Origin of the sequence: Natronorubrum sulfidifaciens JCM 14089, assembly GCF_000337735.1 — an archaeon.
GTDB classification, from domain to species: Archaea; Halobacteriota; Halobacteria; order Halobacteriales; family Natrialbaceae; genus Natronorubrum; species Natronorubrum sulfidifaciens.
Genome location: NZ_AOHX01000046.1, coordinates 1 through 114,103, shown reverse-complemented (window position 1 = coordinate 114,103; position 114,103 = coordinate 1). Strand labels below are relative to the sequence as shown.

Sequence of the window (114,103 nt, the reverse complement as noted above, 5' to 3'; positions counted from 1 at the left end):
CGAGGCCCACGTGCCCCGTTCCTCGTCGGGAATCTCGCTGTAGGCCTCCTCGACCCATGCCATCGACACCGGCAGGCTCTCACCGCGGGCCCACTCGAAGACCTCGCGGGGCTCGATGCCCTCGACCTTACAGAGTTCGCGCAGGAACTCCTCGTCGAAGTCCATCGCGAGCTTTCGCTTGAGACCCTCCTTGAACATCCGCTCGAAATCGAGCGTGCTGTCGGGGCCCGACCGGGTGAGGTCGGTAAACGGCCCTTCTTTCTCCTCGATCACGCGCTTGCCTTTCGGCTCTAAGTCGAGCCCGAGTTCCTCGTCGAGTTCTTCGGCGAACTCCTCGGGGTCCATCTCGTAGTACTCGTGGTCGCCGCCCTCCTCACCGGGCTCGCCGTCGTCGCCGTCGTCGTCACCCGGCTGTGGCTGGGGTTGGCCGACCGGCTGGCCGGTGTCGGGCGTTCCGCCGTCGCCTTGCCCGACGCCACCCTGATCGCGCTGATCGTACTCGAACTCCGGCAGCGAGACGATCTTGACCGGGATCTGGATCGATCCCTGTCCGCCGGCGAGGTCGCCGTACTGGATGAAGTCGGCCAGATCCTCGCGGCGCTGTTCGCCCACCTCACGGAATCGCTCGAGGTCGTCTCTCAGTCCCATCGGTAGCTCACCTGTCCCATAACGTGTCTGCTGGTCAGTTCGGCCGACGCCTCGGAGTAGTCGAAGCGCTCGACCATCGTCTCGATCGTGCGGTCTTTGACCGCTGCGGTCTCCGTCCCGCTCGGTGGGTCGTCCCACTGGCGGGGGTCGAAGTCCTCGAACGTTCGTTCGACGTCGTCCCAGTCGTGGCTCTCGAGAACGGATTTGATCACCGGAATCGCGGTGAGATCGACGTCTTCGACGGCGAAATCCTCGTCGCGGTGTTCCCACGCGTGGCGGTTCAGTGACGTGATCACCTTCTCACGGCGGAAGTTCCGGACGCTCTCGCGTGGCACGTTGCCGTCGTACTCGGCCTCGGAGAAGCGGCCGAGGTGTTCGACCTCGAACAGCTTCATCTTCAGTGGGTCCGGCTCGACGCGCTCGCCACGGTCGTTGTACAGCGGTTCGTCGGTCTCCCACGCGTAGACGTTTTCGACGTACTCGGCGACGGTCTCCTCGTCGACGCGTTTGTCGTGCATGATCGCCTCGATGACGTCCGACTCCTGACGGTCGAAGACGTAGTTTTTCACGGGCACGATCCGGTTTTCGAACTCCGAGCGCTCGCCCATCGAAAAGACGGGTGCGTTCGCGAGCCCCTCAGCCATCGTGTTCAACACGTCCCGTGGCATCACGACGTCCTCGACCGACAGTTCGGGATGGTGTCGATCCCGGTCCGTCTGGAGGAGTTCCGCAAGCGTGTCCCGCGTGTAGGTCACCGGAATCCCGTGTTCGCCGTCGTGGGCGTTGTCATCGAAGTCGAACTCGTCTTTCTCCCGGCGGGAGTCGCCTTCCTGCAAGAAGCCCTGATCGAAGATCAACGCCTTATCGACGAGATCGAGACCGTTCGGCAGGCTCTCCTCGTCGAGCCGGGTGACGACCGCATACAGCGCGGCCGCCTCGATCGCGTGGGGTGCAAACTCCTGTGGTCGGGGCTCGCCGGTCTGATCTTTGACCGTTACCGTCACCGGCTCTCGGATCCGGTCCTCGAGTTCAGCGTAGCTCTCGGCCTCCCAGACCGACGTCTCGTTGGTCAGTTCGCGGCGAATGAGCTCACACTCGAGACTCAAATTCGTCAGGTAGCCGAACTGGTGTTTGTCCAGCCGTCGCTTGAGCGCTTTCAGCGGGTCCATCCCGTTTCTGTCCGAATGTTGGTTCAACTGGGCCTCGAGATCGGGGTTCGAGATGATCAGCATCTGCGTGTCGATGTCCATTCCGATCCCCTTGTCCAGTTTGACCGACTGCTCGTCGGGGACGTTCAACAGCTTCTGGAGCAAGTCGGCGTGTTGGGCTGCGTCCTCGACGATCGTCAGGACGCCGTTGCCCTGCGAGAGGACGCCGTCGTAACTGAACGCCTGTGGGTTCTTCCGACCCCGCGAGTCCAGTTCCTGCAACATGCCGTGCATCCACGAGCCGACGAGTCGTTCCTTCGGCGACCCATCGTCTTCGGAGTGGAGGACTCCCACCCCCTGTCCGATGTCGACGACGTAGTTTTTCACCCGCAGGTGGTCGTCGTCGATGATCGCCGAGAACAGCGCCTCCTTGCCCTCCCGGCGGTAGCGTTCCTCTAAGAAGTCATACGCCTCCCGCGAGAACGGATCGAGCGCCGCATCGACCCGGACGGGGACGTGGTCCTCGAGGTCGCCGTTTAAGTCCGCGAGCACCCGTTCGCGGACCGACTCGGGGAACACCGACAGCGGATGGGTCTGGACTGGACTTTCGTACCAGTGTTTGTCGTCCATCGCGGTCGGATCGCTGTCGCCGTAGCTCAGTCCGCGATCGTCGGCTCCAGCCGTGGTCACGTTCCATTCGACGGTGTAGCGGCGGCCCTCGGGCGTCTTCGAGTACTCGCGCAGTCCGTTGACCAGACAGCGCTTGAGTTCGGATTTGCCCGTCGCGGTCGGTCCCTCGAACCAGATGATCTTCTCGTCTTTCGCCCGGCCCGAAGCGATCGATCGCAGATCGTCGACGAACCGGTTCAACACCTCGGTGTTGCCCAAGATCGCGTGCTCGCCGTCGTTGTGTGGATCGTCGAAGAAGCGATAGCGCTCGTTCTCCTCGCCCTCCTCGACCACGGTTCGGGTGCCCGCGGCTTCGATCGCCTCGAGCAAGTATTTCGAGGCGTGGGAGGCGATCGTCGGGTTCTCGAAGATCCGATCGACGTACGCCGCGAGGCTCATCGGCTCTTCGTAGGTCTCTTCTAGCGTGCGGTCAGCCTCGGTGACGTAGTCGTTGCCAGTCATATCAGTCTTCCATCTCTGCTTTGGCGACCTCCGCGCCGGCGAACTCGAGTACTTCTTTGGCCCCTGCCTCGGAGTAGCCCTGTTCGATCAGCGCGTCGATCCACGACGAGCGTTCGTCGTCGTCGAACTCGTTGGCGCTGACCAGCGCCGAGAAGTTGATGTTGTGTTTCTTGTCCTCCCAGAGCTTTCGCTCCAAGGCGCGGCGCAGGCGCTCGTTGTCCTGCGGGTTGAACGCCTCGCCCTCGCGAGCACGGCGGGAGACCCAGTTCGACACTTCCTGGCGGAAGTCCTCTTTGCGGTCTTCGGGAATGTCGAGTTTCTCCTCGACGCTTCGGAGGAACGTCTCGTCGGGTTCTTGCTCGCGACCCGTGAGTTCGTCTTCGATCGTGTCGTCGTCGATGTAGGCCATCACGTGGTCCATGTACTTCTCGCCCTGACGCTGGATCTCGTCTAAGTCGTAAGCCAGTGCATGGCGGACGTCCTCGATGGCGCGCTCTTTGTACTCCTCGCGAACCATCTCGAGGTAGCGGTAGTACTTCTCGAAGTTGTCTTCGGGGATCGAGCCGTGGTGCTCGAGATTCTCCTCGAAGAAGTTAAACACCGTCAGCGGCGAGAGGAAGCCGCGCTGGCGGTGTTTCGAGTCCATGATCGCCTCGGCGATTTCGTCGCCGATAAACCGCGGCGAGATGCCGACCATCCCTTCGCCGATTTCGGCTTTCGCGGCGGCTTCCTCGCGGAGTTTCTTGACGTCGATGTCGTCGCCCTCGTCGATCTCGTCGTTGTACGCCTTCGCCTTCGAGAGCAGGTCGACCGTCTCGGTGTCGGGCTCTTCGATCCGCGTGAGCACGCCGAACAGCCCCGCCATCTCTAAGGTGTGGGGCTCGACGTTGATGTCGGGGACGTCGGCGTTGGAAAGCATCTTGTTGTAGATCAGGGCCTCGTCTTCATACGAGAGGACGTACGGGAAGTCGATGCGCTTGGTGCGGTCGTTGAACGCCTCCATCTTCTCGTCGCCCTTTTTGTCCTTGTACTCGGGCATGTTCGTCCGCCCGACGATCACCTGGTCGATGTCGATCCGCGGGTTGTTCTTTGGCTTGATCGTCTGTTCCTGGGTCGCGTGCAGGAAGTCATAGAGGAACTCGCGCTGGAGTTTCAGGAGCTCTTCACCGCTGAAAATTCCCCTGTTCGCGTTACAGAACGCCCCGGAGTAATCGAACGCGCGTGGATCGCTCTCGCCGTAGATGGCGATCTTCGAGTAGTTGACGTCGCCCGTTAGCTCCGTCTCGTCCTGATTTTTCTTGTCCTTGGGCTCGAACGTCTCGAGTCCCTGGCGTTTGTTCTCGTCGGCGACGAGCCGGATGATCTCGACGTGGTTCTCGAGGACGGCCTGAAGGTCGTCGTCGTAGTACGCCAGCAGCTTGTCCATGTAGAACTCGCTTTCCGGATCGAGCGCCTGCTCGTTCTGGATGGTGTAGGGTGCGTCGAGACGCTCATTTAGGTCGTCGATCACCTGCTGGCGCTGCTGGACGGGCAACAACACGAGCGGGTCCTGATTCATCGGCGACCGAACGGTGTCGTCAGCGGGGTCCTGGTCTTTGATGACATCACAGAGGTTCGTCCAGCGGAAGGTGTACATCCGCCCCTCATCGCGGAGGGTGTAGTCCTCGAAGTACTTTCGAACCTGCTTGTCGAAGTGAGATTTCCCGGAGCCAACCGGCCCGAGCAGGAGTTTGATCCGCCGTTCCGGACCCAGTCGACGGGCACCCGACTTGACCTTGTTCACGAACTCGTGGATCGACTGGTGGATCACCGTCCCGTAGAAGGTGTTCTCACCGTCGTTCAACGGGTCCTCCGAGGCGAGTTTGTACTCGACCATTCCTCGGGTCTCGTCGTAAGACGTCCCGTAGTAGTCGAACATGTCCGCAACCCGCTGGTGGGCGTTGCGGGTGACCTTCGGGTCCTCGTACAGCGTTTCGAGGTACCAGTCGAAGGACTTGGTCTCCCGCAGGTCTGCGGGCATCGATTCCTTGTAATCCGTACTGAGCTTCTCGAGTGTCTCGATGTCACCGGTCATGGTATCATTGCCAGTTGCGGTCTCCCCCGTCTGCATCGTCCGTAGTCATACGGACCGTGTTCGGAGCGGACGTCGTCCGACCAGCCGTGGCATCGTGGTCGAACCGTCGGAATCCGTCGAACTGCATCGTCGACAGACATGGTGTCACTGTCGCGTTCGGGTCGCGCCTCGAGTGGCAGGCTCGTCGGGCGTTCCGAACCGCAGTAGGCGGCGGTCTGTCGTGTCATATGTGATCGATCACCACGTGCCGTTGCGCGAGGTCCGTATCGGGGACATGAACAACGGTGCGCCGGGGACGGACGCAGGGTGAATCGGTCCGTCGGACGGATACCGATAGTGTTTAATGAGTGAGTAATCCAGCTACTTAGCTTTAGCCCCAAAAGATATTTATCAGGAGCTTATTGCAGGCAAATACTACCAGAATCGTATACAGATATTCGGTACCACACCACTCAATCGAGCAATCGCGACATAAATTATCGGCTTGCAGGGTCCGGGAACGCTCGCGCGCGGCTGGCCCGCGGCTCGCGCGAGTCGAGTTCGATGACGACACTCGAGTCCGTCTCCGACAGTATATACGGCCGGCGAGGGTAACACGACGTATGACTGATACGGCGTCCGACGACGACTCCGAACGGCTGCGCTCGTCGCTTGCGGACGGTTGGGACGTCTGGAGCCACGGCGACGACGGCCGGCTCGTACTCGCATACCGGCCGGACGTCTTCAACGGCGATGACTTCCCTGCGGCCTGTCTCCCCACGCTGTACGTGACCCACGGCAAGCGAACCCGCCGCCCCGGGACGAATCCGACCACCCGAACCGACGAAACTGACTGGTACGTCACGCTCTATCTCGAGCCCGACGTCTCCGCCGAGAACGAGCGGTTTCCAACACAGGACGACGCCATCGCCCGTGCACTCGCGCTCGCTCGCGCGTTCGCCGAGGGTGAGGTCGACTACCGCGGCCTCTATCAGGTGCCACGAGAGACGTACTTCGAGCGACTCGACGAGTTGACTGGACCGACAGCCGCGGACGACGCCTCCGACTCGGCCTCATACTGACGGGCAACAGTCAGTACACGCCTGATCGCGTCTCACGGCGCGTCGACGACGGCGACGCGCGTTCGCGTGCGATCGGTGCGTGAATCGTTTGTCCGGCAGTATAAGCCGCCAGCAACGCCGGCTCGAGTGTGTGCTGTCCGGACGTGAGTCTTAACCGCGGCCGGGAACTACCCACCACCATGTCCACCGTTACGCTCGTCGGAACTCGCCTCGCCGAGCCCGACACCGAGTTCGTCTATCACGGCGAGGCCGACGCCTGTGCCGGCTGTCCCTACCGGAGCCAGTGTCTCAATCTGAACGAGGGGAGCAAATACCGCATCACATCCATTCGCGAGAACGCTCAGACCCTCGAGTGTGCCATGCACGACGGCGGCGTCCGCGCGGTCGAAGTCGAGCCCGTCTCCGTTCGCGCGAACATCACCTCGAAAGGCGCGTTCGCCGGCAGCAAAACGAGCTTGCCCGGCTCCTGTCCGTACGTCGACTGTCCGAGCCACGAGTACTGCGAACCCGACGCGGTTGAGTTCGACACGGAGTATCGCATCCGCGATATCATCGGCGACCCGCCACACGACGTCTGTCACCTCGATCGATCGCTCGAGTTGGTCGAACTCGATCCCGACGAGTAGCCGACGGTCGGAGTCACACCACGGACCGGGGTGTTTTTGATCGATCCACCCTAACCATGGGACATACACGTGCTGTCGGTTGAACTCCACGCTCACTCGTCGTTGTCCTATGACGGCCGAGATCCGGTCGAACTGATCTTAGAACAGGCAGACGCCGTCGGCCTGGACGCGATCGCCGTGACCGACCACGACGAAATCGACGCCAGCCTCGCCGCCGCCGAGCGCGCCCCCGAATACGGACTGGTCGGCATTCCGGCGATGGAAATCTCGAGCAAAGCCGGCCACATTCTGGGGTTCGGACTCGAGGAGGCCGTCCCGCCCGGACTCTCCTACGAATCGACGCTCGAGGCGATCCACGATCAGGGCGGCCTCGCGGTGATTCCACACCCGTTCCAGGAGTCACGCCACGGCGTGATGGCTCGGGTCTCCCGCGACGAACTCGCCATGGGCGATGCGATCGAGATCTACAACTCCCGACTGCTGACCGGCCGAGCGAACCGTCAGGCCGAGCGCTTCGCCAGGTCCCGTGAACTGCCGATGACTGCCGGGAGTGATGCACACATCAGCGAGATGGTCGGTCAAGCCGTGACCCGTGTCGACGCCGACGAGCGCTCCGTCGACGCGATCCTCGAGGCGATCCGCGCCGGTCGCACCTCCGTCGAGGGCAAACGAACACCGTGGCGGATCAGCTTTCAACAGGCTGCTGGCGGCGTTTCGAGACGCGTCAGAAACGGCGTTCTGGGGCTGTTCCGATGAGCCCGACGCTGCGCGGTGCCGACGCCGAACTCGTCCGTCGAGCGCTCGAGCACGACGAGCCGTTGCCAGGGACGGTCGGCTTCGCCGGAGAACTCGACGGGACACTGGTCCGAGACGTTCTCGGCCGCGTTCCGCTGTACGTCGAGGCCGACCGTGACCCGACGAACCCCGACACCCAGTGGGCGTTCGAGCCCACCGCCCTCGAGGTACCCGAACTCCTCCCGCCGGGATCGACGCTGGATTTGACAGCCGAGACCGACCCCGAGCCCCGGTGGACGCTCCCCGAGCCGCCACTCGAGACGGACCACGACGCGGCACTCGAGCGGCTCTCGGACGCGATCCGAACGGCGACAACTGACGCCCGATCTGCCGACCACGACATCGCCGTCGCCTTCTCCGGCGGCGTCGATTCGGCGCTGGTCGCCGAGTTGCTCGACGCGCCACTTTTCGTCGTCGGCTTTCCCGACAGCCACGACGTCGAGGCCGCCCGGACGGCCGCCGATGCGATGGGCCGCGAGCTAACCGTCGTCTCCCTCGAGCCCACGGATCTCGAGCGCACCGTGCCCCACGTCGCCCGTGCGATCGGCCGAACGAACGCGATGGACGTCCAGATCGCGCTGCCGCTGTCGCTGGTCGGCGAACACGTCGCCGCCGAGGGCTTCGACGCGCTGGCAGTGGGACAGGGAGCCGACGAGCTGTTCGGCGGCTACGAGAAAGTCGTCCATCTCGACCACCGTGTCGAGGCCGAAACGACCCGCGGGGCCGTTCGCGAAGGGATCGCGACACTGCCCGACCAGCTGCCTCGCGACCGCCACGCAATCGAGGCGACGGGGCTCGAGCCAGTCATGCCCTTGCTCCACGACGCCGTCGTCGACGCAGCGCTGCGGCTCCCCGATTCGTTGCTGGCCGACGAGGACGAACGCAAACGCGCGCTTCGGCTCGTCGCTGCCGACGTGCTCCCCGAGGACGTCGCCAGACGGGATAAAAAGGCCGTTCAGTACGGCAGCCTCGTCGCCCGCGAACTCGATCGCCTCGCCCGACAGGCCGGCTACAAACGCCGAATCGACGACCACGTCACGAAGTACGTCCGCTCGCTGCTCGAGGACGAACCGGTCCCGCCGACGGAGTGACGGGAGTTCAGCGGTCGTGTCGCTGCTCGTGTCGGTCACTCGTCGCCGCTATCGTTCTCAAGAACAGATACGTCAACTGCTAGTTCCGTGTGAACAGTGCCGTCCCTGCCGAATCGCCGCCAACCTATTTATGTCCGCTCGGTGGCCATCTCCTATGGCAGAGACGACCGATCACGACGAACAGGTTTCACGGGAGGAGGCCGCTGATCTGGTACAGGAACTCGCACAGGAAATTCGGAGTGAGGGGGCCGCCGATGTCCGAGTTGGCAACAAGCTGTTGACGCTGTCACCTCCGCCGGAACTCGAGTACGGAATCGAAGTCGAAGAGCGCTCGCCGATGCTCGGTGGACCCCGTGAGAAAATCACGGTAACACTCGAGTGGAAACTCGAAAAAGAGCCCTGAGACGGACTCCTGTCCGTCGGTTACGGTGTGGCCTGCAGGCTAGTCTCGGGTTCGGGATATCGGGATCGCAGCCCGTATGAAACGACGTGCAGGCAGTCGGAGGCGCTTAGTCTTCCGTTTCGGTTGGAAGCGCATCGTCCGGTTCGCCGCCACCGACGTGTTCGGCGACCGTCCGACGGTTGGTCTCACCGACGCGGTCGGAGACTTCGGCGACGAACTCCTCGACGGTCTCTTGGACCGGACTCGAGTCGTCTTTGACGAGTGCCCCCTCGCTGCCTTCAGCACCGAAGTCGGGGTGGATCGGAATCTGACCGAGCAGCGGGATATCGTATTTGTCGACGATGGTCTGGGCCCCTTCGGTGCCGAACAGGCCGTGTTCGTCGTCACAGGATGGACAGATAAACGAACTCATGTTTTCGACGACGCCCAGCACCGGCGTGTCGTGTTTGTTGAACATCTGGATTCCTTTCCGTGTGTCGTCGAGCGCCATCTCCTGAGGTGTCGTCACGACGACGGCACCCGTCACGGGCATCGACTGCAGCAGGTTCAGCGTCGCGTCACCCGTCCCCGGCGGCAGGTCGACGATGAGGTAATCGAGTCGGCCCCACTCGACGCCCTCTAAGAACTTCAGCATGAACTTGTTGACCATCGGTCCACGGAGGATCGCTGGATCGTCCTCGTCTTCCATCATAAAGCCCATACTGATGATTCGGACACCGTCGGATCGGGGCGGAACGATGTCCTCACTCGGCGTCACGCCGGGTTCGGTTTCGACCGGCAGAATGCGTGGCACGTTCGGGCCGTGAATGTCCGCGTCGAGCAGGCCGACCATGGCACCGCGCTTCTCGAGGCCCGCAGCGAGGTTTGCGGCGACCGTCGTCTTGCCGACACCACCTTTCCCGGAGGAGACGGCGATGACGTTTCGGACGCGAGGGAGCACCTCGTCGTCGAACCCGTGTTCCGAGCCGACGTGGGCGCGCAGGTCGGCCTCGAGTCCGGCCTCGCTGACGACCTCACGGATCCGGTTCCCGAGTTCCATCTCGGAGGGTGCATACGGCGCGTTCAGTGCAAGCGAGATCTTGGCCGTCTCGTCCTCGATGCGGACGTCGTTGACCAACCCGAGTGAGACGATATCCTCGCCGATGTCCGGGTCTTCGATCCCCTCGAGTTCGATCTTGAGTTCGTGTTCTGTGATGCTCATAGTGCGTGGTATGCGTTACTCGAGAGTAAAGTAGCCGAACGGGATACGTGTGATGGTTCAGTGTTCGATCAACACCGGGGCCGGCCCGATGCGGTTCGAGAACTGTTACACGCCCGGAAACTCGCCGTAGAAAATGAGCCCGATCAACACCGTCAAAACGAGCATCGAGACCCACATACTCGTCGCGATCCCGACGAGATATGAAACGCCGAGCAACCCCGTTTTCGTGTCTCGAGGGACCCCGGCAAACCACGCGACGAGCATCACATAGATGGGGACCAGAATAACGGCGAAGATAATGTATGTCCCCTCGTTGGCGAACCCGGTCAACCCAGCAGTGCCCTCATAGCCGTGATAGAGGACGGTCGCCAGTGTTGCGAGCGCGGTCATACGCTCGATTCGTGACTCGAGTGAGTCGTGGTTTCCCCTGTGTGTGCAGGCAGATCATGTTACCAAATAACGTGGCGTTCGCCGGGGTGGCGACTCGAGACGATACTGCACGCTCAGACGGCTGTTGGGGCAGCGATCAAAAAACGGACCGACAAGAATCGATGGCTGTGGTCGGTCCGGAAACACCGTCCGGCTTACAGGAAGCCGAAGATCGGTGAGTCAGTGGACGGTCCGGCTGCACCGAGCGGTTCCGGCATCCCACCGTAGAAGATGAGACCGATGATCACCGTCAGGATGAACATACCGATCCACATCTGCGCCGCGATGCCGACGAGATAGGAGACACCGAGCATTCCGGTCTTCGTGTCGCGTGGCTCACCGGCGAACCACGAGATGACCATGATGTAGATCGGGACCAGAATGATCCCGAAGATCAGGTACGTCCCGATGTTCGGGAAGCCGGTGATGTCACCAGTGGCTTCGTAGCCGTGATAGAGGACTGTCTCGAGTCCCATCGAGAGTGCAAGACTCATGCTTTCACCTCCGACTCGGTTGCAGCGTCATCCGCGTCGTCGTGGCCGTGACCGTGGTCACCGCGAAGATGTTCGACCGCGTGGAGTTCGACCACGGGGACGACCTTCGAGACGACGAGGAAGACCAACACGACCATCCCGATCGTGCCGAGCAGTGACAGCCACTCGATCACGCTTGGGAAGTACTCACCGGGCGTGTTCGCGTAGATCTCGAACGTCGGGTGCATGAAGCCTTCAACGACGAACAGCAGCTTCTCGAGCAGCGTCGCAGTGAGCACCAGAAGCGCAGCGCCAATGGCGCGTGCCTTGGTGAACAGCGATGGACGGATCGTCTGTGCGAAGATGTACGCGAGCGTCCCGAAGACCAGCCCCATCGAGAGGAGGTAGGCCCAGTGTGAGAGGGTCGCTTCCTGTGCGACGAACGTGTCGACTGGGGCTGCGAACAGCCCAACGACGTTCTGCTGGAGCTGCAGCCAGAGGAACAGCAGGCAGAAGAATCCGAGCCAGAGCAACAGGCCACGGAAGACGTCGTCAGTCATGATGTGGTCCCAGTCGTAGGCACGACGGAACGCGTAGGCGACGATGATGACGCCACTGATCGCGGAAGTCAGCGCGATGGTCAGGAACTGTGGTCCCTGCACGGCGCTGAACCAGGCAGGCATGCCGGGGAGCACCGCGAACAGCCATGGGATCACACCGCCGTGAAGCAGGAGTGGCGCCATGATGATGATCGCGAGTGCGAGCCACCAGACCATGCGCTCGACGACTTCGTCTTCGTCCTTGGTGTAGCCGAGGGTCATGACCTTATAGACCGGCTCGAAGTGGTCGGGCAGCTGGTCGCGCAGACGGGTGATGTCGTACCGGAGCGTCAGTGCGAGGTACGTCGCCGTCAGCACGAAGTACGCCGTAATGACAGTCACGTCCCACACCAGCGGCGAGTTGTTGACCGTGATGTGATAGTGACCGAGGACGCTCGTGACCATCCGGTCCGGACGGCCCATGTGGACCAGAATGTAGAAGCCAGCCGCCGAGAGGCCGGCGATCGTCAGCAGTTCAGCCAGTCGTGCGACCGGCATGTAGCGATCCATGCCGAGCAGGCGAACCGCAGCCGAGAGGATGATCCCCCCGTGAGCGATCCCGACCCACCAGATGAACGCACCGATGTACAGCCCCCACGTCACACCGCCGCCGGAGCCCCAATCGGAGAGTCCGGTGACAGCCATCCCGTTGGCCAACTGGTACATCCAGGCAACGAGGAAGATGCCGAGTGCCAGTGCCGAGGCACCAAACAGCATGAAGAACTTCTTCGAGACGTTGTTGACCGGACGGAGAATGTCCGCTTCAGTTGGTGACTTGGTGCTCATAGGGACACCCCGAAGTCACCCACAGTGGACTCGTCGAGGACGTCCTTGCGGTTGTCCGTCTGCCCGATGTCGGAGTAGGCAACTGGTCCGTCGACCTGTTCGGCTTCTGGACCCGGCTCGTTGCCGACGTACGTCACGTTCGGGTTCGTTCCGACTTCCTCGAGCAGTTTGAACGTCGACGCTTCGCCGCCAGCGTAGGCCTCGAGGACCTGCTGAGCGGTGCTTTCGTCCGTAATACCGTCTTCGGACACCCACGGTTCCTCCTCGCCGTCGAGGATCAGCAGCGATTCCTCGACTTCGGCGGGCGTGATCTCGCGGGACTCGTAGCGGTCGACGACGTTCTGAACGCCGTCTTCGGCGTTCGTGATGACGGCATCAATGGCGTCGTTGGCCGCCTCGCGGTCGTCCGCGTCGGCGTCGCCTTCGTCCGCATCGCCGAGCAGGATGTCGGCGAGCGTGCCGAGTTCCTCCTCGTCGAGGTCTTCGAGCGCGTCGGCACCGCCGAGAATGTCGATGACGATCTCGCGGAGCTCTTCGTCGTCGAGCGAGAGGTCGTCGGCGTCGAGTTCGCCCTGAATGAACAGCGCGGCCTCGATCTCGTCGTGGTCGCCGTCCTCGAGATACTCCATGTCGAGCAGTTCGATGTCGCCCTCGAGGAAGTCATACGACTCCTGGACGTTCTCGCGGTTCGGGCTCTCGCCGTCGACCATCCGTTCTGCACGGGTCTGAACGACGTTCCGAAGATAGCGCTGTGGTTTGCTGTCGGGGTCGTTCATGTCGCCGAAGTTGATCGCTTCGGGCGGACAGGCTTCCTCACAGGCCGTCGTTCCCCGGTACTCATCACCCATATGTCCGTCCTGTCGGGTTGGGCACATGGTACACTTACTCATCACGCCACGGGGAGCGCGACTGTCGACCCAGCGGTCACGGTCGTCGACCATGTGGTCGCCGTCCATGTCGCTGTGCATCTCTTCGATCTCGTCGGTCGAGACGTCAGGCTCGTCCCACTGGAAGTAGTTGACACCGTACGGACAGGCGACCTGACAGTAGCGACAGCCGATACAGACGTCGTAGTCAGTCAGGACGAGGCCGTCCTTGTCACGGGTATGTCGAGCCGTTGTCGGACACACCTTCTCACAGGGGGCGTCAGTACAGTGCTGACACGGTCGGACGAGTCGGTTTCGGCTCGCGCCGGGTTCGTCCTGACCCGGTTCGCGGTAATCGAGGACGTACATCCAGTTGACGCCCTGATCGGTCTGGTTCTCTTCTTGACAGGCAGCAACACAGGAGAGACAACCGTCACAGCGCTCGAGGTCGATGACCATCCCGAGCTGGGTTCCCTCGTTGGAACCGCCGTCGTCGCCGTCGGCAGCGGCGAGGTTCGTTTCGGGACCGTCGTCGACGGTTGCCCACGCACCGAGACCGACAGCAGCTGCACCGGCACCCATCTTTTTCATCGTCTCGCGGCGACTCTGTTCGCCGTCGCCCTCGAAGGCCTCGAGCATCCGCGTCGCAGTCCCCTTCTGCGCTTCCTGGGCCTGCTCGTAGGCGGCTTCGGTTGGGCGATCGTCGACACCGAACTCCTCCATCACGTCGTCGTGATACATTTCGTGGAATTCGGCTTCGGAGAGCTCACCTTTCGTGACACGCATCGCGTCCTGGGCCATCTTCATCCCCAGGTCGCTGTCGTACTCGGTGTCATCGAGCATCTCCTCGAGTTCGCCTTCCCACTCTCGACCGAGTGGGTGGAATGATTCGTCGTCCGTGCTCATTCGGGTCGAACACCTCCGGACGAGAATCCGTTCAATACAAAGTAGTTACACGCCGACACGTAATTGAATACGGTCATGTGGATCCTCTACACCGGACTCACAACTAGATCAGGTTGAAGTATAGAGTCGATTTCCATAACGTGAGAATCAATGCGAATATGTTCGCCCTTATAAGTTCATATATAATCAAATCCGCCGATAGTGGTCACTCAAATGTACATGTTACCACGAGACACTCGTGACTCATCACCACGAAATATCGTCCAACAACTACGACAGAGTTTTTTCAGACGGCACAAAACGGCGTATTTGGTAGCCGAACCAACACGAGGATACTCGCTCGAGCGACGACACTCAGACCGAACGGCAGACCGCATGGCCGACACCGAACAGCCGGTTCGATGGCACACAGAACCCGTAGCACAGGTCGGGACAACGGGCGCTGCTCGTGGTGGTGCGCCGTAGCGACCGATTAGCTGCGTGCGAGTTGGTCGTCGAGCGATTCGTCGGTCTCGCGCCCCGGGAGGTCCTCGACGAACCGTTTGATGATCCCCTCCTCCGCTCGGTGGAGTGTTTCGCTGCAGGTCGATTTCGCGATTCCCAGATGGGCTGCAAGCTCCGTGAGCGAGCAGCGTCGAGGCGTGTCGTAGTAGCCTTCTTCGACGGCGGCCACGACGACCTCGAGTTGGCGTTCCGAAAGCAACTGGCTCTCGTGAAGCCGCTCGCGGACGTGCTCAATTCGGTACGTGAGGCCGAATCGCTCGAGTTGTTCGGCGAGTTCGGCGAGCCGATCGCGGGAGCCGGTGACCTCGATCGTTGCCTCGCCGTCGACGACCTCGACGGGGAGTTCGATCGGCATGCCGGCCTCCCGCGCGGAGAACAACAGCAGCGGAGCCGTCGTCTCGAAGTGAACCGTTGCCTCGTTTGCACTCGAGTGGGCGAGCGTGAGTTCGAGGAGCTGGGGATGGTCGCGCATGTCTTCGACCACATCGGCGATCTCAGCGCTGGTGATCCGAACGAGGGCGAACCCGGTTTCGTCACCGGGGACGGCCGCGAGTACCCGAAACGTCGCCGACGGATACGTCGTCGACAGCTGTTGGATCCAGACCTGTTCGGGCATCGTGATTGTGAGTGTCGCCTGGGCCATACGAACGTGTTCAGTTCGACGATATATACCCATGCCGTCGAATAGTGCAACGTCCGTTCCCAGTCGGTGGGAACGGTCTCGGAACGGACGGCACCGCCCCGTCTCAACTGGGAGCCGACAGCCACTCGAGCAGCAGGTCCGACAGTCGCTCCGGACGTTCGTGTTGCACCCAGTGGCTCGTCTCGGGCAGGAGTTCGAGGCGGCTGGTCGAACAGCGTAGGTCGCTGTCGATTGCCAACGCGGGCGTCAGCGCGGTGTCGTCTTCGCCCCAGACGAGCAGCGTGGGTGTCTCGACCCGTTTTCGAGGGGGTGTCGGCGGGTAGCGAGCTGCTGCGCGATACCAGTTGAGCATGCCGGTGAGTGCGCCGTCGGCGTGCCACGCCGCACGATATTGCTCGAGGTCCTGCTCGCTGAACGCCCCCGGGGCGGCAGTCCCCCGAAGCGCGGACTCGAGGAGCCGATAGTCGCCGACACGGAGGGTCCGTTCGGGGAGCCACGGGAGCTGGAACCAGAAGACGTACCAGCTTCGGCGCAGTTGCTCGGGACTCGAGCGAAGGTGCTGGCGGAACACGGTCGGATGGGGTGCGTTGACGATCCCGAGTCGATCGATGACGGACGGCTCCCGAAGCGCGAGGTCCCATGCGACCATCCCACCCCAGTCGTGGCCGACGACGTGTGCCTGATCGCGCCCCGTACTCGAGATGAGCGCAGCGATGTCCCGCGAACACTCCTGTATTCGATACGCGCGGACTCCCGTCGGCTTCTCGCTTCGATTGTAGCCGCGTTGGTCCGGGACGAGGACCCGATAGCCGGCGTCGACGAGCGCCTCGAGGTGGCGGTGCCAGCCGTACCAGTACTCGGGAAAGCCGTGGAGCAAGACGACCAGCGGCCCGTCGTCGTCGCCGGCTTCGACGACGTGCAGTTCCACCCCGTTGACGTGTCGCACCGTCGATTCCGCATCGACCGTCGAGCAACTCGCTGCATCCGTCCCGACGTGCTCGACCGACGTCATAACCATACTCCGTGTGCCAACGGGGAGCGTGATATACTGTCGGTCCACAGCCGAGCAGCGTTCCTCGCTCGAGACGTGACCTTAGGTCCAGACGCGCAGACACTCACTCGAGCAGAAATGCAGATCGATCTGCTTGTCGGGGGCGTTCGACACGTGGGTTGTGAGTGTGTATGCGATCTCTGCGGCTGCACAGTTGTCACAGGTCATACGAACAGACAGTCGAACCACGATATTCAGTATGGTGTGACTGTCACGAATAGACGACTGGTAACCAGTCGATAACGCGAATCAAACAGTCGTTACGGCAGGCCCATCCGTTCAGGCTAGCCCGCCGTCTTCGGCCTCGAGCAACTCGTGATACCGATTTCGAATCGTCACTTCGGAGATGCTGGCGACATCACTGACGTCGTTTTGCGTCACCTTCTCGTTGGTCAACAGTGCGGCGGCGTAGACGGCGGCGGCCGCGAGGCCGACCGGCGACTTGCCGCTGTGGATGCCCTGTTCTTTTGCGGACGACAGGAGACTGCGAGCGCGGCGTTCGGTCTCGTCCGAAAGGTCGAGATCGCTGGCAAACCGTGGCACGTAGCTTTCGGGGTCGGCCGGCTGGACCTCGAGACCGAGTTCCCGAATCACGTAGCGGTAGGTGCGGGCGATCTCGTCTTTTTCGACGCGGGAGACGGCCGCGATTTCGTCGAGGCTCCGTGGGGTCCCGGCTTGACGGGCGGCGGCGTACAGCGCCGACGTCGCGACGCCTTCGATCGAGCGGCCCGGTAAGAGGTCTTCCTCTAAGGCGCGCCGATAGATGACACTCGCCGTCTCGCGGACGTTTTTCGGTAATCCGAGCGCCGACGCCATACGGTCGATCTCGCCGAGTGCCTGTTTGAGGTTGCGCTCTTTGGAGTCACGCGTCCGAAACCGCTCGTTCCACGTGCGCAGGCGCTGCATCTTCTGGCGCTGGCGACTCGAGAGGGACTTCCCGTAGGCGTCTTTGTTCTGCCAGCCGATGTTCGTCGAGAGCCCCTGATCGTGCATCATATTCGTCGTTGGGGCACCGACGCGGGATTTCTCGTCTTTCTCGCTGGCGTCGAACGCCCGCCATTCGGGGCCGCGGTCGATCTCACCTTCGTCGACGACGAGGCCACAGTCGTCACAGACGGTTTCGGCGTGTTCAGTATCGGAGACGAGTCGGCCGCCACACTCGGGACACTGCTCTCGCTCCGTCGGTTGTTCGCGCGACTCGGTCGATTCGCGCTCACTTCGCTCGCCGCTCCGCGTTCGAATCGTGGTATCTGTCATCGTGGAAAGTCACAACGATCGCTGGAAAACGCTCTATCGTGACCAGTACAGTAGGCTCTCCGCAACTTAAATTCTTCGATAGTATCGCGAGATGAACGCGCGGCTTCGGAACGTCGGACTCGACCAATCCGTTCGCGACTCCGTTCGATACCGGCCGACGAGCGGTTTCGACTGGACCGATGTATCGAAACCCTTACTCCCTACTGGCAAGTGCGAGCAAGCATGAGCGACGACGCCGTCAGTCCCGAGGAGGTCCGCCACGTCGCGGAGCTGGCTCGCGTCGGCCTCGCCGACGACGAGGTCGACCAGTTCACGCGACAGTTCGCGGACATCCTCGAGTATTTCGAGACGCTAGACGAGGTGCCCGAAGTCGACCGTGAGGCCGACCTGACGAACGTGATGCGACCGGACGAGGTCCGCGACTCGCTCGAGCGCGAGACGGCTCTCGAGAACGCCTCCGAAACCGAAGACGGCTACTTCAAAGGACCGAACGTATCCTGATCATGGCTGACGATATTTTCATCACCGAGGAGACGATCGAAGGCGCAGACGACGGCCCACTGGCGGGGACGACCGTCGCCGTCAAGGACAACATTTCGACCGAGGGCGTCCGGACGACCTGTGGATCGCGAATGCTCGAGGAGTATGTCCCGCCGTACGATGCGACCGTCGTCACCCGGCTCAAGGAGGCCGGCGCGACCATCGTCGGGAAGTCGAACATGGACGAGTTCGGAATGGGGACGACCACCGAAACGTCGTATTTCGGTTCGACGGATAACCCGGCCGCACCGGGTCACGTCCCCGGTGGCTCCTCCGGTGGCTCGGCTGCTGCCGTCGCCGCAGGCGAAGCCGACGTCGCACTCGGTTCCGACACGGGTGGCTCGATTCGCTGCCCTGCGGCGTTCTGTGGCGTCGTCGGTATCAAGCCCACCTACGGGCTGGTCTCTCGCTACGGACTCGTCGCCTACGGCAACAGCCTAGAGCAGATCGGTCCCTTCGGCGAGACTGTCGAGGACGCCGCCCAGCTGCTCGACGTCATCGCCGGCAGCGACGAGCGCGACGCGACGACCCGCGAGGCGCCGACCGATGGCGACTCGAGCTACGCCGACGCCGCCACCGGCGACGTCGACGGGCTCACGATCGGCGTCCCCACGGAACTGCTCGAGGGAGCCGACGAGGGCGTTGTCGAAACGTTCTGGGACGCCATCGCCGACCTCGAGGCACAGGGCGCGACGTACCACGACGTCTCGCTGCCCTCCGTCGAACACGCCGTCGAAGCCTACTACGTGATCGCGATGTCGGAGGCCTCCTCGAACCTCGCGCGGTTCGACGGCGTGCGCTACGGCCACGACGCCGACGCCGACGGCAACTGGAACGACGCCTTCGCTCAGACGCGCGAAGACGGGTTCGGCGACGAGGTCAAACGCCGCATCTTACTCGGCACCTACGCGCTCTCGGCCGGCTACCACGACAAATACTACAAGAAGGCCCAGGACGCCCGCGCGTGGGTCAAGCAGGATTTCGACGAGGCGCTTGCCGAGGCCGACGTGCTCGCCTCGCCGACGATGCCGGTTCCGCCGTTCGAACTCGGCGAGAGTCTCGACGATCCGCTCCAGATGTATCTCGCCGACGCGAACACTGTTCCCGTCAACCTCGCCGATCTGCCGGCGATCTCGGTTCCCGCCGGCGAAACCGACGGCCTGCCCGTCGGCCTCCAGTTCATCGGACCGGCGTTCGGCGAAGCGCGCCTGATTCGGGCTGGGAGCGCACTCGAGTAAGACACTGGAACTACAACTGAGCCGCTGGCTGTTTCTGTCTCGAGGCACTCGCCGAGAAAACCGTCGAAACGCGTCGTCGTATCGGTCCTGCTACTGTTCGTACGCGAGGTTCATGATCCACTGCGAGAAGGCATCGCTGTTGGGGTCGACTTCTTCCTCACCGATAAACGGCGAGAGCATGTCGCCGGCCATCAGGAGGGTGAAATCGAGGTCACGAGCGGTCGGCGTGATGTAGTAGGTGTTGTGGCCGTCGTACACCGTCTCCTCTCGGTCGACCAGTTCCTTCTCGACGAGTGACTCAACGATTCGACTCCCCTTTCGCGAGGAGACGTCCAGTTCCTTCCAGAAATCGCTCTGATGAATGCCGCCAGTCTGGCGGACGAGTCCGAGTCCGGCCCGTTCGTCCTCGGAGAGTTCGGCTTCGGCCGCAGAAACGCTCACGGTGACCACCTCTCCGTACTCGTCGCTACAGGCAGGAGTGCGTCCATGTACGTATGAGATAGAGCGAGGCGCTTAAATGTGCCCTTCGACGTCGCACTCTGCCTCGAGTGTGGATCGCGCGGTCGACTCGAGGGCGACGGGTTCGTACGCCGTCTCACAAGGTGGGCCCGGCGCGAACGCATACCGCGTGGTTTCGGGCCCGAGGGCGATCAGCGACGACGATTTCGTGCCGAATCCATCGCGATGGAGACAGACCCCGTACTCGTGGTCGCCGAGGACATCGCCGGCGCGCTCGAGCCACTGCGAGACCGACTCGTCGTCCCCGACGGCCAGCGTCTCGCGGACGGCGAGTGCGTTGTCGGCCTGCTCGCGGGCGATAGCGAGGCGGTCCGACGGGAGGTGGACGGTGTCGTTGACCGCGGCGTTGACGATGACCTGAACGCCGGGTTCGAACTCGAGACGCGAGAGGGTGCCGTTCCACTGATAGCAGTAGGCGGCCGACTCGTCGGCGACGACCAGATTGAAGCCGTCGTACTCGTCCGTCTCGGTTGCCGCCTCGATCGTTTCGGCTGCCGTCGCCGCGGAGTCGGCAGCGAGCACGTCGGCGACGAGCAGCCCTCGAGAGCGGTCGGCCGCGAGGTTGGCGTCGGTCCACTTGTTCGTGATGCCGGCGAAGACGCCGTGTTCGTTGTAGCCGATCCACGTGCCGCCGGCTTCGGTGTCTCTTGGCGCAACGACCAGCGGCTCCTCGCGGTAGACGCCGGGTGAAATCGACTCGCGATCGAGGGCCTCGTCACGGTTGGCGGCGACCGCCACTGGCGCGTCGTCGAAGACCTGCCAGGCGAGGGTCAGTGTACACACAGCTGATAGAAGGGACGCGATCGACTTATACTGTCGGCTCAGACGTCGGTGCCCGTCTCACGAAGCCGGTCTCGAACCGCCTCGCGATCGACAGTTCCCGACGCGGTTCGGGGCAAGGCGTCGGCGACGCCGACCGTCTTCGGTCGTTTGAACCCGGCAAGTCGCGTCTCACAGTACTCGAGAACCGGCTCGAGGTCGATTTCGGCGTCTCCATCCCGGCCGTCGGCGGGGATGAGGAGCGCACCGACGCGTTCGCCCCATTCGGGATCGGTGAGGCCGACAACGGCGGCGTCTTCGACGGCTGGATGGGCGCAGACTGTCTCGATGACCTCGCCGGGATCGACGTTCTCGCCGCCGGTGACGATCCGGTCGCTCCGTCGGTTAAGCACCCAGAGTCGACCATTTTCGTCCGCGTAGCCGACATCTCCCGTGTGGAGGCCGTACTCGCCGACGGCGGAATCCGTCTGCGCGGCCTCGAGATAGCCCGGCGTCACCGTCGGTCCGGAAACGACGAGTTCGCCCGGCTCCCCGGCCGAAACCGGTTCGCCATCGTCGTCGACGACCGTTACATCGGTGAACACCAGCGGCTGACCGACCGTTCCCTCGTGGCTCGCCGTCTCCGCGGGCGTCGCCGTCGCGATCTGAGAGGCCGTCTCGGTCATCCCGTAGGTCGGGTACACCGGCACGTCGGCCGCCCGGCAGCGCTCGAGCAACTCGCTCGAGGCCGGCGCACCGCCGAGCAAGACGAATCGCAGGTCGGCGGTGGGCTCCCAGCCCGCATCGAGCAGTCGTTTGCACATCGTCGGCACCAGCGAGACACCCGTGATCTCGTATTCGTCGAGGACGCGAGCGGTTTCGTGGCGGTCGAACGAGCGCTGGATGACGACCGTCGTCCCATACAGCGTCGACCGCAGGACGGGGGCCAGCCCGCCCATATGATACATCGGGAGACAGCACAGCCAGCGGTCGCCCGGATCGACGCCCAGTCGGAACGCCGAGGCGGTCGCGCTCGCGACGAGGTTGCCGACGGTCAGCCGGACGGCTTTCGGCTCGCCGGCGGTCCCCGAGGTGAACATGATCACCAGCGGATCGTCGCGCTCGAGCGAGACCGGATCGACCGACGGAGCAGTATCCGATCCAGCGGCCGGACACAGCCGTCGCGTCCGTTCCCGTGCCGGCTCGTCGACGGTCAGGACGGTAGGAGCAGTCGCCGTCGACTCGACCGCCGCAGTGACCTCGAGCGCCGCCGACTCGGTCGCCTCCTCACAGACGACGGCTACGGGAGCCGTGCGTTCGACTTTGGCGGCCAGTTCGCTGGCGGTTTCGCGGACGTTCAGCGGGACGACCGTCATCCCCGTCCGCATCGCGGCGAAAAAGACGCTGACGAACGCGGGTCTGGTGTCCATCAGGACGGCGATCCGTGGCTGCCCGTGATCGATCTCGAGGGTCTCGAGGACGTGAGCGACCTGATCGACCCGCTGGTCGAGTTCCGCAAACGTCCACGTCGCCCCCGTCTCATCATCGATCAGCGCCGTCCGCTGTGGTGTCGCGGCGGTCCGATGGGAGAGGAGGTCTCGAGTTGGCCAGTCGACCGGGGCACCTATCACTCCGTCCACACCCCCTCGACGCCGAGTCCTTTCGCCTGCGGAACGACCGCTGCACCCTTCTCGAGCAGGACGGGATCACGGCCCAAATCGTCGGCGAGCAACGACGCCGTGGCCAGCCCGCAGGCCGGCACGTTCGGGATCGATGCGGCGAGGTGGACCGCACCCGTTCTGGCGACAACCCCATCGATCGTGGTCGTCACGATCGGTTCGATCTCGAGTTCCTGTACCCACGCGGCGATCTGGCGGGCGACGTCGATCCCGCCGAGCGCCATGGGTTTGAGCACGACCGCGTCAGCCGCGCCCGCCTCACAGATCGCGTCGACGCCGTGTTCGAGCAGTCCCTCGTCGAGGGCGATCGCAACCCCGGCTCCCTGCTCACGCTCTCGGAGCGCGGCGTGGCCCTCGAGTGCGCCCGCTGGCAGTGGCTGCTCGAGGATCGAGACGCCGAGGTCGGCAAGCCCCTCGAGCGCTTTTTTCGCCTCGGTGTAGGTCCAGGCTTCGTTCGCATCGACTCGCAGTTCGATGTCGGGACCGACAGCCTCGCGAGTCCGACGGAGCCGTTCGATATCGGCCTCGACGCTTCTGTTTCCGACCTTGATTTTGCAGCAGTTGAATCCACGCTCGACGGCTTCGCTCACCGCTCGAGCGGTCTCGGTGGGTTCGCCATCACCGATCGTCGCGTTGACCGGCACCCGGCCGATCATCGGGCCTCTCCCGATATGTCGATACAGCGGTGTCGCCTCCTGGCTCGCTCGCAGATCACCGAGGGCGAGCGTAACCGCGTGTCTGGCCGCTCCCTGTCCGTCGACGGCCTCGAGTGCGGCGGCCGGCCCGTCTTCGATCGCGGCGCGTGCGCGTTCGAGGGCTGTTTCACAGTCAGCGATCGATTCCGTCCAGCCCGCCAGCGGTGTGGCTTCGCCGTAGCCGACTGCCTGCTCGTCTGCGTCGGCAGTCGGCGCGACGATTCGGACGAGAAAGCCATCACGCGAGTCGATCGTCCCAGCGGCCGTCTCGAGTGGACTCGCAAGCTCGAGCGAAAACGACTGATACTCGAGTGTGCAGTCGAGTTCGCGGTCGACGTCAGCTCTGTCGTTCATGCTATCATCCCCACGGCGAACAGCACCGAATAGATCGCGAGCAGTTTCCCGGTGCCCTCGAGTGCGGGGTTGAGCGCATCGCCGTCGGTGCGGGTCAGGACCGTTCGGGTGACGACCGCGGCGTAGGGCAGCGACACCAGTGGGAGCAACACACTGGGACCGAACCCTGCAGCGAGCCAGAACCACAGCGGTGTGATGTAGGCGAGTGCGAGGAGGGCGACGTACTCCACGCGACTCCATCGGTAGCCGAGTCGAACCGCGAGCGTTCGCTTCCCGGCTTCGACGTCGGTTTCCCGATCACGGATGTTGTTGACGACGATAATGGCCGTCGAGATACCGGCGACCGGGAGACTGGCGACGAACGCCTCGAGCGTGACCGTTCCCTCGGGAATCGTCGTGGTGAGCGGTTCGACTGCCGTTACGGCTTGGACGTAGAACGTCCCCATCACGGCGACGATGCCGAAAAAGACGAAGACGAACAGATCACCGAGGCCGTGGTAGCCAAGTGGGTAGGGGCCGCCAGTGTAGGCCCACCCACAGAAGACGCTCACCAGCCCGATGACGAGGATCGGGACCCCGCCGATGTAGACGAGATACGTCCCCGTGAAAATCGCCAGCGCGAACGTCACGATCGTCGCCAGTTTCACCTGTTCGGGCGGGATAATTCCTGCCTGCGTGACTCGAGTGAATCCCTCTCGGTCCTCGGTGTCTGCGCCCTTGATCGCGTCGTAGTAGTCGTTCGCGAAGTTGGTCCCGATCTGAATCAGCGTCGCCCCGATAAACGCCATCACCGCCGGCAACGGAGCGAAGACGTCAGCATAGATCGCAAGCGCCGTCCCGACGATCACCGGGGCTGCAGCCGCAGGCAGCGTCTGGGGCCGTGCAGCAAGCAGCCACGCCTTCGTCCGTGAGATGTCGACCTCGGCCGTACTCATTACTCGAGTCTCCGACACGCGGACGTGTCAACGTTGGCATTGCGGTTGGCTGACTCGTTGTCAGCGACCCGGGCGTAGACCAATGATTGTGTGTGGTCAGTCCAACCGACGGACGGCGAACACCAACACCGCACCGACCGCGATCAGTGCCGACGGGGCCACGAAGCCGGGCACTGGATCGTCCCCACCACTGGTTTCAGTGACAGTGATCGTCGCCTCTCGGTCGACGACTGCCTGCGGATAGTCGCTGATGAGCACCGCCGAGGCATCCGTGATCTCGAGCGTCTCGTTCGTTGATGGGGCGTCCTCGGCGACCTCGAGCGTGATCGTCGCTGCCGTCTCGGTCGCTCTCGCGCCGTCGCCTGAGGGCGTTCGCTCCTGATCGATCGTCACCGTTCCGGCCTCGTCGTCGATCTCGACGGCGCCGTCGACCTCGGCGTCGGAATCACCTGCAGCCAGCATCGGCCCGTGCTCGACGTCGGCCACGCTGAAGACATCGGGATCGTACGCGACTGTCGCCGACAGCCTGTCGATGCCGTCGCCGACGTAATCGCCGTGGGTGCTCGCGATGAGCTCGAGCGTGACGGTTTCGCCGGCGTCAGCCTCGGTTTCGCTCGGTTCGAAGTAAAAGATCGTCGCGTTGTCGCCGGCACCGACGGTCATGGGAACGACTGCGCCGACCGTAAGCGTACAGATACACAGGGCGACGAGGACGATCGAGCGTCGGGCTGGCGTCGATTCCGTCATGGCTCCTCCGGGACGGTGAACTCGAGCGGCGGCATCTCGAGAAACGCCGTCTCGTACCCCTGATGGCGGGCGACCTGCGGCGGCGACTCGAACGTGATCGTGATTGCGTCGCCCGACTGGAGCGCCGCAAGCGACGCGCCGTAATGAAGGTCGTACTCGCTGTCGAGAGTCTGCACCAGCCGCGTTCCATCCGCGTCACCGACCGGTTCGCCGTCGCGTTCGACCGTCACCTGCATGGCCATATCCGCGAGCGGCACGCGGTTGTACGGCGTCCGTGGCGAGACGAGCAGGTACTGGTCGTCGCCGTCGGCGAGTCGGGAGCCGGACTCGAGCAGCGTCGCGAAAATCGCGGCATCGCCGCTTCGAGGCAGGTCGGTGTCGGCCTCGTCTGTGGGCTCGAGTCGGGTGCCGGGGTACGCGTCGGCTGGCGGCAGCGCGGAGTACGGGACGTGACCGTGGTCGTGATGGCCGTTATCATCGTTGTGGTGGCCGTCGTCGTCGTCGTGGCCGTTATCATCGTCGTGGTGGCCGTCGTCGTCGTGGTGGCCGTCGCCATCGTGGTCATGATGCCCGTCATCGTCGTGATCGTCGTGCCCGTGGTCCATCGGCTCGAGCGCGCCGCGTTCGCCCCACTCCGATTCGTCGAAGTACTCGACGCCGCCGACGACCTGCTCGCGGAACGCCCGGTCGTACTCGAACTCGAAAGTCACCGTCTCGCTGTCGGTAAATCGGCCCTCGAGGTCGCCAGTCGTGTGTGTCGGGATCGGTGGGAGTTCGACGTCGACGGTGTAGGTGCCGTCGTCCTCGAGGGGGATGTTGTCGCCGAAGTGAAAGCCCATCTCCTGGGAGATCATGGGCCACGGCGAGTGTGGCGACCCGATCCGTTCGCCGTTCTGAGAGATGGTGATCGTGGCGCTGGTGTCGACCGGGAGGACGATTCCCGTCTCGTCGTCCCAGAGCGTGAACATCATGTGGACGCCACGTCCCTGTTCGGGATCGACGCGTTCGATGTCGTCCTCGCCGGCACCGCCGGTGACGAGCCAGAACGGATGCGGATACGACAGCATCGGCGCGAGTGTGTACTCGCCAGCCGTGATCGGCTCGAGCATCCGCATCGACTCGCGGTGGGTCGGACGGTAGACCGCTGCTGGCGGATCTTCGACCTCCGGAAATCGCGGCACGGCGTCGTCACCGTTCGATGGGTCGCCCGTGTCCTCGTCTTCATCAGTGTCGTCGTCGGTTTCCAGACAGCCCGCAAGCGCGAGGATGCCGGTCGCTGCGCCTGTCCGCTGAACGAACGTCCGTCGGTCGAGATCGTGGTCGTGCATGTGTCGTGGTGTGGTCGGTAGTCCTACTGTGGGGTGGCTCGCGGCAGCGCCCGAAGCGAGCGCGGTGGGAGCAGGAAGTTCCCACGGCGAGTGACGAAGATATAGCTCAGAATTCCGTTGTTCGCGTGCATGACATCGAGATCGTCGCCGATCATCGCCTCGCGAACACGGACGAAGTCGTCGATGCCGTGTTGCAGCGAGAGAAAGTGGACGCCGGGACGGTCGCCATCGACGGTGTTGAAGTCACGTCGCAACAGCGGCGGCCCGTCGTCGTCTCTGGCTCGAGCGGCCTTCTGGGCGTGGCCGACGACGCCGCGACGGGCGTCTGCCTCGGTGGCGTCGATCCGCTCGTCGGTCAGACCGTTCGTCGTCGTCAGCTTTTCGCCGACATCGCCGACCAGATTCTCGTCTGCGTGTTCCGGGCTGAACATCTTCCGAACGCGCATGGGATGGCTGTCCTGCTCGAACCAGGTCCGAAGCTGGGTCTCGAGCGATTCGACGTGTTGTGTCGTCGCGCCGGCGAACGGGCCGTCCTCGATCGTGACCCGGTCTTCGGTCGCCTGACTCCCCTCGAAACCCGAGCGAAAGCCCATAAAAAAGGGCGCGTCTTCGGGCACCGAGTCGGGAACGCCCGAGACGTCGGTGTGTTCGGCGGGCAAGCCAGCGCCGACGAAGCCGGTTCGGCGCTGGTCCTCGAGGCGTTCGAACACGCCGGTCAGATCGGTTTCGACTGCGACGCCGTTGAGGTCGTCGTGGTCGCCGAACAGCCCCTCCTCGGCCTCGAGAACGACCTGTGAGTGGTCGCTTGCGAGATGCAAGAGCGCATCGAACTCGTCGATCGCTGGGTCCTCGGACGCAGTCAGCGCCGTCGGCTTCGGGAGGTCGACCGACTCGGGGAGCGCGTCGTCGAACCGCTCGAAGTACGCCGGCGTGTAGCCGATGGTAAACAGTAGCCCGTCGGTGCTCCACTCGTAGGCGCGCTCGAGCGTCCGAAACGCGTCCTCGAGTTGCGCTCGAGTTTCGTCGGTCGGCTCGTCGAGCAGCGCCAGCGGCACCAAGACGTGGTGGTCCGGCGGCTGGACGTTGCCGTCGTCGTCACGCGAGAGACTGTCGTTCCACGCGTGTTGTCGGTCCGGGAGTGAGTCCGGGTCGTCCGTCCCAGCGGGGATATCGATCGCACCGCTCTCGGAGACACAGGCACTGAGTGCAGTCGCGCCGCCGATGGCGACCAACGTCCGGAGGTAGTCCCGACGGGACAGCGCGGACCGATCGGGGAGTGTCACTAGCAGCGTCTCGGGGCCGGAACGCCCAAAGCGTTGTCTTTTCCGTCGAATCTACCGAAGCCAGTGACAACGGGATGATCGGGAACGAACCCGTTAACTGGGACGTTCTCGTTCCACAAGCGCCACTGCCGATCGGACTCGAGGCGACAGCTGGTCGCAGATGTCGGCAATATTAACTGGTGTTGAGCCAGTCTCTGGATCGTCTCACAGCCTCGCGGGCTGGGGTCAGTGACTGACGCGGCTGCAACCGTCCTGCGAGTGGGTCGTCACGACTGGACGAACGACAGTATCAGTAGTGCCACGGGTAGTCGTCGAACTCGGGGTCACGACCCTCGACGAACGCATCCCGGCCTTCTTTGGCCTCGTCGGTCATATACCCCAGTCGGGTCGCCTCGCCGGCGAACACCTGCTGGCCAACCATCCCGTCGTCGGTCATGTTGAACGCGTACTTGAGCATCCGCATCGCCGTCGGGCTCTTGGCGTTGATCCGTTTGCCCCACTCGAGCGCCACCTCCTCGAGTTCCTCGTGGGGAACGACCTCGTTGACCATCCCCATCTCTGCGGCCTCCTCGGCATCGTAGGTCTTCCCGAGGAAGAACACTTCACGGGCTTTCTTCTGGCCGATCTGTTTGGCGAGATACGCCGAGCCGAAGCCGGCGTCGTAGCTCGCCACGTCGGGGTCGGTCTGGAGGAACTTCGCGTGTTCCTCGCTCGCCAGCGTCAGATCACAGACGACGTGTAGCGAGTGGCCGCCGCCGACGGCCCAGCCCGGCACGACGCAGACAACGACTTTCGGAATATGACGGATAAGCCGCTGGACCTCGAGGATGTGGAGTCGGCCCTGCTCGGAGGCACGCTCCTCATCACCCCCGTACTGATAGCCGTCATCGCCCCGGATCGTCTGGTCGCCGCCGGAACAGAACGCCCAGCCGCCGTCTTTCGAGGAGGGACCGTTGCCGGTCAGCAGGATACAGCCCACGTCGGTCTGGCGCTTGGCGTGATCGAGGGCGTCATAGAGTTCGTCGACTGTTCCGGGCCGGAACGCGTTGCGAACATCGGGGCGGTCGAACGCGATCCGAACCGTTCCGGAGTCGACCGCACGGTGGTAGGTGATGTCGGTGAACTCGTCGTTCAGGTTCGCGACCGGTTCCCACTGCGACGCATCGAAGCATTCCGAAACCATTGGTCGCAGTTGGTCCGCAGCGGATGAAATAGGTTCGTGTCGACGAGCGCCGTCACGACGCGATCGGCAACCGAACGGTGAACACGCTACCCGTGACCGCCTCGTCGCCAGCCTGTGTCCGCTCATCTGTGGCCCAGCGCTCCGTTCTGTCCGCGACCCAGACGTCCCCACCGTATCGGTCCACAAGCGTCCGGACCAGATACAACCCCAGCCCGGTGCCGTCGCTCTCGAGGCCTTTCTCGCCCTCCTCGAAGATCGTCGCCTTGCGTTCGTCGGGGATTCCCGGCCCGTTGTCCGCGATCCGTATCTCGACGTGGTCGGCTGCCGTCGTCGCGGACACCGTCACCGCGGGAATCTCCACATCGTTGTGTTCAATCGCGTTCGTCAACAGGTTCCGGAACACCGACTCGAGCATGTCGTCGGCGACGACATCGACGCTCGGGATCGATCCCTCGACCGTCACGACCGCGTTCTCGTACGTCGAGCGGATCTCGTCGAGTTCGCGCTCGAGCGTGTACCGAAGTCGGGCCTGTGTCGGCTCGGCATCGGCCTGCAGCATCACTTCGGAGACGTCTCGTGCCGTTTCGGTGATCGCAACGGCGTTGCGTGCGCTTGCGAGTACCTGCTCGACGTACTCGCGTTCCGTCTCGTCGACGACGTCCTCGAGGGTTTCAGCGTACGCCAACACCAACTGAAGGTCGTTGCGGATGTCGTGGCGGACGACCTGGTTGAGCACCTCGAGATTATCCCGCTGGGTCTCGAGTTGGCGTTCGTACGTTTTGAGTTCGGTCACATCACGGGCATATCCCAGCACAGCCGTCTCGCCGGTCCCGGCGACCTCGAAGGGGAGTTTGGTCGTCTGGAAGATCCGCGTCTCGCCGTCAGCAGTCGTGAGCGATTCCTCGGAGATGTACAGGGGTTCGCCCGATTCGATGACCTCGCGGTCGTCCTCATGAAATCGACGGGCCTGCTCGTCGTCGGGGAGGAGTTCGACATCCGTCTTCCCCTCGACGGCCGACCGCGGGCGGCCGTGGTAGGCTGCGGTCGTCTCGTTCGCGAGGATGTACTCGCCAGCGCGGTTTTTGACGAACAGCATGTCGGGCACGAGGTCGATGATCTGTTGGAGTTCGTCACGCGTCTGCTCGAGGGCTTCTTCGTAGCGCTTTCGCTCCGTAATATCCTGAATCGTGCCGCGGACACGGACGGTAGTGCCGTCCTCGCACTGTGGATCGCCACGGACGTGGACCCACCGGACCCCACTCTCGTCGCCGACTCTGAGCTCGAGATCGTACGGCTCGCCGGTCTCGACTGCGTGCTCGAAGGCCGACTGGATGCTCTGCTGGTCGTCCGGGTGGAAGTACTCGACTCCCTCGGCCGGCGCTGGCTCGTAGTCTGCCGGAAGCCCATAAATGCGGTTCACCTGTGTCGTCCACCACCCCTGTCCAGTCTGCAGATCGGTCTCCCAGGCACCGATCGCGGCAATCTCTTGGGCCTTCTCGAAGAGGGCGCTCTGGCGGCTGCGTTCGCGTTCGCGTTCTTTTCGGGCCGTGATATCGCGAGACAGCGCCAGTATTCGGTCGGTCTCATCCAGCGTGAGCTTGGTTAACCAGACCTCGACCGGATACGTCGAGCCGTCTTGTCGACGATGTGACCCCTCGAGTGTCGCCGTCTGCCCGACGTCCATGGTCGTCCACAGCTCACAGAGTCGCTCGAGGTCGTCCCCGACCTCGATGTCACCGATGGACAGCGAGAGTAACTCCGCCCGGCTGTATCCGAGATCAGTCGTTGCTCTGTCGTTGACGTCGACGAGGGTGCCGTCCGTCTCGTGGACGAAAATCGCATCTGGCGAGTGGTCGAACAGAACCCGAAGTCGCTCTTTGCTCCGTTCGAGCCGTCGTTGGCGCTCCCGTCGGTCGGTGATGTCACGGACGACGCCGACGATGCTCCCGTCCTCGAGGCGGGCAAGCGAGAGTTCCGTCGGAAACGTCGTCCCGTCCGCGTGGACGCTGGTTGCCTCGCCACACCACGCCCCGTCCTCGGCGAGCGTGGGAAAGACCTCGTCTTCGAACCGGTCGAGTTCGTCGTCGGAGACGAATGTCCGCCAACTGGAGCCGATAACCGTCTCTCGAGCGGCGTAGCCGTAGATCTCCGCGTGGGCCTGATTGACGTAGCAACAGTCGCAGTCGTCGTCGAAGATCGCCATTCCGTCCATCGAGGCCTCCATCGCGGCCGCCTGTCCGAGGATAGTTCGTGCGCGCTCCTGATCGGAGACCTCGTCGGGAGGCTGCTGTACGAGCGCGGACTGAACCGCTCCGACAGGCGCAGTGACACGCTCACGGTGTCGTATTCGGTGTCTGGCTGTGTGTCGGTCGATCGCATCTATGAGCTTGCTCGCCAGCTGGTCGCTACGCGTCGTCTCGCCGTCGAGTCGGAGATAGTCGGTCACGCCGGCCGAAATCGCATCGCTCGCCACCGCTTCCGACCCCTGTCCCGTATAGAGAACGAACGGACACGTCGGCCGGACCTCGCGCACGCTGGCCAGCAGTTCGAGTCCGTCCGTTCCACGCAATTGATACGCAGCGACGACCCAATCGATCGCCTCCGTCTCGAGAACGTCGAGTACCGCAGTCGAATCCGACACCGAGCGGACGATTATCCGGTCGTCCATGGACTCGAGTCGGGCGGCTGTTCGGTCCAACCAGTCGACATCGTCGTCGACATGGAGGAGCCGAATCTCGGTAGTCATTGTCGAAAACAGAGAGCGTTGATAATTGAATCTAGTGTTTCTGTGACTCTCCTGAAATCTGATTCGAGAACGATTCGATATCGCGATAACCAATTTATCCGTTGGAACGCCGACGGTACGCTCGGCCGTGGCTGGCGTTCGCCGCGTCGACTCTCGGCAGTCGTCGGCGTACCGTTCTCACATGCTCGGACGCCGTTCGGAATCGCTATTCGTCAGTGAGTTCCGTACGAACGCGCTCGCTGAGCGCATCCCGTCGCCGGTGATTCGCGTCCGACTCGAAATTGACGGCGAGGATCTGCGTGCCCTCGCACTCGAGTGACGCCTGATAGGCCGCTCGGAACTCGGCCGCGTCGACACGCTCGAACTCGAGGCCATAGAGATCGCCCAGCGGCTCGAACTCGAGACCGTGGGGCGTTTTGAACTGGTCGGTAAACGGCGGCTCGAAGGCCTCGATCGGCAGTTTATGGAAAATACCGCCGCCGTCGTTGTCCAGCAAGACGATCGTGGCGTCGACGCCACAGCGCTCGACTGCCAGCAGGCCGTTCGAATCGTGATAGAAGGCGAGATCCCCGGTAACGAGCACCAGCGGCTCGTCGGTCGCGCTGCCGGCACCCAGCGCCGTGCTCGTGATACCGTCGATGCCGCTCGCGCCGCGATTGCCGAGCACCGTCAGGTCGGCGGCTCGAGGGCGGCCAAACCGATCCACGTCGCGGATCGGCATGCTGTTGGAAACGAAGACGGTCGCCGGGTCGGGTGCTGCCTCGAAAACGGTTGCGAGAACTGCGCCCTCGAACGGGTCGGCTGCGAGCGCATCGACAGTGAGGGCATCGTCACGCACGCGCCAGTGGGTGCGTTCGGCGGCATCGAACCGAGCCAGCCACTCGTCGTCGCTGGTAGTGTCAGTCGAGCCGGTGGCCGCCTCGAGTGACTCGGCCAGCGTCTCGAAGGCGGAGTCGGGGTCGGTTGCGAGCAGTTCCGTCGCGGTGAACGTCGCCTCGCGCCACGCGCCGGCGGGGTCGAGCAGGAACTGCCGGGCGTCGCTGTCGCCCAAGGCGTGGCGCAGCGGTTTCGAGGTCGGCGACGCACCGAATCGGACGACGACATCCGGCGCTGGAAGCGCACTGATGTAGCCGTCGTAGCCGCCGTAGACGTGACGGTCGCCGGCGTCGGACTCGACGTGGGGCCCGAATCGCAGGTTCGAGAGCGGGTCGGCGAGAATCGGTGCGCCGACGTGGTCGGCCACCGTGACGACATCGGCGGGCTCGAGTCCGGAAATCGCTGCGGGATCGGCCGGCCCCGCGACGATCAGCGGGCGCTCGGCGTCCTCTAAGGCGTTGAGAAGTGGCCGAAGCCGGTCGGCCTCGAGGGCCATCGACCCCGTTTCGGTCTCGACGAACGCACCCGTACGGCCCGTCCCGGCCAGCGTCTCCGCGAATGCGTCGGGGACGGCATCCGGCACCTCGAGTGGCTCGAGTGGCTTTCGAAAGGGGCAGTTCAGGTGGACAGGACCGGGGTCGGGACCGCTGGTTTCGGCGAGCGCTCGTGCGGCGGTCGTCCGAAGGCTTCGGACCTTGCGCTCGTCGGCTTCGGGGTCGGGCAGTTCCGCATACCAGCGGACTGCGTCGCCGTAGAGTTTGACCTGATCGACGGTCTGGTTCGCGCCGCTGTCGCGGAGTTCGGCGGGCCGGTCGGCCGTCAACACGAGCAGCGGCACGCGGGCCTGATCGGCCTCCATCACGGCGGGGTGGAAGTTCGCCGCTGCCGTGCCCGACGTACAGACCAGCGCCGTCGGTTCTCCCGTGCGCCGAGCGCGACCGAGCGCGAAAAAGGCCGCCGAGCGCTCGTCGAGATGCGAGTAGACGTCGATCTCGGGGTGGGCCGCGAAGGCGACCGTCAGCGGCGTCGAGCGACTGCCGGGGGCGATACAGACGGCCTCGAGGCCGCCCTTCGCGAGTTCGTCGACGAGCACGCGACCCCATAGCGTCGCACGGTTTGGTGCACTCATCGGATCACCGCAGTTCGTCGAGGATCGGTCGGAACTTTAGCTGTACCTCGTCCCACTCGTCGTCGGGGTCGCTGTCGGCGACGATACCGCTGCCGGCAAAGAGGGTTACCGTGTCGTCGCTTGCGACCCCGGATCGGAGGCCGACCGCGAACTCGCCGTCGCCGGCGGCGTCGAACCAGCCGATCGGCGCAGCGTACCAGCCGCGGTCGAAGGCTTCGGTGTCGCGGATCGTCTCCCACGCCGCCGCGGGCGGCACGCCGCCGACGGCAGGCGTCGGATGCAGCGCTTCGACGAGTTCGAGGACGTGGCGATCGTCCTCGAGCGTCGCCGTGATTGGCGTCTGTAAGTGCTGAATCGTCGCGAGCCGTCTGATCGTCTGGTCGGCGACGTCGACCGAGGCGAGGGGGTCGAGTTGGTCGCGAATCGCCTCGACGACGAGGCCGTGTTCGCGCTGGACCTTCTCGCTGTCGCGCATCTCCTCGGCGTGAGCGTCGTCCGCTTCGGGCGTCTCGCCGCGTGGGACCGAGCCGGCGAGCGCCTCCGTTTCGACGTGTGTCCCGCGTTTCGAGACGAGACGTTCCGGCGGCGCACCGAAGAACGTCCCGCCGGCGTCGGGACCGATCAGGAACCGATAACAGTTCGGATACTGCCGGCGCAGCCGCTCGAGCGTGCCGGGGACGTCGATCGGCTCCTCGAGGGCGACCGACAGTGACTGTGCGAGGACGACCTTCGTGATCGTCCCCCGGTCGATGCGCTCGAGGGCGGCCTCGACCTGCTCGGTCCAGGCCGCCTGCGAGGTCGTTCGTCGCGTCGATTCGACGCCGGGGCCGGTGCCGCTCGGCTGCATCGCCGGCAGCTCAGCCAGTCGGTCGTACCAGCGCTCGAGGCGTTCCTGTGCCGCTTCGGGCTCGTTCGCGACGGCCGTCAGCCAGGTGCCGGTCTCGCTACGGACGACGAGAATCCGTGGGACGACGAACGCCGCCGCGTCGAACCCGGTCCACGGTGGCCCTGACTCGTGTTCGTCGTGAAACGAGAACCCGCCGAACGCTCGCGGCCGGGCGACGTGTGGTCCGTCGTGGGTCAACCCGGCGAACGTTCGGTCAGCGGCCGCTCGAACGCGATCGAAGCGGTCCGATCCGTGCGCGACTAGTCGTGCGGCGACACCCTGTCCGACGACCTCGAGGCCGCCGGGGGTGGCCCACAACACTCGAGACTCGTGTTCGGCATCAACGATCGCGCTGAACGACACGTCCTCGAGTTCGCGGCTGGCGCTAACGAGGGCAGTCGGTTCGTCGGCTGGCGGTGACTCCGTATCAGCCGTCAGTCGATGCCCACCCGACGATCCATCCATTAAACGCATCTCAGGACCGCCACGCCTTCAGCCTAACTATTCCAGAGAACTGCCGCGGCTAGCTGTATCGTTCCTCCTGCCACGGGTCTGCCGTCTGGGAGTAGCCACGCCGTTCCCAGTAGCCACGCTCGGGTTCCGTGAGGAACTCGATCCCATCGACCCACTTCGCCCCTTTATACGCGTAGCGGTGTGGAGTGACGACCCGCAGCGGCCCACCGTGGTCGGCCGGCAGCTGCTCGCCGTCGTACCCCCACGCGAACAACACTCCTTCGCGCAGACAGGCCTCGAGCGGAAGATCAGTGGTGTAGCCGTCAAGCGCCGAAAACATGACGTGGACGGCCTGTCCAGACGCCGTCGGGTTGCCCGTCGAGCGCTGTTTGCCGGCGTCGGCGTCGTCGATAACCCCCGCTCGCTCGGCGAGTTCGAGGAACGGTACGCCCGTAAACGAACAGTCGAACTTGCTCCAGCCGGTGACGCAGTGAAAGTCCTGACGCTGGGTCTCACTCGGGAGCGCCTGAAACTCGTCCCACGAAAAGGTGAGTTCCTCCTCGACGGCTCCGGTGACGGTAAACTCCCACGTCTCGGGGTCCCAGTCGGGTGTTGGCCCTTTCGACAACACCGGAAACGCAGTCGTTTCACGCTGTCCCGGTGGCAGGCGCTCGTCGCCGAACTCCTGATAGAGGTCCGTGACGTCCGTGCGCTGGTCGCTCATATGCGTTCGTTCACCTCGACAACCGTAGCTGTGACGCCTCCCGTCGGCGCGGACAACCGAGCAATCGCTCGAGCATGAACAACACCGGATTTCGGGGACGGGACAGTGATCGGAACGTCACGAAACGAGTGGCTGCCGGCCACCAGTCTGTTACTACCGTTCGAAACCCTCGCCACCCCTTAGTACCGTCTCAGCGACGGACGTGCTGTATGGCGAGCAAACAGCAGCTCACGGAACGAGACGTCTCCGGACAGGTAGCCGAAGAAGCTGGCGAGCAGGCCCTCGGCCCGGCAGCCCTCGCGTCGGCCGCCTCGGTCGGACTGTCGTTGTACTACTACTTCGTCCGCGGGGACCGCCAGCTCGGCGCGTTCATCGGCCTCTGGCCGCCAACCATCCTCGCGTTCGCGAGCTACTTCAACCAGCGGAAGATGCGCCGGCAACTCGACTCGATCACCCAGCCGGGGGCGACGCTGAAGAACGCGCTGGACTCGATGATGGGCAACAAGTGACCGGCAGTAAGTAACTCCTGCAGTCCGTCTCATTCTCGAGTGCACTCGAGCGAGGCCGTCACGCGGTCTCGCGTCACGATAACGCGACGACGAGCGGTGGTTCGGGCCGTCCTGTCAGTTCGGAGGTGGCCGTCCGTGCTGGTGTCCCCGTCAAACCTAAATACCCCCTCGCCGAAAGCCGAATCAGATGCCGAAAGTAGAGATCACCATACCGGAGCACCTCGAGATGCAGATCGCCCAGATGGTCGAACGCGGCGAGTTCGTCAACCGGGAAGAGGCGATCGAGGATCTCCTGTCGACGGGCATTAAGGCCTACAAGACCAGCGGACCGATGGACGAAGAAGAGGGCGCAGGAACTGGCCTCGAGGACGATGGCATGATGGGCCACGACGACGAGTACGTCTTCTAACACCACGTTTCGCCGTGAAGATACCGATTCAGAGTGGAACCGTTAGCAGCGGGATTCCGAACGCGATTCCGATGCCGACCAGCATGACCACGAAGCCGATCGCGACCGCGCTCGAGGAGTAGTCGCTCATCGGTGCCGTCGTTCGCTCGGCCTCGAGGTCGTGACCGACGTCAGCACCCGAGTCCGTATCCGCGGTCTGATCCGTGTTCGCTGTCATACGGGCGTGTTGTCGACTCGCCACAATAAAGACATCCATCGCCGTCGTACCAGCGCCAGTCGGCCAGCCTCGAGCAATCACAGACTGGTGTCCAACAGTATTACTACCCAGCGTGCAAACGCACGCATAACGACCAACATGACGCTAACCAAGCGAATCATCCCCTGTATCGACGTCGACCTAGACGAAGACGGGAACCCGGCAGTCTACACCGGCGTTCATTTCGAGGATCTCAAATACACCGGCGATCCAGTCGAGATGGCCAAAGCGTACAACGAAGCCGGGGCCGACGAGTTCGTCTTTCTCGACATCACCGCCTCGGCGGAGGGGCGCGAAACCATGCTCGACGTCGTCGAGCGCGTCGCCGACGAGGTCTTTATTCCGCTGACCGTCGGCGGGGGCATCCGCACCACCGACGACATCAAAGAGACCCTCCGCGCCGGTGCGGACAAAGTCTCGATCACGACAGGCGCACTCGAGCGCCCCGAACTGGTCAACGAGGGCGCGAAAGCGTTCGGCAGCCAGTGTATCGTCATCAGCGTCGACGCCCGCAGGCGGTTCGACGAGCAGGGTGAGAACTACGTCGAAATCGACGGCGAATCCTGCTGGTTCGAGTGTACCAAAAAAGGCGGCCGCGAAGGGACCGGGATCGACGTCCTCGAGTGGGCCAAAGAGGCCGAAACGCGGGGTGCGGGCGAGTTGTTCGTCAACTCGATCGACAAGGACGGGACGAAAGACGGTTACGACATCCCGCTGACGACAGCCGTCACCGAGGCCGTCGACACCCCGGTCATCGCCTCCTCGGGCTGTGGCAGTCCCGAAGACATGTACGAGGTGTTCACCGAGGCCGACGCCGACGCCGGCCTCGCGGCCTCGATCTTCCACTTCGACGAGTACTCGATCGACGACGTCAAGTCGTATCTCGACGAGCGCGACGTTCCCGTCCGCCGCTGACAATCGACCACGGGACCGCGAGCCGTCGCCGCTGTTTTCGTTCCGATTTCCAATACGCTTATACTGACACGGTCGTGCTCTACTACCAGTGAACTGGCGGTGTACGTGGTGTGGAAAACCGCACGAATCGAACGACCCACCCTGTGACAACTGCGGGCACAACACCTTCGAGAAGGCCGTCGTCCGCGAGGGTGACGACGAGCCGGCGGTGTCGCCGACCGAAACGGTCGACACCGGCACGACCTACGTCTGGGCCTGTCCGAACTGCGATCGCGAACACGTCAAGAACAACCCGCCCTGCTCGCGCTGTGGCAACCCCGACCTCGAGAAGACCGAACAGACCTACGACGACGTGGCCCGCGACCTCGAGACGCCGAGTTGGCTCGAGGTAGCCAGACCCTACGCCCCGGTATTCGTCGTCGTCGCAGTAATCGCGGCACTGTTTGCGACCGGCATCATCCCGCTGTCGGTCATCCCCGGCCTCGGCGCGCCGTCGCCACCCGACGCACCCGGCGAGGGCACCGAAGCAGCCGGGATCGACCTCGAGGCGACCGAACGTGAGGTCCACGACCGTCTCGAGGCCGACCGCGATGCGGAAGCGTCACGGGCGTACGACGACGACCTCGCGGCCTACGCCGAATACATGAACCGCGCGTTCGTCGCGGTCGATTACGACGATGCGAGCCCGGCACAGGTAACGCCGAGTGAGTTCGGTGTCGACTGCCAGCGCGACCCGATCGCTGGACGGGCGGAGCCAACCCTCACGATCACCGACTACGACGACGAATCGACACTCGCCGACGACATCGCTGACGGGCTTCGTGAGAACACCGGCGGTTCCGAGTACGACCGCGAAGGGCTCGATATCCACGTCGTCGACGGCTCGGTTTACGTGTTCTACGCGGCGTGCTAGTCGCGAACAGGTCGATGACGATCACGAACTGATTGCTGCGCTACTGGCTGTGCACACAGCGCTAGCGCTCGAGTTCGGTCGAGAACGGAGAGAGATTCGATCAGGCTCGGCCCGGGCCGGCGGCGTTTATGCGGCTGCTTCGAACGCGTCCCGGAACGAGGTTGCTTTCTCGCGAACGTCGACTGCGGCCTCCTCGAGTGCCTCGAGAGGGTCGACGCCGGCTTCGGTTTTGATCGTCAGAATCGGTTCCGTCTGGCCACCCGACTGTTCGGGATTCACGTCGTAGGTGGCGGCGCTTACGTCGTCGTGCTCGAGCAGTGTGCCCTTGAGGACGTTCATAAAGGTGTGGTCCTCGCCGGTGATTTCGATCGAGAGTTCGTTCTCGCTGCTCTCGGTGACCCGCAGTTCCATACTCTCGTATCCGTCCGTCGGCCGCTTGTACCTTTCCTTTCGCTCGAGTTCGAGTCGGACGGGCGAGCGAAAGAGAGAGGAAATCCATATACAGTCTCGCCCGAACCAGAGGATATGGTCCCGACTGGAGCGCTTTTGGGGACGCTCCTGCCGATTCTGACGGTGGTGGCGCTGCTCGTTTCGGTAGCGACCGTCAGACGGCTTCATCGCCCCGAACGTGGATGGCGGGAGACCGCTCGCTCACGGCTCGTGATGGGGGTACCGTGGGGCTCGCTGGTCGTCATCGGCGTCGTCATCGGTGTTTATTTCGTCGTTCAAGATGGACTGACGGCGTTCGACGATCCGGTAACGATCCCCTACCGGGCGTACTCGTACTTCTACCCACTGGGAATGCTGACGGCGTCGTTGTCCCATGCTGGCCCGGGACACCTCATCGGCAACCTTTCAGGCGCGATCATCGTCGCCCCCATCGCGGAGTACGCGTGGGGCCACTATCCGAACGGGCGGGACGAATCGGCACCGACCACGTGGCGAACCCATCCCTGGGTACGGGCGCTGGTGCTCTTTCCGCTTGCCGTCGTCACGATCTCGATCGTCACGAGTCTGTTCGCACTGGGACCCGTGATCGGGTTCTCGGGCGTCGTCTTCGCCTTCGCCGCGTTCGCACTCGTCCACTATCCGATCACCACCATCGTGGGCGTCCTCGGCGTTCAGAGCGTCGTCGTGATCCTGTACCGGGCGCTTCAGACGCCCATCGGCGTCTACGTCGCCGAGCCGAGCCCGCCGTCGGCTCCGTCGTGGGCCGGCATCGCCATCCAAGGCCACGCCCTCGGCTTTCTTCTCGGTCTCGTGCTCGGGATCGCGCTGCTTCGCAGGCGTGGTCACGCACCTGACCCGCTTCGACTCTGGGTCGCCATCTTGCTGTACGGCTTCGCACAGGGGCTGTGGCAGATCTACTGGTTCGGCAGCGAGAACACCTTCTATCTCTATCAGGGCCCCGGCGTGCTCATCGTCGTTGCACTCGCGCTCGTGATCACGCTCGCAGCCACCGACGTCGACGAACCGATCGTTCCACGGCGGCTCGAGCACCGACTCGCTCGAGTGCGTCGAAGGCGTCCCAACTCGTCGGTCGAACGGGCCCTCGAGATCGCTCGCGCGACCGGCGAGCGGACGACGGCCGCGACACCGCGACTCGAGCGCATCGACGAACTGGCGACGGGGACACGACCACGCGAGTCGTCGGGTACCTCCCGACGGGCGGCATCCGTGGTCGTTCTCGTCGTGCTCGCGGTCGTCGCCGGGATGGCGATCCCGCTCAACGTCTTCGTGCTTGACGACGCCACTACGTCCTCGGACGCCGCCGTCGAGGTCGGAGATTACACGATCCAGTACGCCGAGGGCGTCGAAAACGAGCTGACCGCGCCGGTCAGGGTCGGCCCGCTCGAGAACGCCATCTCGATCGAATCCAGCGGGGTGATCGTCGCCAGCGAACAGCGCCAGCTCTGGCTGGAGTCCGTGTCGAGCCAGCGCCTCGCGTTTACGGGCGCGGAGTCGGTCGTCGTCGGCGGCCCCGGCTGGCGTGAGACGGTCCACGTCGAACGAACCGGCTGGGAGCCGGTCGGCAACGACACCGTGTATCAGGTCGATCTCTGGACCGACGGCGACGACCGCCAACTCGCATACGAGTCCAACGGCTCGCGTGCTGACGTCCGCATCGACAACCGGGCCGTGACGATCGCATCCGAGGACGGAACGTTCGTCCTCGAGGTCGAGTCGCTCGAGACCGGCGTCGCCGAGACGACGACGATACCCGACATGGGTGCGTCGGCAACTGCTGGTGGGCTGACGTTCGAGCGTGGTGAGGAGACGATCCATGCGAGTTCGAACGGGACGCGGGTCGCCGTTGCGAGCGCGGAGACGTACGATTGAGAGAGACTCCTGTCGTCAGGTATCGCCGATCGCCGACCGGGGCGTGAGACGACGCCGAACAGTCACGAATACGTGTACGTTTCGGCCATGACCGTCTCGGTTATCGGTGCCAAACACGTTGCGGGACCGGACGGTCGCGACTCGAGTACAGTAGCGACTGCAAACCAGTTCGTTGCGGACAGTGGGAGAAGTTAACCACGTCCTTGCTGTGGGAAGCCGGAGAGAAACAATGGCCGCCTGTGCCATCGATCCGAGCGAGTTGAACGCCGAACCGATGAGCAATCACGCACTGGAGCAGGTGGTCTCCGCAACTGGGCAGGCGAGTACCGGAACCGAACCGACGACAGCCGTTCGGCTCGAGACGGTCACCCACGAGTACGGCTCGAGCGGTGGCCATACGGGCGGCGATCGGGTGGTGACGGCGCTCCAAAACGTCTCCATGGCGGTACAACTGGGTGAGATCGTCGGTTTGGCAGGACCGAGCGGCAGCGGTAAATCGACGATTCTACATACGGTCTCCGGGCTGTTGGTGCCAACCGACGGCAGCGTCGAACTGCTTGGCACCGATCTGACCACCCTTTCGGATCGACGGCGAACGCGACTGCGCCGACAGCATATCGGCATCGTCTTTCAGCGCTTTCATCTGCTGCCGTCGCTGTCGGCGCGAGCGAACGTCGCCTTACCCCTCGTGCAAGCGGGTGTGCCGACGGCGACCAGACGCGAACGCGCCGAGACCTTACTCGAGCGGGTCGGGCTCGCGGATCGGACGGGCCATCTGCCGGGCGAACTCAGCGGCGGCGAACGCCAGCGGGTCGCCATCGCGCGGGCGCTCGTGACCGATCCGGACGTGATCGTCGCCGACGAGCCGACGGGGGAACTCGACACGGCGACGGGTGCGGACGTGCTCGATCTCCTGACCGATATCGGCCGCAACCGGGCCGTGCTTGTCGCCTCCCACGACGACGCAACGCTGTCGGTCGCCGACCGCGTGGTCGAGTTGCGCGACGGGCAGGTGAGTACGGATGGCAGATGACGACCGATTCGACCTCGAGTCGGCCGGGACACGCCGTGCCCGCTGGCGCGGACTCATCGGCATCGCAGCCATTCGACTGTGGAAGCGAACGATTCAGACCAGATCCGGCCGGCTCGTGGCGACGATCGCCGCCGTCGCACTGACCATTGCGCTGTTGGTGATCGTGACGGGCGTCGCGCTGGGACTCGCCGACGGCGGCGCGCTCGCCGACGACGATGCCGACGTCCGGATCACGCCCGAAGCGGGCGCGACGCTGTCGGCCGTCGACGGTGTCGAAGGGGCACGACTCGGCGCGACGAACGAGCGCGCCGCCACGATCCGCGCCGAAGACGGCATCGAGCACGCCTCGCCGGTTCTCGTCGAACCAGTCCAACTCGAGTCCCCGAACGGCGATCCACAGACGGTCTTGCTCGTCGGCGTCGTTCCCGACGACGAGCCACGGCGTATCGGCGGGCTCTCGACGGCGACACTCGAGGCGGGTGATTCCCACTACGCGAACGGCTCGTACGATGGCCCACGAACGGGCGAACTCGTTCTCTCGGCTGCGGCTGCGGATCGCCTCGAGGCAGACACCGACGAGAACCTCACGGTCACTGGCCCGCATCGGTCGAACGAAACGCCGGCACCGTCGTTTACCGCGACTGCCGTCGAGACGGGCAGCGATGACGACCTCGAGACGCCGATCGCACTCGTCCATCTGAGCGACCTGCAGACGATCGCCGGCGCGGACAGTGGCCACCTTGCTGACACCGTCCTGGTCTGGGGGGAGGTCGACGCAGCGACGGCGGCTGCGACCGAAACGTATCCCGACGCAGCAGTGCAGTCGGCCGAGAGCACCGACCCTGCTGCGCTGTTCGGCGACGGCCTCGCGTTCGCGACGAGTCTGCTCGCGCTCGTCGTCGGCGTGGTGATCTGTGCGTCGTTCGTCGCGACGACGACCGGAATGGCGGTCAACGAGGATCGACGAACCCTCGCGGTCCTCGAGTCGGTGGGCTATCCTACACACAGTCGCCTCACCATTATCGCGGTCTCGACGCTGCTCACCACGCTCGGTGGGGCGTTGTTGGGGGTCGTCCTCGGCATCGGTGGCATCCACGCGCTCAACACCATCGCTAGCGCAACCGTCGCTCCGGGCGCCGTCGCGCAAGCACATCCGGTGTTCGTCCCCTACGCCATCGTCGTCGCCCTCCTTTCGGGACTGGTCGCCATCCCCTACCCGCTCGTGGTAGCCGCTCGCACGTCCGTCCTGACGGAGGTGGGACGATGAGTCTGCGACGAGCGGCCATCCGGACGAAAGCCGTTGTCGGCCTCGCGTTCGCACAGCTTCGCCGATCACCCGGCCGGACCGCACTCACCGTCCTCGCGGTCACGCTCGCCGTGTTATCGGTAACGTTGCTCGCTGGCCTCGGTGTCGGCGTCGTCCAGACGGGGGAAGACGGCCTCGAGAACGCCAACCGAGATATCTGGATCTCGAGTGATCCGATCGACCCCTCCGCCAGCGGGACTGAGAACCCGATCGTCGGCTCGCACGGTGTTTCGGCCGATATCACTGAACGCGAGGATATCAGCTCCGCCTCGCCGATCGCGATGCACGACGTGTATCTCGGGACCGACGAAGACGACCTCGTCCGAACCTCGGCCGTCGGCGTCCACGAAACACACGACGGGTTCGACTTCGAGGCCGGGAGCGGGTTCGAAACCGAAATCAACGCCTCGGACGGAGAGCATCTCGAGCACCAGCGTGCCAGCGAACCGACGAGCGAGGAGATCGTGCTCGACCCCAATACAGCCGAGCGGCTCGATGTCTCGGTCGGTGAGACGGTCTATCTCGGAACCAGCCGGGAGACGGCACGCGACCACGAGTTCACCGTCGTCGGAATCGCAGCCTACTACTCGCAGTATCTCGGCTCGGACGCGGAAGCCGTTCCGCTGACCGATCTGCAGGCCGTCGCGGGAACCACGAGGACGGATCGAGCGACGTTCATCACCGCAAGCGTCGACGACGGGTCCGATCCAGCCGTCGTCAGAGACGACCTCTCTGCGGCGTACCCGACCTACGACGTCCGTACCAGCGACGAGCAGGTCAGCGCGATGTTCGAAGAGCGCCCACTCGTCCTCGCAAGCGGGGCGACACTGGTCGGACTCGCCTTCGTCGGCGGGATCGTCCTGACGATCAACCTGTTCGCGCTCGTCGCCTACCAACAGCGGGACGAACTCGCAGCCCTCCGAGCGATCGGTCTCTCGCGATGGGTACTCGCCGGAACGATCGGCGTTCAGGGATTCGTCATCGGACTCCTCGGCGGGCTTGCAGGGCTCGCAGCCACACCGCTCCTCGCGAGGGGGCTCAACCTCCTCGTCTCGTCGGTCGTCGGCTTCGACTCCCTCCTCCAGACACCACTCGAGGTCTACGGTATCGGCCTCGCACTCGCACTCGTCGTCGGGACAGTCGTCGCCCTCGCCACCGGCTGGCGGGCCGGCCGCTACGCCCGCCTCGAGCACCTCGAGGGCTAAGCCCACTCGATCCGGAACACTTCCGCCTCGAGCGTCTGTGTTGTGTCGGTGTGAAACTCGAATCGCTTTTCGATGGGGAACTCGGCGCTGAACCCGTGGGTCACCGTGGCTCCGTTGTCGGCCGCGAACGACTCGACGAACGACTGACTGCCCTCGTTGTGGATCGTATAGGAAACGCTCGCAATCGAACTGATCGTCTCGAGAAAGTCGCGATCGGCGTGGCGATTGCCCCGTTGTGCGCCAAACGGCGGGTTCGAGACCACCGTCGCGTCGGTGAGCGAGAGTGGTGGTCGGGTTACGTCGCCACGAAGCCACTCGAGCGTGCCGTGGCCCGCCTCGTCGATCCGGGCGGCGTTCTGCCGGGCAACGGCGAGCGCGTCGGGGTCGAGGTCGATCCCCACCACGCGCTCGGCCCCTGCGAGTGCGGCCGCGATCGCGAGCATTCCTGTGCCGGTCCCAAGGTCGACGACCCAGCGATCCAGATTGCCCTGTAACCGTGCCTGATGGCAGATGTGGGCGGCGATCTCCGGCGGCGTGAGATACTGCTCGAGGGCGGCCGACGGCTCTGGAAAATCCGCAAGCGTCTCGAGCGCTCGAGCGAGGGTTCGTCGCGACGGGCCAGCCATTGCGACCGGCTTCTGTCTCGAGTGTCATAGCTCCGTCGGGTTCGGGGCTCGCGGGCAGCCCGGTTGGCGCGGTGTTCTGTGGACATGACAAGTTCGAATAGAGTTAAGAAGCGACCGTCTAACAGAGGGGTATGGAGTGTCCACGGTGTCAGGGCTCGCTCGAGGAACTCTCGCTTGGTGATGTCTCGACGGTGTCGTGTCCACACTGTGCGTTTGCGGACGTGCCCGTTGACCACGTCCGCGAGGAGGACGACCCCGAGTCCTGGCGGGACGCATTCAATCGGTTTTACGAGGCCAACACTGGCGGCGACGATGTCACTGGCGGCGACGATGTCACTGGCGGCGACGATGTCACTGACGGCTGACTCCGTCTGCTGTCGCGATCGCGAGCGACGTTCGGTGATCGGGGTCAGACGGTCCGTATGAAACGTGAGCGTCACAGTGCGACACTCACACTGAAACTATGGGGTTACTCGTTTGCAGCGGCCGCTTCGGCTTCGTCGTCGGCAGTCTCGTGCTCGACGTCCTCGTCGGATCGGGCGGCGACGAGGCCACCACGGGCCACGCTGTACAGTGGCTCGTTGGCGTGGGAGACGCCGCTGATCGAGAACGGAATGTTCGCGTCCGCGAGGTGGTCCCGGAACAGCGCCTCGAAGCCGCTCGGACTCGAGGTGCCGCCGGTGACGACGACGGGCACGTCGAGACCTTCCTCGACGTCTTCCTCGTCGACTTCCTGGACGATGTTGTCGATGACGTAGTCCAGCAGGTTCTCGTAATAAATCGAGAGCGCACCCTCGACGCCGCCGACGTCGGTCGTGAAGTCGAGTTCGAAGTCGTCCTCTTTGATCGAGGTGACTTTGTCGACGGGCGTGCCAGTTGCGCGGGCGGCCTGTTCGTCGACCCAGTCGCCACCACGGGCGACGGAGAACTTCATGACGGGCACGGCGTAGTAGGACAGACAGACGTTCGTCATGCCGGCACCGAAGCTGATTCCGAGCCCAGTGAAGTTGTTATCCGCGAGTTCGCTGTAGATGACGGACATCCCTTCGTTGATCGGTTCGGAGTCGTACCCCATGTCGTTGAGGAACGACTCGATCGTTTTCTGGTGATACAGCGTTGAGAGGTCGGAGTCGATCGGATCTGCAGGGGACGAGAAATACAGCTTCTCGTCGGGATAAGCGGGTTCGCCGACGACCTGTTCGATGATGAGTTTCATCATCGGGATCGCGCTTTTCTCGTCGTTCGAGAGAATCCCGTGTTTCATCGGTCGGCGGGTTTCCTTATTGAAAATGTTCGCAAAGTTCAGCGCGTCGTCGCCGACGACGTACACCTTGTCGTCTTTCCGAATATGAAGCACTTCACTCCGCGAGAGCATCTGCTCGGCCATATCCGAGTACTCGATCTCTACGAAGGAGTTTCGCTGTTGTACGAACACCGTGTCGTTGCCATCCTGTTGGGCAGACAGGATGTTCATCGTCCCAACGTCTAGGCCTTTTGCCATAGTCGAGAAAGGCCACCGATGGATTATAAATCTATGTGGAATATCCACATCTCAACTAAGAAACGACAACCCTATTTTAACCCCTCCAGTGGGGAATTACTCCCGCCGAAAGAGCGAACGGAACCGCTCGAGTAGCCCCGAGATCGGCGTCGACGAGCCGTTATCGTCTTCTGTCGCCAGTTCATCGATACGCTGCTGTTCGCGAAGTTCTTTGAGCTTCGCCGTCTGGTCGTCGACCGTCGATTGGGAGGTCGTCTGTTTGGTCTCGCCGCCTTTCAGTCCCTTGAGGCCGGCAACCTGTGCGTCGACGCCGGTCGAGCGAGTCGTCTTCGCCGCACCGTCGGTGTTGACCGACACCTCGTCGAACTCGTCTTCGGAGAAGCTCAGTCGCTTGTGTTCAGTTTTCTCGACACCTCCCCAGGAGAGTTCGACGTCTTCCATCGCGTCGTCGATATCCTGTTGAACGTCGAAATCGGGCTCGTCGTCTTCGTCGTCTTCGCTGTCGGCGTCGGTCTGCGTGACGGCACGCGCCATCTCGAGGTAGTGTGCGATCAATGCCGCCCCCGTCGACGCGGTGATTCCGGCGAGTCCGACGGCGTAGACGGCGACGACTTCCGCCGTGTAGTCGTTCCCCCAGCCGTTCCAGTCGTCGGGGTAGGCATAGAGGAAACCGGCAACGGCCGCGAACGTGATGGCAACCCCAGCGATCGAGGCGTACAGCACCCGACGCTCCGACGGCAACAGGACCACGATCCCGAGCATCAACAGCGGCAACGCGACCATGACGATCGCGTACGCCGGCTCGGCCCACGTGACGTGGGCAACGCTGCGGGCCTCGAACGTGCTACTCCAGAGAAAGAGCACCAGCGCGACGATCGCGAGGCCGATCCCGCCGAGGAACAGACCGAACCCGACGTAGACGTCGGTCCGGTCTTCCGGTTCTCCGATGTATCGACGGTAAAGGTCGAAAAGATACCCGTCTGCAGGCTGTTCCGCTGACATTAGCCCCTGATTTACACTCCAGTACTATGACTGTTGGGACAATTGTAACTGTCCACGAAACTGATCTGATCGAACGCCAACACGCTCGAGTCGCCGTTTTATAATGAGAATCAAAACTGCCGAAGCGCCGCCGTTATACGTCCGTGGCCGTTAGGACGGTCAATGAGTCAGGAGTCGGAGTACACCGAGGGAGACCTCCGGAACACCGGGATGCGTCTCAAACACGATCGCGAATGGGATTACGAACTCGAGCAGATCGTTGAGGCGATCGAGGAGCGAGACGCCAAAAAGGTCGGATTGCAGTTCCCCGAAGGATTGAAACGACGGGGTCCAGCCGTCGCCGACGACCTGCGAGCACTGGCCGACGACGACGTAACGTTCATGCTCTCGGGCCAGCCGTGTTATGGGGCCTGTGATCTTGACACCTATCTGATGAAACGCACCGACGTCTTCGTCCACTTCGGTCACTCGCCGATGAAGAACACGGACAAGGTCATCTACGTGCCGCTGTTCTCGAACGTCGAGGTCGAGCCGATCATGGAAGAGGCACTCGAGACGCTCGAGTCACCCGAGGAGACCGAGGACGTCGGCCTCGTCACCACCGCCCAGCACATGAACCGCTACGAGGAGATGACCGAGTTCTTGGAAGAACGCGGCTACGAGGTCCACAGCCGTCGCGGCGACGAACGACTGACCCACGAGGGACAGGTACTTGGCTGTAACTACGCGAGCGCGGACGTGCCCGCAGACCAGGTGCTCTACGTCGGCGGCGGGAAGTTCCACCCGCTCGGGCTGGCGATGGAACACCCAGACAAACACGTCGTCATCGCCGACCCGGTCAACAACGTCGTCACTGTCGCGGACACGGACAAGTTCCTCAAACAGCGCTACGGCGCGGTCCACCGCGCGATGGACGCCGAGAAGTGGGGCGTCATCTTCTGTACCAAGATCGGACAGGGCCGCTGGGAGCAGGCCCAGGAGATTATCAACGACAACGACAACGCCTATCTCATCACGATGGACGAGGTGACGCCCGACCGCCTCCGAAACTTCGATATGGACGCCTTCGTCAACACTGGCTGTCCACGGATCACGACCGACGACGGCCCGCAGTTCCACAAGCCGATGCTCACCCCCGGCGAGTACCGGATCGCCGTCGGCGACGAACCCCTCGACAGCCTCTCGTTCGACACGTTCCACGGCACCTGGTAGTCGACGACAGCCGTCTCGAGGAATGCTGCTCTTGGAGCCGGAATTGTCCGTGGTAGCGACGTACAATGACGCAACCCGCTGTCTGGACAGTCCGGTCCAAACGACAACCGTTCGGAGTTGAATATCAGTGTTTGATATCGAAATACGGTACTACTCTATCGGATTATTTAGCCATTTGTACCAGAATATCTGCAATAGAGTGGTAATACGCTGCTGAATCCAAACTGATTTGGGCGAGTTCTTTTCCCTGAGAGGCACTGACCAGTAGTCGATGAGTACTCCCGATGGCTACGGACGATCGAGGCACTCTCGAGACGAGACCTTCGCTGCGTTCGCTGTCGAGACTCGGCGCGAAGCCCTTCGAATCGTCAACGAGCGATCGCCAACTGGCGTCACGAAACACGAACTTGCAGCCGAACTCGCGGCCAGAACGACTGCTGGCGACGCCACTGCCGTGACCGACGCCGACCGACAGCGGCTGCTCGTCGACTGCCACCACCGGACGCTGCCCGCCCTGTTCGACGCGGGTCTCCTCGAGAAGACCGACGACGGCCGTCTGGTTACGACGGCTCACTGGGCGTTCGACGATGCCGGACTCGGAGCCGTCCTCGACGATCAGACGACCGATCATCGGGTCGACCTCGACGTGCTGTTCGAGGCGCTGTCTGACTCGCGGCGTCGAACGGTCCTGTCCGTCCTCGATGGGAGCCACCAGCCACACTCGACCGAGGCACTCGCTCGAGCCGTTGCGGCCAGCGAGATGGACCGCGATATCCGGCGAGATGAGGTCGAACAGGTGTGGTCGACGCTCAGACACGTTCATCTGCCCGTCCTGAACGACGCCGGCCTCGTCGGCTACGACGCCGAGTCGAGTCTGGTCTCCTACGAAGGGCACCCAGTGTTGCACGAGTCTTGGCTCGAGGGAACACACGAGCAGCCGTCACAGGCGAACGCTCGAGGCCGATCACTGAACGCCGTCACCGGCGTGCTTCGATCCGGCAGCAATCGGTGAGCCGTTCCGTCCGCTCCTGCAGACGCTCTTCTCGGTCGGGCAGAGGCGGCGTTCGCGGTCGTCGTCGATCGGTTTTCCTCGATTCCTCCCCCGCTGAGGGCCCATCGAGACAACAACACTTACCCGCACAGTCCGCTCACCCTCGCATATGGTTGAAAGCGACTGGGAAGACTGGCTCGTTCGAGACATCGAAGACGCCGACCCCGACGGGGTAGCCGTCTGGTATCTCGGCTGTAACGGCTTCGTTCTCAAAGGCTCCGACGGAACGACGATCTACATCGACCCCTACCTCGGACTGGGCGACCCACCACGAACCGTCCGGATGATCCCGGTCCCCTTCGATCCCGAAGACGTCACTGAGGCCGACGCCGTCCTCGCGACCCACGAACACACCGACCACGTCCACGGTGAGAGTCAGGCCCCGATCCTCGAATCGACGGGGGCGACGTTCTACGCGCCCGACGACAGTCTTACCGTCGCCCGCGAGGACGAAGATTGGACGGGAGAATGGGACGTTTCTGATGAGCAGTTCGCCGAAGTCAGCGAGGGCGACACTGTCGACATCGGCGAGTTCACGGTCCACGTCGAGGTGGCGAACGATCCCGACGCGACCCATCCGGTGAGCTACGTCTTCGAACACGACGCCGGCACGTTCTTCCACGGCGGCGATACGAAACCGACCGACGAGTTCGAGCGCGTCGGCGAGACGTACGACATCGACCTCGGCGTGCTCGCCTTCGGAACCGTCGGCCAGATCCCTGACAAGCAGACCCGAGAGCCGAAACGAACCCGCTGGTACAACGACGAAAACCAGCTCGTCGAAGCCGCCTCGGCGCTCTCGCTCGAGCGGGTGGTGCCAAGTCACTGGGATATGTGGCGCGGACTCACCGCCGATCCGAAAGCGCTCCACCACCACGCGAAGAGCTTCGAGTCACCACGACGGCTGGAACTCGTCGAGATCGGCGATCGGGTCGATCTATAGCCGTCGACGAATAACTTAATCGTGGGATTGTCCGTACAATTTATAATAATGGTGTGGTAACGTTGGCCCCATGAGTACCACCGCAGAGACGGACGACGTGATCGAGGTCAGTGCTGATGGCCTCTCCGTCCAGAAGACGTTCACGGCGGACGAGTTTCCCGTCCCCGCGATCCGATTCGAGATCGAATCGGACCACGACGAGCAGGTTGCGTTTCGACTCTCCGAAGACATTCCCGATTCGTTCCCGATGGACAAAGTCGGATTCCATCCCGACTATCACAGCGACGACTGGACGGCGTTTCAGGACAACCACGTCGAGTTCACCGGACACATCGAGCCGGACGAGTCAATCTTGACAGTGTACGGCATCCGGATCGACGACGAGAGCGAAGCCGAACCGTTCATGACGGAGCCGACGATCGTCGAAGTCAGTTCCGAGGGCGAGGGCGGCTCCGACGCCGAAGCACTCGACGATGACGTCATCGGGAACATCGTCGAAAACGACCGCAACCAGCCCGTCAAAGACATGATCTCCGGCGAGTCCGATACCGTTCCCGGACTCGAGGACGAAGCGTCGACTGACGATGCTACAGCAGCCGACGATGACGATTCCGAGGACGACGGCGGGCTCGATCTCGATCTGGATCTCGGCGACGTCGACACCGAGCCCGAGCCGGTCGACGACGACCGTGACGACGATGACGACGACACGCCGGATATCGATCTCGGCTTCGGTGAGGACGACATTCCGGACGCCGCCGACGCCGACGATGACGAGACGGCGACCGATCTCGATATCGACCTCGGTGACGACACACCCGAGGACGAATCGGCGCTCGAGGATACTGAAGATGAGGATGCCGTCGACGCCGATGATGACGCCGTCGACGCCGAACTCGACGACGAAACGGATGCGAGTGATCTCGAGGACGAGGATGTCGACGAGACAGAAACGACAGCCGATGACGATTTCGAGAGCACAGACGAAGCCGACTCGGAAGCCGACACCGACGACATCGAAGCTGAGCCCGAAGACGACACACCGACCGACCACGACGCAGAGGAGGACGGCGAACGAGACGACGAGTCGGCTGCCGAGCCACCAGCGGCGACGGTCGAGGGGTCCGTCGTCGACCAGCTCGTTACGGAGCTTCGTGCGGACGACCTCGAGGAAGACGAGCGGGACCTCCTTCGGTCCGCACTCGACCTCGAGCCGTCCGGCCCCGACATCGCGAAAGTCGAGCATCTCCAGTCCCGTGTCGAAGAAGTCGCTGCCTACACGGACGCCCTCGAGCAGTTCCTCGAGGAGAACGGCACCGGCAAACAGCTGATCGAGGACGTGCAGGCGGATCTCGAGACCATCGACGCCGACCTCGCCACACTGGACGACCGTGTTGGCGGCACCGAAGACCGTCTCGATGACGTCGCGGACGATCTCGAGGCCGTCGACGACGATGTGGAGACACTCGAGGACGACGTGAGCGACCTTACGGATGACGTCGAGGATCTCGACGCCGACGTCGACGACGTTTCAGCGGATCTCGAGCGCGTCGAAGACGGGCTCGAAGACGTCGAAGACGAACTAGAGGACGTGCGAGCAGACGTCACCGACATTCAAGACTGGCGCGACCAGCTCGGCTCGATGTTCTCGAACTAACCCGCGTTTCGTTCCCGAAACGCAACTCGTTTATCCGTCGCCGATTGAACATCGGTCGATGGGCGAGACGATCCCGGTCGCAGTGCCACGAAAAGGTCGACCGCTCGAGTCGGTACTCGACCGACTCGCACGGCGGCTCGATGTTCCCGATCTCGCAGACGAGATCTCGTCGACACTCCGTCACGAGAAGGCGATCACCAAGGGAACGATCGACCCCGAGGACGATACGGCTGCAAACGACGTCTACCATCGTCTCGCCACGTACAGCTCTATCGACGACCCGACCAAACCCGAGTACACGCTTTTGCGAGATGACCGAGCCGGTAAACCCCGGCGGATCGTCTTCGACAGCGTCACGATCCCGCTCGATGGTCTCGAGGACGCCGCTGATGGCGCAGCCATCCAGTTAATCGGCCGCGAGGAGCCGTTTCGAGCGCTTCGAACCCACGAGTTTGGGCTCGGATTCGACAGCGCGGATCTCATCTTGGAAGAGGTCGTCGAACTCCGACCGGAGCCACTCGACAGCATCGAAGACATCAACGCCCGAATCAACCCCTCCGATACCGACGTCCGCGTGATCACGGGTCTTGGTGATACTGTCTACCACACACTGATGGCGACCCCTGAGGTCGCCCCAGCCGCCGGCTCGCTCGATCGAACGTTCCTCGAGAGCTATGAGGGGCCGCTGTGTATCGAACCCCGGTACGAACGACTCGTGCAGGCCGTCCTCGGAACGCGGACACTCGACGGAATCCACTTTGCGTACCCCGAGGCCGGCCACGAAGAGGAAGCCGCGATCGCCGACACCGGACTCGGCGTCTACCTAACCGTCACAGGATCGACGGCTCGAGACCACGGTCTCTTGCTCGGCGAGCAACTGTTCCCGAGCGAGACCGTGCTGTTAGAGAGCACACCGGAGCCGACCGAGACGATGGCAGCCGTTCGCTCGCTACTGAACGGTGCCGACCTCGAGACGGAGCTGACGGTCGAGCAGTAACGGCGTTTTCGAAGTTTTGAGACCCCATCGCCGGAGAGTGACGACTCGAGTCCGTTTTCGATCACACGCAGAGACCGCGTGCCTATAGTAACAACTGCAACGATTGACACACTAATCGCACAGCGAACGGATCACGTCGTTCCCCGCTCGCTCGTTCACGGTTCTCGCTCGAGTCCTTGCTCACGGGTCGTTCCTCCCCGTTCGCGTGTCCGCGGGTCTCACTCACGTCGTTCGCTCCGACCCGCGCCGCTCCGACCCGCGCCGCTCCGACCCGCGCTCCCGTCGTGCGAGCAGGTGCGCAGTGACGGTCAGTGGCTACTATAGTCAAAACGCTTGCGAGCCACGCTGAACCGGCCGATCGCCCGCGAATGTAGCGTCTCGAACGGACGGAATCCATCTGGTTTTGATATAGCGGTATGGGATTTGTCCGATCGAGGAGAGACGAACGCGTTGTGTACAAAACGAGTATTGTCTGAATAGCAAAACGGTAACACGGCGAACGTAGAATAGTCACTGACCGTCAGTGTACACCCGGTCGCACGACAGCTGTGCGATCGGTGTGCAACAGTTTCAGTTGTTCCGACAACACCCGCTACACGGAGAGCGAATAGATGTGCTCGAGGTACGTTTCCCGGACTCGATCACCCCAGTTGTGGGTGTAGGTATCGATCACGTCGCTGGCGACATCGCCTCGGAGGTACTGGACGATACCGCGGTCGCCGGTTCGGTCCCGTAGGTGCGTCGTAAAGAAGTGTCTGAAATAGTGTGGGGTGACGTTTTCGGCAGCCCCACCGCCAGTTCGGTACCAGCCTCGTTCCCGTGCATACCGCTCGACGACGTGGTGGATGACGTTTGGCGTCAGGCGCTGTCCCCAGTTGTCGGCTGTCGACACGAACAGCGGCTCCGTCGCTGCCCCCGTCGTTCGTGACGGCGTATCCGGTCGCACTGCGAGCCACCGCACGAGCGCCGTTTTCAGTTCCTCGTCGATGGGGATGACGGTCTCGCGTTTGCGCTTGTTCGAAGCGGTCCGCCGTTCACCGCCAGACTCGCGGCCGTAGGTATGCTCGGTGGCGATAAACAGTGAGTCCGGACGGCCCGCAATGTGGGCTCGAGGCTGCCACGTCTGAGCGTCGTGTGTGAGGTGGAGATCGATCAGATCGAGGTTACAGAGTTCGCCGGCTCGAATCCCGGTTTTCAACAGCGTGGTCACGAGCGCCCGGTGGAGCGGATGGCGAACGGCCGTCACGAACGAGCGCATCTCGGGCAACGTCACGTCACGCCGGGTCGGATTCGATTCGATCGATTCGGACATCTCCTCTAAGACGACCGTCATGGGGTTTTCCTCGACGTGACCGACCCGCTCGAGATAGCTGTAAAAGCGGTTGAGATACGACGCATACGTCGCGACGGTGCTCGCTGAGTGTGTGGTTCGAAGCTCGTGTACCCACGCCATGCAGTCCCGGTAGCTGGCTGCTGGTGGCGTCTTGTCGAAGCGATCGTCGAGGAACTGCTCATACGCCGAGAGCACGCGCTCGTAGGCTGTTGCGGTCCGTTCGTTGCGGCCGTGGTGTTCGATGTCTTGGAGGAAGTACTCGACCGTCGTCGGCTGCTGTTGGCTCTCAGTCATCGGTGGTGAGTACGTAGCCGCCGTCACGGCCGCTGTATCGGATCGTGTTTTCGTCCTGCAAGCGCTGTAGTTCCGCGTCGAGATCGGCTTCGACGTCATCGACCAGTGCCTCGACGAGGTCATCCCAGCCAAGGACGCCCTTTCGGTCGAGCACCTCGAGAATTCGGTCTGCGAACTCGTCGTCAGTTGCGGACTCGGTGCCGGCTGATGGGCCAGTCTTCGACTGGTCGGATGGGATCTCGAACTCCTGGCGTCCTGCTTGGACCATCGTTCTGACGAACTCGCTTTGACTCATCTCGAGGGCGTCGGCCTGTGCCTGCCAGCGCTCTTTCTGGTACCGTGGGACGTACGTCTTCACGGCAACACGATCGTCGTCGGCCATACGCTGGTGCTCTCAGCGAAGACACTTCAATCTATCCTACATTCACAAATAAGGGCATTTATTTCGATCTGTAGTACCCCAATCCGGCCGGCAATAGCGGATTATGCTGCTGCATGGGCACACAAGATATCGAATTGTAGTGCTAGATTTGAACCTAAAGAGTAGGCCGGAATCGAGATCGGCAGCGGTTGACAAAGAAACACTGCCAGTCAAACTGATGTGTCTCCGATCAGTCTCTGGTTTGCAACCCGACCCCACACTGGCCAAGTGTGGCCAACCGAATTGCACCGATCAACGCCCAAAATGCGGCAATATTTGAACCACCATCTGGAGGGAGAGACCCTAGGGGTTGCGTCCCGAAAACAGGGCTCTACAGATCACCACAGCGGCCGAGAAAATATACGCTTCCGGACATTATCGGCGAGTCTTTACCATGTGTATTGGAGACATCTAACGTGGCCTTCACCCCACCAATCCGACAACTACTAACTCGAGTCACTGTGACTCAACGAGCGGCAACCAGCGCTCGAGTCAGTAGGTCGACTGACGATGACCGCCGACTCGAGTAGCCACTGACCGTCACTACGCACCTGCTCGCACGACGGAAGCGCGGGTCGGAGCGGCGCGGGTCGGAGCGAACGACGTGAGTGAGACCCGCGGACACGCGAACGGGGAGGAACGACCCGTGAGCGAGGACTCGAGCGAGAACCGCGAACTGGCGAACGGGTCACGTCGTTCCCCGTTCGCTGTGTGATGGGTGTGTACATTGGTTCAGTTGGGACGACACCAGCCACGAGGGCGAACCGATAGCTCCGGCAGGCCACTCACAGGGCGGCCGGCTTGAGCCAGACGGAGTACGCCCAGCGATCGCTGCTCGAGGGTGGCACTGTTCTCGAGGAACTCACGGGTCGTCGCCGTAATCGGGCAGCGATGGGGCCAGCTACCGAAAGTGGATGCGTGAAACGGCGGCGACGTCGTCGGTCGTCAAGTCACGTCTCATCGAAGGGTGTGTCACAGGGCCCCGACTCCACTGTCCGAACCGCTGACGGGCGTGGTCCGTCGGTTCGCTGATCCGTGGCTCGAGCACTTATCCGCGCCAACTGGAGCGCCGCATCGCCGTCCGTAGACCATGGCCGACTACTGTCGTCACCGATCCTGTCGCCCGTGAGCGAGATAGTAGACCGGCTCAGATGATCGAACGCCGCCAGTGGCGCTGGCACGGACTCGTCGCTGACCGTGTCTCTGAGAATCCGGCGGTCACTGATCGGACAACTCCATCGAAGCCTGAAAGTCGTCACAACTGGTCACGAGCCGAACTCAGTGCGTAGCTCGAAACTGAGTCCGTTGGCAGCGTGTCGAACCGTTCGGCAGCCAGCGATCGACCGCTGGTTCGGACGAGACTGAACACGTATATTCTATGTTGCTATATCGAAAGTCGCCGTGTTCGACCCAACAGTTCACTTCTGTCATATGGCTGTTGTGGTGGCAGTCGGTAACCGTTGAAGTCGAGCGTGGACTGCTCATACGGGCTGTTGTCCCGGTACGGGCGGCCGCTGACGACAGCAGTCCGTGGCAGTGGGCAACCAGAAAGCAGAGATTGAGGTCGTCAGTTGGTTCAGTGCGTTGCGGTGCGTACGTCGTCGACACGATACAGGTCTTCTTGGAGACCATCCCCCTCGCAGTCCTCGGACGGACACTCGTAATGCCAGCCGTCCTGCGTTGCGTCGCCCTCCGAAAAGCGGTCGCCACAGACTTGACAAAATAGTTGTCCTTTCGTACACGTGTCTCGGTGTAACTCGAGGGCGAGCTCCGTCTGGAAAGACTGGTTGCAGTTGCGACAGGTGTGCATATTTCATCTGACGCGAGCATCCATCAAAACTGCTTGGGTTCTTTTATTGCGTCGAAACCGTGCCTGATTCGGGTTCACTGTGCCGATTTAGCGGCGACGGTCAGGGAAGAAAGAAGGGTTAATTACGCTAGTTACTCACAACCGTATTCATCGTGAGCCGTCATCTCCGATGACCACGAGAACGACCGCGTTGGCCACTCGGATTTGCATACGAATCCTGATAAGTAAGGGTACACGAGTGCGCAGCGTCTACCGTAGATGGAGTGATGAATGGCAGTTCATCCGATTTGGACACTGCCTCGTGGTCGGACCGGAAACGCAGTCTACAGCAGCCTCGAGCGTCAGTCGTCCTGCCCGAGGATACCGCGCTGGGCCATCTTGCGGGGGTCGAGCACCTCGTCGGCTTCGTCTTCGGAGAGGTAACCCTTCTCGAGGACGACTTCGCGGACCGTTTTGTCCTCTTTGAGTGCGGTCTTTGCGACCTCGCTGGCCTTGTCGTAGCCGATGTGGACGTTCAAGGAGGTTGCCATCGCCATCGACTGTTCGACCTGGTCGGCGCAGTAGTCGGCGTTGGCCTCGAGCGGCGCGACGAAGCGCTCGGCGAAGACCTGACTCGAGTTCGAGATGAGTTCGGCGGACTCGAGGAAGTTGTGGGCCAGCACGGGCTTGTAGAGGTTGAGGTCGATCTGGCCCTCGGCAGCGCCGGCGGCGACGGCGGCGTCGTTGCCGACGACCTGCTTGTGGACCTGGTTGACGGCTTCGGCGATCACGGGGTTGATCTTGCCGGGCATGATCGACGAACCGGGCTGGTTTTCGGGCTGTTCGATCTCGCCAAGACCGTTTCGCGGGCCGGAGGCGAGCAGGCGCAGGTCGTTGGCAATCTTGTTCAGCGAGCCGGCGACGACGCGGAGCGCGCCGTGGGCCTCGGACATGGCGTCGTGGGCGGCCTGTGCCTCGAAGTGGTTGTCAGCCTCGCGGAACTGGACGCCGGTCTCTTTGGTGATGTACTCGGCGGCGCGGCCGGGGAACTCCTCGTGGGTGTTGAGTCCCGTTCCGGTTGCGGTGCCACCGAGGGCGAGTTCGGAGAGATTCTCACGGACGTTGTCGACGCGGCCGAGCCCTTTCTCGACCTGCGTGCGGTAGCCGCCGAACTCCTGACCGAGCGTGACGGGCGTCGCGTCCTGCAGGTGCGTGCGGCCGGTTTTGACGACGTCGTCGAACTCATCTTCTTTCGCCTCGAGTGCTTCACGAAGCGTGTCGAGGGCGGGGATGACGTCTTTCTCGACGGCCTCGAGGGCGGCGACATGCATCGCCGTCGGGATCACGTCGTTGCTCGACTGGCCGTAGTTGACGTGGTCGTTGGGGTGGACGACGCGGTCGCCGATTTCGGCACCCATGAGTTCGGCGGCGCGGTTGGCGATGACCTCGTTGGCGTTCATGTTCGAGGACGTGCCGGAGCCGGTCTGGAAAACATCGACCGGGAACTGGTCGTCGTGTTCGCCGGCGATGACTTCGTCGGCAGCCTCGATGATGGCTTCCGCGACGTCGTCGTCGACCAGTCCAAGGTCACGGTTTGCCTGCGCGGCGGCCTTCTTGACGACACCGAGTGCGCGGACGAAGCGGCGACTGAACGAGATGCCCGAGATCGGGAAGTTCTGGATCGCACGCTGGGTCTGTGCGCCCCAGTAGGCGTCCGTTGGAACCTGCATCTCGCCGAGACTGTCCTCCTCGATACGGTAATCCGTGTCTTCGTCACCCATAGCTGGACGTTGGGGCGTGTCAGGTAAAACCCACCGAAAAACCGGCGACGGAGTCATCCGGATTGCTGTCCCGATATCCTGCCGATCGCCAGCACGGGTCGGTGATCGGCGGTCAGTGACGACAGGAAACCGTATCAGGTGAAATCAGCCGACATCCCGAGGTCGTCGTCGCGTGCACGCTCACGGAGCGCCGACTGGAGGCGTTTTCGGCTGGTCATGTTCACGTCACGAGCGTCCTCGAGATCGACGTCGTAGATCGTCGGTGTCGTCCAGACGAACGTCTGCGAACTCGCGGTGTCGACGACCAGCGAGGCCAGTCCGAGGCGGCGCTGGAAGATCGACCGCCGCGTCGAGACCGTCTGGATTCGGTAGTAGGGGATCACGGTCGTTCGCCGACTCCAGAAGCCACGCCGGATGACCAGATGGTCGTCACCGACGTAGTAGCCCAAATGAACGTATTTGAGGTGTGCGGCTGGCGGAACAGCCGCGAAGACGACCGCGGCGAGATACCAGCGCTCGAGCGCGGTGAACTGCGTGATGGCAAACACGGCTGCGACGAGCAGGCCGGCGACCAGCGAGTAGCGGACCAGATAGCGCCGTCGAGCAAGCGGTGGTGGACTCCGGAACTGTGGCGTCTCGACGCCGGTGAGGTTTTCGGTGAACCGATGAATGTGGCGGCGACGAGCAAGCGGGACGGCCGACTGACTGCCACCGCTGCTTTCGGGTCCGTAGCCCGCGGTTTCGACCCACAGCCCGGCGTAGCCGATCAGTCGCTGCAGCGGGTTCTCGGTCACCGTCACCGACTGAACCTTCTCGACGGGGATCGACCCGCTGTAGCGCTGGAGCAGTCCCCGTTCATAGACGAAGTCCTCATCAACGCGACCGAGCTGGAAGTCGTAGTAGGTGGCGAACGTGTACGCGACGCTCAGCAGATACGTAATGAGGATGGCGTTGATCGCCGACACCACCGTCAGGACGCCGTAACTGGTTGGCGATCCCTCGCCGATCGCCGACGGGCCACCGAGGGGTTGTGCCGTCATGACGAACAGATCGAGGACTGTGTCGGTCGCAAGGAAGAAGACGAACATGGCGGCTGCGATTGCCGCCGGTCGAAACGACGTAAACGAGTACAACAGGAGTTCTCGCGCTTCGAGGTCGAACAGGCGCGTCCGACGACGGCGGCGCGGTTCGACAACGCGGTCTTCGGATGTCGGCCCCGTCTCGCGGTCGTTGCGCGCAGTGGGGTCTGAAACGTGCTCGTCACCAGCGGTCCCGGCCTCGACGGCACTATCTTCGCCATCGCCCGAACTGACCGCATCGACATCCGGTCGGTCAGACGGCGTCGCCGCGCGATTTCGGTTGCGTCGGCGGTCTTTCACCTCGGCGGTTCGTCGGCGGATCTGTTCCTGAAGCCGGTTCGCTTCCGACTCGCTGACGAAGTTGAGCGACGCCTCGGTGGAGCCGCCGCCGGCGGTCTCGATGGAAACGATCGCGAGACCGAGCAGTCGCTGCAAAACGCCCTGTCTGACGTCGACGTTCTGGATCCGACCGTAGGGAATCTCTCGAGAGCGACGGGCGATCACGCCGGACGAGACATCGAACGTATCGGGCGTGATACGGTACCCGAATCGGTAGTAGTAGACGATTCCGTAGGCTGCCCCGGCGAGAAAGCCGACTGGTGCCGCGATGGGGGCCCATGCCGGACTGACCGGGCCGACGATGCCGCCGAGAACCAAGACGAGCACGATCGGAACCCACAGCCACATGAATCCGTACTGGATGGCGTAGGTGACCGCGCTAAGTGGGTGGAGTCGATTCATTTCAGTTACACAGCGTCGTCGGCTTCACTCTCGACGGCGAGTTCGCGAAGCGTGTCCTGCAGATCACGGGCGCGGGCGGGCGTCAGTCCCGGAATCCGAACGTCGGCATTGCGCGTTCCGGCCGTGTAGACAACCACACTCGAGAGGCCAAGCACCCGCTCGATGGGGCCGAACTGCGTGTCGACGTGCTGGACGCGGACGAACGGGACTGCGGTCTCGACGAACGTGACGACGCCGCGCTCGAGGTAGAGCGCGTCCGGCTGGAGTTCGAATTTCCAGACCTGATAGCGTCGGACGGCGTAGGCGATCCCGATGACGAACGCGACGGCGACGACCCCGACGATGACAGCCGTCGGAACGTCGACGAACCACTGATCGACGGCGGCGAGGCCGACAGCGAGAACGAGCGCACCGATCGCCCAGCTGGCGATCCAGAGCAGCCTGATGCGGGGATGAAGCGCTTCCATATGAATGTCCTATCAGGAGCGAAGGATAAAGCTGCGGTTCCGGTAGGCAGTGTGTCTTCCAACGAGTAACGCTGAGACGGACTGCTGTCGGCACGGCTTGCTGATCACGATCCCGACGTCCGTGCTCGGGACAGCAACCCGTCTCAGGCCTCGTCGTACTCCTCGGGCGTGTACGTCGAGAGCTCGAGGGCGTGGATATCCGTCGTCATGTGATCGCCAAGGGCGTCGTACACCGCCTGATGTTGCTGAACCAGCGGCATACCCTCGAACTCGGGAGCGACGACTGTTGCTGCGAGATGGTCGTCGTCGTGTTTGTCGCGTGCGTGCGTGACCGTCGCGTCGGCGTCCTCGAGTTCCGCTTCGATGAGCGCTTCGATGTCGGAAAGGTCCATGCCCAAGCGTTGGGCGCTCACGGCAAAAACGCCGCGGTCCCGGTACGGAGCGCCGTCCCGACCAGCCGACGTTCGGAAGCCGCTGGTCGTCGAATTTATGCCGACACAGGTCGCGCTCTGGAGTATGTCACTGGCAGCCGAAACCCGTCGTGTCGCCGAGTCGCATCCGTTTCTCGTCGCGGCGCTGCGAGCGGGCGTCGTCAACTACACCGCCGCTGCCCGGTTTCTCGAGGTCGATGGCGAGACCGACGCGGTCGCGACAGCGCTGCGTCGCTACGCCGAGGCGTCACCGGCGTACGAAACCGAGTCGCGGGACGTTCGAGTGACGATGAAAAGCGAGATTGGGGCGGTCGAGCCCGGAACGGACGACGCGCTGCTCTCGCTTGGTGGGACGGCGTTCGGCCCCGGCGGTGGTGATCGGACGGGCATCCTCGTGACCGGCGATGTCGACGCGGCCGCACTCGCCAACATCGTACAGCGTCTCGCACTCGAGGAGATCACACCACTCGCAGCCGCCGTTGGCGATGGCTCGTTGCTCGTCATCGTCGAGCGCCTCGAGGGAGCCAACGCGCTCCGGGCGGTCGAAGATGCCCTCGAGAACGTCCCTCGGACGACGTAGCTGAGTGGCGCTTTCGACTTCCAATGTCACGTGCACGCTGAAGCTATTTATAGCGTCGCTGACAGTGTTGCCGTAGAGATGTCATCGACCCCCGAACTCGAACCGCCGGAGCTGACTGCGGATGACCTGCTCGTACTCGAGGACCCAGCGTTCACTCCCGATACCGTCGCGATCGTCACCGGGGCGGCGTCGGGAATCGGCGAGGCGCTTGCGGTTGCACTCGCCGTCAACGGCTTAACTGTCGTCGGTGCCGACATCGACGAGACAGGACTCGAGGAGACGACCGCGACGATCAAATCGTTCGATCCCGAGGGCCGATTCCTCTCGGTGCCGACGGATCTGACCGACGACGGCGACGTCGAGGCGATGGTCGATGCGGCCGCCGAGGAGGGCGACCTCTCTTTTGTCGCCAACATCGCCGGGATGCAACACATCGAATCGATCGCCGAGTTCCCGGTCGAGCAGTACGATCTGCTCCAGTCGGTGATGATCAGAGCGCCGTTTTTGCTCTCGAAGTACGCCATGCCCCACATCGAGGCAAGCGGTGCCGGCACGGGAGCCATCGCGAACATGTCCTCGGTCCACGGCCATTACGCGACACAGGACAAGGCACCCTACATCACGGCCAAACACGCGCTCAACGGGCTAACGAAGTCGATCGCCGCGGAAGGCGGCGGCGACGTTCGCGGCTTCAGTGTCAGCGTCGGCTACGTGCTGACGCCGCTGATGGCCGACCAGATCGCCGACACGGCAGCCAGTCGCGGGCTCTCTGAGACGGAAGTCGTCGAGGATGTGATGCTCGGGCCCGCACGCACCAAGACGATGATGACGCCCGCGGAAGTCGCGAACCTCTTCGTCTTCGGCTTCTCGAGGCACGCAACCCATCTCAACGGCGGCGATCTGCTGTTCGACGGCGGCTACACGACCACGTATGAGTGAATCGAAGACCGACGAGCCGACACAGGTTGCGATCGCGTGTCAGGGCGGCGGCAGCCACACCGCGTTCACAGCCGGTGTGCTCCGGGCGCTGCTCTCGGAGGCAGACTGGGACGACGAGTTCGAACTGGTCGGGATCAGCGGCACGTCCGGCGGCGCGTTCAGCGCGCTCGCGGCGTGGTACGGGCTCGTCACCGCTGACGAATCGGCCGCAGTGGAGTTACTCGAGGCGATCTGGGCCGACATGGCGGCGAATGATTACGCCGATAGCGTGCTCAACCAGTGGGTCTCGCTCGTCTCCCGATTCCAGAGCGAGGGCGTCGGCGTGCCACAGGTCAGTCCGTACTACTCGCCGGGGTCCGACTGGGGCCAACAGCGGATCAGGGACGTTCTCGAGCGCCACATCGACTTCGACGCGCTGCCGGCCCTCTGTGCGTACGAGGAGCCGGAACTCGTCGTCGGCACGGTCAACGTCTCCGATGGAGCCTTCGAGACGTTTACGAACGAGGACGTCACCGTCGATGCGGTGCTCGCCTCCGCGGCGATCCCGACGCTGTTCGAAGCGGTCGAGATCAACGGCGAAGCCCACTGGGATGGGCTCTTCTCACAGAACCCGCCAGTAAAAGACCTCATGTCGGTGTCCGGCGAGCGAACGCCCGAGGAGCTGTGGGTCATCCAGATCAATCCACAGGAGCGGGAGACGGTGCCGACCGGACTCGCCGAGATCACCGACCGACGAAACGAGCTCGCGGGCAACATCTCGCTGAACCAGGAGCTACGGACCATCGAACGGATCAACGAGTGGATCGAGAACGGCCACTTCGACCACCCCGAGTACACGACAACGACGATCCGCCGACTCCAGTTGCGGGGGTATCACCACTCGAGCAAACTCGACCGCGACCCCGAGTTCCTCGCGGAACTGATCGAGCAGGGCCACACGCAGGGCGTGGCATTTCTCGAGGGGCTCGACCTCGAGGACGACGTGGAGTATCCCGCCCGGAACTGAATGCGGGGTCGAGTTGTCAGGGCTGGCCGCCGTGTTGGCGGTACCAGACTCGCTGGCCGACCGGCGACTCGTCGCTGTCGATCGGGAGTCGGCCCAAGAACAGGTCTCTGATGGCGAGGGTGACGATGAGTTCGACCGTCTCACCGGCCTCGGTGTCGACGGCGACGACACAGTGGCCGTCTCGCGTCTCGAGTCGCTGGATCGTGCCGACCGACCACCGCTCTGTATGGTGTGTCGGTTTGCGAGCGTGGATGCGGTCGTGAGTCACAGTTGATCGATAGATGGCACATCGTATAGCTCTCGCTACTATCAGCGCTCGAGTCCGACCCGGCTATTAACAGTGTTTAACTACGGGCCGGAGGTACACGTTCGTAATGACCCTACACGTGACGAACACGTTGACGGGCGAGAAAGAGCCGTTCGAGCCACAGGACCCCGAGAACGTTCTCCTCTACTACTGTGGCCTGACGGTTTCTGATCCGCCGCATCTGGGCCACGCCCGCTCGTGGGTCCACGTCGACGTCATGCACCGCTGGCTCGAGTACCTCGGCTACGATGTCCGCCACGTCGAGAACTTCACCGACATCAACGAGAAGATCGTCGCCCGCGTGGGCGAGGCCGAGTTAGGCGAGGACGAAGCCAGCGTCGCAGAGACGTACATCGGACAGACGCTCGCCGACATGCGCGCGCTCAACCTCCTGCGCGCGGAGGTGTACCCGCGCGTCTCCGAACACGTCCCCGAGATCATCGACCTCGTCGAGACCCTAATCGAGAACGGCTACGCCTACGAATCCAACGGCTCGGTCTACTTCGACGTGGCCAGCTTCGAGGAGTACGGAAAGCTCTCGAATCAGGAACTCGAGGAGATCGAGTCTCAGGGCGAGCCGGACGAACGGTCCGAAAAGCGCAATCCAGCCGACTTCGCGCTCTGGAAAGCCGGCGGCGTCGACGAAGACGCCGTTTCCGAACACCGCCACGAGGGCGTCGACCACGGCTGTGCGACGCCGACGGGACAGACGTGGGAGTCGCCGTGGGGCGAGGGCCGCCCCGGCTGGCACATCGAGTGCTCGGCGATGAGCATGACCCATCTCGGCGAGACGCTCGACATCCACGTTGGCGGCCGAGACCTCGTCTTTCCCCACCACGAAAACGAAATCGCCCAATCTGAGGCTGCGACGGGCCAGCGTTTTGCCAACTACTGGCTCCACTGTGAGCTGTTCCAGATGGGCGAAGAGAAGATGTCCTCGAGTCTCGGGAACTTCGTCACCGTCGACGAGGCCGTCGACAAGTGGGGGACGAACGTCTTGCGAACGTTCCTCACTGCGGGCTCGTATAATAGCCAACAACTCTACGCCGACGAGACGATTACCGAAGCCGAGGAGCGCTGGGATCGACTCGAGCGCGCGTACGAGACGGCTGTCGAGGCAGTTGACTCACCCGACGCTCGGACGAAAGTCGAAGCCGAATCGTTCCGTGCCGAGGTCGATGCGGCCCGAACATCGTTCGTCGACGCAATGAACGACGACTTCAACACGCGCGAAGCGCAGTCGGCACTGCTGTCGATTGCAACGGCGATCAACTCCCATGTCGACGACCGCGAGGCGTACGACTACCGTGGGCTCCGACAGGCCGTCGAGACGCTCGAGGAGTTCGGGGCGGTTCTCGGCCTCGCCTTCGGCGGCGAGACGACGGGCACCGCGGAGCTGGCGGGTGACGTGGTCGAACTCGTCCTCGACGTGCGCGAACAGGAACGCGAGGCGGGCAACTACGAGCGCGCCGACGAGTTACGCGATGAACTCGAGACACTGGGGATCGAAGTGCAGGACACCGACGACGGCGCGACGTACCGGTTGCCGTCCGGCGAGTGAGCATCGAGCGGCTGCACTCGCGGATCGGTTCATCAGGTCTGGTAGCGAAATCGTTCAAGTAGCACGAGCACCCAGTATCCACTGATGGACACCTCCGACTCGGTCGTCGGTGCTGGGTTCGACGCGCTTCCGGCCCACGTTGCGATCCTCGACGACGACGGTGTAATCGTCTACACGAACCGCTCGTGGACCGCGTTCGGCGACGAGCAGGGACTGGCGGACGGAGCGGCCGCTGTCGGAGTCAACTATCTCGAGGTCTGTGACACCAGTTCGGGGGCTGATGCAGCCGACACCGCGTGCGGTCTCCGAGCGATCATCGCCGGCGAACGCGAGACGTTCTCCCTCGAGTATCCGTGCCATACGCCCACCGAAAAGCACTGGTTTACGATGGACGCCACGGCGTACCACCACGACGGCGATCGGTACGTCCTCGTCATGCACGTCGAGATTACCGACCGACGACGCCTCGAGCGGCAAGCCCGCGAGCAGGCCGATCGGATGGAAACGTTCGCCACGCTGCTGTCACACGATCTTCGGAACCCACTCTCGGTCGGCCTCGCGACAGCACAGTCGCTCGAGGACGGCAGTGCTGGGTCTGTGCCGGACACGGCAGACGAGTCCGTGTCCGCGATTCGCTCGTCGCTCGAGCGCATGGAGACGATCATCGACGACGCGCTCGTGCTCGCGACGACCGACAGCGTCGACGAGCCCGAGGCAATCGACCTCGAGACGGCCGTCGAACGGGCATGGGAACACGTCACAACGGATGGCGCGGCAGTCTCGGTTTCGGAGTCGGCCACGATCCGGGCGGACCCGTCCCTGCTTGCAACGCTTCTCGAGAACCTGTTTCGGAACGCCGTCGAACACGGCTCGACGAGCGGTCGACAACAAGACGGCGATGGGCAGCCGTCGATCGAGGTCGGTGTGCTCGAACCGACCGCCGAAGCGGCGACAGCGGTCAGTGGGTTTTACGTCGCGGACAACGGCCCCGGTGTGCCATCGGCAGACCGAAGCCGGATCTTCGACGCCGGCTACACGACCGAAACGGCCGGTACCGGGTATGGATTGGCGATCGTCAAACGCGTCGTCGACGCACACGGCTGGTCGATTACGGTAGCGGCTGGCGACGACGGCGGTGCTCGGTTCGAGATCCGGACGGCGGTGGCTTCCGAGACGAAGTCGACCGACGGCTCGAGTCGGTGACCCCAGCGCGTCGTGTGGTCTCGAGCGAGCCGACCGATTGCAGGGTGTGAAGATCACCGCGAACGTTATGCGCGAGAGTACAGTCGACCAGAGTAGATGAACCGACGACAGTTCGTTGGAACCGTTGCAGCCGGCGCTGTGGGTACGTCGGCGGGGTGTCTCAGCGACGTTCTCAACGAGGAGCTGACGTTCGACGCGTCACCGATTCGTGTCTCGACGGCGGCGGAAACGGAGGCCGGCTACGAGTATCAGGGTACGAGAGAGCGGACCGAAGAACGCGAGTTCGGCGGTGAGAGCGTCGGCCTGACGAGCTATCACAGCGAGTACAGCCGCTCGATCGAACTCCCGCTCGAGGACGTCGACGGCGAGACGGACGCGGGGGTGTTCTCGCTCACCTCGACGCCACAGATCCGCGTTGCAGACGAGACGTTCAACCCCATCGGCGAGCTCACGACGGCGGAGTTGGCCGAGCGGATGCAAGCCCAGTACGACGACCTCGAACTCGGTGCCAACATCGGTGGCCGAGCGATCGAACCGGACGGCCCCAACACGATGGTCTCATTCGATACGTACGAGGCGACGGCGACACTCGACGGCGGGACCGAACTCGATGTCTTCTTCGACATCGCCCTGCCCGAGCACGACTACGAGTATCTCGTCGTCGCCGCGATCTATCCCGCCGCCGACACGGTTTTCGAGGACGAACGTGCACGGGTCAACACGATGGCTACCGGCCTCGAGCACGGTGACACCGTCAGCATCGACCGCATCGAAGCGAGCGACGACAGCGGTGACGGCGACAACGAGTAACTCGAGCGTCTATGGGACGGGTGACCGTGCTCGAGCCGTTCAGAAGCCAAGCGCCGTCGCAAGCGACAGCCCACTGGCGATCGCACCGAGCAGGTAGCCACCGATCGCCCCGCCGTTTAACAGCGGCAGTCCCGCGTGTGGCTTTCCTTTGAGAACCATATGCATGAGCACGAGCAGGCCGGCGATCGTCCCGATGATCGCACCGAGTGCGGGGAGGTTCAGCGCGATTCCCGGGACCGAAATCGTGCCGACATCGAGGAAGTACGCCGCGCTCGCGACGAGAATCGTCGGAATCACGGCGTCACCAAGCCCGATAAACAGGGCGTCTCGCTCGAGTGCATCCGCCTCAGCAGCCGACTCGTCGGGACTGTCATCCGAACCGTCGGCATCGGCGGCGACACTGTCAGGGTCGGTTGACGGGACCGGTTCGTCGCCGTCGCTCGAGGCCGTCGTGTCGTCGAGGACGTCGTCGGTGCTTCCCGACTCGAGGTAGGAAAACGAAAGCGACGTCGGGATGACGAGAACGACGGGGATTTTGAGATCCATGACGCCTTCGGCGAGGTCGAGCATGTGCTCGGTTCGGTAGACGCTGATGGCGTCGTAGATGGCGAGGACGGCGAGCAACAGGATTGCGGGCAGCAGGCCGAAACTGATCCCGAACAGGGCCGCAGCGCCAGCACCCATGATCACCCCCGTGCTGTCGATGACGTACCACTCCGGATAGAACAACAGCCCCGCGCCGACGGCGATGGCCCCGAGCGCGGCGATGACATTCACCGAGCCGACGGTCGCGACGGGTGGGACGAGCTCGGCGAAGACGAACCACGCGAGCATCACGCTGACGCCGATGATCAGGGCCTTGATCAGCCATTCGACGTCGTATTTGAACGTCACGAGCATGAACGCGGTCGCGACGAGGATAATCGCGAAGTAGACCACGCTGTTCGTCGGGTCGTCAGGGTTCTCGACGGCCTGGCGCTCCGACTCGTGGAAAGGCTCGATCAGCGCCAGCGCACCGAACTGGACGCCGAGAAAGAGCACCACGGTCACGCCGACGGCGAGCAGGACCCGTGTCCGATGGTTCATAGCGCGGGGTTTGTCCCCCGTTCGTATGGGTGTTTTCGTCTTCACTCGAGGCGTATCGACGTCTCAACTGTACGCGAGCACGCTAGCGGGCGTACAGCGTCGAGCCGACGAGCGACGGCAGGTGGACGCCGGCGTCGGGCGTCACCGCAAGATATGGCCGTTCGACCGGGCCGAAGACGTCGACGACACGGCCGACTTCCTCGAGGGAGTCGTCGAGGACCATCGTCCCGATTTCGTCGCGAAACGGATCGCTCGAGCCGGGTCCGTCGTCGCGTTCGTCCGCCCGCAAGACGGCCAGTCCCTGTGCGGTGCGGACGACTGAGCCAACGCGGCGCATGTTACTCGCGCATCGCGACGACGTAGGCCGCGACGGCTTGGACGAGGTCATTTTTCGTCGAGTCGTCGGCCCCACGGACGACGACGCGACCGCGGTCAGCCCAGTGCTCCCGGGAGTAGGCTTTGTCCCGTTCGATCGTGGCGTCGTACCCGATCTGCTGGACCGCCTTGGCGATTTCGTCGACCGTCGGTTCTTCGACCGCGAGCTCCTGTGACACGCGCCGCCCCTCGGATCGCGACAGGGCCGCATCGAGATAGGCGGGCCAGATGACGTTCTCGACCATACAGCCATCTCAACGGGCCGACGGGTAAACGCTTTTCAAAAGCCGTGGCTGCGTGGTGGTTATCGGCGGTGCGCGAGGAACGCGACGGCAAGCAGTGCAGCGACGGCTGCTGGCACGCCGAAGCCAGGGATCGAATCCTCGCTGTCGTCGCCGTTCTCGTCGGATTCGTCCGTGTCCTCGAGTCCGTCAACCGCTTGCTCGTAGGCGTCAGGGTGGACCGTCTCGACGATATCGACGACAGCGTAGATCACCTGTGGGGCAGGCTGGTTGAGTTGGTTCGCGTTGACCGAAAAGACGTTATCGTTCTGGTAGGCAGTCGTGGCCTCGGCCGCTTCGGGGATCGGCACGTCCGATCGGTCATCGGAGTAGATGATCCACTCGGGGTCTTCGTCGACGATCATTTCGCTACTGAGTGGCTGGTAGAAGTCGATACCGGCCCGTTCAGCCAGGTTCTCGACACCACCGGTCGTCAGCACTTCGTGGATGAACGTGTCGCTTCCAGCGGTCGTCCCGTCCTCACCCATCGCGTAGTACGCGAGCGGGCGGTCTGTGTTCTCGAGGGCCGTTTCGACGACCTCGAGACGCTCGTCCATCCAGTCGACGGTTTCGGTGGCACCGTCACACTCGCCGGTCAGTTCGCCGGTCCGGAGCACGTTGTCACGGACGTCATCGATTGACGCTGCGTTGTCGAAGTGGTAGACGGTCAGCCCAGCCTCGCGAAGGGTCTCGACGTCTTCTTCAGGCGTGATGTTCGCGGCCAGAACGACATCCGGGTCGAGATCGATCACGCGCTCGTGGACGATCTCGTAGTTGTCGGTCACGTCCACACGGTCGCCCATCTCGAGGTCGCTCGTTGCGTCCTCGTCGGCCATGCCGACGAGTCTGTCTTCGGCACCGATCTCGAAGACCGTCTGTGCATCGCTTGGCTGCAAGGCGACGACGGAGTCGGGTGCTTCCTCGAGTGTGATATCTTCACCAGTGGCGTCAGTCAGTTCGATCGGGTACGCACAGTCAGCAGTCTCGTCGGGCGTTGCCGACGCGCTGCTGGCTGCAGCGATCGGGGCAACCAACGAGAGCGTGAGCAAGGCAGTGAGTAACAGTACGAGTTTCTGTCGCATCGTCCGCTAGGTAGCGACTCTTCAACAAATATTTGTCTAACCCAATCGAGGTTGTAGTGTATGACGCACTCGGCCCGAACCCTCTCGTGGTCGGCGGGGTTGACAGCGCTGCTGGTCGCCGTCGTCGTCGCCAGTGCCGCGCTCGGGCCAGTTAGAGTCGACCCGTCGACGGTTGCGCTGGCGATTTTGAACGCCATCGTCGTCCCCTCGAGTGTCACGGCCGGAAGTCTCACGATTCCAATCGTCGGCGTCGGCGTGCCGGTTCCGAGTCTCGAGTACACGTCGGTGTTCGCGTTCGACGTGCCGAACACCCACCAGATCATCGTCGCGGATATCCGCCTGCCCCGGATCGCGCTCGCGGCAACGGTCGGGTTCGCACTCGCCGCGGCCGGGACCGTAATGCAGGGGTTTTTCCGGAATCCGCTCGCCGATCCATCGATCATCGGCGTCTCGACCGGGGCCGCTGCCGGTGCTGTCGCCGCCATCGCGTTCCCCATGCTCGTGCCGTTCGGGAGTCTGCATCTGGCGGCGTTTGCCGGCGCACTCCTGACGGCGTTTCTGGTCTACTCGATCGCGACGGAGGGTGGCCGCACGCCCGTCGCCACGCTGTTGCTCGCGGGCGTCGCCATGCAGGCGTTTCTCGGCGCACTCATCTCATATATGCTCGTCCACAGCGGCGACAGCCTCCGACAGGCCGTCGTCTGGATGATGGGCCATCTCAGCAACAGCACGTGGAGCGACGTCGGCTTTGCCCTCCCGGTGGCAGTGCTGGGCGTCCTCGTCCTTGGCAGCTACACGCGAGACCTGAACGTCTTGTTGCTCGGCGAGGAAGACGCCCACCACCTCGGCACCGAAGTCGAACGGACGAAGTTCCTCCTGCTCGCGGTCGCGAGCATCATCACCGCCGCAGGTGTCGCCGTCGCCGGCGTCATCGGCTTCGTCGGCCTCGTCGTCCCCCACATCATGCGGCTGATCGTCGGCCCGGATCACCGAATCTTGCTGCCGACCAGCGCCCTCGCGGGTGCCTCGTTTCTCGTGATTACGGACACCATCGCTCGAGCCGGCCCCGCGGAAGTGCCGGTCGGCATCATCACGGCGTTCGTCGGCGCGCCGTTTTTCCTCTTTTTGCTCGTCCGCCGGGAGGTGACCTCAGTATGACCCCGTTCAACAGAACACCAGACGAGACGAACGCTGCACAGCCGACGGAGATCGAGCCGGCGGCGATCACCGTCGAGAACTGCTCGCTGTCGTTCGGCGAACTCTCGGTGCTCGAGGACGTCTCCGTAACCATCGAACCCGGCGAATTCGTCGGCTTCGTGGGTCCAAACGGCGCGGGGAAGACAACGCTGTTGCGGGCGATCAGCGGCGCACTCGAGCCCGACTCCGGGACGGTGTCGATCGACGGCGTCGACATTCACAGCGTTTCCTCGAAGCGCTCGAGTCAACTCGTCTCGGTCGTCCCACAAGATACGACGCTCTCGTTTTCGTTTCCCGTCCGCGACGTCGTCGAGATGGGGCGTCATCCGCATCGCTCGCGGTTTTCCTCGCCGACGCAGGCGGACCACGAAGCAGTCGAGCAGGCCCTCGAGCGAACGCGGACGACCGACCTCGCCGACCGGCCAATCGACGCGATCAGTGGCGGACAGCGCCAGCGGGTCGTCCTCGCACGCGCGATTGCACAGGGAACCCCCGCGATGTTGCTCGACGAGCCGACCGCGAGTCTCGATATCAATCACCAACTCGAGACCCTCGAGTTAGTTCGGGAACTCGTCGATGACGGCCGGACCGTCTGTGCGGCGATCCACGATCTGGATCTGGCCGCCCGCTACTGCGATCGGCTCGTGATGCTCGCCGACGGCGGCGTCTACCGGAGCGGGCCACCGGCAGACGTGTTGACTGGCGAGTCACTCGCCGATGTCTTCGATGCGACCGCGACGGTGACGCCGAATCCGATTACGGGGACGGAGACGGTGACGGCGCTGCCGGGCCACCGGACCGACGGCGACGAGACAGACGAGGAGACGCAGCTCAGAGACGCCCGGATTCACGTCCTCGGCACCGGAACGACGGCGGCGTGCGTGCTCGCCCAACTCGAGAGCACACAGGCCGAGACGGCGCTCTCTCTTGGCCCCGTCACGAGCGGGGACACAGCGGCCGAGACCGCACGAACGCTCGAGATCGACTGTCTCGAGGTCCCTCCGTTCGAGTCGCTCTCGGAATCGACGCTGGTCGCATTCGAGAACCACGTCGCGGACGCCGACGTGACGGTGGTCACGGCGTCTGCTCTCGAGGCCGGCGGCACTGGGACGGAGCGTCTGCTCGAGGTGCTTGCGGCCGTGGCGGACACACTCGTGCTCGTCGAGCGTGAGTCGGCGGCCGACTCCGGCGGCGCGACGACGGCTGGCAGAGCGACCGTGGTCGACGGCGACCGGAGGCGTGTCCTCGAGGCGACGACGGAGACGGTTCTCGAGACGATTGCGGCTGCCCTCGAGCGCCAACTGGTGTCGGACGAGTCGGCCACCGAGGCGGCCTCCTCGGATCGGAAGCCGGGGATGGGACTGGCAGCCGAGTCCTCGTCCGACTGACCGCAACTGGACGGTTTTTTACCCCTCCGCCTCCGAGTGGCGGCCAATGAGCGAGTACGATTACGACGAACTCGGACTCGTCGCCGGGCTGGAGATCCACCAGCAACTCGATACGGCGACGAAGCTGTTCTGTCAGTGTCCAACCGAGCGTCGCGAGCCCGAGGCGTCGACGCGGCGATTTACGCGCTATCTCCATCCCACGCGGAGCGAACTGGGCGAGATCGACCAGGCCGCCCTCGAGGAGAGCCGCGTCGACCGCGAGTTCGAATACCTCGCGTACGAGACGACCTGTCTGGTCGAAGAAGACGACGAGCCGCCAGCCACGCTCGACGACGAGGCCCTCGAGACGACCCTCGAGGTCGCCCAGCTGATGGACATGAATCCGGTCGATCAGGCCCACGTCATGCGCAAGATCGTCGTCGACGGCTCGAACACCACGGGCTTCCAGCGCTCGTCGCTGATCGCCACCGGGGGCGCGATCGAGACCAGCGAGGGTGCGGTGGGGATCGAAGACCTCCTGCTCGAGGAAGAAAGCGCCCAGCGCGTCGAAGAAACCGACGACGGCGTGCGCTTCAGTCTGGATCGGCTGGGCATCCCGCTCGTCGAAATCGGGACGAAACCGGACATCTCGACGCCGGAGCAGGCCCTCGAGGCCGCCGAACGGATCGGGATGCTGCTTCGCTCGACCGGGAAAGTCAAACGCGGACTAGGGACGATTCGACAGGACGTCAACGTCTCCATCGCCGACGGCGCACGCGTCGAGATCAAAGGCGTCCAGAGCCTCGACGACATCGACGACATCGTGCGCAACGAGGCCGCACGGCAGGTCGAACTCGTCGAGATCCGGGACGAACTCGAGGCCCGCGAAGCCGCTGTCGGTGAGACGCAGGACGTTACCGACGTCTTCGAGGGCACCGACAGCGGCGTTATCGGCGGCGCACTCAGCTCGGGCGGCTCCGTGATGGCCGTCCCGCTGTACGGCTTCGACGGGCTGGTGGGCCGAGAGATCGCTCCGGATCGCCGGCTGGGCACCGAGTTCTCCGACCACGCCAAACGCCACGGCGCGGGCGGGATCTTCCACACCGACGAACTGCCGGCTTACGGCGTTACCGAGGACGAAGTCGAAGCCCTTCGGGACGCTGTGGGTGCCGGCTCCGAGGATGCCGTGGCGATCGTCGCCGCCGACACCGACATCGCCGAGGCGTCGATCGAGGCCGTCGCCGAGCGCGCTGGCACTGCACTCGAGGGCGTCCCCGAAGAAACTCGCGACGCACTCGAGGACGGCGCGACACGCTATCTCCGTCCCCTACCCGGCGCGGCACGGATGTACCCCGAAACGGACGTCCCGCCCGTCGAACCGGACCCGAGCGAGGTGCCCGAGCCGGAGCTACTGACCGCAAAGGTCGACCGCTATCAAGACGAGTTCGACCTCGGGGCCGGGCTGGCCGAACAGGTCGCCTACGGCACACACATGCCGCTGTTCGAGTCCGTCGTCGCCGACGGCATCGACCCGACGCTGGCCGCGACGACGCTCGAGTCGACGCTGACCGAACTCCGGCGTGACGACGTGCCCGTCGAGGCGCTCACCGAAACCCACATCGAGGCCGTCCTCGAGATGGTCGACGACGGCGACCTGCCGAACGAGGGCGTTACGGATCTGCTCGAGGTACTTTCTGAGGAGCCGGATCAGTCGGCCGAGGAAGCAGCCGACGACGCGGGACTCGGTGGCGCGGACGAGGACGAAGTCCGCGAGGCCATCGCCGAGGTCGTCGAACGGAACGAGACGCAGGTCGAAGAAGAAGGCATGCAGGCGTTTTCGGGCCTCATGGGCGAGTGTATGGGCGCACTCCGTGGCAAGGCCGACGGTGACCTCGTGAGTCAGTTGCTCCGCGAGGAGATTCAAAAGCGAGCGTGAACGACCCCTGCCTACTTGCCCGATAGCGCGGGCTCCTTGAGACAGAGGCTTCCTGATTCGACGACGTTGTCAGACTGTCGAGGGAACCTCGACAAACGCGACTTGCAGACACAGTAATCATGTCCACAGTGGTCGCAGTCTCCACAGGCGTGTTTTCGGAGTAGTTCACTCCTATCGTAGCCACTGACCATCACTGCACACCAGCTCGCATGACGGCTCTGCGATCCGTGTGTCCATCGGTTCAGTTGTTACTATAGCTTGGCGAGACCGCGAGAAAGAACGTTCAACGACGCGTTGAAATTCAGGTCCAACTACTAAGGAGTGTGCGTATTCGCCACAATATACGTTACAAACATCACCGCGTATAGCAGGGTCGTGACGCCGACAAACGCGATAACGACACTCCTGTTCAGTCCGATCGGGGCGAGTCCAGTGACAGACCCGATTACCAGGAGCGCGGCACAGCCCACGATCAGTCCGACATACATCGAAACGAGCTTTTGTCGGTCTTCATCCATATGGGTATAAATCGGCTGTATTGACTTAATTTGGATGCGTATTGCGGTTTACGACGCGAACTCCAGAAGGGGTTGCTCACCTCGTTCACAGTGATACGTGTGCGTTTGGATCACCGAACAGCACGTCTCAAGTTCTGACGATTCAAATGGTATCTCTGATTCTCATACTGGACACGATCCAACGAAGGTCCGCATGCTAGAAACGAGATGTCCACGCTGCTCAGGCAGGTGCGACATTCACTCATCGACCTCCTGAGAGAGACTGTTAGATCACGGTATCCGCGATCAATGCGATGGCGCGCGCTGAATCGTGGTGAGCGATGCGCGAACCACGATTCGAAGCTGCGCGAGGGATGAGCGAGTGAACTCGTGAACGAGCGAATCGGTTGGGGAGGACGTGGCAATCAGTGTTGCCAGTATAGTAGTGTCATAGAACGGTTCACAAACCTACTATGAACGTGTCCTGATTCGATCAGTACAGGGGATATATTGCTCAAACGTAGCCCTCAATATCAACAGTGACCGTCTCTGGGACTCCGTCTTTTGAATCAGTTATTCTGATAAGCAGTGAGTGAGTTATAAGGTCGTCATTAACACCAAACCACGGATAATCTATAGATATTTCAATCTTTAGCCCATTCTCAATACGTTTAATCGTATCTAACACGAGGTCTGGTTCTGATTGCACCCCATTCTGTACAATCACCATATATGAGTCGTTGAAATTGGTTTCATCAATGAATTTCGTCACAGAACCAATATCTTCAAGTTCTCTATCCGCTGTGTCTACGTCTTCTATAACAGTGTGGTACTCCTCTTTCCAAGCTAAGGACTCCCCCTCTCGTGAGAAGTTATTTGCCGAAACATCCCGTTCAACATGTAGTGTTTCTATGTTCATACCAGAGGGTATTGTCGGAGAGTTATACCAGTTCCAGCCAAGATAGCCCCCTCCTCCCAGTCCAACCCCTGCAGTCACAAGAGCAAGGAACTTTCGCCGGTTCATAGTGAAGTGATTGTGTACTACCACTATAAGCGTCACTCAGACTAAAATCACTTGTTCACCCTCACTCGGTCAGTTTGCACCTGGAGTTACTGGTGTATTCGGATAGATACAGTGTGGAATATACTCTGTGAATTGTCTATGAAATCTATTCGTCGACCAACTCCTCGAGTAACGTCTCGAGGCTGTAACTCTGCAAGGCGTCGCGTTCTTCGATCGCCGAGATGACGAACGTCGAGTCGGTTCGGTCGACGCCCTCGAGTTGTTCGAACTCGGCGATCAGGCGCTCGACCATCTCGCTGCCGCTCAGGCGGGCGACGACGATGAAATCGGTCTCACCCATCGTAAAGTAGACGTTCGTGACGCCTTCGACGGTCAGCAGGCGATCCGAAAACTCCTCGTAGGAGCCCTGATAGTCGGCGTGGATCTCGACGAGGACGGTCACGCCGAGGCCGAGTGCCTCGAGGTCGACGTCGTAGCGGTCGTTCGTGATGATCCCCTCCTCGCGGAGACTCGAGAGTCGGTAGTGGATCGTCGACACCGGAATGCCGGTCGCGTCGTGGAGTCGTTCGGGGCTCCCGGTCTCGAGTTCCGAGATGGCTTTCAGCAGGCGCACGTCGCGGTCGTCCATACGCGAGTGCTCGGCGTGGCCGAAACATATGTCCTTCGGCTGAGTATATTGGAGATATCTACAAGACCGACGTTCGATGTGGAAGGATCTTCGGATCAGATCCATATGTGTGGTTTTTGATTCCGAATTTTCGGATGGGTTGTAGAAGGGTCTAAATACAACCGCAAGTTTCGAATCGGATATGAAGATTCTCGATTCGATTCCATCCGAGTACCGTCAATCGGTGCTCTTTTCGATGCTTGCACTCTGCTGGGGGAGTTCGTTCGTCGCGATCGAAGTCGGCCTCGAGTACGTGCCGCCGATCCTGTTCGCCGGCTCGCGGTATGCGTTGGCTGGCGTGATCGTCCTCGGCTACGCGGCCGTCGTCACCGACCGTGTCCGTCCCGTCGGACGCGCGGAGTGGCTCGTCGTCACCATCGCCGGCGTGTTCGTCATCGCACTCTATCACGGCCTGTTGTACATCGGCGAACTGTACGTCTCCGGTGCCGTCGCTGCCACGGTCGTCAGCACCGCACCGATCCTGACGGTCGTGTTCGCCAGCGCGGTGCTTCCGAATCAGCGACTCGGCCCTGTTGGCGTCGTTGGATTCGTCCTCGGGCTGCTCGGCGTGGTCCTCGTCGTTCAGCCGTCGCCAGCCGCGCTCGGCGGCGACATGATCGTTGGCGCGGCGATCGTCTTCGCCTCTGCCGTTGCGTTTGCACTCGGCAGCGTGCTCGTCCGCCCGATTGAGTCGAATCTGCCGATCGAGACGCTCCAGGCCTGGGCGATGTTGCTCGGTGCTGGCGTACTGTTCGGCTGGGCTGGCTTGCGCGGCGAGTCGGTCGCCGCGATCGAGTTGACGACGACAGCGCTGCTTTCGTACGCCTACCTGACGTTCGTCTCCGGCGTCTTCGCGTTCTTGCTCTACTTCGAGTTGCTCGAGGAAAACGGGCCGACACAGGTCAACCTCGTCGGCTACGCTGAGCCGGCAGTCGCGATCGGCGTGAGTTGGCTCGTCCTCGGCTCGGTCGTCGACTCGCTGACGATCGTCGGTCTGCTAACGATCCTCGTCGGCTTCGTCGTGATCAAGCGGCGCGCAATTCGCTCGCTGGTGCGCTCGCGTCTCGAGCCGACGGCGTTCGACCACCAGCAGACCGCGGGTGGGCATCCCGACGCCCGGACCGACGGCGGGACACCGATCGAAGCCGACACCGAGGTGCGTGAGTCGGCCGACGGGGATCGGTCGGTCGCAACTCGAAAAAAACGATAGCACGCGACTACTCGCGGGCAAACTCCCCGCCGTACTCGGCGTCAATCGTGACCGTCGTGTCCGCCCGCTCGTGTTCGACCGTTTCGGCCTCCGTTCCGAGCACCGACTCGAAGAGGTCCATGTCAACGCGGTCGTCGCGACTGTAGACGACGGTTGCCCGTGCAGTCGCGGCCGCATCGCCGGCAACACGAAGTCCCTGATGGGCACCGTATGCGCCTTCGAAGGCGTCGAAGGCGAATTCTAGACTGTCGCTGTCGCCTGCTTGATCGTCCGAGAGGGTCGCCGAATCGAACGCATCGGCGTCGGTGTAGAGACAGCAGCTGATGCCGCGAGTGTCGCCAGTGCGAAGCAACCGTTCGAACGCCTCGCTGGATTCGTGTTTCGGATCGCGCTCGCCGGCGGCCGTCGCGACCGTTCGTTCGACGGCGGCGACCGGATCGAACTCGTCGCCGCCGTTGGGATAGGAGTAGGCGTAGACCTCGTCCGAGACGCCAACGATTTCGTCGCTCCCGGTTGCGGCGTAGACCGCGTAGGCGTCCGTCTCGGTCTCGAGGGCGTAGCCTGCGCGCTCGAGGTCGGCGGCGAGGCCGTCGTGGTCGTACGCGCCGACGAACGCGTAGACGCCCTCGGCGTAGACGAACTGTTCGTCGCCATCGGGCGTCTCGTTGTTCGAAACGTACGCCTCGAATCCGGCCGAACGACCGAGTAACTCGAGGCCGAACGAACACAGCAGGGCGACGACGACTGGGTTACTGACGAGCGGGTCGGTCGGCTCCTCGCCCGCTTTGGCCCCTGCATCGTTGAGCAGCGTTGCCATCGTCTCGACGTCGATCGCACCGTAGAAGAACGTCGACTCCTCGGTCGTCGGGAGTATCGAGGCGTACGACGGAAGGTCGCCGTCACCCGCGTCGGCTTCGGGACCCCCTCCATCGTCGGCGGCGGAGTTCCCACCGTCGTCAGCCGTTTCCGAACAGCCGGCCAGCAGCGCCATCCCCGCGCCCAACAGCCCGAGTGCGTTCCGTCGGTGCAGCACAGTCATTTTCTACTGGTGATAACGCCGCCTACATCAGTGTGCTGGCCTCGTTGTGGTCGTCTCGAGCGCGCCGTCTTGAGGGATGGCCCTCGTATCAGTCCTCTGCCGGCCGTTCCGTCGCCCGACGCAGGAGTCCCAACAGTGTGTTCGCCTCGCCCGTCGTCAGATCCGCCCGCCCGTAGACACGCCGGAGCATGCGCATCGTCTTCGCGCGTTTCTCCTCGGGATGGTTGAGTTCCTCGAGCAGGTCGGCCCACTGGTCGTAGACGCGGTCGATGGTCGGTTCAGGGGCTCGAACGCGCTCGATGTCCGGCAGTTGGGTCTCGTCAGCTGTGAGGGTGAGCGACTGCAGTTCATAAAGGGTAATCGTCGCAGCCTGTCCGAGGTTGAGGACGGGGTACTCTGCAGCGGCCGGAATCGAACAAATCTCGTCGATTCGAGCGAGTTCTTCGTTGGTGAGCCCGATGCGTTCGCGGCCGAAGACGAGTGCCGTGGGTGCCTCGACGGTCGCCAACCGATCGACCAGTTCGGCCGGCGTCGAGTACGGAAACCGAACGTGACTGTGGTCGTCTTCGTTGGTCACCGCCGTACAGCCGACCGTGTGATAGTTCTCGACGAGCTGGTCGAACGAGAGTTCCGTTGCGTTCGGGAGGATATCATCTCGAGCATGCCCGGCAAAGCCGTAGGCATCACCGTCGGGATCGAGTGCTGGTGGGTCGACCAACAGGAGGTCGTCGAATCCGAAGTTCTTCATCGCCCGGGCGATCGTGCCGACGTTGCCCGGCGTCTGAGCGTCGACGATGGCGACCGACGGCGGTGTCCGTGACAGATCCGTCGAACGGTTGGATGTGGGAGAGTTGGGAGTCATTGGTCGGCGAGCGGTCCTGCCTCGAGAGTGGTTGGACTCGGTTCGGGGCCGTCCACTTGGGCTATCGAAGCGGCCCGATCGACCGACAGCATGGAGGTCGTCGCGATCATACCGGCAGTAGGAAGTGGGTCGTCAAAAGGGACGTGTTCGGCACAGATGGGCACCGGAACGAACTGTCCCCGGTTCGTTGTCCGACGGGATCGTCCAGACCGTGGTGAGTGTTCGCTAGCTGTTCTCTACCACTAGATAGAAAGTTACTAGCTATACACTTACTAGCCTAGTACTAGCTAGTAGTAGATAGAACTAGTTCTAGTACTGAACCTAGAACGGGTCGTCTTTGGAGACATTCTAGGAGAAACCGTGGCGTTTCGGTGGGGATTCGATCAACTGTGATGCTGCTGAGCGTTCGGTTTTCGACGGTCTCGAGGCGAGTCCTCCGTTTTCGGCACTGGGATCTTCCGCTTTGAATGCTGTCGAAACCCTGTCGAGTTCCCGTCGATCGCTGTCGAAGGGGACACACACCCCCTTCGCGTTTGTAACGCCACAACAGTGGGGGGGTCTCTACGTGGAACACACCTCATCCGCGGATGTAAAATCTCGCTTTTGAGCCCTGATTCGACACGAATTCGGGAATAACCGAACACCCACCCCACCCATTTGCCGTTACAAACGCGAGGGGGGTGTGTCCCCCCTCCAACGACTGCCCCCGACCTCGAGTCCCCGGCAAATCGAGCGTCTCCGGAGGTCCTTCCCCGAAAACTCTTCGAGCCGTCTCTGGAAACCTATTAAATATGACACTAATTCCCAGCACACATCGTCGGTCAGTATCGACTCGCTGCCGACCGCTCGCTGGCAGGTTCCCCTCGCGTTACATCCGCGACGGGGGTGTCGGTGGTTCACACACTCGAGGGAGTAACCACTCGTCACTCGAGTCGGTACCCGATCGAAATCCACGCTGGGGGACCCGATCGAAATTCATCGTGGCACTGTCCGGAACCCGTGTCAGGAGTCAGTCGGCGGGCCGATCGTTAGAAACGCGAGACCGCCGTTGAGTGGTTTCATTGCGCATCTGGTAAAATCAGGTTCATCGTCGCCTATCACGCGATGTTTACATCCGCGATCGATCTCCATACCTTTATTTCAATTCAGTTGGAAGCCACGGGGTAACGCAATGTCCGCCAACGACGATCGTGATCCACTCTTTCGGTACGACGATCCGGTCTTTGCCGACGAGCGCTTGCTCGAGATCACACATCTCCCCGGTCCGGACCGGATCGTCGGGCGCGACGAGCAAATGCAACGGGTGGCGGATGCGCTGAACCCCGCGATTTTCGGGAGCGAACCCAACCACCTGTTCATCTTCGGCAAGACTGGCACCGGCAAATCGCTCATCTCCCGGTCGGTCACCCAGCGAGTGATCTCGGAAGCCCGACGCGACGACGTCACCGTCAAATACGCCTTCATCGACTGTGGCGAACAGAACACCGAAGCGTCGATCGTGAAGACGATCGCCCAGCTCGTCAACGACTCCGAGAAAAGCGGCGTGACCGTGCCCGACCGCGGGCTTGGCACCGGCGACTACTACAAACGCCTCTGGCAGGCCGTCGACCACTGCACCGACGTCACCATCGTCATCTTAGACGAGATCGATATGCTCGAGGACGACGAAGTCCTCCGAAAGCTCTCCCGTGCCGGCGAGAACCGACGGATCTCGGACTCGAGTATCGGCATCATCGGCATCTCGAACAAGATCGATTTCCCGGACCACCTCTCCGAACGGGTCAAATCGAGTCTCTCGCGGGACGAACTCGTCTTCTCGCCGTACGACGCCAACCAACTCGTCGAAATCTTGGAGAAACGACGAGATGCGTTCCACACCGACGTCCTCTCCGATGACGTGATTCCATTGACCGCTGCGCTTGCCGCACAAGAACACGGCGACGCGCGCAAGGCGATCGACATCCTTCGAAACGCGGGTCGTATCGCGAAGAAACGAAACGACACGCAGGTCACCGCCGACCACGTCCGCGACGCCAAAGAGAAGACCGAGGCCGACCGGTTCAACGAGTTGATTGAGGGTTCTCCCCAGCAGGCGAAAGCGATCCTCTACTCGCTGACGCTACTGACCGAGAACAGCACGGAAAAGGAGTTCCCGACGAAGATCATCTACAACCAGTACAAGGAAGTCGCCCGTCGACTCGACTTCGATGTCCTCTCGGAGCGTCGTGTCCAAGAGATCCTTCAGGAACAGAACTTCCTCAACGTGATCCAGTCCGAACGCGAGGGCCGCGGACGTGGCCGCGGTGCCCACGCCAAACACCGCCTGCTCGAGAATCCATCGATTGTCAAGAAAGTCCTCCTGCGTGACTCTCGATTGGCCGTCCTCGAGGACGGCGCATCGTCCGAATGACGGATCTTTTAACGGATATTGATCCCTTGGTCTGTTGACCAGACTGCGGTACTGTATTGAGCAAACGTTCAACAGACCGTGGTCAAAAGTCGCCGATCATGGCGACGATCATCCAAACGCTGCAGACGGTTACGATGGACCACCAGACGGCGACGGCGATCGGCGGCGACGACCCGCTGACGTTTTCGGCACTCTGGTCGTTGACGGACGGCTTCGCTGGCGGCCTCCAACAGCGTGCGATCACTGCCGGCGACGCCGTCGCGATCCATCTCTCGAATCCGAGGGCGTTTCTCATCGCCTTTTTCGGGACGCTCAGAAACGGCTGTGTTCCGGTGACGATGCCGGCGGACTACCGAACAGACGACATCGTGTCCGCGCTGAACGAAACCGAGTGCAAGGCGTTCGTCACCGATGAGACGCCGTTTCTCTCGGTTCTAAACGGTGCCGACGAAACACGCGTCGCGATCACGGTCGACTGCGACGCGCGAATGGGAATCACGCTGTCGGCGTTTCTCGACAACGATGGGATGAACAGCGCCGGTTCGCGGACCGGTATCGACGTCGTTCGCCAGTCGGACGGCGACCACGGCCTGATCGCCTACGTCGGCCACGAAGACGGGGCCCCACTCGGTGTGCGCTATACGCATGCTGCACTCACGGCCGCCGCCAGCGTCGAGCATCCACTCCTCGAGACCGACGGCACGATGCGACATCTCGGAAGCCTTCCACTGTCGAACCCGCTCGAACTGCGCTACGGCGCGACGGCCACGATACTCGGCGGTGGTACATACCTGCCACAGCACCACTGGGACCCCGAGACGGTTCGGTCGCTGTGCTACACCGACCGGGTCGACCGGACGTTCGTCTCTCCGTCACAGTTCGAGGCGCTCGCGGCGCTCGAGACGGATCTCGCTGAGACTGTCGCCGTCATCGAACCGACACCGATGGCGGGCCTCGAGGAGTCGGACGGAGCCGTCACGCGTCTCTGTGGCCGTCCGGAAACGGGGCTGACGCACGTTCGGACGCCGACCGCCGACGACTCGCCACGCTCGAGACACGGCGAGACGCTGCCGACGGTCGAGCACCGCGTTCTCGAGGACGGTGCCGAACTCGCGGTCGACACGCCGGCGGCGATGGACGGCTACGTCGACCGGCCGGCGCTGACCGACGAGCGAACCGAACGACTCGATGGGTCACGGTGGATTCGAACGGGTGTCACCGCTGACGCCGTCCCGACTCGGCCATAGCGTGTCGCCGCGCGGGTGATGTGCGGTTCTCCGCAACCGCGGTACATTTCAGGCTGCTCTCCACAGAGGGCGTATGAACAGTGTCGACGCGGCGGGATTGGGAATCGGCGACGAGTACCCGCCTCGAATCATGGGGGTTCTGAACGTCAGCGAGGAGTCGCCGTACGATCCGAGCGTCTACGACGACCCCGAGGAGGCTGCCCAGTACGTCGACGAGGAGCTGATCGACCCCGGTGCCGATATCGTCGATATCGGCCTCGAGTCGGCGAACAAACGCTTCGACGTGCTCTCTGCCGAAGACGAACTCGAGCGACTGCACATCGCACTCGAGACGATCGACCACGTGTCGGGCGAGGCGATCTTTTCGATCGAGACGCGCTATGCGTCGGTCGCTGAGGAAGCACTCGAACAGGGGTTCGACATGGTCAACGACATCGCTGGCTTCGCCGATCCGGAGATGCCCGTCGTCTGTGCAGACCACGACGTGGCCGTCGCGAAGATGGCGAGTCCGCCCGACCTCGAGCGCCCGGGTGCCGTCGAGGAGACCCCGTGGTCCGAACGGAAATCGCCGGCGTGGGCCGAACAGGCGGGCTACGTCGACCAAGTGTACGAAGCGCTGAAACAACACGGCCTGACCGAGAAGACGATCATCGACCCGGCTTTCGGCGGCTGGAGCGAGGCTCAGACGCTTGCAGACGATCGGGAGACGTTCCGCCGACTTCGGGAGTTCCGCGCGCTCGGCCAGCCCATGCTGGTCTCGATCAACCGGAAAAACTTCTTGGGCGAAATCGCCGGCCGTGACACCGACGAGCGACTGCCGGTCAGTCTCGCGGCCACATCGATGGCCGTCGAACGCGGTGCCCACGTGATCCGAACCCACGACGTCGCCGAGACTCGCGATGCGGCCCTGATCGGCAAGGCGTTTACCGAGCGTACACGCACGGTCACGGACGGACTCTCGGTCTCCCGACTTGACGGCTGCTCGAGTCGAGAGCTCCGTGCCCACCTCGACGAACGCGGCGTCGATCCGGCCGCCGTCGACGACTGGTCGACGGTCGCACTCGAGATCAGTGGGCTCGACGACGCCACTCGAGTGCGGCTGTCGTCCGCCGCCGAGTCGACGACAGCGATATATGTGAACACAGGACAGCCACTGCTCGTTGGATCAAGAACTGACATTTCGGCTGTTGCAGACCGCCTTCGGGGAGAAACCGGCAGTACAGCGGCCCTCGCAGAATCGTTCGCAGAAATAATTGAGTAAGAGAAAGCTTATGCCGGAGGATTCAAAATAGGAAGGTGGACGCCGGGCGGCCTCCCGGGTAGGGGTACTTTGGAGGCGACCCCCGGCCCATATCACGAATTATTGTGGCACCAACTCGGTGAGTGACAACTCGACTCGAGCAGCGAGCCCTCGGTTCGGGCGTGTCTTCGAGCCCGAACACAGATACGACTCCGCGCCAGACATCGTGTATGGAGTTCGACGAGTGGGAGCCCATCTACGAGGCGATTCTGGATGACTTCGGCTACGACCGTGCCGGTGACGAGCGAGCCCGCGACGTGTTGGCCTCGCTGACTGCTGCGTTCGACCTCGAACGTCTCTCGAGTGTTCGCGACGCCACGGTCGCGATTGCCGGGGCGGGTCCTTCGCTCGCAGACGACTCGGCGCTCGAGCAGGCTCGAGACGCAGACCTCGTCTTTGCGGCCTCGACGGCCGTCGACACGCTCGCCGACCACGGCATCGACGTCGACTGTATGGTGACGGATCTCGACAAGAACCCCGAGACGGTTCGTCGGTTGACTCACGAGGGCGTGCCGGTCGCGATCCACGCTCACGGCGACAACGTCCCAGCGCTCCGATCAGTCGTGCCCGACTGTGCGACCGAAGCCGTGCTGGCGACGACGCAGGCCGAACCGCGCGGGCCGGTCCGGAACGTCGGTGGGTTCACCGACGGCGATCGGACGGCATTTCTCGCAGACCAGCTCGGGGCCGCACAGCTCGTTTTCGTCGGCTGGGACATCGACGACCCGTCGGTCGGCCCCGAGAAGGCCCGGAAACTCGAGTGGGCCGAACGGCTGCTGTACTGGCTCGAGACGCGTCGTGACGAGCGCTTTGCGATTCTAGACGGTCGCCGGGATCGAATCGAGACGCGTTCGCTGCCGCTCGAGTAAGGCGTTGCTGTAGCCGGGCGATTCCGACTCACTCACACTACGGGCTCGAGTTCACTCGAGTCGATAGCGAGCGATCTCCTCACAGCCGCAGGCCTGGCAGGTCGTGTCCGTCGCCTCGAGTGTCGTCCCACAGCGGCGACATTCGACGATGGTCGTCTGGCCGTCGTCTCGAACGAATACCGCAGACAGTGCCGTTCGCAGTCGTGACCCCGTCGATTCACGGGCCGATCGGTGGTGGCGTCGCATGTCTCCTGTTCCACGACTATCACGGTTTGTTATTGTATGGATACCATGACTCTCACGAGCACTGAAACAAGCGAGACTGCTCGTCGACCGTCGGACGAGCCGTAATGGACCGATTTACCGCGGCCCAGCGACGCGTTCAGTACGGCCTGCATCGCATGAGCTAAAAGAGCGCGTCGAGTTCGCCACCCGTGTCGACGAGCGATGCGAACTCGTCCTGTGCGGTCGCCTGTACCTGCTCGGTCGTCTCCTGGGCCTCGAGGGCGACCTGCTGGAGCTGGTCGATCCGTGGAACGTCGGTGACACCCGACAGGAGGACGACTGCGCCGACCTCGTCAGCGCTGGTGCGTGGGTAATCGCCGCCACGGATCTCCATACTTCCCGTTTCGTCCTCGAGCCACTGTCGCCCGCGTTCGACGCCCTTGCGGCTCAACTGTGTCGGTTGGCCCGTGGCGACGACGAGGCCGCGATCGGCGCTGCCAGCATCACACGGTAACGTGAGTCGGCCCAGCGTTGCCTTGCGAACGAGACTCGTCAGCCGATTGGTCGCCGCACCGTCCTCGAGACCGCTGTCGGCGGAGCCGGTGAGCGAGTCGAGGAGGCCGCCGCTGTCGGTCTCGACGGTCTCGCTGGCGTAGCCGACCGTCGAGACGCCGCCGCCCGAGAGCGTGTTGATGATCTCGGAGGAGTCGACGACGCTTTCGGCAACATGGTCGTCGTGGCCGACCTCGCCGGCGGCAAACAGCAGGCCGAATCGTTCGACGATCTCGCGATTGATTCGGTCGTAGCCGCCGCCGACCGACTCGCCGGCGCTGCGCCACGCGTCGTTGTCGAAGACGAGCAGGTTGTCCACCTCGCGGACGAACGTCCGGAACGACCGGGCCGCGTTGAGCGTGTAGATGCCGCCTTCGTCCGTCGCCGGGAGGACCCCGAGCCCGTAGACGGGCTGGGTGTAGATCCGCCGCAGGTGTCTCGCGAGGACGGGTGCGCCGCCGGAGCCGGTGCCACCGCCCATGCCGGCGACGACGAGGAACGCGTCAATCTCGTGGGTGGGGACCCGGTCGATCGCGTGTTGGATCTCGTCGATGTCCGCCTCGGTGACCTCGCCCCCGAGTTCGTTGTCAGCGCCCACGCCGTGACCGTTGACACGTGCCTGTCCGATGAGAACGCGATTTTTCTGTGGGACGGACTCGAGTCCCCGGAGATCCGTGGTCGCAGTGTTGACTGCGACCGCGCTCTCGACGAAGCCGCCATCGATCGCGTCGTCGTACGTCAAAAACTGATCGACTACTTTCCCGCCAGCCTGACCGAAGCCGATGAGTGCAAGTTTCATAGCTAGCTCTCGTGGCCGTTCTCCGTGCACACGGCCGCTCGAGGAACGAGTGGCCGGGATCGGAGAGACTCCACATGCGGTGAGACCCCACCTCACTGTATTGTTATGGCATCCATATGCTGCTCACAAAGACAGTCAGAAATCCATTACTGTCTTCGAGATCTATATTACACACGCCTGTACAACCCTCTTGACCCAACTCTCCGTGACCGTGCCAGTGACGTGGTGTTGTCCCGCAGAACTATCGTTTCGAGAGTAAGTCATATACCCCGTGGTGGCATAGCCGGTGGCACATGAACGATGGCGCTCCGTCGACGACTCGCCGAGGGCTGCTGGCCACACTGGGTGTTGGAGCCAGTGCTCTCGCCGGGTGTTCGGAGCGACTCTGGTCACAAGCGGAGACCCCCGGATCGGAGCAGGTCTCGCTAATCATCAAGACCGTCCCGGCAGACGACGACCGGATCGCTGCAACGATCGCCAGTCGACTCCGTGAAAACTACACTGCAGCCGGGATCAATGCGACACACGAACCAGTCTCCGAAGCAGAGTTGTACCGCGATATCCTCCTCGAGGGAGAGTACGACGTCTTCGTCGCGAGACACCCCGGACTCGACGAGTACGACGCCCTCTACGGGCTGTTGCACTCCGAGTTTTACAGCGAACGCGGGTGGCAAAACCCGTTTCAGTTCTCGGATGTGACGGCCGATTCCCAACTCGAGGCCCAGCGGGCGGCAGACGAAGACGATCGACCGGCCGTCCTTGCAGACCTGATCGACCATCTGCTGCAGACGACTCCGTACACCACCGTCGCGTTCCCCTACACGGTCAGCGGTGTCTCCGAACCGCTGCAACTCCCTGTCCCGCCGCGTCGTCTCCACCAGTATCTCGACGTGATGTCACATCCGGAGAACGGGCCTCGAGACGGCCCGCTCGAGGTGGGTGTCTTCGGCGAACAGCTCACCGACCAGCTCAACCCACTGATGGTCGACCGAAACCGGATCGATGGGCTGTTGGATCTGGTGTACGATCCGCTGGCCAGATGGATCGACGGCGAGTACGTGCCGTGGCTGGCCGAAACCGTCGAGTGGTCCGAACAGGGCCGAACGCGGGCGACCGTAACGCTCAGGGAGGGTCTCGAGTGGCACGATGGCGAATCCCTCGATGCCGATGACGTGGCGTTCACACTGGACTTTCTCGAGGACACGTCGATGGGGGCCGTCGACGACGGTGTCCCCGCGCCTCGATACCGGGGCAAGCAGACGCTGCTCGATCGAACGGACGTGACCGGCCCGCGAACGATCGACTGCTATTTCACCGAGACGAGTCGGTCCGTTGCCCGCCGACTGCTGACGGTTCCCGTGTTGCCGGAACATATCTGGACCGAGCGGTCAGCGGTCGTCGCTGACCGCCAGACACGGGCGATCACGCACCCCAACGAGGACCCCGTCGGCTCTGGACTGTTCGCCGTCACGGAGGCCGAGGCAGCTACTGGGTTCGAACTCGAACCGTTCGACGCACACGTCTTTCGGGACTCACAGGATCGACCCGACCTCTTCGAGAATTTTTCGCAGTTCGAGGGGATCACGTTTCGAATTTCGCCGAACCCCGGCGCGATGAGTGATCTGCTCGTCGACGGTGAGATCGACGTCACGGTGAGCGAACTGCCACCTGAAATCGCTCGCAGCGTTCGCAACGCTGACACCGTCTCGACGGTGACTGGCACAACCGATGCCTTCTACATGATCGGCTACAACAACCGCCAGAACGATCTCGGCAACCCTAACTTCCGGCGGATCTGCTCGCGACTGATCGACCGCGAACACGCCGTCTCCGAGTTCTTCGAAGGGTTTGCACAGGCGGCGACGACGCCCCACGAACTCGTTGGCTTCCACAACAGAGCGTTCGACGCCGACCTCGAGGACGGTGATGAGATGCCGGACCTTTCGTTCCCCGGCACTGACGGAGAGATCAACACGTCTCGCGTGCGATCGTTGTTCAACGAGATCGGGTACAGCTACGACGACGACATGCTGCTCGAGTAGCTCGAACCGGATGCGTCGGTTTGAAAGAGTTAATGGCTCGTAGGCTGTAGCAGTAGTACCCCGATTGTATGGCACTTGCCGAAGTACTCCTCGAACTCGTCCTCATCGTGTCGGCGATGCTCGCCACTGCGACGCTCGTTATCGTCGGCCCGCGGACCATCGCAGCCGCGGTACTGGACTTTCGATGGCGTCTCGAGGCGTGTCTACTGCCGTTTGCTGCGCTCGTCGTCGTCCTTTTGCTTCGGGTGTCGACACGGGACATCGTCCAGCGCCTCGAGCGGCGCGTGCTGCGGAACAATATCACGCCGTATCTGTTCGAACTCGATCAGGCGCTGTTCGGAACGGACCCGGTCGCCGTGCTCCAGTCGTTCCAGACCGAGTTCCTGACGTCGTTTTTCGTCTTCATCTACATCTATGGCTACGCGTTTTTGCTGATCTTTCCGTTTATTGCGTACTTCGCACTCGATGAGATGGACGACCTGTCGACGCTCGTGGTCGCGTTCACGGCGAACTACGCCATCGGATTGGTCTGTTATACCCTGTTTATCGCTTTCGGGCCGCGAAACGTCGACCCACTGCTGTTCGAGGGGTTGCTGTATGATGCGTTCCCCCAGTCACGGACGCTCACGAATACAGTCAATCAGAACACGAACGTCTTTCCCTCGCTGCATACCTCGCTGTCGATGACCGTGTTCGTCCTCGCGTGGGTCACGCGGGAGAAGTACCCCCTGTGGCTTCCCGTCGCCGGGTTTATCGCGATCAGCGTCGGGCTCTCGACGATGTATCTTGGCATCCACTGGTTTTCCGACGTCGTCGCCGGCACCCTGCTTGCCCTCGTCAGCGTCTACATCGGCGTCAACTACACGATCGAGGGGATGATCGAGTCGGTCCGGCGCTTTTTCGAGGCGAAGTTCAGGCCATCGGACGTCGAGGGTGAGTAGCCCACGGCGACCGGGCGCTCGTCGCCGTGACACGGCACGTCGACGAACGGCTGGCCACCACCGACGCACCTCGCCGCTACCCCGATTTTTTCGATGCTCGAGTCGTCAGTTCGGGTATGAACCTGTATTGGCACCGCCGTGATCTCCGTGGCACCGACAACCGGGGACTCGTCCGTGCCGTCTCGCGCTCGGCGGAGCCGGTGATTCCCGTCTTCGTCTTCGATCCGACCGTCCTCGAGCACGCCTCTGCCGTTCGGGTCGCCTGTCTCCTCGAGGCCCTTGAGGGGCTGCGCGCGTGGTATCGCGAGCGCGGCAGCGACCTGCTCGTCGCCCGTGGCGAGGCCAGCGACGTGCTTCCGCGACTCGCTGCCGAGCACGACATTGACGCCGTCGTCTGGGCGGAGGACTACAGCGGCCTCGCACGCGAGCGCGACCGGGCCGTGACGGCAGCACTCGAGGACGACGGCGTCGCCTGCGATCCCGTCCACGACGCGATCCACCACGAGCCGGGGTCGATCACGCCCAACGAGGGCGACCACTACTCGGTGTTTTCGTACTTCTGGAAGAAGTGGCGTGATCGTGAGAAACTGGAGCCGCTCGAGCCGCCGGCCGCGGACGCACTCGCGGCTGTCACTGGGGAGCCGTTGCCATCGGCCTCGGAACTGGGCTTCGACGAGCCGACCGCGACGCCCCAGTCGGTGACGCAGACGGCGGCCCGTGAGTGTGTCACTGAGTTCTGCTCGGGGCCGATCTACCGATACGCCGACGCCCGCGAGAAGCCAGCTGTCGACGGCACGTCGCGACTGTCGGCCCACCTCAAATGGGGCACCATCGGGATTCGAGCGGTATACGAGGCAACCGAGCGGGCGGCCGAGCGAGCCGCGACGGACGACGACCGCGAGAGCGTCGTCGCGTTCCAGCGCCAACTTGCGTGGCGGGAGTTCTACGCCCACGTCCTCGCGTTCAACCCCGAAACGGTCACCGAGAACTTCAGCGGGTACGAACACGACATTCCGTGGCGTAACGATCCCGACGAACTCGAGGCCTGGAAAGCCGGCGAAACGGGGTATCCGATCGTCGACGCGGGGATGCGCCAGCTCCAAGCCGAGGGCTGGATGCACAACCGCGTCCGCATGCTCGTCGCCTCCTTCCTGACGAAAGACCTCCTGATCGACTGGCGCGAAGGGTACGACTGGTTCCGCCGGAAACTGGCCGACCACGAGACGGCAAACGACGTCGGCGGCTGGCAGTGGGCCGGCTCGACTGGGACCGACGCCCAGCCGTATTTCCGAGTGTTTAATCCGATGAAACAGGGCCGTGAGTACGATCCGGACGCCGCGTACATCCGCGAGTACGTCCCCGAACTCGAGGCCGTGGCGGCCGACGCGATCCACGACTGGCACGACCTCGAGTCCGAGCGACGGGCACAGCTTGCACCGTCGTATCCGGCCCCGATCGTCGACCACGGAGAGCGCCGAGAGCGTGCCATCGCGGCGTTCGAACAGGCTCGTGGGGAGTGAGCCGCCGCCCAGTCGACGAACGGCCCGCTCACTCGGCCCAGTAGGCTTCGCCCGGCTCCGTCTCGAAGATCGCTCGCTCGAGCAGACCGATCGCTTTCGTTAACCCCTCGCGCGAACTGGTCAGCGAATCCTCGTGTTCGATGCTCAACGCGCCGTCGTAGCCAACCATCCGCAGCGTCGAGACGAGGTCCTTCCAGTGGGATTCACCGTGGCCGTAGCCCACCGAGCGAAAGAGCCACGAGCGATTTGGCTCGTCGTCGTAGGCCGTCGTATCGAGAACGCCTTTTTCACGCGCCTGTGACTCGTAGATTTTGGTGTCTTTGGCGTGGAAATGGTGGATCGCGTCACGGTCGCTGAGATACCGGATCGCGTCGGTGATCGTGATGCCCTGCCAGTACAGATGCGAGGGATCGAAGTTCGCGCCGATCCGCTCGCCGGTTTTCTCGCGGAGGCGCGCCATTCCGTGTGGCTCGTAGACCAGCATGTTCGGATGCATCTCGATGGCGATTTCGACGTCGTGGTCGTCGGCGTACGACTCGAGGTCGGCCCAGTAGTCGACTGCGACCTCCCACTGATACTCGAGCGCGTCGGCGTGTTCCGGCGGCCACGGCGCGGTGATCCAGTTCGGGACCTCGTCGGTCGGCCCGCCCGCGGGCAGCCCTGAGAAACAGGTGACGACGCCGACCTCGAGTTGACTCGCAAGCTGGATCGCCTCCCGAAGTTCCGTATCCGCCTGTTCGGCTCGCTCGTCGTTCGGATGCAGCGGGTTGTTGTGCGTCGCCAGCGCGCTGATCTGCATGTCGTACTCCTCGAGCAGATTCTTGACCTCCTGTTGGGCGCTGTCGTCGTCGAGGAACTCCGCTCGCGGCAAGTGGGCCTGCCCGGGGTGGCCGCCGACGCCCGGTTCGATCGCGCCGACGCCGAGGTCGGAGAGATACGACAAGACGCCCTCGAGCGATTCGTCCGCCAGCGGCGGGGTGTGAACGCCGATTTCCATACAGGCCCGGACAACGAGCGGCAAAATAAAACGGGGGCTGGCAGAGAGACGTGAGCCGGCGCGTCTCACTCGACGGGCCAGCGAACGTCAGCAGGAAGCGACCGCGACGTCCCACGCAAGTGTCTGCCAGTGACTTATCTTTCCGACACGACTATCCTAGGCAATGGCCCGAGACAAGCAACTCTCACGGCGGTCAGTGCTGCGTTTCGGTGGCGGAACGGTCGCTGCCGGCCTCATTGCAGGGTGTACCGACGGTGGTGGAGAGGTCGAAGACGATCCCGAAACTGATGACGACCTCGAGGAAGAGGCCGACGATGCCGACCCGCCGGAAACAGGGCAGGACGACGACTGGGAGGCCGTCGAGACAATCGAACTCGAAGCCGACGCCGAAGATGGGTGGGTGGGGCGGCGACCGGACGCGATCGAGGGCGATGAGAACCCTGATATCGCCCTCTATGAGGGCACTGAGTACGAGTTCATCTGGACGAACATGGACGGTGACGGCCACAACCTTGCCATCTGGGATGATGCTGGCCCGATTGTCTCGTCCAGCTTCGTCGGCGACGAAGACGAGACGGTCGAGTTCACGGTTGAGGCAACCGATGAGATGGAGCTGTATCTCTGTGAAGTACACAGCGACGATATGGTTGGCTCGATCGAAATTCGATCCGAGTAGACTGTCCGTGCGCTGTGGCACGCCCGCGAACCGATCTGCCCTCCCTCGTTCACGGCCCAATCCGCCGTCCAGTTCTGGCTATCGTTGATCGTGGCAGCGCCCGCACGAGCGTTGCATCCGGGGTGTATGCGACGCGTTCGGTCGGCGATTTGGTCACGATGATCTTCCAGAACCCGGGCGACTGCAGCGTCAGCTCACATCGCCCGCGCTCGTCTGTTCGCGTGCGTTTCGAACCAGCCTCGACGAGTGCGCCGTCGATCGGGTGGCCACCACGATCTCGAACGCGGATGGCGATCGGGCGTCCAACGGTCACCTCGTGACCACTGAGCTCGAGGACGAGTGGCCGTTCGACTTGCATGTCGGTTGTTCCCACGCCGATGGGGAAAAGCATCGCCCTGCGCATTCTCGCAGCCGGCGCTCACTCGTCGACGACGATGGTGTGACCGTCGTCGCTCGAGCGATAGATCGCGTCGATCACGCGCTGGACGGTGATCGCTTGTTGGACACTGTCGTCGTCCACGTCGTCTCGACTGATCCGGTCGAAAAACGCCTGCTGTTCGTCCGCGTGTGTATCGTTCTGTCGCGTCTCGATGGCCGTGTTCTCGAGGTGGTCCGGGCCGATGTTGCTCGCCGAATGGATGGTCAGCCCTCCCTCGAGCAGGTCGAAGCGGGCGGCCGCTTTCGTTCCGCGGATGACGAACTCGTGAGTCGCCGGTCGGTTCGTCGCCCACGCCACTTCCAGCGAGACCGTTCGATCGTCCACACAGCGGATGAAGGCGCTGGCGGAGTCGTCGACGTCGAAGCCGGCCGGGCCGGCGTCTTCGCCCCACATCTCGAGGTACGCGTACTCCTCGCTCGAGCCGAACTCACTGCGTGTCACGCCGCTGACCTCGGTGACGCCCGGATACCCGAGCAAAAAGAGCGCGAGATCGATCGCGTGTACCCCGAGGTCGATGAGGGCACCGCCGCCAGCGATCTGCCGGCTGGTGAACCACGAGCCACGGCCCGGAATGCCTCGTCGGCGGACGTAGTTGGCTTCGATGTGGGTCACGTCGCCGAACTCACCACGGTCGATTCGGTTGCGGACGATCCGGACCGTGTTTGCAAACCGATTGTTGAAGCCGACCATCGCGTGACCGTCCGATTCGGCCGCCGCCTCGGCGATTCGGGTCGCGCTCTCGATCGAGTGTGCCAGTGGCTTCTCTAAGAGGACGTGGAGGTCGCGTTCGAACGCGTCGACGGCGTATAGTTCGTGATACTTGTTCGGCGTGGTGATGATGATGGCGTTGACGCTGTCGTACAGTTCGTGGTGGTCTTCGTAGACTTCGACCTCATATCGGTGGGCGAACCGCGACCGAGCATCGCTTGAGACGTCCATCCCCCCCACGAGCGGGACGCCGAGTTCGACGAGTCGCTCCGCGTGATACTGGCCGATGTTTCCCAGACCAACGATCCCTGTTTTGATGTCGCTTCGATCCATTGTTTTGGGTGGTGTACTGTGGTCGGTGTCGCACTCGTAAATCCAATACTGCGATACTAAATCGTCGGGGTGGAGGGTCTTCCGTCCGTTGCCAAACGGCTGTCGGCCGGCGGGCCAGTCGTTCGAAAGCGCACACGCGATTGGGTCAGCTATCTGCCTCCGTCGGGGTCGTGCCCGACTCTCGCTGTGAGAGGTCGGTCACGCCGTGGACCAGCGCATCCGACGTCTCCGTCTCGAACAGATGGATCTTCGAGCGGTCGAGGACGAGCTCGAGTTCCTGACCTGCCTCGATAGCCGTATCGGGGCTGACGCTCATCAGCAACTGATCCGATGACGTCGACGGATCTTGTTCCATCGAGCTATCGGCACGCTCGGACAACAGGAGATAGACGAACATCTCATCACCCATCGGCTCGAGGACGTCGCTTCGGGCGGTGATCGTGGCCGTCGGCGCGGCGAGTGAGTCGGCGTCTCTGGTCAGGTAGACGTCTTCCGGCCTGATGCCGAGCGTGACGTCATCACCGACGGTGACGCCCGGAACCTGGGTCGCATCGAGAGCCACGGTGAAGTTGTTCGTCTCGAGGCCGTCCTCGGTGAGCGTCCCGTCGGCGAAGTTCATCGACGGTGAGCCGATAAAGCCCGCCACGAACAGGTTCGTGGGTTCGTTATAACAGACCAGCGGCGGGGCGATCTGCTGGAGTGTGCCATCGTTCAAGACGGCGATCCGGTTGGACATCGTCATCGCTTCGGCCTGATCGTGGGTGACGTAGATGACCGTCGCATCCAGTTCCCGATGGAGACGCTGGAGTTCCGTGCGCATGTGGACCCGCAGCTTCGCGTCCAAGTTCGCCAGCGGTTCGTCCATCAAGAACACGTCCGGATTGCGAACGATCGCTCGAGCGATGCCGACGCGCTGCTGTTGGCCACCGGACATCTCCGCCGGCATCCGCTCTAACATGTCCTCGAGTTGGACGATGTCGGCGGCTTGCTCGACGCGTCTGCGAACTTCCTCGTCGTCGTACTTCCGAAGTCGAAGCCCGAAGGAGATGTTCTCGTAGACGTCCATGTGGGGGAACAGCGCGATGTTCTGAAAGACCATCGCGACCCCGCGGTCTTTCGGGGCGAGGTCGGTGACGTCGTCGTCACCGATGTACACGCGGCCCTCGGTCGGCCGTGTCAACCCCGCGACCGTCTCCATCGTCGTCGACTTCCCACAGCCCGACGGGCCGACGAAGGTGACGAACTCGCCGTCTTCGACCTCGAGGCTGATGCCGTCGACCGCCGTTTCCTCTCCGTACCGTTTCGTGATGTTCTCGAGTCGTACTCGTGCCATTGTGTTACTCTTTGAGTGCGCCTGCAGTCAGTCCGCTCACGATCTTTTCCTGGGCGATGACCACGAGAATCGCGACGGGAATGACCCCGATGATGCTCGCGGCGGCCATGAGGTGGTACAACACTTCGTACTGGCCCTGATAGGCGAGAATGCCCTCGAGGATCGGGGCCCAGTTTTCGGGCTGGCCGTCGGTCATCAGAAACGAGAAAAAGAACTCGTTGTAGACGGCGATAAAGGTCAACACGCCCGCGGTCGCCACGCCGGGTGCCGACAGCGGGATGATGACTCGGAACAGCGCGCCGAGTCGGGTCGTCCCCTCGACGCGGGCGGCGTCCTCGAGGCCGTCCGGGATCTGTGCGTAGAACGTCGTCAGAATAAAGATCGCCAGCGGCATGAAGATCGCCGACAGCGGCAACACCATCGCCCCCGGCGTATTGTAGAGGGTGCCGTCGCCCGTGATCGGCTCGAGGAGGAAGAAGCTGGTGTTGAACAGGTCGTTCAGCGGGATGAAAAACGCGGCTGGCGGGAAAAACGAGATGACGAGCACGAGCAACATGAGCGGGACTTTCCCGGGGAACTCGAGTCGTCCGAAGGCGTAGCCGGCGAGGCTCCCGATGATCAGGACGAGGACCGTCGAGGCCAGCGCGATGACGAAGCTGTTGAACATATACCAGTGGAACGGGATGGTCTGGAAGACTTCGACGAACGCGCCCGGATTGAACCCGTTCGGGGTGAAGACGATGTCCTGAAGTTGTCCTTCCGGCGTCAGTGCGACCATGAGCAGCCAGTAAAACGGAAACAGCGTCGTAAAGAGAAAGAAGATCGCCGCAACGTAGAACATCGCGCGGTAGACCCGTTCGGGGTTTTCGATCGAGTCTGCGGCCCACTGCTGGAACGGACCACGGTCGAGTTCGGCGTTCTGTGCGTCGTCGAAGACGGCTGTGTCATCGGTTTCGGTTCGGGATTGAGTATCCGTCATCAGTACAGTCCTCCCTCGGTGTCGCGGAAGAACACGACGTACACCGAGATGATCAGGCCGATAACCAGTGCGGTCGCGAAGGCGACGGCGGCTGCAGTGGCGTAGATACGGGTGCCGCCGAACATCGCCTCGACGACGAGACAGGTCAGCGACGGCACGGTCGTACAGCCGGCGGTCGACTCGATCAGCCCGTAGACGCGCATCGCATCCATCGTTCTGAACAGCATCGCGACCAACAGGGCCGGCATCACGAGCGGGAGCGTGATCAGTTTGAATCGCTGCCACGGTGAGGCTCCGGCGACACGGGCGACGTCGTAGAGGCTCCGGTCGACGCTCTGGAGTCCAGCGAGGATGAGCAACGCCATGAACGCCGACGATTTCCAGATGTCGGCGACGAGGATGATGATGAACGCGTCCTGACTGTCGGCCAGTGGGTTGGGGCCGAAGATTCCGAGCCACTGCATGAGGTCGCTGCCGAAGCCGACCTCGGGTTGGAACATGAGAAAGAAAATCATCCCCTGGATGACGATCGGGACGGCCCAGGGCAGGATAATCGCCACCCGAACCCAGCGCCGACCGCGGAACTCCTGATCTAACACGTACGCCTGTCCGAAGCCGATGACCGTCTCGAAGACGACGCTGATGACCGCAAACGCGAGCGTGACGAACAGCGCCTGCTGGAGAAACGGCGTCCCGAGGTCGACGAAGGGAAACGACGCCGACACCGTGACATCGAGAAACTGCCGGGCGAGTCGCGCGTTCCCGGTGAGAATGTCGACGTAGTTGTCGACACCGACGAAACCACCCAGTGGCTCCGCTCCTCGCGTCTGATCCTCCCGAAGCGACGTGATAAACGTCGAGATGAGCGGATAGAACGCGATCAGCGTCAACAGTGCAAACGCCGGCAACAAGAGCAGGTACGCGTAGGTCGCCTCGCTCAAGTTCTCCATCCGGTTGATGACCGCGTTCCCGGTCCGGTCCCGGTCGGGCGTCGCGTCTCCACCAGTGAGGGTGTCCGTATCAGTCGCCATCTTGTCCTGCCACCTCCGTCTCGCTTCCCTCGAGGCGCTCTGACAGATCGGCCATCGCCTCGTCGGGTGCTTTCGCCCCGCGTAACGCCGCGTTCACTTCCTGATAAATCAGCGCCGACTGCTCGGGCCAGACGTCGGTCACCGGCCGAGGGATCGCGGTTTCGCTGGCCCGCTGGACCTGGTCCGTATAGCGAGCGATCGGGCCGATTTCCGCTTCGTCAGCCTCCGTTACCAGCTCGATGATCGGCGGCAGAAAGCCCTGGAGTTCGAAGATCGTGAGCATAACCTCCTCGCTTGCAAACGCCTCGAGCACCTGCAGGGCTTCCTCGCGGCGGTCCGTGTACGGGCTGACGACGAGATGCCAGCCGCCGAGTGCGGAGGTCGTGCCGCCGACGCCCTCGTACGCGGCGTCGGCTTCCGAGACCGCATACGGCATCGTCGTCACGCCGAGATCCTCGCCGAACGCCTCGTCCGACCCGGTTTCGGCCATCGCGAACGACCAGTTTCGGTGTGCAACCGCGTTGCCGTCCGCGAACGGGCCGAGTGACTCCTGTTCGGACCACTGGACGATCGCCGACGGACAGATCTCCGCGTACTCCTCGAGTGCGTTCGGGTCGTCCGCGTCGATGAACGTACGCAGCATCCGAATCGCGTCGACGACGTGCTCCTCGTCGACCGTGATGGGGCGGTCGCCGGCGGCGAACAGCGTGTCCGTCCCGCCGAAGTACGCCCCGCCCCAAGACGTCATCACTTCGTTGAACGAACAACAGGACAGCCCCTCGTAGGCGTCTGCCTGTGTCGTAAAGCCGTACGCAACGTCGCTGTCGGTCATGGCGTCGCTGACGGCCGTCGAGAACTCCTCCCACGAGGGCGGTTCCTCGGCCCAGCCGCCGGTGTCGTGTCCCGCGTCCTCGAGGAGATCCTGTCGATACAGCATGAACCCGAGGTCGGGGAACATCGGCAGCGCGTGGAGGTCGTCCGTCTCCGGATGCCGGGCCGTCTCGAGTGCCGCCTCGAGATACTCGGTTTCGACCATCTCGAGGGTCTCATCCGAGAGTTGCTCGCTCAGGTTGGTCGTCTGCTCTCGCAGAATAAACGGAATCGTCCAGCCGCTGTCCATCATGTGGATGTCGGGTGGAGCGCGACCAGCCTGAAGCGCCGATTGAGCCTCTTGCATCCGTTGTACCGAGTCGCTGACGACGGTCTGGATCTCGACGTGAATGTCCTCGTCGAGTCCGGCGTCCCAGAGCGCCTGCTGAATCGAGGGCTCGTCACCGTCGCTGTACATGATGCCCTCGACGTCCGTTGCAGCGGTCATCACGACGGTTCCCGGGTCACGGGTCCCGCCGAGACAGCCGGCCACGGCGACCGTCCCAACCGCGGTTGCGACTGATGCGGTCCGTAGAAACGACCGCCGTCCGACGCGAGGACGACTTTGCTGCCCAACGATATCACGTCCCATGACCAGTGATCCGTCCACACCATGGGACATATATGTTGGCGATAAATGGTGTAATAAACTGAAACTGTCAGTATATCGATTGCGTTACGACCACCCTGCTCGGGGATTCGAACCACCGCTGGAAACCGATCCGAACTCCCGAGTGCGACTGCATTCGGGCCGATATCCACCTGTGAGGGGCGGCCGGCAAGTGCCTGCAGACGAACAATTAGCTGGCAGCAAGACGAAACGTGGGGCAACGAGACGGACGGTCTCGAGGCTGGTGGGAGCGAGACCGTCGACTCACTCGCTCGAGGTGTCGATTACTCGGTCTCGAGGCTGGTGGGAGCGAGACCGTCGACTCACTCGCTCGAGGTGTCGATTACTCGGTCTCGAGGACCGGCGGTTCGTTGCGGCCGATGTGGATCTCGTGAGCCTCGACGTCTTCTAAGGCGGCGACGCGGCCACCGACGGTGACCTCCTCATCGTCTTCGTTGATCAGCGTGAGCGACGCGACTTCCTCGCTCACTTCGAACGAGACGTCGAGGATGCGTCCGCGGACGATACGCGGGCCACCGACTTCGACGTCTCGACCCTCGATCGTCGCATAGAACTCGCCACCTTCTTCCATGATGTCTTTGACACAGCGGCGGATCGAGGCGTACTTCCGGGGATAGCTCCGGGCACTGCCGTCCTCGCCGAGGGTCCGCTCTGCGGTCGTCCAAAGCACGGTTCCGAAGAATCCGGAGACGAGGAACCCAAGCGCCGAGCGGTTGAAGATGACGCCGTAGCGGTCCTGATCGTCACGCAATGCGTCCTGTGTCGCATACATCGAGTAGTTCCCGTCGGCGACGGCGATGACCGGCGTCGTGATCCCCCGTCGGGCGCGGGCCGTCGTCGCAACCTCACGATAGTCGAACTCGTCCGGCTCGGGAGCCTCCTCCGCCGGCGTCACGATCAGATCAACGCTGACACCCGCATCGACGGTCGCTTTCAGGTCGTCTTCGAACCGGGTCAACAGGTCCGGTGTCAGCGACAGCGACAGTTCGTAGTCGGCGTCGTCGATGACTTCCTCGAGGTAGCGCAGAATCGTCGAGCGGGATTTGACCAACGAGACAGCCTCGGTGTCTCGCGCCGGCGCGGTGTACCGGCTCTCGAGTTCGTTGATCATCTCCGCGAGCGAGGTCTGGACGTTTTCGAACGCCTCCTCCGGATTGATCGCGACGACTTTCATCGGTCGGGATTCACGGAGTTCGACAAGCCCGCGGTCGCTCAAACTGCGCACCGTGTCGTAGACGCGCGGCTGTGGGATATCCGTTCGATCAGCGATTTCGCTCGCCGTGAGCTGTCCCTGCTCTAAGACGGTCAGATACGCGTCAATCTCGTACTCGCCGAGATTAAATCGCTCCCCGACCTGCTCGACGGTCGAGCGAAGTTCGTCTGGTGCCATACAGGACCGTATGCTCCCGACGGATAAATGATTTATTATGCACTGAGTAGCACCTGTTTTCGAAATTGGGTTGTTTTCGTTTCACGACTCGTGTGGCCGACTGGCCATCGTAAACGGTGGGGTCAGAACGCTTAACCACTGTGGGAAAGAGTGTCCGGGTATGCGCGGGGTGTTGCAAGCAGACGAGAGCGAGGCGACCGAAGGGGTCCGGGACGTGCTTCCGTTCGACGTCTCCCAGCTCACCGTCGATCTCGCACTCGCGGTTCTCGTGGTCGTCATCGGCTGGTATCTCTCGAAACTCGTCGTTCGGATCGCCGGTCGGACGGTTGCTCGCCGGATCGAACGCCCCAGCGTCACACGGACCGTTCTGCGCGGCGTCCGGATCTCCGTCCTGTTGCTGTCAGTGATCAGTGCGGCGTGGATCCTCGGACTCGGGAACACGGAGATCCTGCTCTCGGTGACCGTCATCTCGGCCGTGATCGCAGTCGTTCTCGCACCACTCGTCGGGAGTCTGATCAACGGCTTTTTCATCCTCACCGATCGGCCATACGAAATCGGCGACATGATCGAGGTCACTGACGAGGGCCATACGGGATTCGTCGAGGACATCACGATCCGCTATACGAAGATCTTCACCCTCCAGAACACATTCATCGTCATCCCGAACGCCGACATCCACGAACGGGACGTGATCAACTACTCTGCCGAAGACGAACGCACTCGTATCTCCGTGACGTTCGAAGTTACCTACGACAGCGACCTCGAGACCGCGCGAAAACAGGCCGAACGAGCCGCCAGAACCGTCGACACCGTTATCTCCGGCGGTCCGGATATCCGGATCGGCAGCGCCCGTTACGCCGCTGCACCGGTCTGTAACATCGACGAGTACGGCGATAACGGCATCGCGCTCGAGATCTACTTCTGGATCAAACACCCCTACAAGCAGGCCGTCGCCCGGTCGGACGTTCAGTCGGCGATCCGCAACCGGTTTGCCGACATCGATGTCGAGTTCGCCTACCCACGTCGCCACCACGTTTTCGATGAGACCAGCGGCGTTGCCCGACTGGCCGTCGACGGTCCCGACGCGGCCCGACGCAACGACGACTGGGACACGGAGCCGGATACCACTCCACAACACACGACCGAGTCCGGACGCCAGCCGGATCGGTGACGACGCCGCCGGTCCCAACGCCACTCCCGTCACGGTGGGATTGTGGTGGTGTTTTATACGATCACCACACCAAGTCATGCGATAGCTCACAGATGTACGACAATATCCTCATTCCGACAGACGGGAGCGAGACGGTCGCCGAAACGCTGACTCACGGCCTGCCGATCGCCGAAACCAACGAGGCGACGGTCCACTCGCTGTACGTCGTCGATAGCCGAATGACCGCTGCAGCCAGTGGCGACACCAGCACCGACCTCGAGCGAGCACTCGAGGCGGATGGGCGAGATGCCGTCGACGCCATCGAACAGGAGGCCGAACAGCGCGGCCTCGACACCGTCACCGACATCCAGAAGGGAACGCCGGCGAAGACGATCCTCGAGTACGCCGACGAACACGATATCGACCTGATCGTCATCGGAACACGCGGGAAGAGTCCGCGGGAGAAGGTCACGTCACTCGGCAGCGTCTCGGAGCGAGTGGTCGACAACGCCTCTATTCCGGTCTTCGTCGTTCGCGACGCCGGCACGGACGGAAAGTAATCAGCGCTTACGTCGGTGCGGTCACTGGCTGTGTCCGACTGCACGCGCACCGACTTCGACTGTCGTCCGACACCGTTAGGCCCGTGTGCTTTCGACCGTAATAACCTCACAATCGAGATGCGTCCGCAGATACCGATCGATGTTCGGGTTATCGGTAAACCGCTGGAAGATCCGCCGGAGTCGACTCGCCTGTTTGCTCCCGATGACGACAGCGTCGGCACCCTCCGCTGCCACTTCGTCGAGAATACTCTCCTCGACGAGAAACCCGGTCCGGACGACATACCGCGTGTTCTCGAGTCGACCGAACGTGCTCTCGACGGCGTTTTTCAGATCGATTCGAGTCACTTTCTTCCCGTTCTGATAGAGATCGACGTGCAACACCGTCAGTGCTGCATCTCGCTCACGAGCGACCTCGATTGCCCGCTCGAGCGTTCGTCGCGAATGCTTTGACAAAGGATATCGAACGGGAACCACGACCAACGACATTACCCAATCGAACGGTACCCTGCCGGGTAAACCTTTCAGTTAGGATAGTCTCGAGTGTGAGTAATTACCATGGGTATACTCGGGCGATCGCCGACGGCGGTTCGGGCCGACATCGGACAGACAATCATTTACCGCGAGCGTGGCTAGACGAGACCATGCAACCATGGCCCACTGACGATGGGACCGTCTACGTGTCACAGCGAGACGGCGACAAGGGATCCAAGGGTCCGTTTCTCGTCGCATACGAATCGAAAGACGCGGACGAGCGGTACGGCTGGTTCTGTACGAACTGTGAGAGTTTCGATAACGCGATGGACTCGATGGGTCGGATCAAGTGCAACCAGTGTGGGAACTTTCGAAAACCCACCGAGTGGGACGCGGCCCACGAGTGAGCGATCGACGGGCCGTCCGACAGCGTCCGTCGGACGGCGGTCGCCTGCACCGAGTGCCGGTTGACGATTGACAGTCAGATCGTGTGTCTCGTTCGGAGTTGTACGCTATGTTCCCGCCTGAGTGCCAACTCGTTTGCACAGGGTGGCAATCTCTTGTTACGTGCCAACATTTATTATGGGCGGTCGCGTACGTTTACATCGAATGGGTCCTGTTAACATGCGACTCGTCGAGCAGGCCAGGTCGATCTTCGCAGAGCTTGGGTACACCGTTGAAGGAAACGGCCCGAAGTTCCGTGCCGAACGTGACTGGAAAGTCGTCCACGTGAGTACCGTCCTCGAGACCGGAGAGCTGCCGACCGGTTCCGGACAGTTCCACTGTTTCGTCGCTCAGCCAGACGATGCAGATGATCTCGAGAAGACACTCCAGAGCGTCAACCCTGCCTATGAGTGGGCGATTATCGTCGTCGACGGGGACGACTATCAGGTCGAACGTGCCCCGCCAGGACCGCGAATCTCCGCCTAACAGTTCACAACCGACCCCCGCTTTCCGCTATTTTTCGAGCGCGTTCCGTGCCGCCGAGACGCCGACTCCCGGATCGACGTCTGCCCCCATCGACTCCAAGACGTCACCGAGCGCCGCCACCACGTAGATCACGTTCTTCGGGCGTGCGGAGTGACCCATACAGCCGATCCGGAAGATCTCGCCCGCCAAATCGCCGAGTCCGCCCGCGATCTCGAGGTCATAGCGCTCGAGCAGTTCGGCACAGACGTCGCCGTCGTCGATTCCCGCAGGAACACGGACGGCGTTGAGACTTGGGAGCCAGTACTCATCGGGTGCGTTCATCTCGAGGCCCATCGCTTCGACGCCGGCTTTCAACGCGCCGGCAACCCGTTCGTGGCGTGCCCACCGTTGCTCGATGCCTTCCTCGGCGACCAGCCGCAGCGCCTCACGGATCGCATAGACGTTCGTGATCGGTGCCGTGTGGTGGTAGGCGCGTTCGTCGCCCCAGTAGCCCTCGAGCAAGGAGAGATCGAGATACCACGACCGGGACTCCTCCTCACGTGTGAGGACCTTCTCCATCGCCGCGTCCGAAAGCGTCAGTGGGCTCGCACCGGGCGGACAGGAGAGACACTTCTGTGGGCCCGAGTAGGCAACGTCGATCCCCCAGTCGTCGACGCGGAGTTCGACCCCGCCGAGTGAGGTGACGGTGTCCGCGATCACGAGTGCATCGTGGTCGTGTGCAGCGGCGGTCAGTTCGGAGACGTTCGGCTGAAGGACGCCCGTACTCGTCTCGGCGTGGACGAAGCCGAAGACGTCGGGGTCGTGTTCGGCAAGCGCGTCGGCCACATCGTCGGGCTCGAGTGGCTCGCCCCACGGGGCGTCGACTTCGACGACCTCGCCGCCGGCCCGGCGAGCCATCGAGGTCATCCGGCCACCGAAGTAACCGTTCGTCGGGACGAGCATCGTATCGCCCGGCTCGACGACGTTCCCGATCGCGGCCTCCATGGCAGCGGAGCCGGTCCCCGAGACCGGAATCGTCCACTGGTTGTCCGTTCGGAACGTATACCGCAGCAGTTCCTGCACTTCGTCCATGATCTCGACGAACGAGGGATCGAGATGGCCCACGAGCGGGGTGCTCATCGCCCGCAGGACGCGTGGATTGACGTCGCTCGGCCCCGGCCCCATCAGTGTTCGATCCGGCGGCGTCAGTTCACCGATCTCTGCCACATCGATCGTCTTGTCAGCACCAGTCATGGGTTCCAGTGAGAGCGGCACCTCAAAAACGTTCACGCATTACTGTGGACGAACCGAGTCCAATCGGTTCGTAGCCGCCGTTCGATACCCGTTGCTGTCAGCCCGACACCGTCTCATCCGTTCGTTCGAGCATGACTCGTCTCAAAAACAGTGATTATTGCTATCACTAGCCATACATTGAAGACGAACCACGGTGTACGTCTACGGGCAATGGTATTCAAAAAGATCACACTGATCGGAACGAGTCCAGACAGCTTCGATGCGGCGGCCGACGACGCCATCGACCGGGCCGAAGAAACCCTCGAGAACGTTCACTGGATCGAAGTCGACGAACTCGGGGTCGAAGTCGCAAGCGCCGACGACCGACAGTACCAGGCGGAAGTCACCGTCGCCTTCAAACTCGAGGAGTAATACTGTCTGGCAGAAAAACGAGTCGCTACGTCCGGAACGATTCGCCACAGCCGCACTCGCTGACGACGTTCGGGTTTTCCACGTGGAACCCTTCGGCCTGCAGCCCGCTTTCGTAATCGAGGACACTGCCCTCGATGTATTTCAGGCTTGCCGGGTCGACGAAAACACGGAGCTCGTGGTGATTGTAGATCGTGTCGTCGTCATCAGGTGCATCGTCGAATCGCATCCCGTATGACAGTCCCGCACAGCCGCCCTGCTGGACGAACAGCCGGAGACCTGCCTCGCCCGCGTCGAGCCCTTCGCCCTCGAGCAACGCGAGCGCTTGCTCGGCTGCCGTTTCGGTCACTTCGATTTCGGGACGCGTCTCTGCGTTCCCGCCGTCCATGCTGTCCGTGCTCATGTGTATTCAGTACTGTCGCGACGATGTTAACTGTGACGCCCGTGGGCCCGCCTTCGTGCTCCGTTCTGCTCGCCGCACCGGGGACGGCTCATACGGTCTGCTGGTCACTGCCCGACGCTCACCACCCGTGCTCGGGACCGCAGCCACCCAGTTTGGACTGCACAACCCGGACATGCGCATCCACGTCGACATCCCGCCTCGCCCACATCACTTGCCGTACGTGGTCACGTGTCGCTGTACCGTCTGGTAGTACGCTCCGAACTGCCGTTCGTCGTTTCGGGAGAGTTCGATATCGTGTTCCGCCAGTAACTCGAGCATCCGCCGTGGCTCACACTCATACCACATCGAGAGCAGCCGGACGTTTTTCTGTGCGTAATCGTAGTTTCGCTCGAGTACACGCCCCTCTGTCGGGTCGACGACCGACTCGCGGTCACGTTCGTGCTCATGCCGTGACATCTCACCTGCTACTCCGGGACCCACTACCGTAAAACTAGGTCGTCGTGTGCTGGGCTGGCTGACACGGCTCCCGCCGATCAGTGTTCGATCCACCCGCGACGCGTGCGGGCCCATGGGGAGAGCAGGACCACGGCCCGTCCGAACCGTGCTCCCGTGTTAGGCCTGCTCATCGTCGATATCCTCGAGTCGACGGCGAACGCTTGCCGCGTGTGCCTCGAGTCCCTCGGCGTCCGCGAGCGTCGTGATCGTCTCGCCGATCTCCGAGAGGCCGTCCGCTGAGAGCCGCTGGACAGTCGTCGATCGGAGGAACGTTTCGACCGAGAGCCCACCGGTCACGTGTGCACTGCCGTTGGTCGGGAGCACGTGGTTGGTCCCGCTTGCGTAATCGCCGGCCGCAACGGGCGTGTTCGGGCCGAGGAAGACACTCCCCGCGCTGTCGATCCGCTCGAGGAGCGATTCGTCGTCCTCGGCGATGATCGAGAGGTGCTCCGGCGCGTACGATTCAGTAAAGAGGATCGCCTCGCTCATCGATCGCGCCAGCAAGACACCGCTTGCCTCGTTGTCGAGTCCGGCCCGAATTATGTCTTCGCGCTCGCGCGACGCGACCTGTTCGTCGATGGCCGTGGTGATCGCTTCCGCGGTCTCCTCGTCGTCCGTGACGGCGACGACCGACGTGTTCGGATCGTGTTCGGCCTGAGCGATCAGTTCCGTTGCGACGTACTCCGGGTTCGCCGTCTCGTCTGCGATGACAACGACCTCGCTCGGCCCCGCAAGGAAGTCGATTTCGACGTCCCCTCGAACCTCGGCTTTGGCTGCCGTCACCCACTTGTTCCCCGGTCCGACGATCTTCTGCACGCGCGTGACCGTTTCGGTGCCGTAGGCGAGTCCGGCGATTGCCTGTGCACCACCAACACTGTAGACGGCATCCGCGCCGGCAGCGTGAATGGCCGCCAACGTAACAGGGTTGAGTTCGTCAGCCGGCGGCGTCACGACCGTAACGTGCTCGACACCGGCGACGACAGCCGGCACGACCCCCATAATCGCACTCGATGGGTAGGCAGCCGAGCCGCCGGGAACGTAGACACCGACACGATCGAGCGGGCGAAACCGTCGGCCAAGTTCTCGTCCCTGACTGAACTCCTCGCGCCAATCCGCCGGCAGTTGCGCTTCGTGGAACTCCCTGACGTTTGCGACTGCGGTCTCGATCGCCTCCAGCAGGTCCGCATCGAGCTCGTCATACGCGCGCTCGCACTCGTCCGTAATCGTAATATTTCCGAGTTCAACGTCATCGAACTTGCTCGTGAACTCTCGGACGGCGACGTCGCCTTCTTCTCGAACTCGGTCGACGATCCCGCGTACGTCTCCCCTCACCGCCTCGATGCCAGCATCTCGGTCGAAGAAAGCAACACGCTCGTCCGGGCCGAGATCAGCCAGCTCTCGCACAGCTACTGTCATATCGGCTCGTTCGAGTGGGACGCGAAAAACGGTTTCCTTCCACTGACGGTCCTGCTTGCTACGTTTCGCTGTTCTCGATGTTCCAGACACCCACCATATCCAGTGTCGCTCTGATGAAGAGGTAGCCCACGATCACGAACCCGATGGTCGCAAACGGTGCTTGCAAGACATCCGCGACACCTCGCCCGAAGACGAGCTGGCTGAATCCACGAACGAAAAAGCTCAGCACGACGAGCCCGAGTCCGACCACCGCGAGTTTGACGAACCCCTCTCGATCCATATCTCACTGTTCACCTGTACTCGCTAAATCGTATCGGTTATCTCCCCCTGACACACCGTTTCTCGAGACTGTTCAACACGAGCCAGACGCCGCTCGAGACGACGGCCTTATATGTTCTTGTCTCCTTCGGTATAGTACGAAGAACGCTTCGCCGGATGCGACTTCCGGTGACGTTCAAATTCGACGCCCTTAAGTGTACAAGGCGATTCGGATGTGAATGCAAAGAAGCGTGATCGACGGCGCGTTCAATCCGCGCCGTCATCTCGGATCACTCGAGTTCGAAGGGGTTATGTACTCCCGACGGCTTAGAAGTAGATCCGAAGGAAATGAGGATCCNCGTGATCGACGGCGCGTTCAATCCGCGCCGTCATCTCGGATCACTCGAGTTCGAAGGGGTTATGTACTCCCGACGGCTTAGAAGTAGATCCGAAGGAAATGAGGATCCTACCCCTGCGGTCCGCCGTACAGATGGGATCTGATGTTAGCCTTGGTAGTTCGGTGACGCCTGATCGGTCGTCGATCGTGGTCACCGAACGTGGACCCATTTATGTGTGAGTGTGTATNAACATTCACCGCCAAATGAACCCTCCCGACAATGGTCGGGAGTATATAGCATTCCGGTTGATCCTGCCGGAGGTCATTGCTATTGGAGTCCGATTTAGCCATGCTAGTTGTACGAGTTTAGACTCGTAGCAGATAGCTCAGTAACACGTGGCCAAACTACCCTATGGATCCGGACAACCTCGGGAAACTGAGGCTAATCCGGAATACGATTCTCAAGTTGGAATTGCTGAGAATCCGAAACGCTCNAACGGCCCACCGTGCCAATAATCGGTACGGGTTGTGAGAGCAAGAGCCCGGAGACGGTATCTGAGACAAGATACCGGGCCCTACGGGGCGCAGCAGGCGCGAAACCTTTACACTGCACGCCAGTGCGATAAGGGGACTCCGAGTGCGAGGGCATATAGTCCTCGCTTTTCACCACCGTAAGGAGGTGGTAGAATAAGTGCTGGGCAAGACCGGTGCCAGCCGCCGCGGTAATACCGGCAGCACGAGTGATGACCGCTATTATTGGGCCTAAAGCGTCCGTAGCTGGCCGCGCAAGTCTATCGGGAAATCTGCCCGCCTAACGGGCAGGCGTCCGGTGGAAACTGCGTGGCTTGGGACCGGAAGATCCAGAGGGNGAGGGACGAAAGCTCGGGTCACGAACCGGATTAGATACCCGGGTAGTCCGAGCTGTAAACGATGTCTGCTAGGTGTGTCACAAACTACGAGTTTGTGATGTGCCGTAGGGAAGCCGTGAAGCAGACCGCCTGGGAAGTACGTCCGCAAGGATGAAACTTAAAGGAATTGGCGGGGGAGCACTACAACCGGAGGAGCCTGCGGTTTAATTGGACTCAACGCCGGACATCTCACCAGCATCGACAATGTGCAGTGATGGTCAGTGTGATGAGCTTACCAGAGCCATTGAGAGGAGGNGGTAGCTGGGTACATTAGGCGGACTGCCAGTGCCAAACTGGAGGAAGGAACGGGCAACGGTAGGTCAGTATGCCCCGAATGTGCTGGGCGACACGCGGGCTACAATGGCCACGACAGTGGGATGCAACCCCGAGAGGGGACGCTAATCTCCGAAACGTGGTCGTAGTTCGGATTGAGGGCTGAAACTCGCCCTCATGAAGCTGGATTCGGTAGTAATCGCGCCTCAGAAGGGCGCGGTGAATACGTCCCTGCTCCTTGCACACACCGCCCGTCAAAGCACCCGAGTGAGGTCCGGATGAGGCCGCCGCAACGGCGGTCGAATCTGGGCTTCGCAAGGGGGCTTAAGTCGTAACAAGGTAGCCGTAGGGGAATCTGCGGCTGGATCACCTCCACAGACCGAGACCGGGGCGTNGTTCACGTTCGATTGACCCATCGTTGGGCCGATCGGGCACCTTAGAACTACCGAGGCTAACAAGTATATCTCTGTCCGCCCGTCTGGGCGGACGTGGGCCCATAGCTCAGTGGTAGAGTGCCTCCTTTGCAAGGAGGATGCCCAGGGTTCGAATCCCTGTGGGTCCATGACTCGTGCCGGTCACAGATCCGTGCCCTTAAGTGGGAGACGGGATNGTGGGAAGGGTCAATGCAGGCCGGCCGTCTACCGGCGTGCAGATGAGACCGTGTGTACGTGTAGTCCAGGCGTCCACTGGACCCGTTCCCGGGTCACTTAACGTGTTACACTTCTGTGTAACGCCGATCCGATGAACGTGGCTACTGTGCCAGCTGGTGGATCGCTCGGCTTGAGAGCTGAAGACGGACGTGCCAAGCTGCGATAAGCCCAAGGGAGCCGCACGGAGGCAAAGAACTTGGGATCTCCGAATGGGAATCCCCACCGCAATTGCTTCGCGCAATGGGGAACGTCGAGAATTGAAACATCTTAGTATCGACAGGAAAAGAAAACGAACGTGATGTCGTTAGTAATGGCGAATGAACGCGACACAGTCCAAACCGAAGCCTTCGGGCAATGTGGTGTTCGGACTGACGATCACTTCTCGAAAGANTCGTTAGTAATGGCGAATGAACGCGACACAGTCCAAACCGAAGCCTTCGGGCAATGTGGTGTTCGGACTGACGATCACTTCTCGAAAGATGACAGGAAGTCTCTTGGAATAGAGCACGAAACAGGGTGACAGTCCCGTAGTGTCGTCGAGTACGGAACGAGTCAGCTCCAGAGTATCGGGGGTTGGATATCCCTCGTGAAGATCGCGGGCATCGACCGCGAAGACTAAACACTCCTCNCCCGTATTGAATGAATCAGGTGCGAACCTGTAGTAAGCCGTATGGGAAGCCGGTGTTCTGTCGTACGTTTTGAAAAACGAACCAGAGAGTGTGCCTGTTTGACGAGTCTAACCGGATCATCCGGGAAGGCGTAGGGAAACCGATATGACCGCAGTGCTTTGCACCAGGGTCACCGTGTTCAAGCGCGGGGAGTCAAACGGGCACGACCCGAAACCGGACGATCTNGAAAGGCCCATCGAGTCCGGAAACAGCTGGTTCCAACCGAAACATGTCGAAGCATGACCTCTGCCGAGGTAGTTCGTGGGGTAGAGCAACGGATTGGGGGACCGCACTCCGAGAGGAGTGCGCCCCCCTGTCCAACTCCAAACCTACGAACGCCGTTAGACGCAGGGAGTCCGGTGCGCGGGGTAAGCTTGTGTACCGTGAGGGAGACAACCCAGAGCTGGGTTAAGGTCCCCAAGTGTGGACTAAGTGCGATCGAAGGTGGTCTCAAGCCCTAGACAGCCGGGAGGTGAGCTTAGAAGCAGCTACCCTCTAAGAAAAGCGTAACAGCTTACCGGCCGAGGNGAGAGATCATGTGGACCGTGCAGCAACGAAAATTCTGGTCATAGTAGCAGCGTTAGTCGGGTTAGAACCCCGACGGCCGAACGAGTAAGGGTTCCTCAGCAATGCTGATCAGCTGAGGGTTAGCCGGTCCTAAGTCAGCCCGTAAGTCGAAGCTGACAACAGGGAGATAGGTTAATATTCCTATGCCAGTGTGCACTCAAAGCCGACGCTTTGGGGCCGCCTCTGCCGGGNAGCACACTGTCCGTACCGAGATCCGACACAGGTACTCGTGGCGGCGAAAGCCAAGGTCTGTCGGGAGCAACCGACGTTAGGGAATTCGGCAAGTTAGTCCCGTACGTTCGCAATAAGGGATGCCTGCCTCGGAAAGAGGCAGGTCGCAGTGACTCGGGCGCTCCGACTGTCTAGTAACAACATAGGGGACCGCAAATCCGAAAGGACTCGTACGGTCACTGAATCCTGCCCAGTGCGGGTATCTGAACACCCCTTACAAGGGGACGAAGGACCCGTTAACGGCGGGGGTAACTATGACCCTCTTAAGGTAGCGTAGTACCTTGCCGCTTTAGTAGCGGCTTGCATGAATGGATCAACGAGAGCGCCACTGTCCCAACGTTGGGCCCGGTGAACTGTACGTTCCAGTGCGGAGTCTGGAGACCCCCAAGGGGAAGCGAAGACCCTATAGAGCTTTACTGCAGGCTGTCACTGAGACGTGGTCGCCATTGTGCAGCATAGGTAGGAGCCGNCATTGAAATACTACCCGATGGTGACTGCGACTCTCACTCCTGGCGGAGGACACTGGTAGCCGGGCAGTTTGACTGGGGCGGTACGCGCTTGAAAAGATATCGAGCGCGCCCCAAGATTTCCTCCCTCGGGTCGGAGACCCGAGGAAGAGCGCAAGAGCAAAAGGAAGTCTGACAGTGTCCGGCACAACGACGGACGCTGACGCGAAAGCGTGGTCTAGCGAACCAATTAGGCTGCTTGATGCGGCCAATTGCTGACAGAAAAGCTACCTTAGGGATAACAGAGTCGTCACCCGCAAGAGCACATATCGACCGGGTGGCTTGCTACCTCGATGTCGGTTCCCTCCATCCTGCCCGTGCAGAAGCGGGCAAGGGTGAGG

General features: G+C 62.7%; 106 protein-coding genes, 1 tRNA gene and 2 rRNA genes (1 of these 109 cut by a window edge). 47 read left to right on the top strand and 62 right to left on the bottom strand.

The features are described from left to right. The 3 genes in view from C495_RS15275 to C495_RS15265 are tightly spaced (at most 1 nt apart) and all read right to left on the bottom strand, a layout consistent with a single transcriptional unit that may run on beyond the window. Positions 1-648, bottom strand: partial view of a DUF444 family protein gene (locus tag C495_RS15275; RefSeq protein ID WP_008164488.1) — the 5' end (the start) only. The gene continues 678 nt to the left of window position 1, outside the view; the window shows 648 of its 1,326 coding nt (coding positions 1-648); its start codon is at positions 646-648; its stop codon lies off the left edge, out of view. Beyond that, on the bottom strand, positions 639-2,927 hold the full coding sequence (locus C495_RS15270) for a PrkA family serine protein kinase (protein ID WP_008164487.1): 2,289 nt from the start codon (positions 2,925-2,927) through the stop codon (positions 639-641). The genes C495_RS15275 and C495_RS15270 overlap by 10 nt, the downstream gene beginning before the upstream one ends. Before the next feature lies 1 nt (position 2,928). Then, a complete protein-coding gene (locus tag C495_RS15265) occupies positions 2,929-5,001 on the bottom strand; it encodes a PrkA family serine protein kinase (RefSeq protein WP_008164485.1) in 2,073 nt (690 codons plus the stop codon). Between the two features lie 602 nt (positions 5,002-5,603). Between C495_RS15265 and C495_RS15260 the strand changes: the two genes are divergently transcribed. The 5 genes from C495_RS15260 (at position 5,604) to C495_RS15240 (ending at position 8,977) form a co-directional block, all read left to right on the top strand. Then, positions 5,604-6,062 (top strand): DUF5820 family protein, encoded by a 459-nt coding sequence (locus C495_RS15260; protein ID WP_008164483.1) that lies wholly within the window; start codon positions 5,604-5,606, stop codon positions 6,060-6,062. Between the two features lie 179 nt (positions 6,063-6,241). Beyond that, positions 6,242-6,688 carry a UPF0179 family protein gene (locus tag C495_RS15255; protein WP_008164481.1) on the top strand — a complete coding sequence of 149 codons (447 nt, stop codon included), beginning with the start codon at positions 6,242-6,244 and terminating at the stop codon, positions 6,686-6,688. A 69-nt stretch (positions 6,689-6,757) separates the two neighbouring features. Beyond that, positions 6,758-7,444, top strand: a complete 687-nt coding sequence (locus C495_RS15250) for a PHP domain-containing protein (RefSeq protein WP_008164479.1) — start codon at positions 6,758-6,760, stop codon at positions 7,442-7,444. Then, positions 7,441-8,574: an asparagine synthase C-terminal domain-containing protein gene (locus C495_RS15245; protein WP_008164478.1), complete on the top strand. Its 1,134-nt coding sequence runs from the start codon at positions 7,441-7,443 to the stop codon at positions 8,572-8,574. The genes C495_RS15250 and C495_RS15245 overlap by 4 nt, the downstream gene beginning before the upstream one ends. A gap of 154 nt (positions 8,575-8,728) precedes the next feature. Further along, complete coding sequence (locus C495_RS15240; protein WP_008164477.1) at positions 8,729-8,977, top strand: amphi-Trp domain-containing protein; 249 nt, start codon at positions 8,729-8,731, stop codon at positions 8,975-8,977. A gap of 106 nt (positions 8,978-9,083) precedes the next feature. Here C495_RS15240 and C495_RS15235 read toward each other — a convergent pair whose 3' ends face one another. The 9 genes from C495_RS15235 to C495_RS15200 all read right to left on the bottom strand — a co-directional run bounded on the left by C495_RS15235 (position 9,084) and on the right by C495_RS15200 (position 17,692). Then, a complete protein-coding gene (locus tag C495_RS15235; RefSeq protein ID WP_008164475.1) occupies positions 9,084-10,178 on the bottom strand; it encodes an Mrp/NBP35 family ATP-binding protein in 1,095 nt (364 codons plus the stop codon). Positions 10,179-10,283: 105 nt separating this feature from the next. Next, positions 10,284-10,568, bottom strand: a complete 285-nt coding sequence (locus C495_RS15230) for a hypothetical protein (RefSeq protein WP_008164473.1) — start codon at positions 10,566-10,568, stop codon at positions 10,284-10,286. A gap of 194 nt (positions 10,569-10,762) precedes the next feature. After that, on the bottom strand, positions 10,763-11,101 hold the full coding sequence (locus C495_RS15225) for a hypothetical protein (RefSeq protein WP_008164471.1): 339 nt from the start codon (positions 11,099-11,101) through the stop codon (positions 10,763-10,765). After that, positions 11,098-12,465, bottom strand: a complete 1,368-nt coding sequence (gene nrfD / locus C495_RS15220) for an NrfD/PsrC family molybdoenzyme membrane anchor subunit (RefSeq protein ID WP_008164470.1) — start codon at positions 12,463-12,465, stop codon at positions 11,098-11,100. The genes C495_RS15225 and nrfD overlap by 4 nt, the downstream gene beginning before the upstream one ends. After that, a complete protein-coding gene (locus tag C495_RS15215) occupies positions 12,462-14,237 on the bottom strand; it encodes a 4Fe-4S ferredoxin N-terminal domain-containing protein (RefSeq protein ID WP_008164468.1) in 1,776 nt (591 codons plus the stop codon). The genes nrfD and C495_RS15215 overlap by 4 nt, the downstream gene beginning before the upstream one ends. 472 nt (positions 14,238-14,709) lie before the next feature. Further along, positions 14,710-15,384 (bottom strand): helix-turn-helix domain-containing protein, encoded by a 675-nt coding sequence (locus tag C495_RS15210; RefSeq protein WP_008164467.1) that lies wholly within the window; start codon positions 15,382-15,384, stop codon positions 14,710-14,712. 103 nt (positions 15,385-15,487) lie between these two features. After that, a complete protein-coding gene (locus C495_RS15205) occupies positions 15,488-16,402 on the bottom strand; it encodes an alpha/beta fold hydrolase (protein ID WP_049890377.1) in 915 nt (304 codons plus the stop codon). 75 nt (positions 16,403-16,477) lie between these two features. After that, positions 16,478-16,603 (bottom strand): hypothetical protein, encoded by a 126-nt coding sequence (locus C495_RS18515; RefSeq protein WP_008164463.1) that lies wholly within the window; start codon positions 16,601-16,603, stop codon positions 16,478-16,480. Positions 16,604-16,714: 111 nt separating this feature from the next. Next, a complete protein-coding gene (locus tag C495_RS15200) occupies positions 16,715-17,692 on the bottom strand; it encodes a transcription initiation factor IIB (RefSeq protein ID WP_008164461.1) in 978 nt (325 codons plus the stop codon). 222 nt (positions 17,693-17,914) lie between these two features. Between C495_RS15200 and gatC the strand changes: the two genes are divergently transcribed. After that, positions 17,915-18,193, top strand: coding sequence for an Asp-tRNA(Asn)/Glu-tRNA(Gln) amidotransferase subunit GatC (gatC, locus tag C495_RS15195; RefSeq protein ID WP_008164459.1), 279 nt, complete (start codon positions 17,915-17,917; stop codon positions 18,191-18,193). Between the two features lie 2 nt (positions 18,194-18,195). Beyond that, complete coding sequence (gatA, locus tag C495_RS15190) at positions 18,196-19,470, top strand: Asp-tRNA(Asn)/Glu-tRNA(Gln) amidotransferase subunit GatA (protein ID WP_008164457.1); 1,275 nt, start codon at positions 18,196-18,198, stop codon at positions 19,468-19,470. A gap of 90 nt (positions 19,471-19,560) precedes the next feature. On the opposite strand, the gene C495_RS15185 is transcribed toward gatA, so the two are convergent. The 13 genes from C495_RS15185 to C495_RS15125 form a co-directional block, all read right to left on the bottom strand. Continuing rightward, positions 19,561-19,911: a helix-turn-helix transcriptional regulator gene (locus C495_RS15185; RefSeq protein WP_008164455.1), complete on the bottom strand. Its 351-nt coding sequence runs from the start codon at positions 19,909-19,911 to the stop codon at positions 19,561-19,563. A 72-nt stretch (positions 19,912-19,983) separates the two neighbouring features. Next, positions 19,984-20,772 carry an NRDE family protein gene (locus tag C495_RS15180; protein WP_008164453.1) on the bottom strand — a complete coding sequence of 263 codons (789 nt, stop codon included), beginning with the start codon at positions 20,770-20,772 and terminating at the stop codon, positions 19,984-19,986. A gap of 38 nt (positions 20,773-20,810) precedes the next feature. Then, positions 20,811-22,376: an o-succinylbenzoate--CoA ligase gene (gene menE, locus C495_RS15175; RefSeq protein ID WP_193788017.1), complete on the bottom strand. Its 1,566-nt coding sequence runs from the start codon at positions 22,374-22,376 to the stop codon at positions 20,811-20,813. Beyond that, entirely contained in the window at positions 22,376-23,476 is a 1,101-nt protein-coding gene (locus tag C495_RS15170; RefSeq protein WP_008164450.1) for a mandelate racemase/muconate lactonizing enzyme family protein, read from the bottom strand. Before C495_RS15170 ends, menE begins: the two co-directional genes overlap by 1 nt. Further along, positions 23,473-24,411, bottom strand: a complete 939-nt coding sequence (locus C495_RS15165; RefSeq protein ID WP_008164447.1) for a 1,4-dihydroxy-2-naphthoate polyprenyltransferase — start codon at positions 24,409-24,411, stop codon at positions 23,473-23,475. Before C495_RS15165 ends, C495_RS15170 begins: the two co-directional genes overlap by 4 nt. A 96-nt stretch (positions 24,412-24,507) precedes the next feature. After that, positions 24,508-25,158, bottom strand: a complete 651-nt coding sequence (locus C495_RS15160) for a cohesin domain-containing protein (RefSeq protein WP_008164446.1) — start codon at positions 25,156-25,158, stop codon at positions 24,508-24,510. Then, positions 25,155-26,486, bottom strand: a complete 1,332-nt coding sequence (locus tag C495_RS15155) for a DUF7350 domain-containing protein (protein WP_008164445.1) — start codon at positions 26,484-26,486, stop codon at positions 25,155-25,157. Before C495_RS15155 ends, C495_RS15160 begins: the two co-directional genes overlap by 4 nt. Before the next feature lie 23 nt (positions 26,487-26,509). Next, entirely contained in the window at positions 26,510-27,769 is a 1,260-nt protein-coding gene (locus C495_RS15150) for a DUF7405 family protein (RefSeq protein WP_008164444.1), read from the bottom strand. Positions 27,770-28,058: 289 nt separating this feature from the next. Beyond that, positions 28,059-28,952 (bottom strand): 1,4-dihydroxy-2-naphthoyl-CoA synthase, encoded by an 894-nt coding sequence (locus tag C495_RS15145; protein ID WP_008164443.1) that lies wholly within the window; start codon positions 28,950-28,952, stop codon positions 28,059-28,061. A gap of 52 nt (positions 28,953-29,004) precedes the next feature. After that, on the bottom strand, positions 29,005-31,698 hold the full coding sequence (locus C495_RS15140) for a hybrid sensor histidine kinase/response regulator (RefSeq protein ID WP_008164442.1): 2,694 nt from the start codon (positions 31,696-31,698) through the stop codon (positions 29,005-29,007). Positions 31,699-31,903: 205 nt separating this feature from the next. Then, entirely contained in the window at positions 31,904-33,703 is a 1,800-nt protein-coding gene (gene menD, locus C495_RS15135) for a 2-succinyl-5-enolpyruvyl-6-hydroxy-3-cyclohexene-1-carboxylic-acid synthase (protein ID WP_008164441.1), read from the bottom strand. Positions 33,704-33,707: 4 nt separating this feature from the next. Continuing rightward, positions 33,708-35,054: an isochorismate synthase gene (locus tag C495_RS15130; protein WP_008164440.1), complete on the bottom strand. Its 1,347-nt coding sequence runs from the start codon at positions 35,052-35,054 to the stop codon at positions 33,708-33,710. Positions 35,055-35,112: 58 nt separating this feature from the next. Next, positions 35,113-35,766, bottom strand: coding sequence for a sulfite oxidase-like oxidoreductase (locus C495_RS15125; RefSeq protein ID WP_008164439.1), 654 nt, complete (start codon positions 35,764-35,766; stop codon positions 35,113-35,115). Between the two features lie 209 nt (positions 35,767-35,975). Between C495_RS15125 and C495_RS15120 the strand changes: the two genes are divergently transcribed. Beyond that, positions 35,976-36,275: a hypothetical protein gene (locus C495_RS15120; RefSeq protein ID WP_008164438.1), complete on the top strand. Its 300-nt coding sequence runs from the start codon at positions 35,976-35,978 to the stop codon at positions 36,273-36,275. 187 nt (positions 36,276-36,462) lie between these two features. After that, positions 36,463-36,684: a ribbon-helix-helix domain-containing protein gene (locus C495_RS15115; protein WP_006067573.1), complete on the top strand. Its 222-nt coding sequence runs from the start codon at positions 36,463-36,465 to the stop codon at positions 36,682-36,684. 28 nt (positions 36,685-36,712) lie between these two features. Here the strand turns inward: C495_RS15115 and C495_RS15110 are convergent, their stop codons facing one another. Continuing rightward, positions 36,713-36,901, bottom strand: coding sequence for a DUF7550 family protein (locus C495_RS15110; protein WP_008164437.1), 189 nt, complete (start codon positions 36,899-36,901; stop codon positions 36,713-36,715). 138 nt (positions 36,902-37,039) lie between these two features. Here C495_RS15110 and hisF point away from each other — a divergent pair, with 138 nt between their 5' ends. Both hisF and C495_RS15100 read left to right on the top strand, forming a co-directional pair. After that, complete coding sequence (hisF, locus tag C495_RS15105) at positions 37,040-37,855, top strand: imidazole glycerol phosphate synthase subunit HisF (protein ID WP_008164436.1); 816 nt, start codon at positions 37,040-37,042, stop codon at positions 37,853-37,855. Between the two features lie 88 nt (positions 37,856-37,943). Then, entirely contained in the window at positions 37,944-38,768 is an 825-nt protein-coding gene (locus C495_RS15100) for a hypothetical protein (protein WP_008164435.1), read from the top strand. 126 nt (positions 38,769-38,894) lie between these two features. Here the strand turns inward: C495_RS15100 and C495_RS15095 are convergent, their stop codons facing one another. After that, the gene (locus C495_RS15095; RefSeq protein ID WP_008164434.1) at positions 38,895-39,179 is read right to left on the bottom strand and encodes a DNA-directed RNA polymerase subunit L; all 285 of its coding nucleotides are present in this window, start codon (positions 39,177-39,179) and stop codon (positions 38,895-38,897) included. Between the two features lie 114 nt (positions 39,180-39,293). On the opposite strand from C495_RS15095, the gene C495_RS15090 reads away from it, so the two are divergent. The 4 genes from C495_RS15090 (at position 39,294) to C495_RS15075 (ending at position 44,652) form a co-directional block, all read left to right on the top strand. After that, positions 39,294-41,108 (top strand): rhomboid family intramembrane serine protease, encoded by a 1,815-nt coding sequence (locus C495_RS15090; RefSeq protein ID WP_049890376.1) that lies wholly within the window; start codon positions 39,294-39,296, stop codon positions 41,106-41,108. Positions 41,109-41,382: 274 nt separating this feature from the next. Beyond that, a complete protein-coding gene (locus C495_RS15085; RefSeq protein ID WP_049890381.1) occupies positions 41,383-42,141 on the top strand; it encodes an ABC transporter ATP-binding protein in 759 nt (252 codons plus the stop codon). Then, positions 42,131-43,408, top strand: a complete 1,278-nt coding sequence (locus C495_RS15080; RefSeq protein ID WP_008164431.1) for an FtsX-like permease family protein — start codon at positions 42,131-42,133, stop codon at positions 43,406-43,408. Before C495_RS15085 ends, C495_RS15080 begins: the two co-directional genes overlap by 11 nt. After that, positions 43,405-44,652 carry an ABC transporter permease gene (locus C495_RS15075; RefSeq protein ID WP_008164430.1) on the top strand — a complete coding sequence of 416 codons (1,248 nt, stop codon included), beginning with the start codon at positions 43,405-43,407 and terminating at the stop codon, positions 44,650-44,652. Before C495_RS15080 ends, C495_RS15075 begins: the two co-directional genes overlap by 4 nt. On the opposite strand, the gene C495_RS15070 is transcribed toward C495_RS15075, so the two are convergent. Then, the gene (locus C495_RS15070; RefSeq protein ID WP_008164429.1) at positions 44,649-45,278 is read right to left on the bottom strand and encodes an METTL5 family protein; all 630 of its coding nucleotides are present in this window, start codon (positions 45,276-45,278) and stop codon (positions 44,649-44,651) included. The genes C495_RS15075 and C495_RS15070 overlap by 4 nt on opposite strands. Positions 45,279-45,409: 131 nt before the next feature. On the opposite strand from C495_RS15070, the gene C495_RS15065 reads away from it, so the two are divergent. Continuing rightward, positions 45,410-45,643: a zf-TFIIB domain-containing protein gene (locus C495_RS15065; RefSeq protein ID WP_008164428.1), complete on the top strand. Its 234-nt coding sequence runs from the start codon at positions 45,410-45,412 to the stop codon at positions 45,641-45,643. Positions 45,644-45,747: 104 nt separating this feature from the next. On the opposite strand, the gene C495_RS15060 is transcribed toward C495_RS15065, so the two are convergent. Continuing rightward, complete coding sequence (locus C495_RS15060) at positions 45,748-46,779, bottom strand: disk-shape morphogenesis protein volactin (RefSeq protein ID WP_008164426.1); 1,032 nt, start codon at positions 46,777-46,779, stop codon at positions 45,748-45,750. A 96-nt stretch (positions 46,780-46,875) separates the two neighbouring features. Further along, a complete protein-coding gene (locus tag C495_RS15055; RefSeq protein WP_008164425.1) occupies positions 46,876-47,781 on the bottom strand; it encodes a DUF7139 domain-containing protein in 906 nt (301 codons plus the stop codon). 162 nt (positions 47,782-47,943) lie between these two features. Here C495_RS15055 and dph2 point away from each other — a divergent pair, with 162 nt between their 5' ends. The 5 genes from dph2 (at position 47,944) to C495_RS15030 (ending at position 53,641) form a co-directional block, all read left to right on the top strand. Continuing rightward, complete coding sequence (gene dph2 / locus C495_RS15050; protein ID WP_008164423.1) at positions 47,944-48,993, top strand: diphthamide biosynthesis enzyme Dph2; 1,050 nt, start codon at positions 47,944-47,946, stop codon at positions 48,991-48,993. Between the two features lie 271 nt (positions 48,994-49,264). After that, positions 49,265-50,005, top strand: coding sequence for a DUF7344 domain-containing protein (locus C495_RS15045; protein WP_008164421.1), 741 nt, complete (start codon positions 49,265-49,267; stop codon positions 50,003-50,005). A 148-nt stretch (positions 50,006-50,153) separates the two neighbouring features. Next, a complete protein-coding gene (locus C495_RS15040; RefSeq protein WP_008164420.1) occupies positions 50,154-50,987 on the top strand; it encodes an MBL fold metallo-hydrolase in 834 nt (277 codons plus the stop codon). Between the two features lie 70 nt (positions 50,988-51,057). Next, positions 51,058-52,644 carry a hypothetical protein gene (locus C495_RS15035; RefSeq protein ID WP_008164418.1) on the top strand — a complete coding sequence of 529 codons (1,587 nt, stop codon included), beginning with the start codon at positions 51,058-51,060 and terminating at the stop codon, positions 52,642-52,644. Positions 52,645-52,702: 58 nt separating this feature from the next. Then, positions 52,703-53,641 (top strand): hypothetical protein, encoded by a 939-nt coding sequence (locus tag C495_RS15030; protein ID WP_008164417.1) that lies wholly within the window; start codon positions 52,703-52,705, stop codon positions 53,639-53,641. A 592-nt stretch (positions 53,642-54,233) separates the two neighbouring features. On the opposite strand, the gene C495_RS15025 is transcribed toward C495_RS15030, so the two are convergent. The 7 genes from C495_RS15025 to C495_RS14995 all read right to left on the bottom strand — a co-directional run bounded on the left by C495_RS15025 (position 54,234) and on the right by C495_RS14995 (position 61,938). After that, the gene (locus C495_RS15025; RefSeq protein ID WP_008164414.1) at positions 54,234-55,268 is read right to left on the bottom strand and encodes a tyrosine-type recombinase/integrase; all 1,035 of its coding nucleotides are present in this window, start codon (positions 55,266-55,268) and stop codon (positions 54,234-54,236) included. Continuing rightward, positions 55,261-55,650 (bottom strand): DUF5805 domain-containing protein, encoded by a 390-nt coding sequence (locus tag C495_RS15020; protein WP_008164412.1) that lies wholly within the window; start codon positions 55,648-55,650, stop codon positions 55,261-55,263. Before C495_RS15020 ends, C495_RS15025 begins: the two co-directional genes overlap by 8 nt. A gap of 1,615 nt (positions 55,651-57,265) precedes the next feature. Beyond that, positions 57,266-57,499 carry a hypothetical protein gene (locus tag C495_RS15015; protein ID WP_008164411.1) on the bottom strand — a complete coding sequence of 78 codons (234 nt, stop codon included), beginning with the start codon at positions 57,497-57,499 and terminating at the stop codon, positions 57,266-57,268. Between the two features lie 341 nt (positions 57,500-57,840). After that, the gene (locus tag C495_RS15010) at positions 57,841-59,259 is read right to left on the bottom strand and encodes a class II fumarate hydratase (protein ID WP_008164409.1); all 1,419 of its coding nucleotides are present in this window, start codon (positions 59,257-59,259) and stop codon (positions 57,841-57,843) included. A 134-nt stretch (positions 59,260-59,393) separates the two neighbouring features. Beyond that, complete coding sequence (locus C495_RS15005) at positions 59,394-61,079, bottom strand: PH domain-containing protein (protein ID WP_008164408.1); 1,686 nt, start codon at positions 61,077-61,079, stop codon at positions 59,394-59,396. Between the two features lie 5 nt (positions 61,080-61,084). Continuing rightward, positions 61,085-61,546: a PH domain-containing protein gene (locus C495_RS15000; RefSeq protein WP_008164405.1), complete on the bottom strand. Its 462-nt coding sequence runs from the start codon at positions 61,544-61,546 to the stop codon at positions 61,085-61,087. A gap of 143 nt (positions 61,547-61,689) precedes the next feature. Then, positions 61,690-61,938: a BolA family protein gene (locus C495_RS14995; RefSeq protein WP_008164403.1), complete on the bottom strand. Its 249-nt coding sequence runs from the start codon at positions 61,936-61,938 to the stop codon at positions 61,690-61,692. A 97-nt stretch (positions 61,939-62,035) separates the two neighbouring features. On the opposite strand from C495_RS14995, the gene C495_RS14990 reads away from it, so the two are divergent. The 3 genes from C495_RS14990 (at position 62,036) to C495_RS14980 (ending at position 64,502) form a co-directional block, all read left to right on the top strand. Further along, positions 62,036-62,557, top strand: coding sequence for a DUF7523 family protein (locus C495_RS14990; RefSeq protein ID WP_008164400.1), 522 nt, complete (start codon positions 62,036-62,038; stop codon positions 62,555-62,557). Between the two features lie 78 nt (positions 62,558-62,635). Then, positions 62,636-63,496 carry an SDR family oxidoreductase gene (locus tag C495_RS14985; protein WP_008164398.1) on the top strand — a complete coding sequence of 287 codons (861 nt, stop codon included), beginning with the start codon at positions 62,636-62,638 and terminating at the stop codon, positions 63,494-63,496. Then, positions 63,489-64,502: a patatin-like phospholipase family protein gene (locus C495_RS14980; RefSeq protein ID WP_008164396.1), complete on the top strand. Its 1,014-nt coding sequence runs from the start codon at positions 63,489-63,491 to the stop codon at positions 64,500-64,502. The genes C495_RS14985 and C495_RS14980 overlap by 8 nt, the downstream gene beginning before the upstream one ends. Positions 64,503-64,518: 16 nt before the next feature. Here the strand turns inward: C495_RS14980 and C495_RS14975 are convergent, their stop codons facing one another. Next, positions 64,519-64,770 (bottom strand): DUF7861 family protein, encoded by a 252-nt coding sequence (locus tag C495_RS14975; protein WP_008164393.1) that lies wholly within the window; start codon positions 64,768-64,770, stop codon positions 64,519-64,521. 106 nt (positions 64,771-64,876) lie between these two features. Between C495_RS14975 and cysS the strand changes: the two genes are divergently transcribed. The 3 genes from cysS to C495_RS14960 all read left to right on the top strand — a co-directional run bounded on the left by cysS (position 64,877) and on the right by C495_RS14960 (position 68,383). Next, on the top strand, positions 64,877-66,370 hold the full coding sequence (gene cysS / locus C495_RS14970) for a cysteine--tRNA ligase (protein ID WP_008164391.1): 1,494 nt from the start codon (positions 64,877-64,879) through the stop codon (positions 66,368-66,370). Between the two features lie 84 nt (positions 66,371-66,454). Beyond that, a complete protein-coding gene (locus tag C495_RS14965) occupies positions 66,455-67,573 on the top strand; it encodes a sensor histidine kinase (RefSeq protein ID WP_008164390.1) in 1,119 nt (372 codons plus the stop codon). A 96-nt stretch (positions 67,574-67,669) separates the two neighbouring features. After that, on the top strand, positions 67,670-68,383 hold the full coding sequence (locus tag C495_RS14960; protein ID WP_008164388.1) for a DUF6517 family protein: 714 nt from the start codon (positions 67,670-67,672) through the stop codon (positions 68,381-68,383). Between the two features lie 39 nt (positions 68,384-68,422). On the opposite strand, the gene C495_RS14955 is transcribed toward C495_RS14960, so the two are convergent. The 4 genes from C495_RS14955 to C495_RS14940 all read right to left on the bottom strand — a co-directional run bounded on the left by C495_RS14955 (position 68,423) and on the right by C495_RS14940 (position 71,207). Beyond that, positions 68,423-69,469: a presenilin family intramembrane aspartyl protease PSH gene (locus tag C495_RS14955; protein ID WP_008164386.1), complete on the bottom strand. Its 1,047-nt coding sequence runs from the start codon at positions 69,467-69,469 to the stop codon at positions 68,423-68,425. 82 nt (positions 69,470-69,551) lie between these two features. Beyond that, entirely contained in the window at positions 69,552-69,806 is a 255-nt protein-coding gene (locus C495_RS14950; protein WP_008164384.1) for an H/ACA ribonucleoprotein complex subunit GAR1, read from the bottom strand. Position 69,807: 1 nt separating this feature from the next. Beyond that, the gene (gene srp19 / locus C495_RS14945) at positions 69,808-70,089 is read right to left on the bottom strand and encodes a signal recognition particle subunit SRP19 (protein ID WP_008164382.1); all 282 of its coding nucleotides are present in this window, start codon (positions 70,087-70,089) and stop codon (positions 69,808-69,810) included. A gap of 59 nt (positions 70,090-70,148) precedes the next feature. Beyond that, on the bottom strand, positions 70,149-71,207 hold the full coding sequence (locus C495_RS14940; protein ID WP_008164380.1) for a PGF-CTERM-anchored ABC transporter substrate-binding protein: 1,059 nt from the start codon (positions 71,205-71,207) through the stop codon (positions 70,149-70,151). Positions 71,208-71,267: 60 nt separating this feature from the next. Here C495_RS14940 and btuC point away from each other — a divergent pair, with 60 nt between their 5' ends. The 3 genes from btuC to gatE are packed head-to-tail and all read left to right on the top strand — an operon-like array spanning position 71,268 to position 75,707. Continuing rightward, positions 71,268-72,365: a vitamin B12 ABC transporter permease BtuC gene (gene btuC, locus C495_RS14935; protein ID WP_008164378.1), complete on the top strand. Its 1,098-nt coding sequence runs from the start codon at positions 71,268-71,270 to the stop codon at positions 72,363-72,365. After that, complete coding sequence (locus tag C495_RS14930) at positions 72,362-73,792, top strand: heme ABC transporter ATP-binding protein (protein WP_008164376.1); 1,431 nt, start codon at positions 72,362-72,364, stop codon at positions 73,790-73,792. The genes btuC and C495_RS14930 overlap by 4 nt, the downstream gene beginning before the upstream one ends. A 46-nt stretch (positions 73,793-73,838) precedes the next feature. Then, a complete protein-coding gene (gene gatE / locus C495_RS14925; RefSeq protein ID WP_008164373.1) occupies positions 73,839-75,707 on the top strand; it encodes a Glu-tRNA(Gln) amidotransferase subunit GatE in 1,869 nt (622 codons plus the stop codon). A gap of 1,011 nt (positions 75,708-76,718) precedes the next feature. Here the strand turns inward: gatE and C495_RS14915 are convergent. Together C495_RS14915 and C495_RS14910 are read right to left on the bottom strand one after the other, a co-directional pair. Continuing rightward, positions 76,719-77,228, bottom strand: a complete 510-nt coding sequence (locus C495_RS14915) for a twin-arginine translocation signal domain-containing protein (RefSeq protein WP_241430614.1) — start codon at positions 77,226-77,228, stop codon at positions 76,719-76,721. A gap of 145 nt (positions 77,229-77,373) precedes the next feature. Further along, the gene (locus tag C495_RS14910; protein ID WP_008164369.1) at positions 77,374-77,856 is read right to left on the bottom strand and encodes an Lrp/AsnC family transcriptional regulator; all 483 of its coding nucleotides are present in this window, start codon (positions 77,854-77,856) and stop codon (positions 77,374-77,376) included. Between the two features lie 181 nt (positions 77,857-78,037). Here C495_RS14910 and C495_RS14905 point away from each other — a divergent pair, with 181 nt between their 5' ends. Next, on the top strand, positions 78,038-79,105 hold the full coding sequence (locus C495_RS14905; RefSeq protein WP_008164367.1) for a DMT family transporter: 1,068 nt from the start codon (positions 78,038-78,040) through the stop codon (positions 79,103-79,105). A gap of 7 nt (positions 79,106-79,112) precedes the next feature. On the opposite strand, the gene C495_RS14900 is transcribed toward C495_RS14905, so the two are convergent. Beyond that, a complete protein-coding gene (locus tag C495_RS14900) occupies positions 79,113-80,144 on the bottom strand; it encodes a hypothetical protein (protein ID WP_008164365.1) in 1,032 nt (343 codons plus the stop codon). Positions 80,145-80,232: 88 nt separating this feature from the next. Then, positions 80,233-81,006 carry an RNA methyltransferase gene (locus tag C495_RS14895; protein ID WP_008164363.1) on the bottom strand — a complete coding sequence of 258 codons (774 nt, stop codon included), beginning with the start codon at positions 81,004-81,006 and terminating at the stop codon, positions 80,233-80,235. Between the two features lie 1,171 nt (positions 81,007-82,177). Here C495_RS14895 and C495_RS14890 point away from each other — a divergent pair. The 4 genes from C495_RS14890 to C495_RS14875 all read left to right on the top strand — a co-directional run bounded on the left by C495_RS14890 (position 82,178) and on the right by C495_RS14875 (position 86,832). Continuing rightward, positions 82,178-83,416, top strand: coding sequence for a Cdc6/Cdc18 family protein (locus C495_RS14890; protein WP_008164362.1), 1,239 nt, complete (start codon positions 82,178-82,180; stop codon positions 83,414-83,416). A gap of 98 nt (positions 83,417-83,514) precedes the next feature. Continuing rightward, a complete protein-coding gene (locus C495_RS14885) occupies positions 83,515-84,663 on the top strand; it encodes a class I adenylate-forming enzyme family protein (protein WP_008164360.1) in 1,149 nt (382 codons plus the stop codon). Between the two features lie 73 nt (positions 84,664-84,736). Beyond that, positions 84,737-85,924, top strand: coding sequence for a dihydropteroate synthase (gene folP / locus C495_RS14880; protein WP_008164358.1), 1,188 nt, complete (start codon positions 84,737-84,739; stop codon positions 85,922-85,924). 209 nt (positions 85,925-86,133) lie between these two features. Continuing rightward, positions 86,134-86,832, top strand: a complete 699-nt coding sequence (locus C495_RS14875; RefSeq protein WP_008164356.1) for a 6-hydroxymethylpterin diphosphokinase MptE-like protein — start codon at positions 86,134-86,136, stop codon at positions 86,830-86,832. Positions 86,833-86,883: 51 nt separating this feature from the next. Here the strand turns inward: C495_RS14875 and C495_RS14870 are convergent, their stop codons facing one another. Together C495_RS14870 and C495_RS14865 are read right to left on the bottom strand one after the other, a co-directional pair. Continuing rightward, positions 86,884-87,078, bottom strand: a complete 195-nt coding sequence (locus C495_RS14870) for a hypothetical protein (protein WP_008164354.1) — start codon at positions 87,076-87,078, stop codon at positions 86,884-86,886. Positions 87,079-87,238: 160 nt separating this feature from the next. After that, complete coding sequence (locus C495_RS14865) at positions 87,239-88,408, bottom strand: tubulin/FtsZ family protein (RefSeq protein ID WP_008164353.1); 1,170 nt, start codon at positions 88,406-88,408, stop codon at positions 87,239-87,241. Between the two features lie 293 nt (positions 88,409-88,701). Between C495_RS14865 and C495_RS14860 the strand changes: the two genes are divergently transcribed. From C495_RS14860 to C495_RS14850, 3 genes are all read left to right on the top strand, one after another. After that, positions 88,702-90,450, top strand: a complete 1,749-nt coding sequence (locus C495_RS14860) for an ABC transporter substrate-binding protein (RefSeq protein ID WP_008164352.1) — start codon at positions 88,702-88,704, stop codon at positions 90,448-90,450. Positions 90,451-90,518: 68 nt separating this feature from the next. After that, positions 90,519-91,391: a phosphatase PAP2 family protein gene (locus C495_RS14855; protein WP_008164349.1), complete on the top strand. Its 873-nt coding sequence runs from the start codon at positions 90,519-90,521 to the stop codon at positions 91,389-91,391. Between the two features lie 116 nt (positions 91,392-91,507). Then, positions 91,508-92,911 (top strand): cryptochrome/photolyase family protein, encoded by a 1,404-nt coding sequence (locus tag C495_RS14850; protein ID WP_049890379.1) that lies wholly within the window; start codon positions 91,508-91,510, stop codon positions 92,909-92,911. Positions 92,912-92,939: 28 nt separating this feature from the next. Here C495_RS14850 and C495_RS14845 read toward each other — a convergent pair whose 3' ends face one another. Continuing rightward, positions 92,940-93,908: a sugar phosphate isomerase/epimerase family protein gene (locus C495_RS14845; protein ID WP_008164343.1), complete on the bottom strand. Its 969-nt coding sequence runs from the start codon at positions 93,906-93,908 to the stop codon at positions 92,940-92,942. A 163-nt stretch (positions 93,909-94,071) separates the two neighbouring features. Between C495_RS14845 and C495_RS14840 the strand changes: the two genes are divergently transcribed. Further along, positions 94,072-94,584, top strand: a complete 513-nt coding sequence (locus C495_RS14840; protein WP_008164341.1) for a twin-arginine translocation signal domain-containing protein — start codon at positions 94,072-94,074, stop codon at positions 94,582-94,584. A gap of 49 nt (positions 94,585-94,633) precedes the next feature. On the opposite strand, the gene C495_RS14835 is transcribed toward C495_RS14840, so the two are convergent. The 7 genes from C495_RS14835 to trmB form a co-directional block, all read right to left on the bottom strand. After that, on the bottom strand, positions 94,634-94,942 hold the full coding sequence (locus tag C495_RS14835; protein ID WP_008164339.1) for a hypothetical protein: 309 nt from the start codon (positions 94,940-94,942) through the stop codon (positions 94,634-94,636). Positions 94,943-95,002: 60 nt separating this feature from the next. After that, complete coding sequence (locus C495_RS14830) at positions 95,003-96,064, bottom strand: Gfo/Idh/MocA family protein (RefSeq protein ID WP_008164337.1); 1,062 nt, start codon at positions 96,062-96,064, stop codon at positions 95,003-95,005. A 145-nt stretch (positions 96,065-96,209) separates the two neighbouring features. Beyond that, positions 96,210-97,397: an ABC transporter ATP-binding protein gene (locus C495_RS14825; protein ID WP_008164334.1), complete on the bottom strand. Its 1,188-nt coding sequence runs from the start codon at positions 97,395-97,397 to the stop codon at positions 96,210-96,212. A 4-nt stretch (positions 97,398-97,401) separates the two neighbouring features. Then, on the bottom strand, positions 97,402-98,376 hold the full coding sequence (locus C495_RS14820; protein ID WP_008164332.1) for a carbohydrate ABC transporter permease: 975 nt from the start codon (positions 98,374-98,376) through the stop codon (positions 97,402-97,404). Beyond that, a complete protein-coding gene (locus C495_RS14815) occupies positions 98,376-99,407 on the bottom strand; it encodes a carbohydrate ABC transporter permease (RefSeq protein WP_008164330.1) in 1,032 nt (343 codons plus the stop codon). The genes C495_RS14820 and C495_RS14815 overlap by 1 nt, the downstream gene beginning before the upstream one ends. Next, entirely contained in the window at positions 99,397-100,869 is a 1,473-nt protein-coding gene (locus tag C495_RS14810; RefSeq protein ID WP_049890375.1) for an extracellular solute-binding protein, read from the bottom strand. Before C495_RS14810 ends, C495_RS14815 begins: the two co-directional genes overlap by 11 nt. Before the next feature lie 361 nt (positions 100,870-101,230). Then, complete coding sequence (gene trmB / locus C495_RS14805) at positions 101,231-102,298, bottom strand: HTH-type sugar sensing transcriptional regulator TrmB (protein WP_008164326.1); 1,068 nt, start codon at positions 102,296-102,298, stop codon at positions 101,231-101,233. A 160-nt stretch (positions 102,299-102,458) separates the two neighbouring features. Here trmB and C495_RS14800 point away from each other — a divergent pair, with 160 nt between their 5' ends. Both C495_RS14800 and C495_RS14795 read left to right on the top strand, forming a co-directional pair. Then, positions 102,459-103,469, top strand: coding sequence for a mechanosensitive ion channel family protein (locus tag C495_RS14800; RefSeq protein ID WP_083902495.1), 1,011 nt, complete (start codon positions 102,459-102,461; stop codon positions 103,467-103,469). Between the two features lie 92 nt (positions 103,470-103,561). Next, a complete protein-coding gene (locus C495_RS14795; RefSeq protein ID WP_008164323.1) occupies positions 103,562-104,008 on the top strand; it encodes a universal stress protein in 447 nt (148 codons plus the stop codon). A 75-nt stretch (positions 104,009-104,083) separates the two neighbouring features. Here C495_RS14795 and C495_RS14790 read toward each other — a convergent pair whose 3' ends face one another. Continuing rightward, complete coding sequence (locus tag C495_RS14790) at positions 104,084-104,494, bottom strand: universal stress protein (RefSeq protein WP_008164321.1); 411 nt, start codon at positions 104,492-104,494, stop codon at positions 104,084-104,086. Positions 104,495-104,649: 155 nt separating this feature from the next. Between C495_RS14790 and C495_RS14785 the strand changes: the two genes are divergently transcribed. Continuing rightward, a complete protein-coding gene (locus tag C495_RS14785; protein ID WP_008164318.1) occupies positions 104,650-104,886 on the top strand; it encodes a DUF5816 domain-containing protein in 237 nt (78 codons plus the stop codon). Between the two features lie 217 nt (positions 104,887-105,103). Continuing rightward, positions 105,104-105,409, top strand: a complete 306-nt coding sequence (locus C495_RS14780) for a DUF7116 family protein (RefSeq protein ID WP_008164316.1) — start codon at positions 105,104-105,106, stop codon at positions 105,407-105,409. Positions 105,410-105,436: 27 nt separating this feature from the next. Here the strand turns inward: C495_RS14780 and C495_RS14775 are convergent, their stop codons facing one another. Continuing rightward, the gene (locus C495_RS14775) at positions 105,437-106,642 is read right to left on the bottom strand and encodes a pyridoxal-phosphate-dependent aminotransferase family protein (protein ID WP_008164314.1); all 1,206 of its coding nucleotides are present in this window, start codon (positions 106,640-106,642) and stop codon (positions 105,437-105,439) included. A gap of 210 nt (positions 106,643-106,852) precedes the next feature. On the opposite strand from C495_RS14775, the gene C495_RS14770 reads away from it, so the two are divergent. Then, positions 106,853-107,053, top strand: a complete 201-nt coding sequence (locus tag C495_RS14770) for a dodecin (protein ID WP_008164312.1) — start codon at positions 106,853-106,855, stop codon at positions 107,051-107,053. Between the two features lie 25 nt (positions 107,054-107,078). On the opposite strand, the gene C495_RS14765 is transcribed toward C495_RS14770, so the two are convergent. The 4 genes from C495_RS14765 to C495_RS14750 all read right to left on the bottom strand — a co-directional run bounded on the left by C495_RS14765 (position 107,079) and on the right by C495_RS14750 (position 109,644). Continuing rightward, the gene (locus C495_RS14765) at positions 107,079-107,453 is read right to left on the bottom strand and encodes a HesB/IscA family protein (RefSeq protein ID WP_008164310.1); all 375 of its coding nucleotides are present in this window, start codon (positions 107,451-107,453) and stop codon (positions 107,079-107,081) included. 207 nt (positions 107,454-107,660) lie between these two features. Then, positions 107,661-107,909, bottom strand: coding sequence for a hypothetical protein (locus C495_RS14760; RefSeq protein ID WP_008164309.1), 249 nt, complete (start codon positions 107,907-107,909; stop codon positions 107,661-107,663). 156 nt (positions 107,910-108,065) lie between these two features. Continuing rightward, positions 108,066-109,364, bottom strand: coding sequence for a histidinol dehydrogenase (gene hisD / locus C495_RS14755; protein ID WP_008164307.1), 1,299 nt, complete (start codon positions 109,362-109,364; stop codon positions 108,066-108,068). Positions 109,365-109,422: 58 nt separating this feature from the next. Further along, positions 109,423-109,644: a hypothetical protein gene (locus C495_RS14750; RefSeq protein ID WP_008164305.1), complete on the bottom strand. Its 222-nt coding sequence runs from the start codon at positions 109,642-109,644 to the stop codon at positions 109,423-109,425. 614 nt (positions 109,645-110,258) lie between these two features. Here C495_RS14750 and C495_RS14745 point away from each other — a divergent pair. The 3 genes from C495_RS14745 to C495_RS14735 form a co-directional block, all read left to right on the top strand. Further along, a 16S ribosomal RNA gene (locus C495_RS14745) occupies positions 110,259-111,515 on the top strand. A gap of 115 nt (positions 111,516-111,630) precedes the next feature. Beyond that, a tRNA-Ala gene (locus C495_RS14740) sits at positions 111,631-111,702 on the top strand. Between the two features lie 180 nt (positions 111,703-111,882). Continuing rightward, positions 111,883-114,103: ribosomal RNA gene (locus tag C495_RS14735) — 23S ribosomal RNA — on the top strand; the annotation flags it as partial.

Excerpts from the sequence above, each read along its gene's own strand:
- srp19 (WP_008164382.1), bottom strand. The coding sequence starts at position 70,089 with ATGGTCGAGAACGTCATCTGGCCCGCCTATCTCGATGCGGCCCTGTCG.
- C495_RS15065 (WP_008164428.1), top strand. The coding sequence starts at position 45,410 with ATGGAGTGTCCACGGTGTCAGGGCTCGCTCGAGGAACTCTCGCTTGGT.
- C495_RS15115 (WP_006067573.1), top strand. The coding sequence starts at position 36,463 with ATGCCGAAAGTAGAGATCACCATACCGGAGCACCTCGAGATGCAGATC.
- C495_RS15025 (WP_008164414.1), bottom strand. The coding sequence starts at position 55,268 with ATGACTGAGAGCCAACAGCAGCCGACGACGGTCGAGTACTTCCTCCAA.
- C495_RS14940 (WP_008164380.1), bottom strand. The coding sequence starts at position 71,207 with ATGCGACAGAAACTCGTACTGTTACTCACTGCCTTGCTCACGCTCTCG.
- C495_RS14905 (WP_008164367.1), top strand. The coding sequence starts at position 78,038 with ATGAAGATTCTCGATTCGATTCCATCCGAGTACCGTCAATCGGTGCTC.
- C495_RS14910 (WP_008164369.1), bottom strand. The coding sequence starts at position 77,856 with ATGGACGACCGCGACGTGCGCCTGCTGAAAGCCATCTCGGAACTCGAG.
- C495_RS14890 (WP_008164362.1), top strand. The coding sequence starts at position 82,178 with ATGTCCGCCAACGACGATCGTGATCCACTCTTTCGGTACGACGATCCG.
- C495_RS14760 (WP_008164309.1), bottom strand. The coding sequence starts at position 107,909 with ATGTCACGGCATGAGCACGAACGTGACCGCGAGTCGGTCGTCGACCCG.
- C495_RS15015 (WP_008164411.1), bottom strand. The coding sequence starts at position 57,499 with ATGCACACCTGTCGCAACTGCAACCAGTCTTTCCAGACGGAGCTCGCC.
- btuC (WP_008164378.1), top strand. The coding sequence starts at position 71,268 with ATGACGCACTCGGCCCGAACCCTCTCGTGGTCGGCGGGGTTGACAGCG.
- hisD (WP_008164307.1), bottom strand. The coding sequence starts at position 109,364 with ATGACAGTAGCTGTGCGAGAGCTGGCTGATCTCGGCCCGGACGAGCGT.
- C495_RS14835 (WP_008164339.1), bottom strand. The coding sequence starts at position 94,942 with ATGCAAGTCGAACGGCCACTCGTCCTCGAGCTCAGTGGTCACGAGGTG.
- C495_RS15170 (WP_008164450.1), bottom strand. The coding sequence starts at position 23,476 with ATGAACGACAGAGCTGACGTCGACCGCGAACTCGACTGCACACTCGAG.
- C495_RS14860 (WP_008164352.1), top strand. The coding sequence starts at position 88,702 with ATGAACGATGGCGCTCCGTCGACGACTCGCCGAGGGCTGCTGGCCACA.
- gatE (WP_008164373.1), top strand. The coding sequence starts at position 73,839 with ATGAGCGAGTACGATTACGACGAACTCGGACTCGTCGCCGGGCTGGAG.
- C495_RS14795 (WP_008164323.1), top strand. The coding sequence starts at position 103,562 with ATGTACGACAATATCCTCATTCCGACAGACGGGAGCGAGACGGTCGCC.
- C495_RS15055 (WP_008164425.1), bottom strand. The coding sequence starts at position 47,781 with ATGTCAGCGGAACAGCCTGCAGACGGGTATCTTTTCGACCTTTACCGT.
- C495_RS15010 (WP_008164409.1), bottom strand. The coding sequence starts at position 59,259 with ATGGGTGACGAAGACACGGATTACCGTATCGAGGAGGACAGTCTCGGC.
- nrfD (WP_008164470.1), bottom strand. The coding sequence starts at position 12,465 with ATGAGCACCAAGTCACCAACTGAAGCGGACATTCTCCGTCCGGTCAAC.
- C495_RS15075 (WP_008164430.1), top strand. The coding sequence starts at position 43,405 with ATGAGTCTGCGACGAGCGGCCATCCGGACGAAAGCCGTTGTCGGCCTC.
- C495_RS14840 (WP_008164341.1), top strand. The coding sequence starts at position 94,072 with ATGGCCCGAGACAAGCAACTCTCACGGCGGTCAGTGCTGCGTTTCGGT.
- C495_RS15110 (WP_008164437.1), bottom strand. The coding sequence starts at position 36,901 with ATGACAGCGAACACGGATCAGACCGCGGATACGGACTCGGGTGCTGAC.
- C495_RS15090 (WP_049890376.1), top strand. The coding sequence starts at position 39,294 with ATGGTCCCGACTGGAGCGCTTTTGGGGACGCTCCTGCCGATTCTGACG.
- C495_RS15030 (WP_008164417.1), top strand. The coding sequence starts at position 52,703 with ATGGGCGAGACGATCCCGGTCGCAGTGCCACGAAAAGGTCGACCGCTC.
- C495_RS15000 (WP_008164405.1), bottom strand. The coding sequence starts at position 61,546 with ATGGAAGCGCTTCATCCCCGCATCAGGCTGCTCTGGATCGCCAGCTGG.
- C495_RS14950 (WP_008164384.1), bottom strand. The coding sequence starts at position 69,806 with ATGCGCCGCGTTGGCTCAGTCGTCCGCACCGCACAGGGACTGGCCGTC.
- C495_RS14980 (WP_008164396.1), top strand. The coding sequence starts at position 63,489 with ATGAGTGAATCGAAGACCGACGAGCCGACACAGGTTGCGATCGCGTGT.
- C495_RS15240 (WP_008164477.1), top strand. The coding sequence starts at position 8,729 with ATGGCAGAGACGACCGATCACGACGAACAGGTTTCACGGGAGGAGGCC.
- C495_RS15125 (WP_008164439.1), bottom strand. The coding sequence starts at position 35,766 with ATGAGCGACCAGCGCACGGACGTCACGGACCTCTATCAGGAGTTCGGC.
- C495_RS15260 (WP_008164483.1), top strand. The coding sequence starts at position 5,604 with ATGACTGATACGGCGTCCGACGACGACTCCGAACGGCTGCGCTCGTCG.
- C495_RS15205 (WP_049890377.1), bottom strand. The coding sequence starts at position 16,402 with ATGGTTATGACGTCGGTCGAGCACGTCGGGACGGATGCAGCGAGTTGC.
- menD (WP_008164441.1), bottom strand. The coding sequence starts at position 33,703 with ATGAGTGCACCAAACCGTGCGACGCTATGGGGTCGCGTGCTCGTCGAC.
- C495_RS14820 (WP_008164332.1), bottom strand. The coding sequence starts at position 98,376 with ATGACGGATACTCAATCCCGAACCGAAACCGATGACACAGCCGTCTTC.
- C495_RS14870 (WP_008164354.1), bottom strand. The coding sequence starts at position 87,078 with ATGCGACGCCACCACCGATCGGCCCGTGAATCGACGGGGTCACGACTG.
- C495_RS15215 (WP_008164468.1), bottom strand. The coding sequence starts at position 14,237 with ATGAGCACGGACGACGAATCATTCCACCCACTCGGTCGAGAGTGGGAA.
- C495_RS14765 (WP_008164310.1), bottom strand. The coding sequence starts at position 107,453 with ATGAGCACGGACAGCATGGACGGCGGGAACGCAGAGACGCGTCCCGAA.
- C495_RS14830 (WP_008164337.1), bottom strand. The coding sequence starts at position 96,064 with ATGGATCGAAGCGACATCAAAACAGGGATCGTTGGTCTGGGAAACATC.
- C495_RS14900 (WP_008164365.1), bottom strand. The coding sequence starts at position 80,144 with ATGACTGTGCTGCACCGACGGAACGCACTCGGGCTGTTGGGCGCGGGG.
- C495_RS15145 (WP_008164443.1), bottom strand. The coding sequence starts at position 28,952 with ATGGTTTCGGAATGCTTCGATGCGTCGCAGTGGGAACCGGTCGCGAAC.
- C495_RS14770 (WP_008164312.1), top strand. The coding sequence starts at position 106,853 with ATGGTATTCAAAAAGATCACACTGATCGGAACGAGTCCAGACAGCTTC.
- hisF (WP_008164436.1), top strand. The coding sequence starts at position 37,040 with ATGACGCTAACCAAGCGAATCATCCCCTGTATCGACGTCGACCTAGAC.
- C495_RS14855 (WP_008164349.1), top strand. The coding sequence starts at position 90,519 with ATGGCACTTGCCGAAGTACTCCTCGAACTCGTCCTCATCGTGTCGGCG.
- C495_RS15160 (WP_008164446.1), bottom strand. The coding sequence starts at position 25,158 with ATGACGGAATCGACGCCAGCCCGACGCTCGATCGTCCTCGTCGCCCTG.
- C495_RS15035 (WP_008164418.1), top strand. The coding sequence starts at position 51,058 with ATGAGTACCACCGCAGAGACGGACGACGTGATCGAGGTCAGTGCTGAT.
- C495_RS14850 (WP_049890379.1), top strand. The coding sequence starts at position 91,508 with ATGAACCTGTATTGGCACCGCCGTGATCTCCGTGGCACCGACAACCGG.
- C495_RS15045 (WP_008164421.1), top strand. The coding sequence starts at position 49,265 with ATGAGTACTCCCGATGGCTACGGACGATCGAGGCACTCTCGAGACGAG.
- C495_RS18515 (WP_008164463.1), bottom strand. The coding sequence starts at position 16,603 with ATGACCTGTGACAACTGTGCAGCCGCAGAGATCGCATACACACTCACA.
- C495_RS15095 (WP_008164434.1), bottom strand. The coding sequence starts at position 39,179 with ATGGAACTGCGGGTCACCGAGAGCAGCGAGAACGAACTCTCGATCGAA.
- C495_RS14845 (WP_008164343.1), bottom strand. The coding sequence starts at position 93,908 with ATGGAAATCGGCGTTCACACCCCGCCGCTGGCGGACGAATCGCTCGAG.
- C495_RS15020 (WP_008164412.1), bottom strand. The coding sequence starts at position 55,650 with ATGGCCGACGACGATCGTGTTGCCGTGAAGACGTACGTCCCACGGTAC.
- C495_RS14895 (WP_008164363.1), bottom strand. The coding sequence starts at position 81,006 with ATGACTCCCAACTCTCCCACATCCAACCGTTCGACGGATCTGTCACGG.
- C495_RS14965 (WP_008164390.1), top strand. The coding sequence starts at position 66,455 with ATGGACACCTCCGACTCGGTCGTCGGTGCTGGGTTCGACGCGCTTCCG.
- C495_RS14775 (WP_008164314.1), bottom strand. The coding sequence starts at position 106,642 with ATGACTGGTGCTGACAAGACGATCGATGTGGCAGAGATCGGTGAACTG.
- C495_RS15085 (WP_049890381.1), top strand. The coding sequence starts at position 41,383 with ATGAGCAATCACGCACTGGAGCAGGTGGTCTCCGCAACTGGGCAGGCG.
- C495_RS14785 (WP_008164318.1), top strand. The coding sequence starts at position 104,650 with ATGCAACCATGGCCCACTGACGATGGGACCGTCTACGTGTCACAGCGA.
- C495_RS14995 (WP_008164403.1), bottom strand. The coding sequence starts at position 61,938 with ATGGACCTTTCCGACATCGAAGCGCTCATCGAAGCGGAACTCGAGGAC.
- C495_RS14930 (WP_008164376.1), top strand. The coding sequence starts at position 72,362 with ATGACCCCGTTCAACAGAACACCAGACGAGACGAACGCTGCACAGCCG.
- C495_RS15255 (WP_008164481.1), top strand. The coding sequence starts at position 6,242 with ATGTCCACCGTTACGCTCGTCGGAACTCGCCTCGCCGAGCCCGACACC.
- C495_RS15080 (WP_008164431.1), top strand. The coding sequence starts at position 42,131 with ATGGCAGATGACGACCGATTCGACCTCGAGTCGGCCGGGACACGCCGT.
- C495_RS14810 (WP_049890375.1), bottom strand. The coding sequence starts at position 100,869 with ATGGGACGTGATATCGTTGGGCAGCAAAGTCGTCCTCGCGTCGGACGG.
- C495_RS15165 (WP_008164447.1), bottom strand. The coding sequence starts at position 24,411 with ATGAGTACGGCCGAGGTCGACATCTCACGGACGAAGGCGTGGCTGCTT.
- gatA (WP_008164457.1), top strand. The coding sequence starts at position 18,196 with ATGGCTGACGATATTTTCATCACCGAGGAGACGATCGAAGGCGCAGAC.
- gatC (WP_008164459.1), top strand. The coding sequence starts at position 17,915 with ATGAGCGACGACGCCGTCAGTCCCGAGGAGGTCCGCCACGTCGCGGAG.
- C495_RS14875 (WP_008164356.1), top strand. The coding sequence starts at position 86,134 with ATGGAGTTCGACGAGTGGGAGCCCATCTACGAGGCGATTCTGGATGAC.
- C495_RS14750 (WP_008164305.1), bottom strand. The coding sequence starts at position 109,644 with ATGGATCGAGAGGGGTTCGTCAAACTCGCGGTGGTCGGACTCGGGCTC.
- C495_RS14955 (WP_008164386.1), bottom strand. The coding sequence starts at position 69,469 with ATGAACCATCGGACACGGGTCCTGCTCGCCGTCGGCGTGACCGTGGTG.
- dph2 (WP_008164423.1), top strand. The coding sequence starts at position 47,944 with ATGAGTCAGGAGTCGGAGTACACCGAGGGAGACCTCCGGAACACCGGG.
- C495_RS14985 (WP_008164398.1), top strand. The coding sequence starts at position 62,636 with ATGTCATCGACCCCCGAACTCGAACCGCCGGAGCTGACTGCGGATGAC.
- C495_RS14790 (WP_008164321.1), bottom strand. The coding sequence starts at position 104,494 with ATGTCGTTGGTCGTGGTTCCCGTTCGATATCCTTTGTCAAAGCATTCG.
- C495_RS15040 (WP_008164420.1), top strand. The coding sequence starts at position 50,154 with ATGGTTGAAAGCGACTGGGAAGACTGGCTCGTTCGAGACATCGAAGAC.
- C495_RS14990 (WP_008164400.1), top strand. The coding sequence starts at position 62,036 with ATGCCGACACAGGTCGCGCTCTGGAGTATGTCACTGGCAGCCGAAACC.
- C495_RS15225 (WP_008164471.1), bottom strand. The coding sequence starts at position 11,101 with ATGAGTCTTGCACTCTCGATGGGACTCGAGACAGTCCTCTATCACGGC.
- C495_RS15200 (WP_008164461.1), bottom strand. The coding sequence starts at position 17,692 with ATGACAGATACCACGATTCGAACGCGGAGCGGCGAGCGAAGTGAGCGC.
- C495_RS14915 (WP_241430614.1), bottom strand. The coding sequence starts at position 77,228 with ATGAACCGGCGAAAGTTCCTTGCTCTTGTGACTGCAGGGGTTGGACTG.
- C495_RS14960 (WP_008164388.1), top strand. The coding sequence starts at position 67,670 with ATGAACCGACGACAGTTCGTTGGAACCGTTGCAGCCGGCGCTGTGGGT.
- C495_RS15245 (WP_008164478.1), top strand. The coding sequence starts at position 7,441 with ATGAGCCCGACGCTGCGCGGTGCCGACGCCGAACTCGTCCGTCGAGCG.
- folP (WP_008164358.1), top strand. The coding sequence starts at position 84,737 with ATGAACAGTGTCGACGCGGCGGGATTGGGAATCGGCGACGAGTACCCG.
- C495_RS15155 (WP_008164445.1), bottom strand. The coding sequence starts at position 26,486 with ATGCACGACCACGATCTCGACCGACGGACGTTCGTTCAGCGGACAGGC.
- trmB (WP_008164326.1), bottom strand. The coding sequence starts at position 102,298 with ATGGCACCAGACGAACTTCGCTCGACCGTCGAGCAGGTCGGGGAGCGA.
- C495_RS15070 (WP_008164429.1), bottom strand. The coding sequence starts at position 45,278 with ATGGCTGGCCCGTCGCGACGAACCCTCGCTCGAGCGCTCGAGACGCTT.
- C495_RS15210 (WP_008164467.1), bottom strand. The coding sequence starts at position 15,384 with ATGGCCCAGGCGACACTCACAATCACGATGCCCGAACAGGTCTGGATC.
- C495_RS15270 (WP_008164487.1), bottom strand. The coding sequence starts at position 2,927 with ATGACTGGCAACGACTACGTCACCGAGGCTGACCGCACGCTAGAAGAG.
- C495_RS14780 (WP_008164316.1), top strand. The coding sequence starts at position 105,104 with ATGCGACTCGTCGAGCAGGCCAGGTCGATCTTCGCAGAGCTTGGGTAC.
- C495_RS14885 (WP_008164360.1), top strand. The coding sequence starts at position 83,515 with ATGGCGACGATCATCCAAACGCTGCAGACGGTTACGATGGACCACCAG.
- C495_RS14865 (WP_008164353.1), bottom strand. The coding sequence starts at position 88,408 with ATGAAACTTGCACTCATCGGCTTCGGTCAGGCTGGCGGGAAAGTAGTC.
- C495_RS15230 (WP_008164473.1), bottom strand. The coding sequence starts at position 10,568 with ATGACCGCGCTCGCAACACTGGCGACCGTCCTCTATCACGGCTATGAG.
- C495_RS15060 (WP_008164426.1), bottom strand. The coding sequence starts at position 46,779 with ATGGCAAAAGGCCTAGACGTTGGGACGATGAACATCCTGTCTGCCCAA.
- C495_RS14815 (WP_008164330.1), bottom strand. The coding sequence starts at position 99,407 with ATGGCGACTGATACGGACACCCTCACTGGTGGAGACGCGACGCCCGAC.
- C495_RS15140 (WP_008164442.1), bottom strand. The coding sequence starts at position 31,698 with ATGACTACCGAGATTCGGCTCCTCCATGTCGACGACGATGTCGACTGG.
- C495_RS14825 (WP_008164334.1), bottom strand. The coding sequence starts at position 97,397 with ATGGCACGAGTACGACTCGAGAACATCACGAAACGGTACGGAGAGGAA.
- C495_RS14800 (WP_083902495.1), top strand. The coding sequence starts at position 102,459 with ATGCGCGGGGTGTTGCAAGCAGACGAGAGCGAGGCGACCGAAGGGGTC.
- C495_RS15005 (WP_008164408.1), bottom strand. The coding sequence starts at position 61,079 with ATGAATCGACTCCACCCACTTAGCGCGGTCACCTACGCCATCCAGTAC.
- cysS (WP_008164391.1), top strand. The coding sequence starts at position 64,877 with ATGACCCTACACGTGACGAACACGTTGACGGGCGAGAAAGAGCCGTTC.
- C495_RS15130 (WP_008164440.1), bottom strand. The coding sequence starts at position 35,054 with ATGGATGGATCGTCGGGTGGGCATCGACTGACGGCTGATACGGAGTCA.
- C495_RS15235 (WP_008164475.1), bottom strand. The coding sequence starts at position 10,178 with ATGAGCATCACAGAACACGAACTCAAGATCGAACTCGAGGGGATCGAA.
- C495_RS15265 (WP_008164485.1), bottom strand. The coding sequence starts at position 5,001 with ATGACCGGTGACATCGAGACACTCGAGAAGCTCAGTACGGATTACAAG.
- C495_RS15120 (WP_008164438.1), top strand. The coding sequence starts at position 35,976 with ATGGCGAGCAAACAGCAGCTCACGGAACGAGACGTCTCCGGACAGGTA.